Annotated in this window: 110 protein-coding genes, 4 pseudogenes and 1 riboswitch (2 of these 115 running past the window's edge); of the genes and pseudogenes, 96 read left to right on the forward strand and 18 right to left on the reverse strand. The window is 73.1% G+C overall.

The annotated features are described in order from the left end of the window. Together BUS84_RS34510 and BUS84_RS34515 are read left to right on the forward strand one after the other, a co-directional pair. Positions 1-182, forward strand: partial view of an aldehyde dehydrogenase family protein gene (locus BUS84_RS34510; RefSeq protein ID WP_074318521.1) — the final stretch only. 1276 nt of this gene lie to the left of the window's left edge; only the last 182 of its 1458 coding nucleotides appear in the window; the start codon falls outside the window, past its left edge; its stop codon occupies positions 180-182. Then, positions 179-1294, forward strand: a complete 1116-nt coding sequence (locus tag BUS84_RS34515) for an alcohol dehydrogenase catalytic domain-containing protein (protein ID WP_074318522.1) — start codon at positions 179-181, stop codon at positions 1292-1294. The genes BUS84_RS34510 and BUS84_RS34515 overlap by 4 nt, the downstream gene beginning before the upstream one ends. Here BUS84_RS34515 and BUS84_RS34520 read toward each other — a convergent pair. After that, positions 1278-2234: a TetR/AcrR family transcriptional regulator C-terminal domain-containing protein gene (locus BUS84_RS34520; protein WP_074318523.1), complete on the reverse strand. Its 957-nt coding sequence runs from the start codon at positions 2232-2234 to the stop codon at positions 1278-1280. The genes BUS84_RS34515 and BUS84_RS34520 overlap by 17 nt on opposite strands. 186 nt (positions 2235-2420) lie before the next feature. On the opposite strand from BUS84_RS34520, the gene BUS84_RS34525 reads away from it, so the two are divergent. Beyond that, the gene (locus BUS84_RS34525) at positions 2421-3620 is read left to right on the forward strand and encodes an FAD-dependent monooxygenase (protein ID WP_074318524.1); all 1200 of its coding nucleotides are present in this window, start codon (positions 2421-2423) and stop codon (positions 3618-3620) included. Between the two features lie 50 nt (positions 3621-3670). Here the strand turns inward: BUS84_RS34525 and BUS84_RS34530 are convergent, their stop codons facing one another. Then, a complete protein-coding gene (locus BUS84_RS34530) occupies positions 3671-4528 on the reverse strand; it encodes an SPFH domain-containing protein (RefSeq protein ID WP_074318525.1) in 858 nt (285 codons plus the stop codon). A gap of 223 nt (positions 4529-4751) precedes the next feature. Here BUS84_RS34530 and BUS84_RS34535 point away from each other — a divergent pair, with 223 nt between their 5' ends. From BUS84_RS34535 to BUS84_RS34570, 8 genes are all read left to right on the forward strand, one after another. After that, positions 4752-5513, forward strand: coding sequence for an ABC transporter ATP-binding protein (locus tag BUS84_RS34535; RefSeq protein WP_074318526.1), 762 nt, complete (start codon positions 4752-4754; stop codon positions 5511-5513). Further along, on the forward strand, positions 5500-6192 hold the full coding sequence (locus tag BUS84_RS34540; protein WP_074318527.1) for an ABC transporter ATP-binding protein: 693 nt from the start codon (positions 5500-5502) through the stop codon (positions 6190-6192). The genes BUS84_RS34535 and BUS84_RS34540 overlap by 14 nt, the downstream gene beginning before the upstream one ends. Positions 6193-6241: 49 nt before the next feature. Continuing rightward, entirely contained in the window at positions 6242-7492 is a 1251-nt protein-coding gene (locus tag BUS84_RS34545; protein ID WP_208869797.1) for an ABC transporter substrate-binding protein, read from the forward strand. 12 nt (positions 7493-7504) lie between these two features. Next, a complete protein-coding gene (locus tag BUS84_RS34550; protein ID WP_074318529.1) occupies positions 7505-8386 on the forward strand; it encodes a branched-chain amino acid ABC transporter permease in 882 nt (293 codons plus the stop codon). After that, complete coding sequence (locus BUS84_RS34555) at positions 8383-9396, forward strand: branched-chain amino acid ABC transporter permease (protein WP_074318530.1); 1014 nt, start codon at positions 8383-8385, stop codon at positions 9394-9396. The genes BUS84_RS34550 and BUS84_RS34555 overlap by 4 nt, the downstream gene beginning before the upstream one ends. 76 nt (positions 9397-9472) lie before the next feature. Continuing rightward, positions 9473-10105 (forward strand): transcriptional regulator, encoded by a 633-nt coding sequence (locus BUS84_RS34560; RefSeq protein WP_244298821.1) that lies wholly within the window; start codon positions 9473-9475, stop codon positions 10103-10105. Between the two features lie 426 nt (positions 10106-10531). Beyond that, the gene (locus tag BUS84_RS34565; protein WP_074318531.1) at positions 10532-12100 is read left to right on the forward strand and encodes an MFS transporter; all 1569 of its coding nucleotides are present in this window, start codon (positions 10532-10534) and stop codon (positions 12098-12100) included. Between the two features lie 11 nt (positions 12101-12111). Then, positions 12112-12720 (forward strand): TetR/AcrR family transcriptional regulator, encoded by a 609-nt coding sequence (locus tag BUS84_RS34570; RefSeq protein WP_074318532.1) that lies wholly within the window; start codon positions 12112-12114, stop codon positions 12718-12720. A gap of 19 nt (positions 12721-12739) precedes the next feature. Here the strand turns inward: BUS84_RS34570 and BUS84_RS34575 are convergent, their stop codons facing one another. After that, positions 12740-14659: a helix-turn-helix domain-containing protein gene (locus tag BUS84_RS34575; protein ID WP_074319339.1), complete on the reverse strand. Its 1920-nt coding sequence runs from the start codon at positions 14657-14659 to the stop codon at positions 12740-12742. A gap of 14 nt (positions 14660-14673) precedes the next feature. Continuing rightward, entirely contained in the window at positions 14674-15456 is a 783-nt protein-coding gene (locus BUS84_RS34580; protein ID WP_074318533.1) for a 3-hydroxybutyrate dehydrogenase, read from the reverse strand. Between the two features lie 283 nt (positions 15457-15739). Here BUS84_RS34580 and ruvC point away from each other — a divergent pair, with 283 nt between their 5' ends. The 8 genes from ruvC (at position 15740) to BUS84_RS34620 (ending at position 25221) form a co-directional block, all read left to right on the forward strand. After that, positions 15740-16267, forward strand: a complete 528-nt coding sequence (gene ruvC, locus BUS84_RS34585; RefSeq protein ID WP_074318534.1) for a crossover junction endodeoxyribonuclease RuvC — start codon at positions 15740-15742, stop codon at positions 16265-16267. Further along, positions 16264-16866, forward strand: a complete 603-nt coding sequence (gene ruvA / locus BUS84_RS34590; protein ID WP_074318535.1) for a Holliday junction branch migration protein RuvA — start codon at positions 16264-16266, stop codon at positions 16864-16866. Before ruvC ends, ruvA begins: the two co-directional genes overlap by 4 nt. 55 nt (positions 16867-16921) lie before the next feature. Beyond that, positions 16922-17989 (forward strand): Holliday junction branch migration DNA helicase RuvB, encoded by a 1068-nt coding sequence (gene ruvB / locus BUS84_RS34595; protein WP_074318536.1) that lies wholly within the window; start codon positions 16922-16924, stop codon positions 17987-17989. A gap of 122 nt (positions 17990-18111) precedes the next feature. After that, on the forward strand, positions 18112-18468 hold the full coding sequence (gene yajC, locus BUS84_RS34600; RefSeq protein WP_074318537.1) for a preprotein translocase subunit YajC: 357 nt from the start codon (positions 18112-18114) through the stop codon (positions 18466-18468). 274 nt (positions 18469-18742) lie between these two features. Continuing rightward, complete coding sequence (gene secD / locus BUS84_RS34605) at positions 18743-20662, forward strand: protein translocase subunit SecD (protein ID WP_208869798.1); 1920 nt, start codon at positions 18743-18745, stop codon at positions 20660-20662. 1 nt (position 20663) lies between these two features. Beyond that, the gene (gene secF / locus BUS84_RS34610; protein ID WP_074318539.1) at positions 20664-21857 is read left to right on the forward strand and encodes a protein translocase subunit SecF; all 1194 of its coding nucleotides are present in this window, start codon (positions 20664-20666) and stop codon (positions 21855-21857) included. A 101-nt stretch (positions 21858-21958) separates the two neighbouring features. Further along, complete coding sequence (locus BUS84_RS34615; RefSeq protein ID WP_074318540.1) at positions 21959-22525, forward strand: adenine phosphoribosyltransferase; 567 nt, start codon at positions 21959-21961, stop codon at positions 22523-22525. Positions 22526-22698: 173 nt separating this feature from the next. Further along, complete coding sequence (locus tag BUS84_RS34620) at positions 22699-25221, forward strand: RelA/SpoT family protein (protein WP_074318541.1); 2523 nt, start codon at positions 22699-22701, stop codon at positions 25219-25221. Positions 25222-25312: 91 nt separating this feature from the next. Here BUS84_RS34620 and BUS84_RS34625 read toward each other — a convergent pair whose 3' ends face one another. Beyond that, positions 25313-26152: a peptidylprolyl isomerase gene (locus BUS84_RS34625; protein ID WP_074318542.1), complete on the reverse strand. Its 840-nt coding sequence runs from the start codon at positions 26150-26152 to the stop codon at positions 25313-25315. Between the two features lie 59 nt (positions 26153-26211). Continuing rightward, entirely contained in the window at positions 26212-27096 is an 885-nt protein-coding gene (locus BUS84_RS34630) for a peptidylprolyl isomerase (RefSeq protein WP_074318543.1), read from the reverse strand. A 266-nt stretch (positions 27097-27362) separates the two neighbouring features. Here BUS84_RS34630 and BUS84_RS34635 point away from each other — a divergent pair, with 266 nt between their 5' ends. From BUS84_RS34635 to BUS84_RS34645, 3 genes are all read left to right on the forward strand, one after another. After that, positions 27363-28082 carry an MBL fold metallo-hydrolase gene (locus BUS84_RS34635; RefSeq protein ID WP_074318544.1) on the forward strand — a complete coding sequence of 240 codons (720 nt, stop codon included), beginning with the start codon at positions 27363-27365 and terminating at the stop codon, positions 28080-28082. A 69-nt stretch (positions 28083-28151) separates the two neighbouring features. Continuing rightward, a complete protein-coding gene (hisS, locus tag BUS84_RS34640) occupies positions 28152-29480 on the forward strand; it encodes a histidine--tRNA ligase (protein WP_074318545.1) in 1329 nt (442 codons plus the stop codon). Between the two features lie 70 nt (positions 29481-29550). Then, positions 29551-30492: an acyl-ACP desaturase gene (locus BUS84_RS34645; RefSeq protein ID WP_208869800.1), complete on the forward strand. Its 942-nt coding sequence runs from the start codon at positions 29551-29553 to the stop codon at positions 30490-30492. A gap of 133 nt (positions 30493-30625) precedes the next feature. Here the strand turns inward: BUS84_RS34645 and BUS84_RS34650 are convergent, their stop codons facing one another. Further along, positions 30626-31147 (reverse strand): PaaI family thioesterase, encoded by a 522-nt coding sequence (locus BUS84_RS34650; protein WP_074318546.1) that lies wholly within the window; start codon positions 31145-31147, stop codon positions 30626-30628. Positions 31148-31202: 55 nt separating this feature from the next. Here BUS84_RS34650 and BUS84_RS34655 point away from each other — a divergent pair, with 55 nt between their 5' ends. Next, entirely contained in the window at positions 31203-31679 is a 477-nt protein-coding gene (locus tag BUS84_RS34655) for a winged helix-turn-helix transcriptional regulator (RefSeq protein WP_074318547.1), read from the forward strand. A 285-nt stretch (positions 31680-31964) separates the two neighbouring features. Next, entirely contained in the window at positions 31965-33011 is a 1047-nt protein-coding gene (locus BUS84_RS34660) for a S1 family peptidase (RefSeq protein WP_074318548.1), read from the forward strand. A 63-nt stretch (positions 33012-33074) separates the two neighbouring features. Here BUS84_RS34660 and BUS84_RS34665 read toward each other — a convergent pair whose 3' ends face one another. Then, complete coding sequence (locus BUS84_RS34665; protein ID WP_074318549.1) at positions 33075-33794, reverse strand: DUF998 domain-containing protein; 720 nt, start codon at positions 33792-33794, stop codon at positions 33075-33077. 154 nt (positions 33795-33948) lie between these two features. On the opposite strand from BUS84_RS34665, the gene aspS reads away from it, so the two are divergent. The 4 genes from aspS to BUS84_RS34685 all read left to right on the forward strand — a co-directional run bounded on the left by aspS (position 33949) and on the right by BUS84_RS34685 (position 38657). Then, entirely contained in the window at positions 33949-35754 is a 1806-nt protein-coding gene (gene aspS, locus BUS84_RS34670) for an aspartate--tRNA ligase (protein WP_074318550.1), read from the forward strand. A gap of 83 nt (positions 35755-35837) precedes the next feature. Further along, complete coding sequence (locus tag BUS84_RS34675; RefSeq protein WP_244298822.1) at positions 35838-36686, forward strand: sugar nucleotide-binding protein; 849 nt, start codon at positions 35838-35840, stop codon at positions 36684-36686. Positions 36687-36750: 64 nt separating this feature from the next. After that, positions 36751-37359: an ArsR/SmtB family transcription factor gene (locus BUS84_RS34680; protein ID WP_074318551.1), complete on the forward strand. Its 609-nt coding sequence runs from the start codon at positions 36751-36753 to the stop codon at positions 37357-37359. Further along, positions 37356-38657, forward strand: a complete 1302-nt coding sequence (locus tag BUS84_RS34685; protein ID WP_074318552.1) for an MFS transporter — start codon at positions 37356-37358, stop codon at positions 38655-38657. Before BUS84_RS34680 ends, BUS84_RS34685 begins: the two co-directional genes overlap by 4 nt. A gap of 52 nt (positions 38658-38709) precedes the next feature. On the opposite strand, the gene BUS84_RS34690 is transcribed toward BUS84_RS34685, so the two are convergent. Beyond that, on the reverse strand, positions 38710-39450 hold the full coding sequence (locus BUS84_RS34690; RefSeq protein ID WP_074318553.1) for a GNAT family N-acetyltransferase: 741 nt from the start codon (positions 39448-39450) through the stop codon (positions 38710-38712). A gap of 140 nt (positions 39451-39590) precedes the next feature. Here BUS84_RS34690 and BUS84_RS34695 point away from each other — a divergent pair, with 140 nt between their 5' ends. The 14 genes and pseudogenes from BUS84_RS34695 to BUS84_RS34750 all read left to right on the forward strand — a co-directional run bounded on the left by BUS84_RS34695 (position 39591) and on the right by BUS84_RS34750 (position 53289). After that, a complete protein-coding gene (locus BUS84_RS34695; RefSeq protein WP_074318554.1) occupies positions 39591-39803 on the forward strand; it encodes a hypothetical protein in 213 nt (70 codons plus the stop codon). 75 nt (positions 39804-39878) lie between these two features. Continuing rightward, entirely contained in the window at positions 39879-41414 is a 1536-nt protein-coding gene (locus BUS84_RS34700; RefSeq protein WP_074318555.1) for a replication-associated recombination protein A, read from the forward strand. Between the two features lie 2321 nt (positions 41415-43735). Beyond that, complete coding sequence (locus BUS84_RS34705) at positions 43736-44413, forward strand: hypothetical protein (RefSeq protein ID WP_074319342.1); 678 nt, start codon at positions 43736-43738, stop codon at positions 44411-44413. A gap of 152 nt (positions 44414-44565) precedes the next feature. After that, on the forward strand, positions 44566-45030 hold the full coding sequence (locus BUS84_RS34710) for a DUF948 domain-containing protein (RefSeq protein ID WP_074318556.1): 465 nt from the start codon (positions 44566-44568) through the stop codon (positions 45028-45030). A 29-nt stretch (positions 45031-45059) separates the two neighbouring features. Further along, positions 45060-45365 carry a hypothetical protein gene (locus BUS84_RS34715; RefSeq protein ID WP_074318557.1) on the forward strand — a complete coding sequence of 102 codons (306 nt, stop codon included), beginning with the start codon at positions 45060-45062 and terminating at the stop codon, positions 45363-45365. Then, on the forward strand, positions 45362-48040 hold the full coding sequence (gene alaS, locus BUS84_RS34720) for an alanine--tRNA ligase (protein ID WP_074318558.1): 2679 nt from the start codon (positions 45362-45364) through the stop codon (positions 48038-48040). Before BUS84_RS34715 ends, alaS begins: the two co-directional genes overlap by 4 nt. Before the next feature lie 72 nt (positions 48041-48112). Further along, positions 48113-48571 carry a Holliday junction resolvase RuvX gene (ruvX, locus tag BUS84_RS34725; protein ID WP_074318559.1) on the forward strand — a complete coding sequence of 153 codons (459 nt, stop codon included), beginning with the start codon at positions 48113-48115 and terminating at the stop codon, positions 48569-48571. Next, a complete protein-coding gene (gene mltG / locus BUS84_RS34730) occupies positions 48571-49767 on the forward strand; it encodes an endolytic transglycosylase MltG (RefSeq protein WP_074318560.1) in 1197 nt (398 codons plus the stop codon). Before ruvX ends, mltG begins: the two co-directional genes overlap by 1 nt. Next, the gene (locus BUS84_RS34735; RefSeq protein ID WP_074318561.1) at positions 49767-50591 is read left to right on the forward strand and encodes a shikimate dehydrogenase; all 825 of its coding nucleotides are present in this window, start codon (positions 49767-49769) and stop codon (positions 50589-50591) included. The genes mltG and BUS84_RS34735 overlap by 1 nt, the downstream gene beginning before the upstream one ends. Positions 50592-50611: 20 nt before the next feature. Further along, positions 50612-50929, forward strand: a pseudogene (locus tag BUS84_RS40380) (hypothetical protein); the annotation flags it as partial. Positions 50930-50935: 6 nt separating this feature from the next. Next, positions 50936-51037: pseudogene (locus BUS84_RS36885) on the forward strand (UDP-N-acetylglucosamine--LPS N-acetylglucosamine transferase); the annotation flags it as partial. Between the two features lie 4 nt (positions 51038-51041). Continuing rightward, positions 51042-51491, forward strand: a pseudogene (locus BUS84_RS41385) (hypothetical protein); the annotation flags it as partial. Positions 51492-51607: 116 nt separating this feature from the next. Continuing rightward, on the forward strand, positions 51608-52786 hold the full coding sequence (gene aroC, locus BUS84_RS34745) for a chorismate synthase (RefSeq protein WP_074319343.1): 1179 nt from the start codon (positions 51608-51610) through the stop codon (positions 52784-52786). After that, positions 52786-53289 (forward strand): shikimate kinase, encoded by a 504-nt coding sequence (locus BUS84_RS34750; protein WP_074318562.1) that lies wholly within the window; start codon positions 52786-52788, stop codon positions 53287-53289. The genes aroC and BUS84_RS34750 overlap by 1 nt, the downstream gene beginning before the upstream one ends. A 91-nt stretch (positions 53290-53380) precedes the next feature. Here the strand turns inward: BUS84_RS34750 and BUS84_RS34755 are convergent, their stop codons facing one another. Further along, positions 53381-54109: an alpha/beta fold hydrolase gene (locus BUS84_RS34755; RefSeq protein WP_074318563.1), complete on the reverse strand. Its 729-nt coding sequence runs from the start codon at positions 54107-54109 to the stop codon at positions 53381-53383. Between the two features lie 79 nt (positions 54110-54188). Between BUS84_RS34755 and BUS84_RS34760 the strand changes: the two genes are divergently transcribed. From BUS84_RS34760 to nusB, 5 genes are all read left to right on the forward strand, one after another. Further along, positions 54189-55187 carry a helix-turn-helix transcriptional regulator gene (locus BUS84_RS34760; protein ID WP_074318564.1) on the forward strand — a complete coding sequence of 333 codons (999 nt, stop codon included), beginning with the start codon at positions 54189-54191 and terminating at the stop codon, positions 55185-55187. A gap of 10 nt (positions 55188-55197) precedes the next feature. Further along, complete coding sequence (aroB, locus tag BUS84_RS34765; protein WP_074318565.1) at positions 55198-56277, forward strand: 3-dehydroquinate synthase; 1080 nt, start codon at positions 55198-55200, stop codon at positions 56275-56277. Beyond that, on the forward strand, positions 56274-56699 hold the full coding sequence (gene aroQ / locus BUS84_RS34770) for a type II 3-dehydroquinate dehydratase (RefSeq protein WP_074318566.1): 426 nt from the start codon (positions 56274-56276) through the stop codon (positions 56697-56699). Before aroB ends, aroQ begins: the two co-directional genes overlap by 4 nt. Before the next feature lie 86 nt (positions 56700-56785). Next, a complete protein-coding gene (efp, locus tag BUS84_RS34775) occupies positions 56786-57343 on the forward strand; it encodes an elongation factor P (RefSeq protein WP_074318567.1) in 558 nt (185 codons plus the stop codon). Between the two features lie 23 nt (positions 57344-57366). Beyond that, on the forward strand, positions 57367-57777 hold the full coding sequence (gene nusB, locus BUS84_RS34780; protein WP_172899150.1) for a transcription antitermination factor NusB: 411 nt from the start codon (positions 57367-57369) through the stop codon (positions 57775-57777). A gap of 75 nt (positions 57778-57852) precedes the next feature. On the opposite strand, the gene bldD is transcribed toward nusB, so the two are convergent. Beyond that, entirely contained in the window at positions 57853-58341 is a 489-nt protein-coding gene (gene bldD / locus BUS84_RS34785; protein WP_007458348.1) for a transcriptional regulator BldD, read from the reverse strand. Between the two features lie 288 nt (positions 58342-58629). On the opposite strand from bldD, the gene pyrR reads away from it, so the two are divergent. The 19 genes from pyrR to BUS84_RS34880 all read left to right on the forward strand — a co-directional run bounded on the left by pyrR (position 58630) and on the right by BUS84_RS34880 (position 80926). Beyond that, on the forward strand, positions 58630-59214 hold the full coding sequence (gene pyrR, locus BUS84_RS34790) for a bifunctional pyr operon transcriptional regulator/uracil phosphoribosyltransferase PyrR (RefSeq protein ID WP_074318569.1): 585 nt from the start codon (positions 58630-58632) through the stop codon (positions 59212-59214). Beyond that, positions 59211-60137, forward strand: coding sequence for an aspartate carbamoyltransferase catalytic subunit (locus BUS84_RS34795; RefSeq protein ID WP_074318570.1), 927 nt, complete (start codon positions 59211-59213; stop codon positions 60135-60137). Before pyrR ends, BUS84_RS34795 begins: the two co-directional genes overlap by 4 nt. Continuing rightward, positions 60134-61411 carry a dihydroorotase gene (locus BUS84_RS34800; RefSeq protein ID WP_074318571.1) on the forward strand — a complete coding sequence of 426 codons (1278 nt, stop codon included), beginning with the start codon at positions 60134-60136 and terminating at the stop codon, positions 61409-61411. Before BUS84_RS34795 ends, BUS84_RS34800 begins: the two co-directional genes overlap by 4 nt. Continuing rightward, on the forward strand, positions 61411-62574 hold the full coding sequence (carA, locus tag BUS84_RS34805; protein ID WP_074318572.1) for a glutamine-hydrolyzing carbamoyl-phosphate synthase small subunit: 1164 nt from the start codon (positions 61411-61413) through the stop codon (positions 62572-62574). Before BUS84_RS34800 ends, carA begins: the two co-directional genes overlap by 1 nt. Further along, the gene (gene carB, locus BUS84_RS34810) at positions 62567-65959 is read left to right on the forward strand and encodes a carbamoyl-phosphate synthase large subunit (RefSeq protein WP_074318573.1); all 3393 of its coding nucleotides are present in this window, start codon (positions 62567-62569) and stop codon (positions 65957-65959) included. The genes carA and carB overlap by 8 nt, the downstream gene beginning before the upstream one ends. Continuing rightward, on the forward strand, positions 65956-67032 hold the full coding sequence (locus BUS84_RS34815) for a quinone-dependent dihydroorotate dehydrogenase (RefSeq protein ID WP_244298823.1): 1077 nt from the start codon (positions 65956-65958) through the stop codon (positions 67030-67032). The genes carB and BUS84_RS34815 overlap by 4 nt, the downstream gene beginning before the upstream one ends. 118 nt (positions 67033-67150) lie before the next feature. After that, positions 67151-68425, forward strand: a complete 1275-nt coding sequence (locus BUS84_RS34820; protein ID WP_074318574.1) for an adenosylmethionine--8-amino-7-oxononanoate transaminase — start codon at positions 67151-67153, stop codon at positions 68423-68425. A 71-nt stretch (positions 68426-68496) separates the two neighbouring features. Next, the gene (gene pyrF / locus BUS84_RS34825) at positions 68497-69333 is read left to right on the forward strand and encodes an orotidine-5'-phosphate decarboxylase (RefSeq protein ID WP_074318575.1); all 837 of its coding nucleotides are present in this window, start codon (positions 68497-68499) and stop codon (positions 69331-69333) included. Between the two features lie 178 nt (positions 69334-69511). Further along, positions 69512-69829, forward strand: a complete 318-nt coding sequence (gene mihF, locus BUS84_RS34830; RefSeq protein ID WP_007458370.1) for an integration host factor, actinobacterial type — start codon at positions 69512-69514, stop codon at positions 69827-69829. Between the two features lie 25 nt (positions 69830-69854). Further along, on the forward strand, positions 69855-70388 hold the full coding sequence (locus tag BUS84_RS34835) for a nucleoside/nucleotide kinase family protein (protein ID WP_074318576.1): 534 nt from the start codon (positions 69855-69857) through the stop codon (positions 70386-70388). Between the two features lie 64 nt (positions 70389-70452). Then, the gene (rpoZ, locus tag BUS84_RS34840; RefSeq protein WP_074318577.1) at positions 70453-70716 is read left to right on the forward strand and encodes a DNA-directed RNA polymerase subunit omega; all 264 of its coding nucleotides are present in this window, start codon (positions 70453-70455) and stop codon (positions 70714-70716) included. 13 nt (positions 70717-70729) lie between these two features. Then, complete coding sequence (gene coaBC, locus BUS84_RS34845; RefSeq protein WP_074318578.1) at positions 70730-71938, forward strand: bifunctional phosphopantothenoylcysteine decarboxylase/phosphopantothenate--cysteine ligase CoaBC; 1209 nt, start codon at positions 70730-70732, stop codon at positions 71936-71938. Positions 71939-72025: 87 nt separating this feature from the next. Then, positions 72026-73219 carry a methionine adenosyltransferase gene (gene metK, locus BUS84_RS34850; protein WP_074318579.1) on the forward strand — a complete coding sequence of 398 codons (1194 nt, stop codon included), beginning with the start codon at positions 72026-72028 and terminating at the stop codon, positions 73217-73219. A 59-nt stretch (positions 73220-73278) separates the two neighbouring features. After that, positions 73279-75366, forward strand: a complete 2088-nt coding sequence (locus BUS84_RS34855) for a primosomal protein N' (protein WP_143728608.1) — start codon at positions 73279-73281, stop codon at positions 75364-75366. 253 nt (positions 75367-75619) lie between these two features. Beyond that, on the forward strand, positions 75620-76603 hold the full coding sequence (locus BUS84_RS34860; RefSeq protein ID WP_074318580.1) for an AAA family ATPase: 984 nt from the start codon (positions 75620-75622) through the stop codon (positions 76601-76603). A gap of 83 nt (positions 76604-76686) precedes the next feature. After that, positions 76687-77955, forward strand: a complete 1269-nt coding sequence (locus BUS84_RS34865) for a cytochrome P450 (RefSeq protein ID WP_074318581.1) — start codon at positions 76687-76689, stop codon at positions 77953-77955. 45 nt (positions 77956-78000) lie between these two features. Beyond that, positions 78001-78561, forward strand: coding sequence for a peptide deformylase (def, locus tag BUS84_RS34870; protein WP_074319345.1), 561 nt, complete (start codon positions 78001-78003; stop codon positions 78559-78561). Positions 78562-78566: 5 nt separating this feature from the next. After that, positions 78567-79493: a methionyl-tRNA formyltransferase gene (gene fmt, locus BUS84_RS34875; protein WP_074319346.1), complete on the forward strand. Its 927-nt coding sequence runs from the start codon at positions 78567-78569 to the stop codon at positions 79491-79493. Beyond that, positions 79448-80926 carry an RsmB/NOP family class I SAM-dependent RNA methyltransferase gene (locus BUS84_RS34880; protein ID WP_244298929.1) on the forward strand — a complete coding sequence of 493 codons (1479 nt, stop codon included), beginning with the start codon at positions 79448-79450 and terminating at the stop codon, positions 80924-80926. The genes fmt and BUS84_RS34880 overlap by 46 nt, the downstream gene beginning before the upstream one ends. An 84-nt stretch (positions 80927-81010) precedes the next feature. Here BUS84_RS34880 and BUS84_RS34885 read toward each other — a convergent pair whose 3' ends face one another. Then, the gene (locus BUS84_RS34885) at positions 81011-81901 is read right to left on the reverse strand and encodes a septum formation family protein (RefSeq protein ID WP_074318583.1); all 891 of its coding nucleotides are present in this window, start codon (positions 81899-81901) and stop codon (positions 81011-81013) included. An 85-nt stretch (positions 81902-81986) separates the two neighbouring features. After that, the gene (locus BUS84_RS34890; RefSeq protein ID WP_074318584.1) at positions 81987-82877 is read right to left on the reverse strand and encodes a septum formation family protein; all 891 of its coding nucleotides are present in this window, start codon (positions 82875-82877) and stop codon (positions 81987-81989) included. 254 nt (positions 82878-83131) lie between these two features. Between BUS84_RS34890 and rpe the strand changes: the two genes are divergently transcribed. The 25 genes from rpe to argH all read left to right on the forward strand — a co-directional run bounded on the left by rpe (position 83132) and on the right by argH (position 106847). Continuing rightward, positions 83132-83812, forward strand: coding sequence for a ribulose-phosphate 3-epimerase (gene rpe / locus BUS84_RS34895; protein ID WP_074318585.1), 681 nt, complete (start codon positions 83132-83134; stop codon positions 83810-83812). Then, the gene (locus BUS84_RS34900; protein ID WP_208869802.1) at positions 83742-84770 is read left to right on the forward strand and encodes a response regulator; all 1029 of its coding nucleotides are present in this window, start codon (positions 83742-83744) and stop codon (positions 84768-84770) included. The genes rpe and BUS84_RS34900 overlap by 71 nt, the downstream gene beginning before the upstream one ends. A gap of 78 nt (positions 84771-84848) precedes the next feature. Beyond that, positions 84849-85019: riboswitch (FMN riboswitch) on the forward strand. 161 nt (positions 85020-85180) lie between these two features. Further along, positions 85181-86242 (forward strand): bifunctional diaminohydroxyphosphoribosylaminopyrimidine deaminase/5-amino-6-(5-phosphoribosylamino)uracil reductase RibD, encoded by a 1062-nt coding sequence (ribD, locus tag BUS84_RS34905; RefSeq protein WP_074318586.1) that lies wholly within the window; start codon positions 85181-85183, stop codon positions 86240-86242. 1 nt (position 86243) lies between these two features. After that, positions 86244-86882 (forward strand): riboflavin synthase, encoded by a 639-nt coding sequence (locus BUS84_RS34910; RefSeq protein WP_074318587.1) that lies wholly within the window; start codon positions 86244-86246, stop codon positions 86880-86882. Next, a complete protein-coding gene (gene pnuC / locus BUS84_RS34915) occupies positions 86882-87571 on the forward strand; it encodes a nicotinamide riboside transporter PnuC (RefSeq protein ID WP_074318588.1) in 690 nt (229 codons plus the stop codon). The genes BUS84_RS34910 and pnuC overlap by 1 nt, the downstream gene beginning before the upstream one ends. Then, positions 87568-88833 carry a bifunctional 3,4-dihydroxy-2-butanone-4-phosphate synthase/GTP cyclohydrolase II gene (locus BUS84_RS34920; RefSeq protein ID WP_074318589.1) on the forward strand — a complete coding sequence of 422 codons (1266 nt, stop codon included), beginning with the start codon at positions 87568-87570 and terminating at the stop codon, positions 88831-88833. The genes pnuC and BUS84_RS34920 overlap by 4 nt, the downstream gene beginning before the upstream one ends. Before the next feature lie 2 nt (positions 88834-88835). After that, positions 88836-89333, forward strand: coding sequence for a 6,7-dimethyl-8-ribityllumazine synthase (gene ribH, locus BUS84_RS34925; RefSeq protein ID WP_074318590.1), 498 nt, complete (start codon positions 88836-88838; stop codon positions 89331-89333). 26 nt (positions 89334-89359) lie between these two features. Beyond that, positions 89360-89623, forward strand: a complete 264-nt coding sequence (locus BUS84_RS34930; RefSeq protein ID WP_030335709.1) for a phosphoribosyl-ATP diphosphatase — start codon at positions 89360-89362, stop codon at positions 89621-89623. A 46-nt stretch (positions 89624-89669) separates the two neighbouring features. Next, entirely contained in the window at positions 89670-90515 is an 846-nt protein-coding gene (gene hisG / locus BUS84_RS34935) for an ATP phosphoribosyltransferase (RefSeq protein ID WP_074318591.1), read from the forward strand. Between the two features lie 480 nt (positions 90516-90995). After that, positions 90996-91469 (forward strand): PH domain-containing protein, encoded by a 474-nt coding sequence (locus BUS84_RS34940; protein WP_074318592.1) that lies wholly within the window; start codon positions 90996-90998, stop codon positions 91467-91469. Positions 91470-91974: 505 nt separating this feature from the next. Next, entirely contained in the window at positions 91975-92625 is a 651-nt protein-coding gene (gene infC / locus BUS84_RS34945; protein WP_074318593.1) for a translation initiation factor IF-3, read from the forward strand. A gap of 20 nt (positions 92626-92645) precedes the next feature. Continuing rightward, positions 92646-92840 (forward strand): 50S ribosomal protein L35, encoded by a 195-nt coding sequence (gene rpmI, locus BUS84_RS34950; protein WP_074318594.1) that lies wholly within the window; start codon positions 92646-92648, stop codon positions 92838-92840. A 32-nt stretch (positions 92841-92872) separates the two neighbouring features. Then, positions 92873-93265, forward strand: coding sequence for a 50S ribosomal protein L20 (gene rplT / locus BUS84_RS34955; protein ID WP_030335718.1), 393 nt, complete (start codon positions 92873-92875; stop codon positions 93263-93265). An 83-nt stretch (positions 93266-93348) separates the two neighbouring features. Continuing rightward, on the forward strand, positions 93349-94146 hold the full coding sequence (locus BUS84_RS34960; protein WP_084757730.1) for a TrmH family RNA methyltransferase: 798 nt from the start codon (positions 93349-93351) through the stop codon (positions 94144-94146). Positions 94147-94361: 215 nt separating this feature from the next. Next, positions 94362-95429, forward strand: coding sequence for a phenylalanine--tRNA ligase subunit alpha (gene pheS, locus BUS84_RS34965; RefSeq protein WP_074318596.1), 1068 nt, complete (start codon positions 94362-94364; stop codon positions 95427-95429). A gap of 40 nt (positions 95430-95469) precedes the next feature. Continuing rightward, complete coding sequence (pheT, locus tag BUS84_RS34970) at positions 95470-98016, forward strand: phenylalanine--tRNA ligase subunit beta (protein ID WP_074318597.1); 2547 nt, start codon at positions 95470-95472, stop codon at positions 98014-98016. Between the two features lie 9 nt (positions 98017-98025). After that, positions 98026-98169, forward strand: a complete 144-nt coding sequence (locus BUS84_RS38465) for a hypothetical protein (protein WP_159451103.1) — start codon at positions 98026-98028, stop codon at positions 98167-98169. 168 nt (positions 98170-98337) lie between these two features. Further along, complete coding sequence (gene argC, locus BUS84_RS34975; protein ID WP_074318598.1) at positions 98338-99339, forward strand: N-acetyl-gamma-glutamyl-phosphate reductase; 1002 nt, start codon at positions 98338-98340, stop codon at positions 99337-99339. Beyond that, the gene (gene argJ, locus BUS84_RS34980; protein WP_074318599.1) at positions 99336-100508 is read left to right on the forward strand and encodes a bifunctional glutamate N-acetyltransferase/amino-acid acetyltransferase ArgJ; all 1173 of its coding nucleotides are present in this window, start codon (positions 99336-99338) and stop codon (positions 100506-100508) included. Before argC ends, argJ begins: the two co-directional genes overlap by 4 nt. After that, the gene (gene argB / locus BUS84_RS34985) at positions 100505-101446 is read left to right on the forward strand and encodes an acetylglutamate kinase (RefSeq protein ID WP_074318600.1); all 942 of its coding nucleotides are present in this window, start codon (positions 100505-100507) and stop codon (positions 101444-101446) included. Before argJ ends, argB begins: the two co-directional genes overlap by 4 nt. Beyond that, a complete protein-coding gene (locus BUS84_RS34990; RefSeq protein WP_074318601.1) occupies positions 101443-102714 on the forward strand; it encodes an acetylornithine transaminase in 1272 nt (423 codons plus the stop codon). Before argB ends, BUS84_RS34990 begins: the two co-directional genes overlap by 4 nt. Continuing rightward, positions 102711-103655, forward strand: coding sequence for an ornithine carbamoyltransferase (gene argF, locus BUS84_RS34995; RefSeq protein WP_074318602.1), 945 nt, complete (start codon positions 102711-102713; stop codon positions 103653-103655). Before BUS84_RS34990 ends, argF begins: the two co-directional genes overlap by 4 nt. After that, positions 103652-104167, forward strand: a complete 516-nt coding sequence (locus tag BUS84_RS35000) for an arginine repressor (protein WP_074318603.1) — start codon at positions 103652-103654, stop codon at positions 104165-104167. The genes argF and BUS84_RS35000 overlap by 4 nt, the downstream gene beginning before the upstream one ends. Beyond that, positions 104164-105375 (forward strand): argininosuccinate synthase, encoded by a 1212-nt coding sequence (locus BUS84_RS35005; protein ID WP_074318604.1) that lies wholly within the window; start codon positions 104164-104166, stop codon positions 105373-105375. Before BUS84_RS35000 ends, BUS84_RS35005 begins: the two co-directional genes overlap by 4 nt. A gap of 8 nt (positions 105376-105383) precedes the next feature. Then, entirely contained in the window at positions 105384-106847 is a 1464-nt protein-coding gene (argH, locus tag BUS84_RS35010; protein ID WP_074319348.1) for an argininosuccinate lyase, read from the forward strand. 46 nt (positions 106848-106893) lie between these two features. Here the strand turns inward: argH and BUS84_RS35015 are convergent, their stop codons facing one another. Together BUS84_RS35015 and BUS84_RS35020 are read right to left on the reverse strand one after the other, a co-directional pair. After that, positions 106894-107247: an MmcQ/YjbR family DNA-binding protein gene (locus BUS84_RS35015; RefSeq protein ID WP_074318605.1), complete on the reverse strand. Its 354-nt coding sequence runs from the start codon at positions 107245-107247 to the stop codon at positions 106894-106896. Between the two features lie 99 nt (positions 107248-107346). Next, the gene (locus BUS84_RS35020) at positions 107347-107772 is read right to left on the reverse strand and encodes a DNA-binding protein (protein WP_074318606.1); all 426 of its coding nucleotides are present in this window, start codon (positions 107770-107772) and stop codon (positions 107347-107349) included. A 104-nt stretch (positions 107773-107876) separates the two neighbouring features. Here BUS84_RS35020 and BUS84_RS35025 point away from each other — a divergent pair, with 104 nt between their 5' ends. The 3 genes from BUS84_RS35025 (at position 107877) to BUS84_RS35035 (ending at position 109969) form a co-directional block, all read left to right on the forward strand. Beyond that, a complete protein-coding gene (locus BUS84_RS35025; RefSeq protein WP_074318607.1) occupies positions 107877-108518 on the forward strand; it encodes a DNA-3-methyladenine glycosylase in 642 nt (213 codons plus the stop codon). An 88-nt stretch (positions 108519-108606) separates the two neighbouring features. Continuing rightward, the gene (locus BUS84_RS35030; protein ID WP_074318608.1) at positions 108607-109692 is read left to right on the forward strand and encodes a WD40/YVTN/BNR-like repeat-containing protein; all 1086 of its coding nucleotides are present in this window, start codon (positions 108607-108609) and stop codon (positions 109690-109692) included. 1 nt (position 109693) lies between these two features. After that, positions 109694-109969, forward strand: coding sequence for a ubiquitin-like small modifier protein 1 (locus tag BUS84_RS35035; RefSeq protein ID WP_074318609.1), 276 nt, complete (start codon positions 109694-109696; stop codon positions 109967-109969). Positions 109970-109985: 16 nt separating this feature from the next. Here the strand turns inward: BUS84_RS35035 and BUS84_RS35040 are convergent, their stop codons facing one another. Then, positions 109986-110384, reverse strand: coding sequence for a DUF3224 domain-containing protein (locus BUS84_RS35040; protein WP_074318610.1), 399 nt, complete (start codon positions 110382-110384; stop codon positions 109986-109988). Between the two features lie 180 nt (positions 110385-110564). Between BUS84_RS35040 and BUS84_RS35045 the strand changes: the two genes are divergently transcribed. Both BUS84_RS35045 and BUS84_RS35050 read left to right on the forward strand, forming a co-directional pair. Beyond that, positions 110565-111704, forward strand: coding sequence for an LLM class flavin-dependent oxidoreductase (locus BUS84_RS35045; RefSeq protein ID WP_074319349.1), 1140 nt, complete (start codon positions 110565-110567; stop codon positions 111702-111704). After that, the gene (locus tag BUS84_RS35050) at positions 111701-112402 is read left to right on the forward strand and encodes an FMN reductase (protein ID WP_074318611.1); all 702 of its coding nucleotides are present in this window, start codon (positions 111701-111703) and stop codon (positions 112400-112402) included. Before BUS84_RS35045 ends, BUS84_RS35050 begins: the two co-directional genes overlap by 4 nt. On the opposite strand, the gene BUS84_RS35055 is transcribed toward BUS84_RS35050, so the two are convergent. Both BUS84_RS35055 and BUS84_RS36890 read right to left on the reverse strand, forming a co-directional pair. Further along, positions 112332-113219: a universal stress protein gene (locus BUS84_RS35055; RefSeq protein ID WP_074319350.1), complete on the reverse strand. Its 888-nt coding sequence runs from the start codon at positions 113217-113219 to the stop codon at positions 112332-112334. The two genes, BUS84_RS35050 and BUS84_RS35055, sit on opposite strands and share 71 nt — an antisense overlap. 112 nt (positions 113220-113331) lie before the next feature. Continuing rightward, positions 113332-113398 (reverse strand): annotated as a pseudogene (locus BUS84_RS36890) (universal stress protein); its annotated part runs 427 nt beyond the window's last position; the annotation flags it as partial.

The raw sequence follows: 113398 nt of genomic DNA on the forward strand, positions 1-113398 counted from the left end.
CCGCCGACACCGACGCGGCGCTCGCGGTGGCCCGGCGGCTGCGTACCGGCGCCGTCGACATCAACGGCGCCCCGTTCAACCCACTCGCCCCGTTCGGCGGCTACAAGCAGTCCGGCCTCGGCCGGGAGCTGGGCGTGCACGGGCTGGCCGAGTTCTGCGAGCTGAAGGCGATCCAGCGATGAGCGGCCCCGATCCGGCCGTGGCCGCGCCGGTCACCGTCCGCGCGCTGGTCGCGCGCGGGGTCGGCGCCGACCTGCGGGTGGAACAGGTACGCCTGCCCGCGCCCGGCCCCGGCGATCTGCGGGTGACGATCCGGGCCGCCGGCATCTGCCACTCCGACCTGTCCATGGTGAACGGCACCCTCGCCGCGAGGTTCCCGCTGGTGCTCGGGCACGAGGCGACCGGCGTGGTGGCCGAGGCGGGGGTCGGCTGCCGGCTGACAGTAGGCACCCCGGTGGTGCTCAACTGGGCGCCGGCCTGCCGGACCTGCTGGTGGTGCCAGCACGACGAGCCCTGGCTCTGCGCCGCCAACACCGCACCGACCGTCGCACGCGGCGAGACCGACGACGGCACCTCGCTGCACCTCACCCTCGGCCTCGGCGCGCTCGCCGAGGCGGTGGTGGTGCCCGAGAGCGCCGTCATCCCGATCCCCGCCGGGCTGCCCCCCGAGCGGGCCGCCCTGCTCGGCTGCGCGGTGCTCACCGGCGCCGGCGCGGTCCGCAACACCGCCCGGGTGGCCGCCGGCGAGTCCGTGGCGGTGATCGGGCTCGGCGGGGTCGGGCTCGCCGTGCTCACCGCGGCCCGCCGGGCCGGCGCCACGCCGATCCTCGCCGTCGACGTCGCCGAGGCGAAGCGGGATCTGGCGCTCGCCGCCGGCGCCACCGAATTCCTGCTCTCCGACGACCGGCTCTCCAAGGAGGTACGGGCGCGCACCGAGGGCCGGGGCGTCGACAACGCCTTCGAGTGCGTCGGTCGCGCCACCACCATCCGGGCAGCCTGGCGGCTCACCCGGCGCGGGGGAGCGGTGACCGTGGTCGGCATGGGCAGCAGGGACGACATGGTCAGCCTCGCCGCGCTGGACATCTTCCACTCCGCCCGTACGCTGCGCTCCTCGGTGTACGGCTCGTCCGACCCGGACCGCGAGGTGCCCGAGCTGGCCCGGGCCGCGCTCGACGGCACGCTCGACCTGTCACCGCTGGTCAGCGGGGTGGTCACCCTCGACGAGGCGCCGGCCGCGTTCGACCGGCTGGCCCGAGGCGAGGGCGCCCGCTGGGTGGTCAGCTTCCCGGACTGAGTTGAGGGTCGGCCGGCGGCCGCTGCTCGATCAGCGCGGCGTAGCCGTCGAGGAGCCGCCGCAGGCCGAACTCGAAGACGCTCTCCAGGTCGAGGTCCAGGTCACCCTCGTCGGTGAGCGCGGCCATGGTGGAGTAGCCGCCGCTCGCGATCACGTGCTGGAACGTGGTCACCTGCCGGTCCACCCACTCGTCGTCGGTGAGGCCGGTGTCCTGCTCCGACTGCGCCCGCATCTCCAGGTTCGTCGCGATGCCACGCACGTACGCCATCAGAGCGATGGCGACGTGCCAGCGCACGTGCCGGTCGAGGCCCACGCCGGCGGTGGCCCGCAGGCCCCACTCGGTGTGCGCCATGGCATGGGGCAGCACCTGCGGACGGGCGATCGAGATGACATGCGGCAGCCAGCGGTGCCGCCGGTAGGTTGCCCACTGCGCTCGGGCGAGCAGCTCCAGCCGGGCCCGCCAACCGGCCGGTGGAACGGCCGGCAGTGGCGCGTTGGCCAGGACCGTGTCCGCCATGGCCAGGATCAGCTCGTCCCGGCCGCGCACGTGCCGGTAGAGCGACATCGTGGACACTCCCAGCTCGGCGGCGATCTGCCGCATCGACACGGCTGCCAGGCCGCCCTCGTCGGCCCGGGCGATCGCCGTCCGGAGCAGCCGCTCCCGGGTCAGCTCCGGCTCCGCGCCGTCGGCGCTTCGGGGCGCCTGCGGCACCGCCGCGCGGGCCGGGGCCACCACGGTGCCCGCCCCGGGTCGGGTCAGCACCAACCCCTCGTCGCGCAGCAGCGCGAGGACCTTGGTGGCGGTGGCGATGGCCACCCCGTGCTCGCGGGTGAGCTGCCGGGCCGACGGCACCGCATCACCGGGACGCAGCTCCCCGAGGTCGACCCGGCGGCGGATCTCCGCGGCGATCCGCCGGTACGGCGGTTCGGAACCGGTCATGACGCACCTCCGGTGCAGCGTACTAGTACGGGACGCCCCCGGTGGCCCTCCCGGGCGCAGCGTACTAGGTCGGGCCGAGCGCGTGGATCCCTGTGTAACTACCGTTCAGCGCGCGGGACGACCTCCCGCCCGGACCCCGGTGACGGCCGGGTTGACGGTGTAAAGCCTGATCTCAGGAGCGGTGCGATGGACAACAGGACCGTACTCATCTCCGGCGCCGGTGTGGCCGGCCCCGCGCTGGCCTTCTGGCTGCGCCGGCACGGCTTCGCCGTCACCGTCGTGGAGCGGGCGACCGGGCTCCGCCCCGGCGGGCAGGCGGTGGACGTGCGGGGGACCGCCCGGGCGATCGTCGACCGGATGGGGCTCACCGCCCGGATCCGGGCCGAGTGCGTCCGGGAGCAGGGCATGGCGTACGTCGATGCCCGGGGTCGGACGCGCTGCCGGATGCCGGTGCACGCCTTCGACGGCGAGGGCATCGTCGCCGACATCGAGATCGAGCGCGGCGACCTGGCCCGCCTGCTGTACGAGGAGACCCGCGCCGACGTGGAGTACGTCTTCGACGACTCGATCGAGACGCTCACCCAGACCGGGGACGGGGTGCGGGTCACCTTCGCGCGGTCCGCCCCGCGCACGGTGGATCTGGTGGTGGGGGCCGACGGCTCGCACTCGCGGACCCGGGCGCTGGCCTTCGGCCCCGAGTCGGCGTACGTCCGGCCGCTCGGGGCGTACCTGGCCTACTTCACGACCCCGTACCGGAACGAGACCGGCTGGTTCGAGCTGCACAACGCCCCGGGTGGTCGGGTGGTGGGCACCCGCCCGACCCGGCACGGCGCAACCAGCGCCCTGTTCAGCTTCGTCTCCCCGCCGCTCGACCTGGACCGCCGGGACCGGGACGCCCAGCAGCGGCTCCTCGCCGAGCGTTTCGCCGACGTCGGCTGGCGGGCCGGGGAGCTGCTGGCCGCGATGCCCGACGCCCCGGACTTCTACTTCGACCGGTACGGGCAGGTGAAGATGGACGCCTGGAGCGCCGGGCGGGTGGCGCTGCTCGGCGACGCCGCCTGGTGCCCGTCCCCCCTGACCGGGCAGGGAACCAGCCTGTCCCTGGTCGGGGCGTACGTGCTCGCCGGTGAGCTGGCGGCGGCCCCGGGTGACCACGTCGTCGCGTACCGGCGCTACGAGGAGACGCTGCGGGCGCACGTGGAGCGCGGCCAGGAGATACCGGGCGGAGGCATCTCCGGCTTCCTGCCGGCGACCCGGACCGCGATCCGCCTGCGCGACGCGGCCATGCGCGCGATGACCTCCCGCCCGTTGCGGGGGCTCACCGCAAAGCTCGTCTTCAGCCAGGCCGACGGGTTGACCCTGCCGGAGTACGCCGTCGCCGCGTGACGGTCGTCGGGTGACCCGGCCCCACCCGGAGCGGGTGGGGCCGGTGACGGTCACTTGCCGGTGACGATGCCCGGGTTGATGCACAACCCCGGGTTGGCGCCGTTCTTCTCGGCGATCTCCAGGCAGCGGGTCACCTTGTCGACCTTCGCGTTGGTCTCGGTGATCTGCTTGGAGATCTCGGCGTTCTTTCGGTCCTGCTCCAGGTTGCGGGTCTGGGCGAGCTTGTCCTGGAAGGCCCGGATGTTGCCCTCAGTCTTCTCGTCGTGGTTCACCCGGGTGATGGTCACCGAGAGGATGTCGACGTCGGCGCCGAGCCGGCTGTCCGCGCTGGTCTTGATGTTCGTTGCGAACGGCTTCAAATCGACGTTGAGGTCGCCGGTCTGGGCGTCGATCTTCTCCAGCGGGTTGTACGCGGCGAACGCGTCGTTGACCGCGCTGTCGAGCTGCACGCCCACCCGCTGGCCCCGGAAGCTGGTGAAGTCTCCCTTGTAGTCCATGAACTGCTTCGGCGCGTTCTCCGGTTTAACCTGCCACTCGATGAGCACCTCGACGCAGGCGTCGGCGAGTGTGCCGGTGCGGACCCGCACGCAGTTGTTGCCGCCGATGTGGTCGTACTTCTGCCGGCCCGCGTCCCACTCGCCGACCTTCTGCCAGGGCGCCACCCACTTCAGGCCCGAGCCGGTCACCTCACCGGTGGGCTTGCCGAAGCTGGTGACGATGCCGACCGAGCGGATCGGCACGGAGTGGGCGCTGGAGGCGACGCCGATCAGCAGCGTGACGGCGAGGCAGCCGAGCGCCGCGAGGGCGGCCGTCCGCTTCACCGCGCTTCTCGGGGCGACGAGCGCCAGGACGGCGCAGACCGCCAGGGCGACGGCGAAGACGATCGCCATGGTGAAGCCGACAGGCATGGGGTGGGGGCCTTTCGATGGGCTGTGTGGATCATCAAACTAGGGGGCTCGGTCAAGTCGGCGACGGCGGGGAGTGGGGTCCGCGCACGTCTCCTGCCGGCTGAATATGGATGCCATCGACATGGCTCGACTCGCAGCACCGGCCGTAGGTTTCCTCCACGCGACGGCCCTGTGACCACGGTCACCGATCGGACGTCGCCGCGACCCTGCGGAGGATGAGGCGATGACCGGGCAAGCGCTCCTGTCGGCCCGTGGGCTGACCCGAGACTTCCGGGGCTTCCGGGCGGTCGACGACGTCGACCTCGACGTCGCGCCGGAGAGTGTGCACGCGCTGGTCGGCCCCAACGGCGCCGGCAAGACCACCCTGTTCAACCTGCTCACCGGCTTTCTGCGGCCCAGCGGCGGGCGGATCGAGCTGGCCGGGCGGGACGTCACCGGACTGCCACCGGAGCAGGTCGCCCGGCTCGGCGTGGCCCGCTCGTTCCAGATCACCAGCCTCTTCCCGCAGCTGTCCGCCCGTGAGCACGTCGCGCTGGCCCTGCAGTCGTCCAGCGGGCTGGGCTGGCGGTTCTGGCGCTCAGCGAAGCTGATGGGCCGTTACACCGAGCGGGCCGACGAGCTGCTGGCCATGGTGGGGCTGTCCGAGCTGGCCGACGCCCCCTCCGAGGCGCTGGCGTACGGCCGCAAGCGTGCCCTGGAGCTGGCCATCGCCCTGGCGTTGGACCCGAAGGTGCTGCTGCTCGACGAGCCGACCGCCGGAATGGGGCTGGAGGACGTCGACCGCACCGTCGAGCTGATCAGCCGGGTCCGCCAGGGCCGGACCGTGGTGATGGTCGAGCACAACATGAGCGTTGTCGGCCGGCTCGCCGACACCGTCACCGTGCTCCAGGCCGGCAAGGTCCTCGTCGAGGGCCCGTACGAGCAGGTCCGCGCGGACGAGCGTGTGATCACCGCCTACCTGGGAGCCGCTGATGCTGCGCATTGAGAACCTGTCCGCCTGGTACGGCGAGGCGCAGGTGCTGCGGGACGTCAGCCTGGAGGTCGCCGCCGGTGAGGTGGTGACCCTGGTGGGGCGCAACGGCGCCGGCAAGTCCACCCTGCTGCGCTGCGTGATGGGGCTGCACTCTGGCCAGCGCGGCACGGTCGAGCTGGACGGGCGGGACGTCGGGAAGCTGCCGGCGCACCGGCGGGCCCGGCTCGGGCTGGGCTGGGTGCCCGACGACCGGGGCAGCTACGCCACGCTGACCGTGACCGAGAACCTCACCCTGCCGCCACGGGTCGGCCCCGACCCGTGGTCGCTGGAGCGGGTGTACGAGGCGTTCCCCGCCCTCTACAGCCGGCGCGACTCCGCGGCCACCATGCTCTCCGGCGGTGAGCAGCAGATGCTCGCGCTGGCCCGGGTGCTCCGGATGGGCGCCCGGCTGCTGCTCTGCGACGAGCCCACCGAGGGGCTCTCTCCACTGTTGGTGCAGCAGGTCGGTGACCTGCTGCGGGAAGCCAAGCGGCACGGGGTGACCGTGCTGCTGGTCGAACAGAACCTGCACTTCGCCACCGGCGTCGCCGACCGGCACTACCTGCTGGCCGAAGGACGCGTCGCCGAGGCGATGGACAACTCCGAGGTGCGCTCGCGGGAACGCGAGCTGCTGGCGTACCTCGGAATCTGATTTCTCAACGACGACCCGTGCGATGAGGCGCGGAATGGATGGAGTGGGCATGCGGAGGACGGTGGGTGTGGCTGCGGCGTCGGCCGCGGTGGTGCTGGTCGCCGGTTGCGGCGGCGGTGGACCCCAGTCGGGCGGCGACCAGAAGCTGACCGGCGACAAGATCGTGCTGGGCGTGCTCAACGACCAGTCCGGGGCGTACTCGGAGTTGTCCGGAAAGAACTCGGTCACGGCGGTGGAGATGGCCATCGCCGACTTCACCGCCAAGTACGGCGACAAGGCGGTGACCAAGGACATCACCGTGGAGACCGCCGACCACCAGAACAAGCCGGACGTGGCCAACTCCAAGGCCCAGGAGATGTACGACCGCAAGGGCGTCGACCTGATCCTGGACGTGCCCACCTCGTCGGCGGCGTTGAAGGTCGCCGACGTGGCGAAGGAGAAGAAGAAGCTCTACTTCAACATCGGGGCGGCGACCACCGACCTGACCGGCAAGAGCTGCAACAAGTACACCTTCCACTACGCCTACGACACGTACATGCTGGCCAACGGCACCGGGAAGACCACGACCGAGCAGGTCGGCAAGAACTGGTACATCCTGTACCCGAACTACGCCTTCGGTCAGGACATGGAGAAGAGCTTCTCCACCGCGATCACCGCGGCCGGCGGGAAGGTCGTCGGCAAGGACGGCGCGCCGTTCCCGAACACCAGCGGCGACTTCTCCACCTTCCTGCTCAAGGCGCCGACGCTGAACCCGAAGCCGGACGTGCTCGGCACGATGCAGGCCGGCGCAGAGCTGGTCAACGTGGTGAAGCAGTACAACGAGTTCAAGCTGCGCGACAAGGGCGTCGGCCTGGCGGTGGGGCTGATGTTCCTCACCGACATCCACTCGCTCACCCCGGCCGCGCTGGCCGGCACCACGTACACCGACGCCTGGTACTGGAACTTCGACGCGAAGAACCGGGAGTTCGCAGACCGGTTCCAGCAGAAGGCCGGCACCCGGCCGACCTTCGCGCACGCGGCCAACTACTCCGCCGCGCTGCAGTACCTGGAGGCGGTGCAGGCGGCCGGCACCGACGACGCGGACGCCGTCGTCAAGGGGCTGGAGGGCAAGACGGTCGAGGACGTCTTCCTGCGCAACGGCAAGATCCGCGCCGAGGACCACCGGGTGGTGCACGACGCGTACCTGGCCCAGGTGAAGCCGCAGTCCGAGGTGACCGAGCCGTGGGACTACGTCAAGGTGCTCAAGACAATCCCCGCCGCGGAGGCGTTCCGCGCGCCGTCGGCGGACTGCAAGCTGTGAGCGTGTGACGCTGTGAGCGGATTCGCACAGAACACGTTCAACGGGTTGGTGAGCGGGGCGTTCTACGCCCTGCTCGCCCTCGGGCTCGCGGTCATCTTCGGCATGCTGCGGGTGGTCAACTTCGCCCACGGCGCGTTCTACATGCTCGGCGCGTTCGGCGCGTACGTGCTGCTCACCGAGGCGGGCGTGCCGTTCTGGGCGGCCCTGGTGATCATGCCGGTGGGGCTGGCTCTGCTGGGCATGGCGCTGGAGCGGGCGGTGATCCACCGGTTGACCCGGCTCGACCCGCTCTACAACTTCCTGCTCACCTTCGGCCTGACGCTGATCCTGCAGGACCTGGTGAAGCTGCGGTACGGCGTGCAGTCCAGCCCGTACGCCACCCCGTCGCTGTTGAGCGGGACGGTGAACTTCGGGCTCTTCGACTTCCCGACCTACCGGGTGTTCATCCTCGGCTTCGCGGTGCTGCTCTGCGTCGCGGTGTGGTGGGTGCTCACCCGGACCCGGATCGGCATGGTGGTCCGCGCCTCGACCGAGCGGCCGGACCTGACCCGGGCGTTCGGTATCGACGTCGGACGCTGGGTGACCCCGGTCTTCGGCTTCGGCATCGGGCTGGCCGGGCTGGCCGGCGTGCTGGCCGCGCCGATGCGCGCGGTCAACCCGCTGATGGGCGCCGACCTGATCATCGTGGTCTTCGCGGTGGTGGTGATCGGTGGGCTGGGCTCGATCTTCGGCTCGGTCGCCGCCGGCTTCGGCATCGGCCTGGTCCAGGCGTGGGGCGAGGCGTATCTGTCCAACTTCCCGATCGTGTCGCAGACGATCGTCTTCATCGTGATGGCCGTCGTGCTGCTCTGGCGCCCGGCCGGCCTGTTCGGCCGTGAGGAGGCGCCGGCATGACCAGCACCGTGGACACCCCGGCCGACGCGCCCCGAGCGGCGCCGCCGTCCGGGCTGGTCGCCGTGGCCCGTGCCCCCGGCTGGGTGCGGTACGCGCTGCTCGCCGTCGGGCTGGCCGCCGCGGCCTGGCTGCCCAACGGCCTCTATCCGGCGGTTGCGGTGGACATCCTCTGCTGGGCGTTGTTCGCCGTCGCGGTGGACCTGCTGCTGGGCTTCACCGGGCTGATGTCGTTCGGGCACGCCGCGTTCTGGGGCACCTCGGCGTACGTCACCGGGTTGGTGGCGATCCACGCCGGCCTGCCGTTCCCGCTCGCGGTGCTGGCCGGGGCGCTGGCCGCGGCCGTGCTGGCGGTGCCGATCGGCTATCTGGCGGTCAAGCGGACCGGCATCTACTTCGCCATGGTGACGCTGGCCTTCGCGCAGATGGTCTACTACGTCGCCAACGAGTGGCGCTCGGTGACGCAGGGCGAGAACGGCCTGCAGGGGGTGCCCCGCGCGCTGTTCGGCTGGGACCTCACCGACGACTACTACTTCTACTACGCGATCCTGCCGATCGTGCTGCTCGGGCTGGCCGCCGCCTGGCGGATCGTGCACTCGCCGTTCGGTCGGGTGCTGGTCGGCATCCGGGACAACCCGGCCCGGGCCCGGGCGCTGGGCTACCCGGTGCACCGCTACAAGCTCACCGCGTTCGTGCTCTCCGGGTTCATCGCCGGCCTCGGCGGCGGGCTGTTCGCGGTCGGCCACCGGTTCGTCTCGCTGGACGTGCTGCACTGGACCACCTCCGGCAAGGCGGTCATCGTGGTGGTGCTCGGCGGGATCGGCACGCTCTGGGGCGGGGTGCTCGGCGCCGGGATCGTGGTCCGGCTGGAGGACTGGCTGTCGTTCTCCGGGTTCGAGGCGATCGGCCTGGTCACCGGCGGCATCTTCGTCCTCGTCGTGGTGTTGTTCCGGCGCGGCATCTGGGGCAGCGCCGCCGCGCTGGCCCGCCGGCTGGTGGCGCGCCGCCGGTAAATCTCCGCGCCGGCGCATCCGCCGCGCGCTCTCGCGGCGTACCCCCGGGTAGGGAAACTACCCGGGGGTACGTCTGGTGCTGAGCGATCCGATGCCGGCGGAGGCCGTGGAGACCGTGCACAAGCGGGTCTCGCTGGCGGCCGAGGACCTGGACGGCAACCGTGTCGCCACGATGATGCTGGAGCTGGCCGGAGAGTGGGGCGTGCCGGCGCTCTGGGAGCAGGTCTGCCAGCCGCTGCTGGCCCGGCTGCCGGGGCGCACCGCCAGCGAGATCGCCGTCGAGCACGCCCTCTGTGCGGGCGTGCGGGTCGGGCTGGACGTGTACCGGCGGGAGCCGGGGCGGTCGCTGCCCACCGGCGGGGTGCTACTGGCCGGCGCCGAGCGAGAAGCGCACTGCCTCGGCCTGCACGCGCTCGCCGCCGCGCTGCGCGAGCAGGGCCGTGGCTGCCTGCATCTCGGCCCCGCGCTGCCCTGGGCCGCACTGACCAGCGCGGTGCACCGGGCCCGCCCGGGCGCCGTCGTGCTCTGGTCGCAGACGCCGGTCACCGGCCGCGCGTACCGCCTGGTGCGCTTCGCCCGGGACTTCCCGCTGCTGCGGGTGTACGGCGCCGGGCCCGGCTGGATCGAGCCGCTCACCGCGCCGGCGGCCCACCTGCGGACGCTGCCGGGCGCCGTGGCCGCCTGCCTGGCCGCCCCGCGACCAGGCTGATCTCGGCGGCTCGCCGCCCGCGCAACAGCGGTTGGCCCGCGAACTTCTCCCGGGGCTCGCTGTGCGGGCCGAGCTGGCTCGCGGGCAGGGCGGGGACGGTGCGCTCGCCGCGGGGCACGGAGACGTTCACGCTCGCCAGTCAAGAGCCGATGGTCAGCCCCCACCCTTTGCTCTGCTTCAACCGACGCAACACTCACGGCCCACAACCGTTGCTCGGGTTGAAGCAGAGCAAAGGCGGCGGAGGGTGCCCCCGGCCGGTTCGGATGCCGACGGGACTGGGGGATTGGGCGCCCGAACGGGCGTGACGCCGGCCACATACGATACGGATCGGTTCCGTATCGTTAATGCCGGTCGTAGTCTGTCCGCAGTTACGAGTCTGGCCCGTATCGTATTGCGCTGCGGGTGAAACCGGGGGGAGAACCGGGCATGGAGCTGCACGACAACACCGGACATCCGAGGAGGTGGCCGATCCTGGGGGTGCTGGTGATCAGCCTCCTCGTCGTCGTCCTCGACAACACGATCCTCAACGTCGCCCTGCGTACCCTGGCCGACCCGGTGCACGGCCTGGGCGCCAGCCAGGGCCAGCTGGAGTGGGCCATCAACTCCTACACGCTGGTCTTCGCCGGGCTGCTGTTCACCTTCGGGGTGCTCGGTGACCGCGCCGGCCGCAAGCGCTTCCTCATAATCGGGCTGGCGCTGTTCGGCCTGGCGTCGCTGCTCTCCGCGTACGCCCAGAGCCCCGCCCAGCTGATCGCGGCCCGCGCACTGATGGGGGTCGGCGGCGCGGCCATCATGCCGGTGACGCTGTCGATCATCTCCAACGTCTTCGACCCGCGCGAGCGTGGCCGCGCCATCGGCGTCTGGGCCGGGGCGGTCGGGCTCGCGGTGGCAATCGGCCCGATCCTCGGCGGCGCGCTGCTGGAGCACTTCTGGTGGGGCTCGGTCTTCCTGATCAACGTGCCGGTGGTCGTCGCCGGCGTGCTCCTGGTCGCCCTGCTGGTCCCCGAGTCGCGCGACCCGCGCCCCGGCCGGGTCGACGTGCTCGGCGTCCTGCTCTCCGTGATCGGCCTGGTCGCCCTCTCCTACGGCATCATCGACGGCGGCGAGCACGGCTTCGGCCGCCCGGTGGCCTGGGGCTCGATCCTGGTCGGCCTGGCGGTGCTGGCCTGGTTCGTGCAGCACGAGCGGCGCAGCGACCACCCGTCGCTGGACGTCCGGCTGTTCCGCCTGCCCCGGTTCGCCGCGCCGGTGGCCATCGTCGGCCTGGTGTTCTTCGCCGCGATGGGCGTGATGTTCTTCAGCTCGTTCTACCTGCAACTGGTACGCGACTACAGCCCGCTGCAGACCGGCCTGCTCTTCCTGCCCTTCGCCGGCGCCCAGCTGATCTTCGCGCCGCGCAGCGCTGCCATGGTCCGCCGCTACGGCGGCCGGGCGGTCGCGACCGTCGGGCTGGCGCTGACCACGGCGGCACTGGCCGCGTTCGCCTTCGTTGACGCGTCCACCCCGATCTGGGTCGTGCTGGTCGTCTTCTTCTTCCAGGGCGTCGGAATGGCCAACATCATGCCGCCGGCAACCGAGTCGATCATGTCGGCGCTGCCCCGGGAGAAGGCCGGCGTGGGCTCCGCGGTGAGCAACACCGTCCGCCAGGTGGCCGGTGCGCTCGGCGTGGCGGTCCTCGGCTCGGTGCTCTCCGCGGTCTACCGGGCCGACGTGGACGGCGCGCTGACCGGCCTGCCCGCGCAGGCCCGCGACGCGGCCAACGAGTCGATCTCCGGGGCGTACGCGGCGGCCGGGCAGCTCGGCCCCGCGGGGCCGGCGCTGATCTCGGCGGCCAACGACGCCTTCGTCACCGCCATGCACTGGGCGGCGGCGCTCTCCGCGGTGGTCGCCGCGCTCGGGATCCTGGTGGTGCTGCGCTGGATGCCCGGCCGGGAGGCCGTGGCGGATGCGCCAGCGGCACCGGTCGCCGAGCCCGAGTTGGCCGGGACGGCCTAGGTTCGGGGACAATGTCCGACATGACCTCCACTGCCGATGCTCCGCGGTCGCCCGGGCGACCGCGGAGCCTCCGCGCCGATGAGGCGATCATCGAGGCCACCCTCGACCTGCTCGCCGAGGGCAGCACGATCGAGGCGCTCTCGATCGAGGCGATCGCCGCCCGCGCCGGGGTCGGCAAGGCCACCATCTACCGCCGCTGGGCCGGCAAGGACGCGCTGCTGCTGGACGCGCTGCGCCGGCTCAAGGGCATCCTGCCGCAGCCCGAGGGGCACTCCGTGCGGGATGACCTGGTGCTGCTCGTCGGCGCGATCGGCAAGAACGTCGACCCGCGAGCGGCGAAGATCATGCCCTGCCTGGTGCCCGCGGTGAACCGCAGCCCCGACCAGTTCCAGCTCTACCAGAACATCATCGCCCCGCGCCGGCAGCTGATGCGCGAGGTGTTGCGGCGCGGCATCAGCGAGGGCCTGCTCCGGCCGGACATCGACCTGGAGGTGACCATGGCGCTCCTCACCGGGCCGATGCTGATCCAGCGGGTGCTGCAATGGAACCCGGAGCTGGACGAGCGGACCCTGCCAGGGCAGGTCGTCGACACCGTGCTGGAGGGCATCCGCACCCGCTGACCCGCACCCCGGCCGGTGGTCAGCCGGCCGGCGCGCGCAGCCGGTGCAGGCGCAGCGCCAGCTGCACCTCCAGCGCCCGCTCGGGCTTCTGCCAGTCGGCGCCGAGCAGCTGCCCGACCCGCTCCAACCGCTGGGTCACCGTGTTGACGTGCACGTGCAGCTGCTCGGCCGCCCGGGCCAGGCTGCCGCCCACCCCGAAGTACGCCTCCAGCGTCTTCACCAGCGCCGTTCCCCGCCGAGCGTCGTAGTCGAGCACCGGCCCGACGGTGGCGGTGAGGAACTGGGCCACGTCCTTCTCGCCCCGGTCACTGACCGTGCCCAGCAGCAACCCGACGAAGCCCAGCTCCGCCGTGCTCGAACCCTGGCCGGAGCGGCCCAGCGCGCCCAACGCGGTGAGGCAGCGGTCCGCCTCGTGGAACGCGCCGGCCAGCGTCGCCGGCCCGGCCGACGGGCCGCTCGCCCCGGCGGTCACCGGTCGGCCCGTCACCCGGGACAGGTCCCGGGCCACCGAGCGGGCGCTGCCACCGGCGTCGCGCCCGGGCAGCATCAGCACCACCCGACCGTCGCGCGCCGCCGCCAGCCCACCGCGCGCCGAGGCGTACGTGGTGGCCCAGGAGAGCACCCGCTGCCGGGCCGACCCGGTGGCCGCGATCGCGTCGTCGCCCACCGCCACCAGCACGTGCGGAGCGTCCAGATCCACCCCGAGGCGCCGGGCCCGGCTGCGCAGCGCGTCGGTGTCCCGCAGCGGCCGGGCGATCAGGTCGTCCAGCAGCTCGCCGCGGACCCGACCCTCCGCCTCCGCCACCGTGCGCCGGAACAGCAGCAGCAGAGCGGTCACCAGCGCGGCCCGCTCCAGGATCCGCTGGTCGGCGTCGACCAGCTCGTCGTCCGGGCGCAGCACCAGGGCGCCCAGGTTCTCCGCGCCCGCCACCACCGCCGCGTACCAGAGCGGGCCCCGGCGCACGCTGCGCCCCTCAGTCCGGGACGCGGCCACCGCCTCGACGATGTCCGTCCGGTCCGGCTCCTCGATCTCACCGACGCGGGCCAGCAGCCGCCCCTCGGCGTCCAGCGCCAGCAGCGCGCCGTCCAGCACCTCGGTCACCGCGGCCGCCACGTCCTCCACCCCGCCGCCGCGCAGCACCAGCGCGGTCATCCGGTCGTGCGCGGCCGCCGCCCGCTCCACCGAGCTGCTGTGCGCCCGGATGGTGGTGTTCGCCGCCGACAGCTCGGCCAGCGCCGAGCGGGTCTCGGCCAGCAGCCGGGCGGTGTCGATCGCCACGGCGGCGTGCGCGGCGAGGGAGACCAGCAGCGCCACCTCCTCCCGGGCGAACGGCCGGGCCGAGCGGTTGGCCGAGTAGAGCACCCCGATCGAGGTGGAGCCGAGCCGCAGCGGCACCCCGAGGATCGCCACCAGGCCCTCCTCGCCGACCCCGGCGTCGATCTCCCCGGTGTGGTGGAAGCGCTCGTCCTCGCCGTAGTTCGCGGTGACGTACGGCGCGCCGGACTGGGCCACCAGGCCGCCGAGGCCGGCGCCCATCGGCAACCGCAGCCGCTGGAAGCGGGCCGAGACCGACCCGTCGGTCACCCGCATGTAGGTGTCGCCGCGCTCGTCGTCGTTGAGCGTCATGTAGGCCACGTCGGCGCCGAGCAGGTTGCGGGCGCGGTGCACGATCGCCCGCAGCACGTCGTCCAGGTCGCGCAGCCCGGCCAGGTCGCTGACCGTGTCGTACAGGCCGGACAGCTCGGTCTCCCGGCGGCGCCGGCGCTCCAGCAGCGCGCGGACCCGCAGCGCCACCGTCTTCGCCTGCTCCAGCTCGGCCAGGCGGTCGGCGGGCAGCCCGGCGGCCCGCGCGGCCACCAGCGGTCCCTCGAACTCGACCGCCGCGGCCTCGCGGGCGAGCAGTTCCAGGAACTCCACCGGCGACGACATGGTCGACATTGTGCTCAGCCCCACTAGTTGGCCGTCCAGCCCCCGTCGAGCGCGATCGACGCGCCGGTGATGAACGCCGCCGGCGGCGAACAGAGGTACGCCAGCAGCTCCGCCACCTCCTCCGGTTCGATCAGCCGCTTGATCGCGGCCCGGGCCAGCATGATCTTCTCGATCACCTCGGCCTCGCCGATGCCGTGGCTGGCCGCCTGGTCGGCGATCTGGCTCTCCACCAGCGCGGTGCGCACGTACGCCGGGTTGATGCAGTTGGCGGTCACGCCGTGCGCGGCGCCCTCCAGCGCCACCACCTTCGACAGCCCCTCCAGCGCGTGCTTCGCCGAGACGTAGGCCGCCTTGTACGGCGACGCCCGCAGCCCGTGTACCGAGGAGATGTTGACGATCCGGCCCCAGCCGCGCGTGTACATGTGCGGCAGCGCGCGACGGATGATCAGGAACGGTGCCTCGACCATCACCCGCTGGATGTACTCGAAGCGCTCGACGGGGAAGTCCTGCACCGGCGCCACGTGCTGGAGCCCCGCGTTGTTGACCACGATGTCCACGTCCACGTCGAGGCGGTCCACCGCGGCGGCGTCGGCCAGGTCCACGCCCTCGGCCCGGCCGCCGGCCTCGGCGGCCACCGCCTTGGCCGCCTCCAGGTTGCGGTCCAGCACGAGCACCTTGGCGCCGGCCGCGCCCAGCCGCAGGGCGCACGCCCGCCCGATGCCGCTGCCGCCCCCGGTGACCAGGGCGGTCCGACCGGCGAGGTCGACCTGTACGACGTGGGGGACCGCCACGGGTTCTGCCGTCATGGCGCAAGAAGTTACGAGCTGTGTGGCCCCGGGCACATGGGCCGACGACACATACTCGCCACCCAAGCTGTGTGGCCCCGCCGCAGCCGCCCCGCCCGCCGGGCCTCGCGCCCGACTCCCGTCGATCAGGGAGGCGTGGTCCCCGATCGGGGCGGCTTGGTGGCCGTTGTGACCCACCACAACTCCATGATCGACCGGGGCGGGCGTGTCTCGTGGGGCCGGTGGGAGCGGGGGCAGTAGGGTGTCGAACACACGTACTGCTGACGGTCGGGGAGGGGGCGACGTGCGGGTTCTCGGTGTCGACCCGGGGCTGACCCGGTGCGGGGTGGGCGTGGTCGAGGGCGTGCCCGGCCGGCCCTGCACCCTGATCGCCTACTACGTGGTCTACACCGACCCGGCCGACGACCTGTCGCTCCGGCTGCTGCACCTGGACCGGTCGCTGACCGACCTGGTCGCCGAGCACCAACCGGAGAGCGTCGCCGTCGAGCGGGTGTTCAGCCAACACAACGTCCGCACGGTGATGGGCACCGCGCAGGCCAGCGGCATCGCCGTTCTGGCCGGAGCGCGCGCCGGGCTGCCGGTGCAGACGTACACCCCGAGCGAGGTCAAGGCGGCGGTGACCGGCTCCGGTCAGGCCGACAAGGCGCAGATGACCGCCATGGTGACCCGGCTGCTGCGGCTGGCCGAGCCGCCGAAGCCAGCCGACGCCGCCGACGCGCTCGCCCTGGCCATCTGCCACGTGTGGCGCGGCGGGACCCGCTCCAAGCTGGCCGCGGCGGCCGACCGGGCACGACGAGGAGGAGCACGATGATCGCCAGCGTGCGCGGCACGGTGACCGCGACCGGTCCGGACCAGGCCGTGATCGAGGTCGGCGGGGTCGGCCTGGCCGTGCACTGCGCGCCCGGGACGCTCGCCGAGCTGCGGGTCGGCCAGATCGCCCGGCTCGCCACCAGCCTGGTCGTCCGGGAGGATTCGCTGACCCTCTACGGCTTCGCCGACGACGACGCCAAGGCGCTGTTCGAGCTGCTCCAGACCGCCAGCGGCGTCGGCCCGAGGCTGGCCCAGGCGGTGCTGGCCGTGCACACCCCGGACGCGGTCCGCAAGGCGATCGCCAACGCCGACACCGCCGCGCTGACCCGGGTGCCCGGGATCGGCAAGAAGGGCGCCGAGCGACTGGTGCTGGAGCTGCGCGACCGGATCGGCCCGGTGCCGATCGGCGCCGACGGGGTGACCGGGGTGACCGGCGGCAGCTGGCCCGAGCAGGTCCGCCAGGCGCTGGTCGGGCTGGGCTGGACCGCGGGGCAGGCCGACCAGGCGGTGGCCGCGGTGGCGGAGACCGTCGACGGCGAGACCCCGCCCGTGCCGGTCCTGCTCAGGCAGGCCATCCGCCTGCTGGGTCGTACCCGATGAGCGCGAGGAGTGAGCCGGGTTTGCGAGCCCCGCAGTCGCGAATGAAGAGGGCGCTGTGAGTGAGACCGAAGGGCTCGTCTCGGCGTATGTCAGTGACGCCGACCGGGACGCGGAGGCCACCGTACGGCCCAAGCGGCTGGCCGAGTTCATCGCCCAGGACCGGGTCCGCGATCAGCTCGACCTGTTGTTGCAGGGCGCCATGCGGCGGGGCTCCCCGCCGGACCACATCCTGCTCTCCGGCCCGCCCGGGCTGGGCAAGACCAGCCTGGCCAACATCGTCGCCGCCGAGCTGGGCGCGGGCATCCGGGTGACCAGCGGCCCGGCGATCGAGCGTTCCGGTGACCTGGCGGCCATCCTGACCAGCCTCGCCGAGGGCGACGTGCTGTTCATCGACGAGATCCACCGGATCGCGCGGCCAGCGGAGGAGCTGCTCTACAGCGCGATGGAGGACTTCCGGGTCGACGTGGTGGTCGGCAAGGGGCCGGGCGCCACCGCCATCCCGCTGGACGTCGAGCCGTTCACGCTGGTCGGGGCGACCACGCGGTCGGGCCTGCTGACCGGGCCGATGCGGGACCGGTTCGGCTTCGTCGCGCACCTGGATTTCTACGCCCCGGCGGATCTGGAGACGCTGCTGCACCGCTCGGCGCGGATTCTGGGCGTGCCGATCACCGCCGAGGGCGCGGCCGAGATCGCCGGCCGGTCCCGGGGCACCCCGCGGATCGCCAACCGGCTGCTGCGCCGGGTCCGTGACTACGCGGAGGTGCGGGCCGAGGGTGTGGTCAATCTGGGTACGGCCCGCGCCGCGCTGACCGTGTACGACGTGGACGCGCTCGGCCTGGACCGGCTGGACCGGGCGGTGCTGACCGCGCTGGTCGACTCGTTCCGGGGTGGTCCGGTGGGGTTGTCCACCCTCGCCGTGGCGGTGGGGGAGCAGCCGGACACGGTCGAGGAGGTCTGCGAGCCGTTCCTGGTCCGCGCCGGCCTGCTGGCCCGTACCCCGCGCGGCCGGGTGGCCACCGAGGCCGCCTGGCGGCATCTGGGCAGAACGCCGCCGAATGGTACATTTGGTGTGGATGTCCCACCGGCGCCCGATCTGTTCTCGTTGGACGCCGAACAGCCGTGATGTGAACGTGATCTGCACCGCATTCGGTGTTCTCAGGTGCAGGGATTAGACTTCGCCGCGGTCTGTACAGGACGTGAGAATCCGCCTCCGCTCCGGCACCCCATGTGCCGGGCAGGTGGCCAATGGGAAGGTCAGTAACCGTGCATTACGCAGCAGCGGGTGGCGGGGCCGGCAGCTTCACGCCGATCCTGATGATCGCCCTGCTCTTCGGTGTCATGTACTTCATGATGATCCGCCCCCAGCAGAAGCGCCGCCGCGAGGCGGAGTCGATGCAGTCCAACCTCGGCCCCGGCGACGAGGTCGTGACCATCGGCGGGCTCTACGGCACGGTCACCGGCATCGAGGACGACACCGTCCTGATCGAGGTCGCCCCGGGCGTGCAGACCCGGTACGCCCGGCCGGCCATCGCCCGGGTGGTCACCCGCGCGGAGCTGCCGAGCGAGCCGGTCACCGAGGACGCGGACACCGTCAAGGAGTGACCCTCCCTCCCGGGGATGGTCGGGTTCGGCGTACGGCCGGCCCACGCCCCGGGGCCGCCGCGCCCGACGGGGCAGCGGACGTGACGTGAAAACTGGATAGTTGGGTCGACGCCGGGCGTCGGCACGTTCCCGTGACCGTCGGCGTCCCGCGCCGGCGCGTCCGGCCATCGTGTCGGCCCCTCGCCGACCCAGGTCAGACCCGTCGGCCGGGACCCCCGGTCCGACACCCGCCGCCGCCGCGCGCGGCGCGACCGTACAGGGAGACAGGACAACCGTGGCACCACCTCAGGGACAGATGCGCCCCGGGCGGCAGCTCGCCGTGCTCGGGTTCATCTTCGTCGTCCTCTATCTTTTGGTGTTCTTCTCCGGCGCCAGCGGCAGCTTGAAGGACCGGCTCGAGCCCCGGCTCGGCCTGGACCTCATCGGCGGCACCCGGGTGACGCTGGAGGCGACCAACAGCCTCGACGGCAAGCCCCCGACGGCGGAGAACCTCGAGGAGGCCCGCCAGATCATCGAGAGCCGGGTCAACGCGTTCGGCGTTGCCGAGGCCGAGGTGGTCACCGAGGGCAACCGGAACATCGTCATCTCCCTGCCCGGTGAAAACCGGGATCTCACCGACGTGGGCAGCGCGGCCGAGCTGCGCTTCCGCAAGGTGCTCAAGGCCGCCGACGGCAGCGGAACGGCTGCGGTGCCGCCGCCGGCCGCCACGCCGGCTCCCTCGGGCAGTGCCAGCCCGGTCCCGTCCGGCAGCGCGTTGCCGACCCCGTCGGGCAGCGCTGCTCCGAAGGTGACCACGTCGCCCAGCGGCGGGCAGGGCGGGATGGCCCCGGCGCCCAGCGCCAGCGCCACGCCGACCCCCTCGGCCTCGGCCTCGGCCTCGCCGAGTGCCGCCGCGCCGTCGCCGAGCGGCAGCGCCGAGCCGGTGCCGGCCAGCATCGAGGAGCAGCGAAAGGCCGTCGAGCAGAAAGTCGGCGCCCCCGCCTGGCAGGCCGCCAGCGGGCTGCAGGCCCCGGCGGACCTGGCCGCCGACCCGTCGCTGGCCGACAAGCTCAAGCCGTTCGGCACGCTGTCGCCGCAGGAGGTGGCGGTGCTGCCGGCGCAGATGCAGTTCAACGTGCCGACGATCGGCTGCGCGCAGCTCGACAAGCGCCCGCCGGCGTCGATCTCCGACCCGAAGCAGCAGGTCGTCTCCTGCGAGGACGGCGCTTCCAAGTACCTGCTCGATCAGGCCAAGGTGCTCGGCACCGACGTGTCCGACGCCGACGCGGTGCTGGACCAGACCAACGCCTGGGTGGTCAGCCTGGACTTCACCGGCGACGGCCAGGGCAAGTGGACCAGCCTCACCCGTGAGGCGTTCAACAACGAGGGCCAGGCCTGCGACGCGACCGCGCTGGGTCAGGACGGCAAGTGCCGGGTGGCCGTCGTGCTGGACAACGAGATCGTCTCCTCCCCGGAGATCCAGGGCGTGCTGACCGGCAACTCCCAGATCACCGGTAACTTCACCCAGAAGGACGCCAGCGCGCTCGCCAGCCAGCTGCGCTACGGCGCGCTGCCGGTGACCTTCGAGCAGCAGGAGCAGCAGAACGTCACCGCCACGCTGGGTGCCAGCCACCTGCGCGCCGGTCTGCTGGCGGCCGGCATCGGCATGCTGCTGGTCATCATCTACGCGTTCTTCTACTACCGGCTGCTCGGCTCGGTGATCTTCCTGAGCCTCATCCTCTCCGCGCTGCTGGTCTTCGGCGCGCTGGTGGTGCTCGGCCGGCAGATCGGCTTCACGCTCACCCTCGCCGGCATCGCCGGCATGATCGTCTCGCTCGGTGTGGCGGCGGACTCGTTCGTCATCTACTTCGAACGGTTGAAGGACGAGATCCGGGAGGGGCGCAGCCCGCGCAGCGCCGTGCCCCGTGCCTGGATCCGGGCTCGCCGGACGATCATCTCGGCCAACGCGATCACCCTGCTCTCCGCGGTGGTGCTCTACGTGGTCTCGGTCGGCACGGTCAAGGGCTTCGCGTTCGCGCTCGGCCTGGCCACCGTGCTGGACCTGGTCGTGGTCTTCCTCTTCCGGCACCCGATCATGACGATGTTCGCCCGGACCCGGGCGTTCCTGTCCCCGCGGGTCAGCGGTCTGGGCCGGGCGCTTCCGGCCCGCACCCAGCAGACTCAGCCCCGCAACCCGCGCGCCAAGGAGGCCTGAGATGGCTCAAAACGGTCTGGCGAGCCGCCTCTACAACGGCGAGGCCGGTCTCAACGTCGTCGGCCGGCGCAAGCTCTGGTTCGGTGTCGCCGGAGTCCTGGTCCTGATCGCCATCCTCAGCTTCTCGATTCGTGGGTTCAGCCTCGGCATCGAGTTCGCCGGCGGCAACTCGTTCCAGGTGCCGGCCAGCGTCGGCACCCTGGAGCAGGCCGAGGAGGAGGTCAACTCGGCGCTCGCCGCCGAGAACACCGGCATCGAAGTGGCCACCGCACAGAAGGTCGGCGGCCCCGGTGGCGACTCCTACGAGCTGCGCACCGGGCAGCTGAGCGCTGACCAGGCCAACGCGGTCAAGGCCCAGATCGCCGAGGACCTCGGCATCGACGCCAACCAGATCAGCGGCAACCAGGTCAGCGAGGCGTGGGGCAGCCAGGTGACCGAGCGGGCCATCCTCGGCCTGGTCATCTTTATCGCGCTGGTGATGGTCTACCTGATCCTGCGCTTCGAGTGGCGGATGGCCGTCGCCGCGGTCTCCTCGCTGTTCATGAACCTGATCCTCACCGCCGGCATCTACTCGCTGGTCGGCTTCGAGGTCACCCCGTCGACGATCATCGGTTTCCTCACGATCCTGGGCTTCGCGCTCTACGACGTGGTGGTGGTCTTCGACAAGGTTCAGGAGAACACCCGGGGCATCACCGCCAACAACAACCAGACGTACAGCGAGGCGGCCAACCTGGCCGTCAACCAGAGCCTGATGCGGTCGCTGAACACCTCGGTGGTGGCCCTGCTGCCCGTCGGTGGTCTGCTCTTCATCGGCGCCGGCCTTCTTGGCGCCGGCACGCTGAAGGACCTCGGCCTGGTGCTGTTCGTCGGTATGGCGGTGGCGTTCCTGACCTCCATCCTGGTGGCCACGCCGCTGCTGGCGCTGCTGAAGAACTACGACCCGCGGATCCAGGCCCACAACAAGCGGGTGCTGGCCCGCCGGGGTGCGCTGTCCCGTGGCGAGGTCACGCCGAAGGGCGCCCCGAGCCCGGCCCAGGCCGACGGTGCGAACACCCCGGTCGACGCGGACTCCGCCGCGCTGGCCGGCGCCGCCCCCAAGGTGGGCGCCCGTCCGGCGGGTAAGCGGCCGACCGGCGCCCGGGGCGGTCGCCCCGGTGGCGGCGGCAACCGGCCGGGCGGCGCCAAGCGGCGCTGAGCGACCCCCGGGGCGGACCCGGGAGGAAACACCCGAACGGCGTCCGGCATGCTGTGCGAGCATGCCGGACGCCGTCGTCGTTGGAAGGAAGCGGAACAGCCGTGACGGAGACCCACAGCACCGCGGCGCGCGGAGACAGCGGCCCGGAGGTCGCCCGGCTGGTGGCCAGTCGGGTGCTGGACGTGCCCGACTTCCCCCAGCCCGGTGTCGTGTTCAAGGACCTGATGCCGCTGTTCGCCGACGGTAAGGCGTTCCGCGAGGTGACCGACGGGATCGTCGCGTACCACGGGCGGGAGAGCTTCGACGTCGTGGTCGGCATCGAGGCGCGCGGGTTCGTCGTCGCGGCGGCCGTCGCGTACGCGGCCGGGGTGGGCGTGGTGCCGGTGCGCAAGGCCGGCAAGCTGCCCCGTCCGGCCCACTCGGTCTCCTACGCCCTGGAGTACGGCGAAGCCACGCTGGAAGTGCACGAGGACGCCTTCACCGCCGGGCACCGGGTGCTCGTGGTCGACGACGTGCTGGCCACCGGCGGCACCGCCGAGGCGACGCTGGACCTGGTCGAGCGGGCCGGGGGGACCGTCACCGGGTTCACCGTGCTGCTGGAGCTCGCCTTCCTGGGGGCCCGGAAGCGGCTGGCCCCGCGTCCCGTCCATGCCCTGCTGACCGTTTGAGCCTGCCCGGACCCGTCGGGCGGACCGGGCGCCGACCGTCCGGCGGAGCGGCAGGGGACCGTCCGTGCGGGTAGCATTGCCCTTTGCTGACGCCGGCGGTACGCCGTCCGTCGGCGCGAGACCAGGCCGGCCGACGTACGGCCGGTGTGTTCCGGCGAGCGGTGAGGAGGCCGGTGTCCCACGATGTCGTCCCTCCGGTGGAGGGCACGGTGCACCCGACAGGCGACGCTGACGGCTCGGTGACGGAGCGGAACGGTGACGCGCCGACCAGGGTGACGGGCGCCGGCAACGGCTCCGCGAAGGTTCCGGCCGAGGGCGCGGTGCGTCCGACCGTTGCGGCGTCGGGCGCTGAGGCGTCCCCCGGTGCCGATGGGGTCGTGGTCCCGTTCCGGACCGACGCCGGCCTCGACCCGCTGCCGAGCGGTGGCTTCGGGCTGTCCAACGCGCCCACCGGCCGGCGGGTCCGGGCCCGGCTCGCGCGGTTCAACGCACCGTGGCAGACCTCGCAGGTCAGCGAGGTGCTGGAGCCGCTCATTGCGAGCCACCGTGACAACCACCCCAAGGCTGACGTCCGGCTGCTCCAGCGCGCCTTCGACACGGCCGCGCGGTGGCACTCCGGGCAGTACCGCAAGTCCGGGGACCCGTACATCACCCACCCGCTCGCGGTGGCCACCATCCTGGGCAACCTGGGGATGGATACCACCACGCTGGTCGCCGCGCTGCTGCACGACACCATCGAGGACACCGAGTACACCCTCGACCAGATGCGCGCCGACTTCGGCGGCGAGGTCGCCCTGCTGGTCGACGGCGTCACCAAGCTGGACAAGGTCAAGCTGGGCGACGCGGCCAAGGCCGAGACGATCCGCAAGATGGTCGTGGCCATGGCCAAGGATCCGCGGGTGCTGGTGATCAAGCTGGCCGACCGGCTGCACAACATGCGCACCCTGACCTTCCTGCCCCGCCCCAAGCAGGAGCAGAAGGCCAAGGAGACGCTGGAGATCCTGGCCCCGCTGGCCCACCGGCTGGGTATGAACACGATCAAGTGGGAGCTGGAGGATCTTTCCTTCGGCACGCTGTTCCCGAAGCGCTACGAGGAGATCAACCGGCTGATCGGGGAGCACCAGCCGCAGCGCGAGGCGCTGCTGCGGCAGGTGACGCAGAAGGTGCAGACCGACCTCAAGGCCGCCAAGATCAAGGCGGAGACCACCGGCCGGCCGAAGCACCTCTACTCGATCTACCAGAAGATGATCGTGCGGGGTCGCGACTTCAACGACATCTACGACCTGGTCGGTGTGCGGATCCTGGTCGACACGGTGCGGGACTGCTACGCCGCGCTGGGCGTGATCCACGCCAACTGGCAGCCGGTGCCGGGCCGGTTCAAGGACTACATCGCGATGCCCAAGTTCAACATGTACCAGTCGTTGCACACGACGGTCATCGGGCCCACCGGCAAGCCGGTGGAGATGCAGATCCGCACCTACGCGATGCACCGCACCGCGGAGTTCGGCATCGCCGCGCACTGGAAGTACAAGGAGCACAAGGGCACCCAGATCGTCGGCCCGCCGGCGCACATCGACGAGATGACCTGGTTGCGGCAACTGCTGGACTGGCAGCGCGAGGCGGCCGACCCGAGCGAGTTCCTGGACGCGCTGCGCTTCGACCTGTCCAGCCAGGAGGTGTACGTCTTCACCCCGAAGGGTGACGTCATCCCGCTGCCGACCGGGTCGACGCCGGTGGACTTCGCGTACGCGGTGCACACCGAGGTCGGGCACAAGTGCATCGGCGCGCGGGTCAACGGCAAGCTGGTGCCGCTGGAGTCGACGCTCTCCAACGGCGACGTGATCGAGATCTTCACCTCGAAGTCCGAGACCGCCGGCCCGACACAGGACTGGCTGGGCTTCGTCAAGAGCCCACGCGCGCGCACGAAGATCCGCCAGTACTTCAACAAGGAGCGGCGCGAGGAGGCGATCGAGGCCGGCAAGGACGCGATCGTCAAGGCGATGCGCAAGCAGGGCATGCCGTTGCAGCGGATGCTCACCTCGGACGCGCTGATGTCGATCGCCCGGGACCTGCACCTGGCCGACGTGGCCTCGCTCTACGCGGCGGTCGGCGACAGCCAGGTCTCCGCGCAGTCGGTGGTGCAGAAGCTGATGGCCGCGTACGGCGGCGAGGAGGGCGCGGCGGAGGACATCGCCGAGACCGCCGTCGCCACCCGGCCGCCGCGCAGCCGGCAGAGCAGCAGCGATCCCGGCGTGGTGGTCCGGGGCGTCAGCGACGTCTGGATCAAGCTGGCCCGCTGCTGCACCCCGGTGCCGCCGGATTCGGTGTTCGGCTTCGTCACCCGCTCCGGCGGGGTGAGCGTGCACCGCGATGACTGCGCCAACGCCGAGGACCTGCGGGCGCAGAGCGAGCGGGTGGTCGAGGTGAGCTGGAAGCTGACCTCCGCGTCGACGTTCCTGGTGGCCATCCAGGTGGAGGCTCTGGACCGGCACAAGCTGCTGGCCGACGTCACCCGGGTGCTCTCGGACGAGCGGGTCAACATCCTGTCCGCCACCGTCACCACCACCCGTGACCGGGTGGCGGTGAGCCGGTTCAGCTTCGAGATGGCCGACCCGAAGCACCTGGGCCACCTGCTGGCCACGGTCCGCAAGGTCGACGGCGTCTTCGACGCCTACCGGGTCACCTCCGGCGCCTGACCGCCCGCGCCGCGTACCCCGCGGCAACGGTCCCCGGACACACGAAAAGCGCCCGCCGGCTCAGCCGGCGGGCGCTTCGTCGTCTCGGGTGTCAGCCCTGCGGCGCGCTCATCGTGAGGTCGTTGATGACGACCTCCTTCTTCGGGTGGCCACCGCCGGCCTGCTGGGCGAACGCCCCGTCGTCGCCGGTCTTGGCCACGTCCTTGACGATGTCCATGCCACCAGTCACGGTGCCCAGCACGGTGTACGCCGGGTCCAGCGGCGAGTCGCCGTAGACGATGAAGAACTGGCTGCCGGTGCTGCCCGGCTGGCCCGAGTTGGCCATCGCGATGACGCCCTCCGGGTACGGCGGGCGCTTGTCGGTGGGCAGGTTCTCCTCGGGCAGCTTGTAGGTCGGGCCGCCCGTGCCGTCGCTGTCCCGCCAGCCCTTGCCGGTGGCGCTCGGGTCACCGCACTGCAGCACCTTGATGCCCTCGGTCACCAGGCGGTGGCACTTGGTGTTGTCGAAGAAGTTCTTCTCCGCGAGGTGGGTGAAGCTGCCCGCCGTGCACGGCACCAGCGACCGGTCGACCTTGGCCGTGATCGGGCCGAGGTTGGTGGTGATCGTCATGGTCTGCACGCCGGTGCCGGACTGCTGGTTGCTCGGCAGCCCGACGTCCTTGATCTGCGGGCTCCGCTGGTCGGCGGGCAGCTCGTTGTAGACGCACTCGGTCGCGCCGGGCGCCTGGGCGGCGGTGTCGGTCTTGTCGTCGTCGCCGCCGAGGCTCATCGCCAGCCAGACGGTGCCGGCGACCACGAGCACCAGCGCGGCGGCCGCGCCGATGATCGCCTGGGTCTGCCGGCGCTTGCGGGCCTTGGCCGCGCGCTCGGCCATCTCCTTCTCGAGCCGGGCGCGTGCCGCCGCGCGCTGCCGCTCTCTGGTGGACGTCACGCCTGGATCCTCCTGGCTGTCTGCTTCTGGGTGCCGCTCGGGCGGGGTCGGGCCATCGGTCAGCCGGCGCTCGGGCTGCTGGCCGGGGTGCCGGAGGCCGACGGCGACGGTGCCGCGGCGGTGACCGGCTCACCAACGGTGAGGCTCTGGATCACCACGTCGGTCTTGGGCTTGACCTTGGCCCCCGTCCCATTGTCCACGGTCGGCAGGGCACCGATCTTTTCCACCACGTCCAGCCCGCCGGTCACCCGGCCGATCACCGGGTACTTCGGGTCGGTGGTGGTGAAGTCCTTGAAGAAGATCAGGAACTGGCTGCCGTTGCTGCCCGGCGGGTTGGAGATCATCGCCACGGTCCCCTTCGGGTACGTGGGCGGCTGGCCGGGCGCCGGGCTGGCCGACGGCGACGCCGACGGCACCGTCGGCACGTCCTCGTCGTAGAACGAGTAGGTCGGCCCGCCGAGGCCGGTGCCGCTGGGGTCGCCGCAGCGCAGCGCGCCGTCGGCGGTGATCTCGTGGCACTTGGTGTTGTCGTAGAACGACCGGCTCGCGAGGTGGGCGATGCTCGCCGCGGCACACGGGGAGTTGGTCAGGTTCAGCTCGGCGGTGATCGGCGCACCCTGGTTGGTGGTCACGGTCATCGCCCGGGTGCCGTCGGTGGGCAGGCCCTTGGTCTCCGGCCTGCCGACGTCCTTGAGGTTGGTGTTGGCCGTCGCGTCCTGCGGCGTCCAGAGGCAGGTGTCCTCCGCGGCCGTGTTCTGCTTCGGGTCGGAGTCGAACGCGCCCAGTGCCCACGCCGAGCCGGCCACGATCACCGCGAGGACCAAAACGGCGCCGACGCCGGCCTGGATCTGCCGACGGCGCCGCACGGTGGCGGCCCGGCGGGCCAACTGCCGGTCTAGCTTGGCCCGCGCCAGTTTGCGCTGCCGGTCCCTGCTGGAAGCCACCCGTGCTCCCCTTTCCTCTACCTGGTCGTCGCCGGCGGCCGGGCGTCCCGGCCCGTCCGGGCGTCACGTGTGCCGCGCCACACGCCCGCCAGAGTGTACGGCTAGCGACTGGGAATGTGGTGTACGAGGTCCACCCCGCTGCCAGCAGCCCTTATCGGGCGATGTCACTGTGCTCTGCGGGGCGGGTGGGGCGGACGCGGCAAACCCGCTCGCCCCGCCGGTTAGGCTGCTGGGCAGGACGACAGCTCGACGGAAGGACAGCGCGCGTGCTCGTGGCCGGCTTTCCCGCGGACGCCTTCGGCACCAACTGCTACGTGGTGGCCACGGCGCCGGGGGAGCAGTGCGTGGTGGTCGACCCCGGCATCGGGGTGCTCGACCAGCTCGACGCCCTGCTCGCCGAGCACCGCCTGCACCCGGCCGCTGTGCTGCTCACCCACGGTCACCTTGACCACACCTTCTCGGTCGCGCCGGTCTGCGGTGCCCGCGGCATCACCGCGTACGTCCATCCCGGCGACCGGGAGATGCTGGCCGACCCGGCCAAGGGGCTCTCGACCGACCTGACCTCGCTCTTCGGCGGCCGGTTGAGCTACACCGAGCCGGAGGACGTGGCGGAGCTGACGGACGGCGCCACCCTCGCGCTGGCCGGTCTGGAGATCGCGGTCGACCATGCCCCGGGCCATACCGGCGGGTCGGTGCTGTTCCGGCTGCCCGGCGCCGGGTCGGGCTGGGAGGCCGACGAGCTGTGCCTCTCCGGCGACGTGCTCTTCGCCGGCTCGATCGGCCGCACCGACCTGCCCGGCGGCAGCATGCCGGCGATGCTCACCAGCCTGCGCGACAAGATCCTCCCGCTGGCCGACGACACCGTCGTGCTGCCCGGCCACGGCCCCAGCACCACCATCGGCCGTGAGCGTGCCAGCAACCCGTACCTCATCGAGGTGGCGCAGGTCGGCGGCGGCCGGCCGGCGACGCCCACCCGGGGCCTCTAGATCTGTCCGCGCCGCGCGCGGACCCACGACAGCACCGCGCCGTGACGCGGGACCGCAAGGAGTACTCCGATGAGCAAGCCCACGCCCATCTCCGGCTTCCCGGAGTGGACCCCCGGCCAGCGGATGGTCGAGCAGTTCGTGCTCGACCGGATCCGGGCCACCTTCGAGCTGTACGGTTTCGCCCCGCTGGAGACGCGCGCGGTGGAGCCGCTGGACCAGCTGCTGCGCAAGGGCGAGACCTCGAAGGAGGTCTACGTGATCCGGCGGCTGCACGCCGACGCCGAGGGCGCGAGCGGCGACGACCAGCTCGGCCTGCACTTCGACCTCACCGTGCCGTTCGCCCGGTACGTGCTGGAGAACGCCGGCAAACTGGCTTTCCCGTTCCGGCGCTACCAGATCCAGAAGGTGTGGCGGGGTGAGCGGCCGCAGGAGGGGCGCTACCGGGAGTTCGTCCAGGCCGACATCGACATCGTCGACCGGGACACTCTGGCCCCGCACCACGAGGCGGAGATGCCGCTGGTGATCGGGGACGCGCTGCGCGCGCTGCCGATCCCGCCGGTGACGATCCAGGTCAACAACCGCAAGATCTGTGAGGGCTTCTACCGGGGCATCGGGCTGACCGACCCGGAGGCGGTGCTGCGCGCGGTGGACAAGCTCGACAAGATCGGTCCGGCGAAGGTGGCCGACCTGCTGGCGCAGACCGCGGGGGCGAGCGAGGCGCAGGCCAAGGCGTGCCTGGCGCTGGCCGAGATCTCCGCTCCGGACGCCTCGTTCGCCGACGCGGTCCGCGCGCTCGGGGTCGACGACCCGCTGCTGACCGAGGGGATCGAGGAGCTGGTCCGGGTGGTGGAGACCGCCGCCGAGCACTCGCCCGGGCTCTGCGTGGCGGACCTGCGCATCGCCCGCGGCCTGGACTACTACACCGGCACGGTCTACGAGACCCAGCTGCGCGGCTACGAGCGGTTCGGCTCGATCTGCTCCGGCGGCCGGTACGACAACCTGGCAAGTGCCGGCGCCACCTCGTACCCCGGGGTGGGGATCTCGATCGGCGTGACCCGGCTGCTCGGCCTGCTCCTCGGCGCGGGCGAGCTGTCGATCTCCCGTGAGGTGCCGACCGCCGTGCTGGTCGCGGTGACCAGCGAGGAGCGGCGCGGCGCCAGCAACCGGGTGGCCGAGGCGCTGCGGGGGCGCGGGGTGCCGACCGAGGTGTCGCCGAGCGCGGCGAAGTTCGGCAAGCAGATCCGCTACGCCGAGCGGCGCGGCATTCCGTACGTCTGGTTCCCGGGTGCGGACGAGGCACCGGACGAGGTGAAGGACATCCGCTCCGGCGAGCAGGTCACGGCCAGTGCGGGGGAGTGGATGCCGCCCCGCGAGGACCTGAAACCGGCGGTTGGCTGAGCGCTCTACTGGCGCGTACGGCCACGGGGACCTACGGTAGCGTAAGTTACGCCACCGTAGGGAGTTTCTCGTGACCGTGAGCACCACGCTGAGTCAGACCGCACTGCTCGTCGAGTTGGAGCCGGTTGTCGCGCGCAACCTGGATCGCCATCTCTCGCTGGCGAAGGAGTGGTTCCCGCACGAGTACGTGCCGTGGAGCGAAGGGCGCACCTTCGACGGGCCGCTCGGCGGCGAGGCGTGGTCGCCGACCGACTCCACCATCCCCGACGTGGCCCGCACGGCGCTGATCGTCAACCTGCTGACCGAGGACAACCTGCCCTCCTACCACCACGAGATCGCCACCCTGTTCGGCCGGGATGGCGCGTGGGGCACCTGGGTGCACCGGTGGACCGCGGAGGAGGGCCGGCACGGCACGGCGATCCGCGACTACCTGACGGTCACCCGGGCGGTCGACCCGGTGGCGCTGGAGCGGGCCCGGATGACGCACATGTCCGAGGGTTACGAGAACGCGCACGGGGACGAGGTGCTGCATTCGCTGGCGTACGTCTCGTTCCAGGAGCTGGCCACCCGGATCTCGCACCGCAACACCGGCAAGGCCACCGGCGACCCCGCCTGCGAGGCGCTGCTGGCCCGGGTGGCCGCCGACGAGAACCTGCACATGGTCTTCTACCGCAACCTGCTCGCCGCCTCGTTCGAGCTGGCCCCGAGTCAGGCCATGCGGGCGGTCGCCGACGTGGTGGCCGACTTCCAGATGCCGGGCAACGGCATCGAGGGCTTCGCTCGCAAGTCGGTGGCGATCGCCCTGGCCGGCATCTACGACCTGCGCCAGCACCGCGACGAGGTGCTGCTGCCGGTGCTGCGCCAGTGGGACGTGTTCAACGTGACCGGCCTGAACGCCGACGGCGAGGCCGCCCGTGAGCAACTGGCCGCTCAGCTCGACACCCTGGAGCGTGCCGCCGCCCGCTTCGAGGAGAAGCGCGACGCCCGCGCCGCCCGCCTCGCCCTGCGCTGAACCCACCCCACCCCACCGGCCCCGGCCGTCCCACCCCACGCCCACCTCTCGTTGATCATGAAGTTGGCGGGTTGTTCGATCTTCAAATCACCCGTCAACCTCATGATCAATCTGTGCGGGGGTGGGGGTCAGGTCAGGCTGGGGGGTCGAGGGGGAGGGGGAAGAGGAGGCAGCTGCTGGTGGCGTGGGCGATGAGACGGGCGTCGGCGTCGGTGAGCCGGGCCTCGGCCAGGGCGGTGCGACGGCCACGCTGCAGCACGGTGCCCTCGCAGCGCAGGATTCCGCTCGCGACGGTGACCGGACGGAGGAACTTCACGCTCAGGTCCAGCGAGGTGTAGCCGACGCCGGCGGGCAACGTGGTGTGCACGGCGCAGGCGGCGGCGGTGTCCAGCAGGGTGGAGATGACACCACCGTGGACGGTGCCCAGCGGGTTGTAGTGGAACTCCTGCGGGACCAGATCGACCGTGACCCGCCCCTCGTCGGCCTCCATCCGGGACATGTCGATCAGGTGCATCACCGGTGGCGCGGCCAACTCCCCGGCGATCATCGCCCGGAGCAGGTCGAGGCCGCTGCGCCGACCGACCTGCGCGGCGTTGGCCGCCGGATCCGACCAGGTGAAGGTACGGCTGCGGGCCGGCTCCTGAGTCTGCGTCATGGACGCAGCCTGGCAGCCCGTTGCTGAGTCTGTCAATAAGACCTAGCCTGGGCGGATGAGGCCCGCGGCGTTGGACTGGTCGGTCGAGAACTGCACCATCTCCCGAGCCATGGAGATCCTCGGTGAGCGGTGGACCCTGGTGGTGCTGCGCGAGGTGTTCAGCGGCGTACGCCGGTTCGACGACATGCGGGTGCGCACCGGCGTTCCGCGTCAGGTGCTGACCAACCGGCTGGCCACCCTGGTGGAGCAGGGCGTTCTGCGCCGCGAGCCGTACCGGGAGCCGGGCAGCCGGTTGCGCCACGAGTACCGGCTGACGGAGAAGGGCCTGGACCTGTGGCCCGTGCTGGTCGCCGTGCTCGGGTGGGGCGACCGCTACCTCGCCGACCCCGAGGGCTCGGCGCTGAGCGTGGGCCACCGCGACTGCGGTGCTCAGGTGCGCGTCGAGCTGCGTTGCGCGGACGGGCACGAGGTGGGCCAGCACCGCGACGTCGTGCCCCGCCCGGGTCCCGGCGCCCGCCGCCGTACCCCCTGACGCCGACCGCCGCCCTTTCCGCGCCGCGGGCGCCCGGCGGCGGGTGGTGTCCGGAAGGGATCTGCGGTGATGCGGTGTGACGGTGTGCGTTCGCCAGCGTGTCTGGGGTGTTGCGGCCATGTGCCGGTGAAGATCGGCGAATCCGGGCGAAACCAAAGCTTGCGAATGATCTTATGTATGTGAATACTTCAGTTCACTTGGCCGGTTTCCCCAGATCGGCTGGGTTGCCCTTTCGGGTTCGCCACCCCCGGCGAGACCCGATCCCCCGCCCAGGAGGTTTGTTACATGCGACCCACGAGGTCCTCACTCCGTGTTGCGGCCACCGTCGCCGTGGCCGGAACCCTGGTTGTCGGCTCGCTCACCGGCGCGCCCGCGCAGGCCGCCCCCGCCGCCTCGCCCGACGCCGCCGCCGCCCTCTCCGCTCAGCTCGGCGACCGCTCCGCCGGCTCGTACATCGACGCCAGCGGCAAGTCCGTCGTCACCGTGACCGACGAGGCCGCCGCCCGCAAGGCGAGCAACGCCGGCGCCACCGTCCGGTACGTCACCCGTGGCGCCGCCGAACTCAACCGGGCCACCGCGGACCTGGAGCGCTCCGCCAAGATCCCGGGCACCGCGTGGTGGAGCGACCCGGTCACCAACCAGGTCGTCGTCTCCGTGGACAGCACCGTCACCGGGGCCAAGCTGGAGCGGGTCAAGGCCGCCGCCGCGCGAGCCAACGGCGCGGTCCGGATTGAGGTCGAGGCCGGCGTGCTGAGCACCCGCATCTCCGGTGGCCAGGCCATCTACGCCGGCGGCGGCGGGCGCTGCTCGCTCGGCTTCAACGTGCGCAGCGGCAGCACCTACTACTTCCTGACCGCCGGGCACTGCACCAACATCTCGTCGAGTTGGTACTCGAACTCCGCCCAGACCTCGCTGATCGGCACCCGTACCGGCACCAGCTTCCCGGGCAACGACTACGGCATCGTGCGGCACAGCAACTCGGCCAACGCCGCCGGCAACGTCTACCTCTACAACGGCAGCTACCGGGACATCACCGGCGCCGGCAACGCCTCCGTCGGCCAGTCGGTGCAGCGCTCCGGCAGCACCACCGGCCTGCGTTCCGGCTCGGTGAACGCGACCAACGCCACGGTGAACTACGCCGAGGGCTCGGTCTCCGGCCTGATCCGCACCAACGTCTGCGCCGAGCCGGGCGACAGCGGTGGCTCGCTGTTCAGCGGCGGCACCGCCCTGGGCCTGACCTCCGGTGGTAGCGGCAACTGCCGCACCGGCGGCACCACCTACTTCCAGCCGGTCACCGAGGCACTGAGCCGCTACGGCGTCAGCGTCTTCTGATCGATCCACCGCCCGCGGGTCGCCGGAGTCCTCCGGCGACCCGCGTCGCGCGTGGGGCCTGCCTCATGCGAGCCGATCGGGCCCGTCCGCTGGTCGCAAGGGATCCGGGGGTACGACATCAACCGCCGGCAGGACCGGACCGACGGATGTGGCACCACCGGTGGCCCACGCCAGGTGCGCCTGCCGGGCCGAGAGGACCGCCAGCAACGGCCAGAGCGACACGGCCACCGCCGTCACCCGCTCGGCCAACCCGGTCCGGGATCCGCTGGTCACCTCGAACGCGCACCAGCCGAAGAGGGCGAGCAGCGCGAGCGTGGCGCTCAACCCCACGGTTCGGCGGAACGCCCACGGAGGCTGCGGAGCCCCCGGGTGCGCGGCGTCCGGGCCGCGCGGCAGCCGCAGCGCCGAGCCGGCCGGCCACAGCACCAGGGCGAGGACGGCCACCGTCGCCGCGATGCCGTGGCTGAGCGAACCGCCCACCGGCGGCCGGGGAAAGGCGACCAGCGCGATGGTGGCCACACCACCGATCGCGAGCAGAAACCGGCTGGGCAGCCCGGCCGCGTGCAACACGGCGGCCACCGACAGGTAGCAGCAGCCGAGCAGCACCAGGCACGCGATCATGATCCAGGCGTCGGTGGCGTCGTGACCGGCCAACTGGCTGATGGTGTCCCGGATCGGGTCGTACCCGGCGGGCTGCCGGGTCTCCGCCACCGTCCAACCGGTCACCAGCAGCACGGGTGCGGCCGCCGCCGTGGCGACGGCCCAGTTCGGTACGGCGCGCATTCGGCCACGTTAACCGGACCGGCGGCCCGCGAACCGGCGTTCGCCGCGCTGCCCACCGACGGATCACCCCGGCCTGCCGGGTGCCCCGGAACAACGACTGCCGCCCCTGACAGAATGCCGGTGAGGACTGTTCCACGATGAGGAGTTGCCAGCCGTGATCCGTACCCACAATGCCGGAAGCCTGCGCGCGGCGGACGCCGGCTCGACGGTGACGCTCGCCGGGTGGGTGGCCCGCCGGCGCGACCACGGCGGCGTCATCTTCGTCGACCTGCGCGATGGCTCCGGCGTGGTCCAGGTGGTGTTCCGCGAGGAGGACGCGCACGCGCTGCGCAACGAGTTCTGCGTGAAGGTCACCGGCGAGGTGACCCGCCGGCCGGCCGGCAACGAGAACCCGGAGCTGCCCACCGGCGAGGTCGAGGTGACCGCCGCCGAGCTGGAGGTGCTCTCCGAGGCGGCGCCGCTGCCGCTGCCGGTGGACGACCAGATCGAGGCCGGTGACGACATCCGGCTCAAGTACCGCTACCTGGACCTGCGCCGCAGCGGCCCGGCGAACGCGCTGCGGCTGCGCTCGCGCGCCAGCCAGCTCGCCCGGGGCGTGCTGCACGAGCGGGACTTCCTGGAGATCGAGACGCCGACGCTGACCCGCTCGACGCCCGAGGGCGCCCGCGACTTCCTGGTGCCGGTCCGGCTCCAGCCCGGCAGCTGGTACGCGCTGCCGCAGTCGCCGCAGCTGTTCAAGCAGCTGCTGATGGTCGGCGGCATGGAGCGGTACTACCAGATCGCCCGCTGCTACCGGGACGAGGACTTCCGCGCCGACCGGCAGCCGGAGTTCACCCAGCTCGACATCGAGATGTCCTTCGTGACCGAGGACGACGTGATCGACCTCGGCGAGGCGATCGTCTCGACGCTCTGGAAGGACCTGGCGGGGCACGAGATCAGCCAGCCGATCCCGCGGATCACCTGGCACGACGCGATGGCGCGCTACGGCTCCGACAAGCCGGACCTGCGCTACGGCGTCGAGCTGACCGAGCTGACCGACTACCTGCGCGGCACCGAGTTCCGGGTCTTCGCCGGGGCGATCGACGCGGGCGGCTACGTCGGCGCGGTGGTGATGCCCGGCGGCGCGGCGCAGAGCCGCAAGGAGCTGGACGGCTGGCAGGACTGGGCCAAGGCGCGTGGCGCGCGTGGCCTGGCGTACGTGGTGCTGGACGCCGAGACCGGCGAGGCACGGGGCCCGGTGGCCAAGAACCTCTCCGCCGAGCACCTGGGCGGGCTCGCCGACGCGGTCGGCGCCAAGCCGGGCGACGCGGTCTTCTTCGCCGCCAGCGCCACCACCCGTGAGGCGCAGGAGCTGCTCGGCGCCGCCCGGGTCGAGATCGCCAAGCGGGCCGGGCTGATCGACGAGAGCGCGTGGGCGTTCTGCTGGGTGGTCGACGCGCCGATGTTCGAGCGCACCGACGAGGGCGGCTGGACGGCGGTGCACCACCCGTTCACCTCGCCCAACGCCGAGTGGGTGGACCGGTTCGAGGAGGCACCGGACCGGGCGCTGGCGTACGCGTACGACATCGTCTGCAACGGCAACGAGATCGGCGGCGGGTCGATCCGTATCCACCGGGGCGACGTGCAGAAGCGGGTCTTCGACCTGCTCGGCATCACCCCCGAGGAGGCGCAGGACAAGTTCGGCTTCCTGCTGGAGGCGTTCAAGTACGGCGCTCCGCCGCACGGCGGCATCGCCTTCGGCTGGGACCGGGTCTGCATGCTGCTCGCCGGCGCGGACTCGATCCGCGAGGTGATCGCGTTCCCGAAGACCCGCGGTGGCTTCGACCCGCTGACCGGCGCGCCGACGCCGATCACCGGTCAGCAGCGCACCGAGGCCGGCATCGACGCCAAGCCGAAGCCTCCGGCCACCGCGCACACCGGCACCGCCGGCCCGGCCGCCCCGGTGGCCGACCCGGTCTGACCACCTCGCCGCTCTCCCCGCCCCCGCCTCGTTGATCATGAGGTTGGCGGGGCCGCGCTCTGGCGCGTCGCCCCGCTAACCTCATGATCAACCATGGTGAGGTGAAGGGGGTCGGGATGCGGGAGCGGGTGCTGGTCGTCGGGGCCAGTGGTTTTCTCGGGCGCGAGGTGTGTCGGCGGGCGGCGCCCGGGAGGCGGGTGTTCGGGACGTATCACTCCGGCGCGATCACCGCGCCGGGTGTCGAGGCGCGGCGGCTGGACGTGACCGACCGGGCCGCCGTGCGCGCGCTGGTCGCGCAGGTGCGGCCGGACGCCGTGGTCTCCACCCCCTACCGGTACGACGACTGGACGGTCACCGCCGACGGGGCCGCGCACGTGGCGGTCGCCGCCGCCGAGGTGGGCGCCCGGCTGGTGCACGTGTCCAGCGACGCCCTGCACGCCGGTCGCCCGTCGCCCTACGCCGACGACGAGCCACCCACCCCGGTGAACGCGTACGGGGCCGCGAAGGCCGCGGCCGAGACGGCGGTGCGGGCGGTCGACCCGGGCGCGGCGCTGGTGCGTACCTCGCTGATCCTGGGGGAGGGCAGCAAGCAGATCCAGCTCTGCCGGCAGGCGATCGCCGGGCGGGGTGCCCTGTTCACCGACATGATCCGCTGCCCGGTCGACGTGACCGACCTGGCCGACGCCGTCCTGGAACTGGTCGACAGCACGTACGCCGGCCCGCTCAACGTGGCCGGCGTGGACGCGGTCAGCCGCGCCGAACTGGGCCTGCTCGTCGCGGAGCGGTTCGGCCTGGACGCGGCCGGGCTGAAGACCACCACCAGCGCCGCCGCGGGGCTGCCCGGTCCCGGCGACGTACGCCTGGACTCCACCCGTGCCGCCGGCCTGCTGCGGACCCGGCTGCGCGGGGTGCGCGAACTCCTGGCTCGCTGAGCGCACGCACACTTCCTGTGCATAACTCTTGTGCACAGGAAGTGTGCAGAGATAGTGTGCAGCTATGGCAGTTGACGGAGAGGCGCCGCGGCCGGCGCCGCGCGAGGTACGGATCGACAAACGGCAGGTCCGGGTGCTGGCGCACCCGCTCCGGATGCGACTGGTCGGGGCCCTGCGGGTGAACGGGCCGGCCACCGCCACCACCCTGGCGGAGTTGCTCGGCACCAATACCGGCGCGACCAGCTACCACCTGCGCCAGCTCGCCGAGGTGGGGCTGGTCGTCGAGGATCCCGAGCGGGGCAGCGGACGCCAGCGCTGGTGGCAGGCGGCGCACGACGTCACCAGCTGGGAACCGACCGACTTCGACGACGACCCCGACGCCCGGGCCGCGATCGAGTGGATCCAGGGCGACCAGGTGCGCCTCCTCGTCGAGCACGCTGAGCGGTGGTTCGCCACCCAGCACGAGTGGTCGCCCGCCTGGCGGGACGCTCTCGGGATGGGAGACATCTTCATGACCATCCCGCCGGCCCGGCTGGAGGAGCTCAAGGCGGAGGTGTGGCAGGTGCTGGAGCGGTACCACCGCGAGGCCGACGCCGCCGACGCCGCCGATCCGCAGGCCCGCCCGGTGCAGGTCTTCCTGGCCGCCTACCCGTTGCGGGAGGGGCCCCGATGAGCGCGCTGACCGTACGCCAGGTCCGGGGTCGCTACCTCACGCTGTACGGCCTGCGCTGGCTGCCCACCGGCCTGATGATCCCGGTGATGATCCTGCTGATGCAGGAGCGCGGCCTGTCGCTGCCGCAGATCGGCCTGGTCAGCACCGCGCAGGGGCTGCTGGTGCTGGCGCTGGAGTTGCCCACCGGCGGGCTCGCCGACGCCCTCGGCCGCCGACCGGTGCTGCTCGCCGCCGGCGCGCTCAACCTCATCTCGCTGTCGCTGTTCGCGGTGGCCAACTCGTTCGTGCTCTTCTTCGCGGTCTGGGCGTTGCAGGGGATCTACCGGGCGCTGGACAGCGGCCCACTGGAGTCCTGGTACGTCGACGCCACCATGGCCGCCGACCCCGAGGCGGAGTACGAGCGCGGGCTCGGCCACGCCGGCACCGTCGCCGGGTTGGCCATCGGCGCCGGCGCGTTGCTCGGCGGCGGCCTGGTCGCACTGGGCCCGATCGGTCCGGTCAGCGCCCTCACGGTGCCCGTGCTGGCCGCCATCGTGGCCCAGGCGGCGGCGTTGGTCGCGCTGTTCGTCCTGCTGGTGGAGCAGCGGCCGGCCACCGGAGCGGCGGCGCTGCGCGCGTCGGTGATCCAGGCGCCCCGGATGATCGGCCAGGCGTTCGGGCTGCTGCGCCGCTCCCGGGTGCTGCTCGCCCTGGTGGCCGTGGAGCTGTTCTGGGGCTTCGGCATGGTCACCTTCGAGTCGCTGCTGCCGGTCCGGCTCGCCGAGGTGATCGGCAACCCGGAGCGCGCCGCCGCGCTGCTCGGGCCGGCCAACTCGGCCGCCTGGCTCGCCTCGGCGGCCGGCGCGGCGCTGACCCCGCTGCTGCTGCGCTGGCCCGGCGCCGCGCCGGGCGCCGCCCTGCTGCGCATCCTGCAGGGTGTCACGGTGGTCGGGATGGGGCTGTTTGCCGGACCCGTCGGGGTGCTCGTGGCGTATCTGGCCTGCTACACCGTGCACGGCGCGTCCAACCCGCTGCACAGCGGGCTGCTGCACCGGCAGGTCGACGGCCCGTACCGGACCAGCGTGCTCTCGCTCAACTCGATGATGTCGCAGCCGGCCGGCGCGCTCGGCGGGGTGGCGCTGACCGCGCTCGCCGCCGCCACCAGCGTCGGCACCGCCATGGTGGTCGGCGCGGTGGTGCTGGCCGTCGCCGCCCCGCTCTACCTGCCCGCCTGGTTCGCCGGTCGCCGGCCCGTCGACCTGCCCACCGACCCGGCCGCGGTCCCCGCACCCGTGGAGCCACATGCCGCCGGGCGTTAGGAGGGGCCCCTTCCTCTAGACGAGGCGAAACCAAGGGGCCCCTCCTTACACCTCAGGCGAGGCGTAGCGAGCTGAGCTGGAGAGTGTTGGTGAAGCCGAGTCGGCGGTAGAGCCGTACCGCCCCGAGGTTGTCCGGGTAGACGCCCAACCCGACGGTGTCGTAGCGGGTCAGCAGCGCCCGCGTCATCCCGGCGGTCAGCGCCGCGCCCAGCCCCCGACCCCGCTGATCGGGGGCGACGGTCAGGCCGGCGAGGAAGCCGATGTCGCCCCGGCTGCGGTCCGCGCCGCACGCCACCAGCCGGCCGCCGGCCCGGATGCCGTACCAGTCCACCACCCGCGGGTCGCCGGGGCGGGAGGTGGTGCTCGGGAACGCCTCGTCGATCAGCGCCTCCAGCGCCGGGTGGTCGGCCTCGGCGAGGCGTACCACCCGCTGCTCGTCGGGCTGGGCCGGCGGCGGCGCGTCGGTCCAGTGGAAGTCCCAGTCGTCGTGCCGGCTCACCGCCAGCCGGCCCGCCAGCAGCGCCGGGTCATGCCGGGGCAGGTGCAGCCACTGCTCGGGGCGCAGCGCCCCGTCGGCGGCCAGCGCGGCACAGACTTCCAGCGCCGGTCCGGCCGGGCCGATCGCGCCGCCAGCGGGTCCCTGCCCGGGCGGCAACAACCACAGCACCGCGCCGTCGCGCCGGTAGCCGCGTGCCGGCGCCCCACGCCAGAGCGCGTGCCGGGCGTACGGGTGATGACCGGCGGCGGCGAGGATGGCGGCCCGGTCCTGGAGCACCTGGTCGTCGGTGATCATGGCTTCCAGCCTAGGAGCCGGGGGACGGGTGACCGCGTCGGGTCAGGCTGGCGTGCTCCGATCCACGGTGGAGATTGGCGATCCGACCGATTGGGTACATCTCGCGCCGACCTACTGGGAACCCCCACCGGAGGACCGTCATGCTCGCCATTCTCGCGGCCATCGTCTTTGGCTTCGCCCTGCTGATCGATCTGCTCAACACGAACTTTGGGGCGCCGGACCTGTTCAACTGGAACACCCTCGTGCTCATCGGGTTGCTGCTGCTCTCGCTCTACCTGGCCGGCGTGGGCAGCGGCCCGCGCGGCGGTGGCGGCGGTCGCTGGTACCGGGGCCGGCGCCCTGGTCGTGGCTGACCGGAACCGATCATCGGCTGCCCGGCTCGCGGCGCGATTCCGGCGTCGCGGGCCCGGCCCGGTACTGTCTTCGTGATGGAGTCCGACGCCCTCTTCTCCCTCGGTGCACCCGCCGGGCCGCGCAGCGCGCCCGCCGGTCCCGCCGGTGTCGACGGCTTCACTCCGGTAGCGGACGATTCGCCCCTGCCCGTCCGGATGCGCCCGGCGAACCTCGACGAGCTGGTCGGGCAGGACCACCTGCTCGCCCCCGGCGCGCCGCTGCGGCAGCTGGTCTCCGGTGGCGCACCGATGTCGGTGATCCTCTGGGGACCGCCGGGCAGCGGCAAGACGACCATCGCGCACCTGGTGGCCGGGGCCACCGACCGCCGGTTCGTCGCCATGTCGGCGCTCTCCGCCGGGGTCAAGGACGTCCGGGCGGTGATCGAGACCGCCCGCCGCCAGCGCCGCTCGGGCGGCCCACAGACCGTGCTCTTCATCGACGAGGTGCACCGGTTCAGCAAGACCCAGCAGGATTCGCTGCTCGCCGCCGTCGAGGACCGTACGGTCACGCTGCTGGCCGCGACCACCGAGAACCCGTACTTCTCGGTCATCTCCCCTCTGCTGTCGCGGTGCGTGCTGCTCACCCTGCAACCGCTGGACGACGACGCGGTGCGCGGGCTGCTGCGTCGCGCCGTCGCCGACGAGCGCGGCCTGGGCGGCGCGCTCACCCTCGCCACCGAGGCCGAGGACCACCTGGTCCGGCTCGCCGCCGGTGACGTCCGCAAGGCGCTGACCGCGCTGGAGGCGGCGGCTGCCTCCGCCACGGCGCTCGGCGCCGGGCGCATCGACCTCGCCACCGCCGAGCAGGCGGTCGACGTGGCGGCGGTGCGCTACGACCGCGACGGCGACGCCCACTACGACGTGGTCAGCGCGTTCATCAAGAGCATGCGCGGCTCGGACGTCGATGCCGCGGTGCACTGGCTGGCCCGGATGCTGGTCGCCGGGGAGGACGCCCGGTTCATCGCCCGCCGGCTGGTCATCTTCGCCAGCGAGGACGTGGGCATGGCCGATCCGGCCGCGTTGAGCGTGGCCACGGCCGCCGCGCACGCCGTCGAGTACGTCGGGCTGCCCGAGGCGCAGCTCAACCTGGCCCAGGCGGTGATCCACCTGGCCACCGCACCCAAGTCGAACTCGGCGACCACCGCGATCGGTGCCGCCATCGCCGACGTGCGCGCCGGCCGGGGCGGCCCGGTACCGCGCGGGCTGCGCGACGCGCACTACGCCGGCGCCCGGGGGCTGGGCCACGGGACCGGCTACCGCTACCCGCACGACGACCAGCGCGGCGTGGTCACCCAGCAGTACGTCCCGGACGACCTGGTGGGCACCGACTACTACCGGCCCAGCCCGCACGGGGCGGAGCGGTCGGTGGCGACCCGGCTGCCGTTGCTGCGCCGGATCGTGCGTGGGCTGCCGGCTCCGCCCGCCCGCCCGGAGGACCCGTCGGCCGGGTCGCCCGTAACGGCGCAGACCGCGTCGGCGCTTGCCGACGGGAATGGTCGCCCGACGGGCACGCGCGGTACCGGCACGATGCAGGACAGCGGCACGAACGCCGCAGGAGAGGGTCAACAGTGAAGTCGCGTGGTGCGGACCGTCCGGACGAGGGCCCGGACGAGCGGCGCGAATCCCGCGCCAAGGGGCGCCGCTGGGGCCGAGGCCGGGCCGAGGCCGAGCCGGAGGCGCCGGTACCCGGCGAGGAGTTCGGCTGGATCGACGACCTGCGCTCGGCCAAGCAGCAGCGCGGCGAGCTGGGCCCCGACGGCGCCCCGGCCGAGCCCGCCGGGCCGCGCGGGCCCGCTCCGGTGTCGCCGGACGTCCCGGCGCCGCCCGCACGCCGTGGCGACACGGACGGCGCGGCCGGGCGCCGACCGGTGGACGGACCGTGGCCGGGCGAGTCGCCGCCGCAGCCGGGCCGCCGATCGGACGAGCGGCCGGCCACCGACCGACCCCGGCCCGCTGCCGGTGCCGCCGTCCCCGGCCAGCCGCCGCGCCGCGGTACGGTGCCGGTGCCCGGCACCGGCCCCCGCGCCGCCGGTCCGCCGCCCGCGCCCGGCACGGGCGCCGCCCGACCGGTCGGCGGTGACCCGGCGGGCCCACCCGGGCCCCGCCCGACGTCCGGCGCGCCAGCCGGCCCGACCCGGTCCCGCCCGGCGGCGGTCCCCCCCGGCGCACCCGCCGGCCCACCGACCTCGGGCACCCCGACCGGCCGCCGGCCGGCCGCCGCGCCAGCCGGCCGCGCGGACGCGATGCCGCCACTGCGCCGCCCGGACGCCGCGCCGCCGGGCCGTCGACCGGGCCCGGAGCCGACCGAGCCCGGCCGTCCGCTGCCCGCCGACGGCAGGCCCGCCGGCCGGCGGGCGACCGGCCCGGCGCCCGATCCGGCCCGGATGGCCGCCGCCTCCGGCCCTGCCCGGTTCGACGCCCCGCCGGCCGGCGCCACACCGCCGGTCCCCGATGGCCTGCGACCCGACCCTGCCGTCGACCGTGACCCGCGCACCGCCCGGCGTCGCCCGGGCCCGGTCGACCCTGGTGCACCGGAGCCGTCCGGGCGCGGGCCCACGGCGCCTGCCCGCCCGGCCGTCGGCGGTCGCCGCCGCGCCGCCGAGCCCGCCGCGCCGGTGGTGCCCCGTTCGGGCAACGAGCCACAACTGCCCGACGCGTCCACCGGTCACACCGGCGGCACGCCCACCGTCGGCCCCGCCGACGGCACCGGGCGCCGCCGGGCCGTCCCCGACGAGCAGGGCCGACGCGCGCCGGCCGGCGGCGAGCCCCGGGCGGACCGCCCGGAACGGCCAGCCGACTGGCTGCGCCAGGCCGGCCGCCTGCCGCACACCGATCCCGCCCTGCCGGTGGTCAACCGGCGCGGCAGCACCCCACCCGCCGCGGAACGTCGTTCGGCGCCGCCCGCGGGTGCGGATCTCACCGGCGGCTCGCCCGGCCCGCTCGCCGTGCCGGACCCGGCCGCGGAGCGCGCCGCCGGCCGCCGGTCCGCCGGTCCGCCACCTGACCCGGGGGTGGACGCCTCCACCGGTCGCCGGGCAGCCCTGCCCGGCACGCCGGAGTCCACCGGGGAGCAGCCGAGCGGTGGCCTGACCTACCCGCCAGCGGTCGGCGAGCGGCCCACCGGCCGCCGGGGCGCTCCGGGGAACACTTCGGACCCCAGTGGTCGACGGCGCCGCCCCGCGGCGGAGCCCGGCAACGACGGGCCTGCCGGCCCGGGCCGACCCGGCGCGGCGGGCAACCGCGGCGACGACCCGTACGCCGATCCGGCCGGCGGTGGGCGGCCCGCCGCCGGTGGCGGTCCCGCCGGTCCGGGCGCACCGGCCCGCGGCGCCGCCCGCACCACCCCGCCCGGCCGGGCCCGACCCGCCCCCGGCGACGCGCCCGTCTCGGGCGCCGGCCGGCGTGGCCCCGACGGGCCGCCCCGGCCTGGCCCCGGTGCCGAGGCTGCCGCCCGGGGTGCCGCCCGCCCGGACGGCGCGGCCCGTGCCGCCGTCGCACCGGGCGCCGGCCCGGACGGGTCGCCCCGGCCGCGTCCCGACGGCCCAGCTCGTGCCGCTGTCCGCCCGCCCGGCGTCGCACAGCCGCCCGTTGGCGATGAGCGGGCCGGTGGAGAGGCCGGCAGCGGTCCCGCGGCGCCCGCGGTGGCCCGCGCCGGTGCGCCGGCCGTTCGGCCCACGCCAGCGGACCGCGCCGCCGGCCGTGCCCTGCCGCCGCACCGGGAGCCCGGCCGCCCCGAACCGACCGGCGTCGCACCGGTGCCGCCGCCCGCCCGCGCGGGCGAGCCCGTCGCCGTGGCGCGGGCCGCCGCCGCGGTGCCCCCGCCGGCTGGAGCGATGGACCGGCCGACGCCCGAGCCGGCCGCCGGGCCCGCGCTGCGCGCGCCCGGCCAGGACGTGTCCGACGACGACGCCGCCGCCCCGGGCGCCCGGTCCGAGCTACGCCGGCAGTCGCGAGAGCGTCGCCGCCTGCGGGCCGCGGTGCTGGCGCTGGTCAGCGTCGTGCTGCTCGGCGCGGTGCCGCTCTTCTTCGGCGTCCGTACGTTGAGCCGGGACCCGGTCTTCGACAACCTGGACCAGCTGAACGTGCCGGGCTGGGCTGCCGCGAAGACGGTCGACGACGTCAGTGGCAGCCGCTGGTGCCTGCTCGACTGTCGGCTGCGCGAGCGCACCGTCACCTCGGAGAAGTCGCCGGAGGAGACGGCGCAGGTCTATGAGAGCGCGCTGCGCCAGGACGGCTGGCAACCCTGGAAGGTGGCCCGCTGCCCGGAGCAGGAGACGAAGGGCAGCTACACCTGCTGGCGCCGTGACGAGCTGACCCTCGACCTGTGGGTACGCGAGCCGACCTGCGTGCCGCCGCCGGTCGACGGCGAGCCGGCGATCGTGCCGTCTCCCGAGCCGTCGGCCGCTGCGGCGGAGTGCGCCGGCTCGTTGGTGTCGGTGAAGGTACGCAACGCGATCGACGACGAGCGGACCAGGCCACAGCCGAGCACCGATCCGTCACTGACCGGAGAGGATCCGTTCCCGACGGTCAGCGCGGACCCGCTGGGTGAGTTGACGCCCTCACCGTCGTGAGCGGGGCTCCATCACGGACGGTAGGGTCTGGGGCTGGCGGGCCCGAGCCCCGCCGCCGCTGACCGGTGACGATCGGCGGGCCCGGTACGGGTACCACGGTTGTGTGTTCCGGGGACGTCGGGTCCCCGGAACTCTGCTTGAGGAGGACAGGCGTGGGCGACATTGGAGAGGTTGCGGCGCTGGTCGCGGCGTGCGCGTTCGCGGTGCTGGTGCTGATCCTGACGCTGCCCATCCTGCGGCTGCGGCACACGGTGGACGCCACCACCCGGATGATCAACGACCTCAACGATCGGACCGCGCCGCTGATCGGTGACGTGAACACCACGGTGAAGAACGTCAACACCGCCCTGGAGCAGGTGCAGACCTCGCTCGATGGCGTGAACCTCCAGCTGGCGAAGGTCGACACGATGACCAGCCACGCGCAGAACGTCACCGCCAACGTCGCCAACCTGGCCACCGTGGTCTCCGCCGCGGCCGCTAACCCGCTGGTCAAGGTGGCCGCGTTCGGCTACGGCGTGCGCCGGGCCGCCGCCAGCCGCCGGCACGCCGAGACCGAGCGCGAGGTGCGCGACATCATCAAGCAGCAGCGGCGGGCCGCCCGGCGCGGCAACCGCTGACCGGCCGGCCCACCAGGAGGTAGCGAGACATGAGGCGCTTGTTCTGGCTCGGCATCGGTCTGGCCGTCGGCGTGGTGGTGGTCCGCAAGGCGACCCGGACCGCGCAGGCGTACACCCCGGCTGGCATCGCCAGCACGTTGTCGGAATCCGCTGGCGGGCTGGTCGAATCGCTGCGTAGCTTCGTGGAGGACGTCCGGATCGGGATGGCCGAGCGCGAGCAGGAGATCCACCAGGCGTTCGCCCAGGGCGAGGCGTTCGACGACCAGTTCGCCGAGTTGCGGGAGGACCCGCGCATCGGCGATCGAGAAATCTTTCCGGAGGAACACCAGCGATGAAGACGGCGGAGATCAAGCGGCGGTACCTCGCGCACTTCGAGGCGAAAGGCCACGCCGTGGTGCCGTCCGCTCCGCTGCCCGCCATCAGCGACCCGAACCTGTTGTTCGTCAACGCCGGTATGGTGCAGTTCGTCCCCTACTTCCTGGGCCAGCAGGCCGCGCCGTACCGGCGGGCGGTCAGCGTGCAGAAGTGCATCCGCACCCCGGACATCGACGAGGTCGGCAAGACCAGCCGGCACGGCACGTTCTTCCAGATGAACGGCAACTTCTCCTTCGGTGACTACTTCAAGGAGGGGGCGATCCCGCTCGCCTGGGAGCTGATCACCAAGCCGCAGGACCAGGGCGGGTACGGCCTCGACCCGGAGCGGATCTGGCCGAGCATCTATCTCGACGACGACGAGGCGTTCGAGATCTGGCGTTCGATCGGCGTGCCGGCCGAGCGGATCGTGCGCCGGGGCAAGGCGGACAACTTCTGGTCGATGGGCATTCCCGGGCCGTGCGGCCCGTCCTCCGAGCTGTTCTACGACCGGGGCCCGGAGTACGGCCGGGAGGGCGGCCCGGCGGTGGACGAGGACCGCTACATGGAGTTCTGGAACCTCGTCTTCATGCAGTTCGAGCGGGGTCCGGGCACCACCAAGGACGACTACCCGATCCTGGGTGACCTGCCGGCGAAGAACATCGACACCGGCATGGGCCTGGAGCGGATGGCCTCGATCCTGCAGGGCGTCGACAACCTCTACGAGATCGACGAGGTCCGGCCGATCCTGGACCGGGCGGCCGAGCTCACGGGCAAGCGCTACGGCGCGCACTCCGGCCACGTGGCCAGCGAGTCGCACCCGGACGACGTCCGGCTGCGGGTGATCGCCGACCACGTGCGGACCGCGCTGATGCTGATCGGCGACGGCGTGACCCCGAGCAACGAGGGGCGCGGCTACGTGCTGCGCCGGATCATGCGCCGGGCGATCCGGTCGATCCGGCTGCTCGGCTGGCAGGACCGGGCGCTGCCCGAGCTGCTGCCGGTGGCGCGGGACTGCATGTCGCCGTCGTACCCGGAGCTGGCGACCGACTTCGACCGCATCGCGCAGTACGCGTACGCCGAGGAGGAAGCCTTCCTGTCCACGCTGCGCGCCGGCACCACGATCCTGGACACGGCGATCGCCGAGACCCGCACCGCGGGCGGCACGGCGCTGTCCGGGGCGAAGGCGTTCCAGCTGCACGACACGTACGGCTTCCCGATCGACCTGACCCTGGAAATCGCCGCGGAGCAGGGCCTTCGCGTCGACGACGAGGGCTTCCGCCGGCTGATGGCCGACCAGCGGACCCGGGCGAAGGCGGACGCGCAGGCCCGTAAGACCGGGCACACCGACGTGTCGGCGTACCGGTCGGTGCTCGACTCGGACGGCCCGGTGACGTTCACCGGCTACAGCGAGGTGGCTCGCGAGTCGCGGGTGCGGGCGCTGCTCGGCGCGGACGGCCCGCGCCAGGCGGCGACCGAGGGCGACACCATCGAGCTGGTGCTCGACACGACCCCGTTCTACGCCGAGGGCGGTGGCCAGCAACCCGACCAGGGCATGATCACCGTGGGTGGTGGTCAGGTCGAGGTGTTCGATGTGCAGCAGCCGGTGCCCGGCCTGATCGTGCACCGGGCCCGGGTTGTCCGGGGTGAGGTGCGGGCCGGCGAGACCGGCTTCGCGGAGATCGACACCACCCGGCGACGGGCGATCTCCCGGTCGCACACGGCAACCCACCTGGTGCACCAGACCATGCGCAACTTCCTCGGCGACTCGGCCACCCAGGCTGGTTCGCTGAACGCGCCTGGCCGCCTGCGGTTCGACTTCAACACCCCGACCGGAGTGTCGCCGAGCGTGCTGCACGACGTGGAGCAGCAGGTCAACGAGGTGCTCCTGGCCGACCTGGAGGTGCACGCCTTCATCACCTCGCTGGACGAGGCGCGTCGGATCGGGGCGATGGCGCTCTTCGGCGAGAAGTACGGCGAGGAGGTGCGGGTCGTCGAGGTGGGCGACTACGCCCGGGAGCTGTGCGGCGGCACGCACGTGGCCCGCTCGGCCCAGCTCGGCCTGGTGAAGATCCTTTCCGAGTCGTCGATCGGCTCCGGCGTCCGTCGGGTCGAGGCGCTGGTCGGCATGGACGCCTTCGGCTTCCTGGCCCGCGAGCACCTGCTGGTCTCCCGGCTGGCCGAGCTGTACCGGGTGCCGAACGACCAGGTCGCCGACCGGGTGGAGCAGACCGTCACCCAGCTCCGGGACGCGGAGAAGGAGCTGGAGAAGCTGCGCGCCCAGCTGGTACTGGGTGGGGCGGCTGCGCTCGCTGCTCAGGCCAAGGACGTGCGCGGGGTCGCGTACGTGGGCACCGAGGCGCCGGAGGGCGCGGCCGGCAACGATGTGCGGACGCTGGCTCAGGAGATCCGCGGCAAGATCGACCCGGCGCGGCCGGCGGTGGTCGCGGTGGCGGCTCGCGCGAACGGCAAGGCGTCTCTGGTGGTGGCGGTCAACCAGGCCGCCCGCGCTCGGGGCCTGGCCGCGTCGGATCTGGTGAAGGCGGCGTTCTCCGGGCGCGGCGGGGGCAGCCCCGATCTGGCCCAGGGTGGCGGCCTGCCGGCGGCTGAGGCACCGAACCTGTTGCTGACCGTCGAGAAGGCGGTCACCGAGGCGTGATGGACCACCATCTTCGACCAGGGCGGGCCGATTGGTCCGCCCTGGTTCGTCCATTCCCAGGGGTGACGGTCGGTGACTGAGCTGACGCGCGGGGTGCGGATCGGAGTGGATGTCGGGCAGGTCCGGGTGGGGGTGTCCCGCTCGGATCCGGACGGGGTGCTGGCAGTCCCGCTGGTGACCCTGGCCCGCGACCTCACCGCGGCGCCGGACGCGGTGCCGAGCGACATCGCCGAGCTGGCAGCGCTGGTGGTGGAGCACGAGGCCGTCCAGGTTGTCGTCGGTCTTCCGGTCAATCTCGCCGGGAAGCATGGACCCGCGGCTGTCCATGTGAAGGCGTACGCTGACCGACTGGTCGATGTGATAGCGCCCGTCCCGGTAGCGCTCACTGACGAGAGGATGTCGACCGTGGTCGCTTCTCGTAGGCTTGCCGAGCGTGGCGTTCGGGGCAAGCGTCAACGTGCGGTTGTCGACCAGGCGGCCGCGGTGGAGATCCTGCAGAGCTGGCTGGACGCGCAGCGGAGGCGGACGTAATGATCGACGATCTGGATCTTGGGTTCGACGAGGCGGAGCGGGGGGAGAAGGGCCGGCACCGGCGTGGCTTCGTCCGCAAGCGCAAGGGCGGCGGGTCCGGGGGCCGGGGCAAGACGTTCCTGGCCCTGCTGCTGGCCCTGTTCCTGCTGGGCGGCATCGGTGGTGGCGCCTTCTACGGCTTCGACCGGATCCAGAACTACTTCGTCACCCCGGACTACGACGGCGCCGGTACCGGTGAGATCACCGTCGAGATCAAGCAGGGCGCGCTGCTCGCCGACATGGCCGACGCGCTGGTCGCCGCCGACGTGGTCAAGAGCCACAAGGCGTTCATCGAGGCCGCCGAGGCGAACTCGCGCAGCAAGAACATCCAGCCGGGCACGTACAAGCTGCGCAAGCAGATGAGCGGCGCGAGCGCCGTCACCGCGATGCTCGACCTGAAGAACAAGATCGTCAACGGGCTGACCATCCCCGAGGGTCGCACCAGCTTCAACATCTACAAGCTGCTCTCCGAGAAGACCAAGATCCCGGTCAAGGACTTCCAGGCCGCGGCGAAGGACCCGGAGGCACTCGGCGTCCCGGAGTGGTGGTTCAAGCGCGACGACGGCAAGAAGGTCGTCAAGTCCGTCGAGGGCTTCCTCTTCCCGGACACGTACGAGATCCCACCCAAGGCCACCGCGGAGAGCATCCTCAAGCTGATGGTGGACAACTTCCTCTCCGTGACCGGGGAGATGAAGTTCGCCGACCGGGTGCAGAAGGAACGCAAGGTCAGCCCGTACGAGGCGCTGATCGTGTCCTCGCTGGCCCAGGCCGAGGCAGGCAACAAGGACGACCTGGGCAAGGTCGCCCGGGTGGCCTACAACCGGGTGTACGGCGAGTTCAACTGCAACTGCCTGGAGATGGACGTCACGGTTAACTACTACCTTGAGTCGATCGGCAAACCGACCAAGACCTCCGCGCAGATGACGGCGGCCGAGCTGGACGACCCGAAGAACCCGTACAACCGTAAGCTGCCGGGCCTGATCCCCACACCGATCAACAACCCGGGGAAGCAGGCGCTGGAGGGGGCGATGGCCCCGCCGCCGGGCAAGTGGCTCTACTTCGTGGCGATCGACAAGGAGGGCCACTCGGCCTTCGCCGAGACGTACGAGGGCCACCAGCGCAACGAGGCCAAGGCCAGGGAGGCCGGCATCATCTGATGGCGCTCCGACGACGGGCCGCGGTGCTGGGCAAGCCGATCGCGCACTCCCTCTCCCCGGTGATCCACACCGCCGGGTACGAGGCGGCCGGGCTGGCCGGGTGGTCGTACACCCGCATCGAGTGCGCGGCGGCGGAGCTGCCGGACCTGGTCGCCGGCCTCGGCCCGGAATGGGCCGGGCTGTCGGTGACCATGCCAGGCAAGGAGGCGGCGCTCGCGGTCGCCGCGGAGGCCTCGCCGGTCGCCCTCGCCGTCGGCGCGGCCAACACGCTGGTACGCCGCCCCGACGGCTCCTGGTACGCGGACAACACCGACGTCGCCGGCATGGTCGAGGTGCTGACCGGCGCCGGGGTACGCCCCGGGGCGACATTGACCGTGCTCGGCGCGGGCGCGACCGCGCGGGCGGCGCTGGCCGCCGCGGCCCGGCTGGCGGCCGGCCGGGTGATCGTGGTGGCCCGCCGCGCCGACGCGGTCGACGACCTGCGGCCGGTGGCCGACGCCCTCGACCTGGCGCTGTCCGGCGCCGACTGGTCCGACGCCGCCCGGTACGCCGGCGCCGACGTGGTGGTCTCCACCGTGCCGAAGGGGGTCGCCGATCCGCTCGCCGGCGCGGTGGCGTGGCGACCGGGCACCGTCCTCTTCGACGCGCTCTACGACCCGTGGCCCACCCCGCTGGCGGCGGCCGCCGACGCGGCCGGCTGCCGCATCGTCTCCGGGCTGGATCTGCTGCTGGCCCAAGCGGTCGGGCAGTTCGAGCAGTTCACCGGCGTGGCCGCGCCGAGAGCGGCGATGGCCGCCGCGCTGGCAGCGGCGCGCACCGACTGACCCGAGGCGTCTCTTAGTCCTGGGCCGACCAGGTGGTCGCGGTGATCGAGCCGCTGCCACCGGCGGTACGCGGGGTGCTGTCCGACGATCCGCCCCGGATCGCGGCGCTGCTCGCCGTGGCCCGGCGCGGTGGCCCGGCCACGCCGCTCCGACCGCTGGCCGGGTCGACCTTCCTGGCCCGGTTGGCCGCACGGGCCGCGCGGGCCGCCGCCACCGGGCCGGCCGGTGCCCGGCTGGTCGCCGCGTTGGCCCGCTGGCACGGCGTCACCGTAGTGGAGTTTGGGCACTGGCACGGCGACTGGGTGCCGTGGAACCTCGGCCAGCACGCCGGCCGGCTGGGCACCGCGGTGGTCACCACCGGCGCCGGGGTGGCCGTGCCGTTCGTGGTGCTGGCCCGACTGCGGCGCATACCGACCGTCTACATCGAGGTCTACGACCGGATCGACGCTTGACGATTCGCTGGCCGAGTCGGCCGGCCCGGACCGCACGGTCCGGGTGATCGGCAACGGGCGCGCGCCGGGCTGGCCGGGGCCCGCAACAGCGGCACCCTAGCCGCCGGCGGCGAGCTGATCGTCTTCTGCGACGACGAGTGGCTGCCCGGCCAGCGGTGGTCCTACTTCGCGCGGCGCTGGGACACCATCTCCGAGGCGTTGCAGTGGCTGCTGCAGCGCTACCCGGAGTTCGACACCCAGCCGGCCGGCGAGGCCCGGGTCACCGGGCAGATCGCCTTCGCCCGGGCCCCCTCCGGCGACCGGCGGGGCGCGCTGCGCCGGGCCCGGCGGGCACTGCGTCGCAACCCCCGGGAGCCGCGCGCCTACCTGGCGCTGGCGGTCGCAGGGCGGTTGGTCCGGGTCGACGCGGGTGCTGCGCACCCTGCACAAACGCGGCCGAGGGATCTGAGCCGAGGCGCCGACGTCCGGGTGACCGGGCGTCGGCGTGCCGGCGGCGGCGTCCGTAGGACGGGACGCGGCGGGCACCGCACCGGGGCAATGACCCGGCGTGACACACTGACCGCTGTGTTGCGCTGGTTGACTGCAGGTGAATCGCACGGTCCCGCCCTTGTCGCGCTGCTGGAGGGGGTGCCGGCCGGCATCGAGGTGAGCACCACCGAGATCGCCGACGAGCTGGCCCGCCGGCGTCTGGGCTATGGCCGTGGCGCCCGGATGTCGTTCGAGCGGGACGAGGTCGAGGTGCTCGGCGGCCTGCGGCACGGCGTCACCCTCGGCAGCCCGGTGGCGATCCGGGTGGGCAACTCCGAGTGGCCGAAGTGGCGCACGGTGATGGCCGCCGACCCGGTGGACCCCGACGAGCTCGCCCGGCAGGCCCGCAACGCACCGCTGACCCGCCCCCGGCCGGGCCACGCCGACCTGGCCGGAATGCAGAAGTACGGTCACACCGACGCCCGGCCGATCCTGGAGCGGGCCAGCGCCCGGGAGACCGCCGCCCGGGTGGCCGTCGGCACGGTAGCCAAGGCGCTGATCCGGCAGGCGCTCGGCATCGAGATCGTCTCGCACGTCGTCGAGCTGGGTCCGGTCGCCGCGAAGTCCGGTCTGCGCCCGAGCCCGCGGGACGCCGCCCGGATCGACGCCGACCCGCTGCGCTGCCTCGACCCGGAGGCCAGCGCCCTGATGGTCGCCGAGGTCGACGCCGCGAAGAAGGCGGCGGACACCCTCGGCGGCGTGGTCGAGGTGCTGGCGTACGGGGTGCCGCCGGGGCTGGGCAGCCACGTGCAGTGGGACCGCAAACTCGACGCGCGGCTGGCCACCGCGCTGATGTCGATCCAGGCGATCAAGGGCGTGGAGATCGGTGACGGCTGGCAGCAGGCGCGGTCCCGTGGCTCCGAGGCGCACGACGAGATCATCCCGTCGGCGACCGGCGTCCGCCGGGTCACCGACCGGGCCGGCGGGCTCGAGGGTGGCATCACCACCGGTGAGCCGCTGCGGGTCCGTGCCGCGATGAAGCCGATCTCGTCGCTGAACCGTGCCCTGGCCACTGTGGACGTCACGACCGGCGAGCCAGCCACGGCGATCAACCAGCGTTCGGACGTCTGCGCGGTGCCCGCCGCCGCGGTGGTCGCCGAGGCGATGGTCGCGCTGGTGCTGGCCGAGGCGGCCACCGAGAAGTTCGGCGGGGACTCGGTCGCCGAGATCCGCCGCAACGTGGCCGGCTACCTCGACGCCCTGGTCATCCGCTGATGGCGCCGGTCGTCGTCCTGGTCGGGGCGCCCGGCTGTGGCAAGAGCACCGTGGGGGAGGCGCTCGCCACGGCACTCGGGGTAGAGTTCCGCGACACGGACACCGACATCGAGCGGATGGCCGGCAAGCCCATCCCGGAGATCTTCATCGACGAGGGTGAGGCGCACTTCCGTACCCTCGAACGGGCCGCGGTGGCCGCGGCGCTGGCTGCCAGCCCGGGGGTGCTCGCCCTCGGCGGCGGCGCGGTGCTGGCCGAGGAGACCCGGGCCGCCCTGGTCGGGCACCGGGTGGTGCACCTCTCGGTCGAGCTGCCCGACGCGGTGAAGCGGGTCGGGCTGGGCGCCGGCCGCCCGCTGCTGGCGATCAACCCGCGGGCCACCCTCAAGCACCTGATGGACCAGCGCCGGCCGCTCTACGCCGAGGTGGCCACCGCGACGGTGGCCACCGACGGTCGGGCCCCGGAGGAGATCGTCGCCGAGATCGTCGCGCTGCTGCCCCGCTGACGCCGGCCCGGCCGGTGAGATACCGGCCGGGCGGCGGGCGGGGCGGTCGTCGACGACGTTGTGGACGGCCGCCGAAGCCGGTGGGCCTTTCTCAGCCTCGGGCGGCGGCGTCGAGCACGTCGGCCAGTGCCTTCGGCTCGCTGAGCATCGGCCAGTGCCCGGTCGGCAGCTCGAACAGCTGGCCACCGGCCAACCCGGTGAAGAACGGGTGCCCCTCGTCGATCATCTGCCGCACCATCGCTAGCGGGAAGGTGCTGGCGACCAGCGCGGTCGGGACCGGGCGACCGCCGGTGCGTCGCACCGGGTCGGTGGCGGCCCGCAGCGGCTGCGGGGTGGCCCGGGCGCGCAGCAGGGCGAGCGTCTGTTCGTCCAGCCCGGCCAGGTTGGTCGGGTCGGCAGCCTGGTCGAAGGCCGGTGGTGGCAGCAGGTGGCCGGTGCCGATCGCGGCCCGAAGGTGCTCCTGCTCCTCCGGCGGCACGGTGTCGAACTGCGCGACGCCGTCCGGCAGCGGCCCGCTCTCCACGTAGACCACCCGGGCGATCCGGTCCGGGATGCGGTCCGCCGCCTGGGCGACCGGCATTCCGCCGCCGGAGTGCCCGACCAGCAGCACCTCGCGCAGGTCCTCGACCTCGATCAGCCGGACGATGTCGGCGGTGTGCGTCTCCAGGCCGACCTCCGGCCCGGCCAGGTGGTCCCGCTCGGCCAGCCCGGTCAGCGTCATCGGGTACACCTCGTGCCCCTGCGCTCGCAGCGTCGAGGTCACCTCCCGCCACGCCCAGGCACCCAACCAGAACCCCGGAACCAGCACGAACGTCGCCATCTGTAGCTCCTTCTCTCGGTTACCGGATGACCGTACGATCGAAACCGGACAGAAACCGCCCGGTTTTGAGGAGTGGTCCGTGTCACATTCCGCCGGCCGCGTGCTGGCCCTGCTCGAACTACTGCAGACCCGGCACCGGTCGACGGCCGTCGAGCTCGCGGGCCGGCTCGGCGTCGACGAGCGGACCGTGCGCCGGTACGCGGCCACCCTCGTCGAGCTGGGCATCCCCGTCATCGCCGACCGGGGCCGATACGGCGGCTACCGGCTGCACCCCGGGTACAAGCTGCCGCCGCTGATGCTCACCGACGACGAGGCGGTGGCCGTGCTGCTCGGCCTGGTCGTCGCCGAACGGGTCGGGCTGGCCACCGAGCTGCCGGCCACCGCCACCGCGCTGGCGAAGATCCGCCGGGTGCTGCCGGCGGCGCTCGCCGACCGGCTGACCGCCGTGCAGGAACACCTCGGCTTCACCCTGCGGCGCACGGAGCCGGAGCGCGGCCCGGCGTCCGGCACCCTGCTCACCCTGGCCGCGGCAGCCCGGCACCGGCAGCGGGTGGCGCTGGACTACCGCTCCTGGCGGGGTGAGCAGTCGCACCGTGAGCTCGACCCGTACGGGCTGGTCTTCCACGCCGGCCGCTGGTACGTCACCGGCCACGACCACCGGCGCGGGGAGGTCCGCACCTTCCGGCTGGACCGGATCGACGCCGTGACGCCCGGCGTGGCGACGTTCACCGTGCCGGACGGCTTCGACCCGGTGGCCCGGGTGACCCGGTCGCTGGCCGGCGTGCCCTACACGCACGAGGTCGAGGTGCTGCTGGAGATCGACCTGGTCGCCGCCCGACGTCGCGTCCCGCCCAGCGTGGCCGAGCTGACCGACACCACCGACGGGGTGCTGCTGCGGGCCCGGGTGGAGAGCCTGCCCGGTATGGCCGCGCTGCTCGCCGGGCTGGGCTGCGCGTTCACCGTGCGGCACCCGGACGCTTTGCGCACCGCGGTGGCCGAGCACGCGCGCCTGCTGGCGGACTGGGCCGCCCGGCCAGCAGGTGGGCAGACACTGTCACCGCGCCGCCCGCTGGACTAGGCTGCCGGCGATGGACGAGGTGACCCGGATCCCGGTCGGCGGCGAACGGCCGTACGACGTGCTGGTCGGACGCGACCTGTTGGACACGCTGCCCGGGCTGCTGCCCGGCGCGACCCGGGCGGCGGTGCTGCACGCGCCTCCGCTCAAGGGGCTCGCCGACGCGCTCGGCGAGCGGCTGCGCGCGGCCGGCGTCGAGCCGCTGCCGATCGAGGTGCCCGACGCCGAGGCGGGCAAGCAGATCGACGTGGCCGCCGCCTGCTGGGACCGGCTCGGCGCGGCCGGCTTCACCCGTACCGATGCGGTGGTCGGTGTCGGCGGCGGCGCGGTGACCGACCTGGCCGGGTTCGTGGCGGCCTGCTGGCTGCGCGGGGTGCGCTGGGTGCCGGTGGCCACCTCACTGCTGGGCATGGTGGACGCCGCGGTCGGCGGCAAGACCGGCATCAACACCGCCGCCGGCAAGAACCTGGTGGGCTCGTTCCACCCGCCGGTCGGCATGCTGGCCGACCTGGCCACCCTGGACAGCCTGCCCGCGGTCGACCTGGCGGCCGGGCTGGCCGAGGTGGTCAAGTGCGGATTCATCGCCGATCCGGCGATCCTGGATCTGGTCGAGCGTGAGCCGGCGGCTGCCACCGACCCGCGCGGTGCGGTCACCCGGGAGCTGATCGAGCGGGCGATCCGGGTCAAGGCCGACGTGGTCTCCGGTGACCTGCGGGAGTCGGGCCTGCGGGAGGTGCTCAACTACGGCCACACGCTGGCGCACGCGATCGAGCAGGTCGAGGGCTACCGCTGGCGGCACGGCCATGCCGTCGCCGTCGGCCTGGTGTACGCCGCCGCGCTGGCCCGGCTCGCCGGCCGGCTGGACGGGCCGACCGCCGACCGGCACCGGGTCGTCCTGGCCGCGCTCGGCCTGCCGGTGAGCTACCCGGCCGACGCCTGGTCGCAGTTGCTGGCCGTGATGCGGGTGGACAAGAAGGCCCGGGGCAGCCGGCTGCGGTTCGTGGTGCTGGACGGGCTGGCCCGCCCGGCGATGCTCGAGGGCCCGGACGACGCGCTGCTCGAAGCCGCCTACCGGGAGGTGGCCACCGGGTGAAGGTGTACGTGTTGAACGGGCCGAACCTGGGCCGGCTGGGCACCCGCGAGCCCGCGGTGTACGGCGCGACCAGCTACGCCGACCTGGTGGCGCTCTGCGAGCGGACCGGCCGGGAGCTGGGGCTCGACGTGACGGTCCGGCAGACCGACGCCGAGCACGAGCTGCTCGGCTGGCTGCACGCCGCCGCCGACGAGGGCGCCGCGGTGGTGCTCAACCCGGCCGCCTGGTCGCACTACTCGTACGCCGTGCGGGACGCCTGCGCCATGCTGCGCGGGCCGTTGGTCGAGGTGCACATCTCCAACATCCACGCCCGCGAGGAGTTCCGGCACCACTCGGTGATCTCCGCGGTGGCGACCGGGGTGATCTGCGGGCTCGGCATCGACGGTTACCGACTCGCCCTGCACCACCTGGCCGCCCGCTGAGGCAGCGTCCCGAGCGGGGGCCGGACGATTCGACGCAGCTAGTAGACTCTGAGGGTCTGTCCGCCAATTGATGATCAAGGCAGGAAATGGCCTCCACCAACGACCTCAAAAACGGCCTGGTACTCAACCTCGACGGCGAGCTCTGGGCTGTCGTCGAGTTCCAGCACGTCAAGCCCGGTAAGGGTGGTGCGTTCGTGCGCACCACGCTGAAGAACGTGCTGTCCGGGAAGGTGGTCGACAAGACCTTCAACGCGGGCACCAAGGTCGAGACCGCGACCGTGGACAAGCGCACGATGCAGTACCTGTACGCCGACGGCGAGGACTACGTCTTCATGGATCTGGAGACTTTCGACCAGATCACCGTCCCCGGCGGCACGGTCGGCGAGGCGGCCAACTACCTCCTCCCCGAGGCCGAGGCGACCGTCGCCACGCACGAGGGCGTCCCGCTCTACATCGAGCTGCCCACCAGCGTGGTGCTGGAGGTCACCTACACCGAGCCGGGTCTGCAGGGCGACCGGTCGACCGGCGGCAACAAGCCGGCCACCGTCGAGACCGGCGCGACCGTGCAGGTGCCGCTGTTCATCACCACCGGCGAGAAGATCAAGGTCGACACGCGCGACGGCCGTTACCTCGGCCGCTCCTGATGGCGGAGGGTCCCAAGCAGCAGATGCCGGCGCGCCGCAAGGCGCGCAAGCGGGCGCTGGACGTCCTCTACGAGGCCGACCTTCGGGACCGGCCCCCGGTCGAGGTGCTCGCCGGCTACGTGCAGCGGATCGAGCAGCCCCGACCGGAGCACCTGGGCTACGCGGTGGGCCTGGTCGAGGGGGTCGCCGAGCACCTCAACCGGATCGACGAGCTGATCGCCAGCTACGCCGAGGGCTGGACGCTGGAGCGGATGCCGGTGGTGGACCGCAACCTGGCCCGGATCGCGGTCTACGAGTTGCTCTACGTCGACGAGATCGACGACGCGGTGGCGATCAGCGAGGCTGTGGAGCTGGCCCGTCAGATGTCCACCGACGACTCGCCGCGCTTCCTCAACGGCATCCTCGGCCGGATCGCCGAGTACGCCACCCGCTGAGCGCATCCGCTCAGCGCCCGTACCACGAAAAGGGCCCGTGCCGGATGGCACGGGCCCTTTCGGTGGTTCGGTGGTTCAGGAGGCGAAGAACGCCCGGGGGTCGGCGACCAGCACACCGTGCTCGGTGAGCCGCTCGATCAGACCCGACGGCGAGGCGTCGTAGACGATCGCGAGCGCCCGCAGGTCGTCGGCGCGGATGGAGAGCACCCGACCGTTGTAGTCGCCGCGCTGCTGCTGGATGGCGCGGGCGTAGCGGGCGACGTAGGCCAGGTCCTCGGAGGCCTCGTCGTAGAGCCGCTCCAGGTCCAGGACAATCTTGCTGGTGGGCTCGTGACGGACCCCGCTGCCGTCGGGCAGCAGCTCCGAGACGGGGACACGGTAGAACTCGGCAAGCTCGGCCAGGCGGGACACCGTCACGGCACGGTCGCCGCGCTCGTACGACCCGACCACCACGGCCTTCCACCGCCCGTTCGACTTCTCCTCCACGCCCTGCAGGGAGAGACCCTGCTGTTGGCGGATGGAGCGCAGGCGGGCGCCCAGAGACTTGGCGTATTCAGAGGGCATTCGGACACTCCCAGTGCTGCTCGGGGTTCTCCCGTCGATCGCTACGGAGCGTGACGGTACGGGGAATGCGACACCTGGTCAAGTGGTCGTGACCCTACCGTTGGGGAGCACCGGGGGAGTTATCCCCATTTCGTCGGGCTGATCCGCTGGTCAGCGGCCGCCGTCCATCGGCCCGGTGACCACTGGTAACGTGGCGTGAAGCCCCGGCCCAGGTCCGCCCGCGGATCGGCCGGAGGTGCCCGACATCCTTTAACGACCCGTCCCGTGAGGCGGGGAAGGAGGTCCGCCGTGGCATACCCACCGGCTGCCCGCTCGTCACCACCGCGACAACCCTCGGTGAAGGTGATCCTCGCCAGCGCCGACGTGCAACGCGTGGTCGACCGCATCGCCCACCAGATCCTGGAGAAGACCCAGGGCGCCGCCGAGACGGTGCTGCTGGGGATTCCCACCCGGGGCGCCCCCCTCGCCCGGCGGCTCGCCGCCCGGATCAGCACCTTCGAGGACGTCGCCGTCCCGGTCGGTGTGCTCGACATCACCCTGTACCGCGACGACCTGCGCCGGCACGCCACCCGCGCGGTCGGCCCGACCGAGCTGCCGCCCGGCGGCATCGACGGCAAGCGGGTCATCCTCGTCGACGACGTGCTCTTCTCCGGCCGCACCGTCCGGGCCGCGCTCGACGCGCTCAACGACCTGGGCCGTCCGGCGTCCGTGCAGCTCGCCGTCCTGGTCGACCGCGGCCACCGGGAGCTGCCGATCCGCGCCGACTACGTCGGCAAGAACATCCCGACCTCGCTCGCCGAGAGCGTCAAGGTGACGCTCGCCGAGACCGACGGGACGGACGAGGTCAAGTTGTACGGGGGGACCACCTCATGATCAAGCACCTGCTCTCCGGCGCGGACCTGGACGCCGACACCGCCACCGAGATCCTGGACACCGCCGCCGAGATGGCCACGGTCGCCGGCCGCGAGATCAAGAAGCTGCCCGCGCTGCGCGGCCGGACGGTGGTGAACCTCTTCTACGAGGACTCGACCCGCACCCGGATCTCCTTCGAGGCGGCCGCGAAGCGGCTCAGCGCCGACGTGATCAACTTTTCCGCGAAGGGTTCCAGCGTCACCAAGGGCGAGAGCCTGAAGGACACCGCGCTGACCCTGCAGGCCATGGGTGCCGACGCGGTGGTCGTCCGGCACCCCGCCTCCGGCGCGCCGCACCGGCTGGCGAACTGGGTGGACGGGTCGGTGGTCAACGCCGGTGACGGCACCCACGAGCACCCCACCCAGGCGTTGCTGGACGCGTACACCATGCGGTCCCGGCTGGGCCGGCTGGCCGGCCTGTCGGTCGCGGTGGTCGGGGACGTGCTGCACTCCCGGGTGGCCCGCTCCAACGTGCTACTGCTTTCCACCCTCGGCGCCAAGGTCACCCTGGTCGGCCCGCCCACCCTCATCCCGGTGGACATCGCCGCGGCGCTCGCCCCCGGCACCGACGTCTCCTACGACCTCGACTCCGTGCTGCCCAACGTGGACGTGGTGATGATGCTGCGGGTGCAGCGGGAGCGGATGAACGACTCCTACTTCCCTTCGGCCCGCGAGTACGCCCGCCGCTACGGCCTGGACGGGCCGCGGATGCGCCGGCTGCCCGAGCACGCGATCGTCATGCACCCCGGTCCCATGAACCGGGGGATGGAGATCACCCCCGAGGTGGCCGACTCGCCCCGCTCCACCATCGTCGAACAGGTCACCAACGGGGTCTCCGTGCGGATGGCTGTTCTTTACCTGCTGCTCGGAGGGAACAACCGGTGACCGCGTACCTGATCACCAGCGTGAGCGTCGTCGGCGCCGCACCGACCGACCTGCTGATCCGCGACGGTGTGGTCGCCGAGGTCGGCCCGGGACTGTCCGCGCCGGACGCCACCGTCGTCGACGGCACCGGGCTGGTCGCCCTGCCCGGCCTTGTCGACCTGCACACCCACCTGCGCGAGCCCGGCCGGGAGGACGCCGAGACCGTCGAGTCCGGTTCCCGGGCGGCGGCGCTGGGCGGCTACACCGCGGTCTGCGCGATGGCCAACACCTCCCCGGTCGCGGACACCGCCGGCGTGGTCGAGCAGGTCTGGCGGCTCGGCCGAGAGGCCGGGCTGGTCGACGTGCAGCCGATCGGCGCCGTCACCGTCGGGCTGGCCGGCGAGCGCCTCGCCGAACTCGGCGCGATGGCCGACTCCGCGGCCCGGGTGCGGATCTTCTCCGACGACGGGCACTGCGTCGCCGACCCGAAGCTGATGCGCCGGGCCCTGGAGTACGTCAAGGCGTTCGACGGGATTATCGCCCAGCACGCCGAGGAGCCCCGGCTCACCGAGGGCGCCCAGATGCACGAGGGTGAGGTCTCCACCCGGCTCGGGCTGATCGGGTGGCCGGCCGTCGCCGAGGAGGCGATCATCGCCCGGGACGTGCTGCTCGCCGAGCACGTGGGCAGCCGGCTGCACGTCTGCCACGTCTCCACGGCCGGCAGCGTCGAGGTGCTGCGCCACGCCAAGGCGCGCGGGGTGCGGGTCACCGCCGAGGTCACCCCGCACCACCTGCTGCTCACCGACGAGCGGGCGGAGACCTACGACCCGGTCTTCAAGGTCAACCCGCCGCTGCGCACCGCCGCGGACGTCGCCGCCCTGCGTGCCGCGCTCGCCGACGGGGTGCTCGACGTGATCGCCACCGACCACGCCCCGCACGCCGTGGAGGACAAGGAGTGCGAGTGGGCGTACGCCCGGCCGGGGATGCTCGGCCTGGAGACGGCGCTCTCCATCGCGCTGGACGTGCTCGGCCCGCAGTGGGATCTGATCGCCGAGCGGATGTCCCGCGTCCCGGCCCGGATCGCCGGGCTGGCCGGGCATGGCGTCGACCCGGCGCCCGGTGTGCCGGCCAACCTGACCCTGATCGACCCGGCCGCCCGCCGCACCATCGAGCCGGCGGAGCTGGCCAGTCGCAGTCGCAACACCCCGTACGCCCGCATGACGCTGCCGGGTCGCATCGTGGCGACCTTCCTGCGTGGCGAGCCGACGGTCCTGGACGGAAAGGCAGTCAAGTAATGGCCAAGCGCAGGCCCGCGATCCTCGTGCTCGAGGACGGGCGCACGTTCCCCGGCGAGGCGTACGGCAGCGTCGGGGAGACGTTCGGCGAGGCGGTCTTCACCACCGGCATGACCGGCTACCAGGAGACCCTCACCGACCCGTCCTACCACCGGCAGGTGGTGGTGCAGACCGCGCCGCACATCGGCAACACGGGCGTCAACGGCGAGGACGACGAGTCCGGTCGCATCTGGGTGGCCGGGTACGTGGTGCGCGACCCGGCCCGCATCGGCTCGAACTGGCGGGCCACCGGCAGCCTCGAGGACCGGCTCGCCACCGAGGGCGTGGTCGGCATCAGCGGGGTGGACACCCGCGCGCTGACCCGGCACCTGCGCGAGCGGGGCGCCATGCGGGTGGGCATCTCCAGCGTGGACAACGACCCGCAGAGCCTGCTGGCCCGGGTCCGGCAGGCCCCGCAGATGGTCGGCGCGGACCTCTCCACCGAGGTGACCACCCCCGAGCCGTACGTCGTCGAGGCGGTCGGCGAGCACCGGTTCACCGTGGCCGCGCTGGATCTCGGTATCAAGCGCAACGTCCCGCGCCGGCTCGCCGCCCGCGGGGTGACCACCCACGTGCTGCCGGCGGGGTCGAACATCGACGACCTGCTCGCCACCGGCGCCGACGCGATCTTCCTGTCGCCCGGCCCCGGCGACCCGGCCACCGCCGACGGGCCGGTGGCGCTGGCCCGGGAGGCGCTGCAGCGGCGGGTGCCGCTGTTCGGCATCTGCTTCGGCAGCCAGATCCTCGGCCGGGCGCTCGGCTTCGGCACCTACAAGCTCGGCTACGGCCACCGGGGAATCAACCAGCCGGTGCTCGACCGGGTCACCGGCAAGGTCGAGGTGACCAGCCACAACCACGGCTTCGCGGTCGAGGTGCCCGGCGCGGGGCACGGCGCGGTGGTCCCCGATCAGGTGATCGACACCGACTTCGGTGGTGTCCGGGTGTCACACGTCTGCCTCAATGACAACGTCGTCGAGGGGCTGCGGGCCGTGGACGTGCCCGCCTTCACCGTTCAGTACCACCCGGAGGCGGCGGCCGGCCCGCACGACGCGGACTACCTCTTCGACCGCTTCGCCGAGCTCATCGAGGGCCGGACCCACAGCGAGGGGCGCACGAATGCCTAAGCGGACCGATCTCAAGCACATCCTGGTGATCGGCTCCGGTCCGATCGTCATCGGGCAGGCCTGCGAGTTCGACTACTCCGGCACCCAGGCCTGCCGGGTGCTGCGCAGCGAGGGGATCCGGGTCAGCCTGGTCAACTCCAACCCGGCGACCATCATGACCGACCCGGAGTTCGCCGACGCCACGTACGTCGAGCCGATCACCCCGGAATTCGTGGAGCTGGTCATCGCCAAGGAGCGCCCGGACGCCATCCTGGCCACCCTCGGCGGGCAGACCGCGCTGAACACCGCGGTCGCCCTGCACGAGGCCGGCGTGCTGGACAAGTACGGCGTGGAGCTGATCGGCGCGAACATCGACGCGATCAACCGGGGCGAGGACCGCCAACTGTTCAAGGAGATCGTGGCCAAGGCCGGCGTCCGCCTCGGCGTCGACGACCCGGCCGCGCTGGTGCCCCGCTCCCGGGTCTGCCACTCGATGGACGAGGTCGAGGCGACCGTCGCCGAGCTGGGCCTGCCGGTGGTGATCCGGCCGTCGTTCACGATGGGCGGCCTGGGCTCCGGTATGGCGCACACCCCGGAGGACCTGGCCCGCATCGCCGGCGACGGCCTGTCCGCCAGCCCGGTGCACGAGGTGCTCATCGAGGAGAGCGTGCTCGGCTGGAAGGAGTACGAGCTCGAGCTGATGCGCGACCGGCACGACAACGTGGTGGTGGTCTGCTCGATCGAGAACGTCGACCCGATGGGCGTGCACACCGGCGACAGCGTCACCGTGGCCCCAGCCATGACGCTCACCGACCGGGAGTACCAGCGCCTGCGTGACCTGGGCATCGCGGTGCTGCGCGAGGTCGGGGTCGACACCGGCGGCTGCAACATCCAGTTCGCGGTCAACCCGGCCGACGGCCGGATCGTCGTGATCGAGATGAACCCCCGGGTGTCGCGGTCCTCGGCACTGGCGTCCAAGGCGACCGGCTTCCCGATCGCCAAAATCGCGGCCAAGCTGGCGATCGGCTACACCCTCGACGAGATTCCCAACGACATCACGTTGAAGACCCCGGCGGCGTTCGAGCCGACCCTGGACTACGTGGTGGTGAAGATCCCCCGGTTCGCGTTCGAGAAGTTCCCCGGCGCGGACCCGGAGCTGACCACCACGATGAAGTCGGTCGGCGAGGCGATGAGCCTCGGGCGCAACTTCAGCGAGGCGCTGAACAAGGCGATGCGCTCGATGGAGACCAAGGAAGCCGGCTTCTGGACGGTGCCGGACCCAGCCGGCGCCACCAGGGAGAACACCCTCGCCGCGCTGCGGATCCCGCACGACGGCCGGCTGTACACCGTCGAGCGGGCGCTGCGCCTCGGCGCGTCGATCGCCGAGGTCACCGCGGCCTCGGGTGGGATCGACCCGTGGTTCCTGGACCAGATCGCCGCGCTGGTCGAGTTGCGCGCGGAGATCGTGGACGCACCGGTGCTCGACGCCGAACTGCTGCGCCGGGCCAAGCGGGCCGGCCTGTCCGACCGGCAGCTCGCCGCCCTGCGGCCGGAGCTGGCCGCCGAGGACGGCGTGCGAACGCTGCGGCACCGCCTCGACGTGCGCCCGGTCTACAAGACCGTGGACACCTGCGCGGCCGAGTTCGAGGCGACCACCCCGTACCACTACTCGACGTACGACTCCGAGACCGAGGTCGTGCCGTCGGATCGGCCGAAGGTGCTGATCCTGGGCTCCGGGCCGAACCGAATCGGGCAGGGCATCGAGTTCGACTACTCGTGCGTGCACGCGGTCCAGGCGCTGCGGAGCGCGCCGATCGGCGGAGCCGCCGCGTCCGGTCCCGGTGCCGCGGGCACCGGCTACGAGACGGTCATGGTCAACTGCAACCCGGAGACGGTCTCCACCGACTACGACACCGCCGACCGGCTCTACTTCGAGCCGCTGACCTTCGAGGACGTGCTGGAGGTCTGGCACGCCGAGGACTCCTCCGGCCGGGCGGCCGGCGGGCCGGGCGTGGTCGGTGTGATCGTGCAGCTGGGCGGGCAGACCCCGCTGGGGCTGGCGCAGCGGCTCAAGAACGCCGGGGTGCCGGTGGTCGGCACCTCCCCGGAGTCGATCCACCTGGCCGAGGAGCGGGGCGCGTTCGGCGCGGTGCTGGCCCGGGCCGGGCTGCGCGCGCCGGCGCACGGCATGGCCACCTCCTACGACGAGGCCAAGACGATCGCCGACGAGATCGGCTACCCGGTGCTGGTCCGGCCGTCGTACGTGCTGGGCGGGCGGGGCATGGAGATCGTCTACGACGACCCGACGCTGCGCGACTACATCGGACGGGCCACCGACATCTCCCCGGACCACCCGGTGCTGGTGGACCGCTTCCTCGACGACGCCATCGAGATCGACGTGGACGCGCTGTGCGACGCCGACGGCGAGGTCTACATCGGCGGGGTGATGGAGCACATCGAGGAGGCCGGTATCCACTCCGGCGACTCGTCCTGCGCGCTGCCGCCGATCACGCTGGCCGGTTCGCACCTGGCCGAGGTCCGCCGTTACACCGAGGCGATCGCCCGCGGTGTCGGCGTCCGCGGCCTGCTCAACGTGCAGTACGCGCTCAAGGACGACGTGCTCTACGTGCTGGAGGCCAACCCGCGGGCGTCGCGGACGGTCCCGTTCGTCTCCAAGGCGACCGCGGTGCCGCTGGCCAAGGCGGCGGCCCGGATCGCGCTCGGGGCGAGCATCGCCGAGCTGCGCGCCGAGGGTCTGCTCCCGGCCAACGGGGACGGCGGCACGATGCCCGCCGACGCGCCGATCGCGGTGAAGGAGGCGGTGCTGCCGTTCAAGCGCTTCCGCACCCGATCGGGCAAGGGGATCGACTCGCTGCTCGGGCCGGAGATGAAGTCGACCGGCGAGGTGATGGGCATCGACACCAACTTCGGGCACGCCTTCGCCAAGAGCCAGTCGGCCGCGTACGGCTCGCTGCCGACCGCCGGGAAGATCTTCGTCTCGGTGGCCAACCGGGACAAGCGCGGCATGATCTTCCCGATCAAGCGCCTGGCTGATCTCGGCTTCGAGATCGTCGCGACCACCGGCACGGCCGAGGTGCTGCGCCGGCACGGCATCGCCTGCGAGCAGATCCGCAAGCACTACCAGGCTGGCGAGGGGGACGACGCGGTGTCCCTGATCCTGGGCGGCGCCGTGGCGCTGGTGATCAACACGCCGCAGGGTTCGGGTGCCAGCGCCCGCTCGGACGGCTACGAGATCCGCAGCGCCGCGGTCACCGCGGACATCCCCTGCATCACCACGGTCCCCGGTGCCGCCGCCGCGGTGATGGGCATCGAGGCCAGGATCCGCGGCGACATGCAGGTCCGTCCCCTCCAGGATCTGCACGCCACCCTCCGGGCCGCCCAGTGACCCTGTTCGAGCGGGCGGTGCGGCCCTGGCTGTTCCGGATCGGGAACGGGGACGCGGAGGCGGCGCACGAGTGGACGTTGCGGCGGTTGACCGCGCTGTCCCGGCGGCCGGCCGCACTGGCGGCGCTGCGTGCCCGGTACGCGGCCCGGGCGCCGCGCACGGTGTTCGGTGTCGAGTTCCCCAACCCGGTCGGTTTGGCCGCCGGGATGGACAAGGACGGGGCGGCGTTGCCGGCCTGGCCGGCGCTCGGCTTCGGTTTCGTCGAGGTCGGCACGGTCACCGCGCACGCCCAGCCGGGCAACCCCCGGCCGCGGCTGTTCCGGCTGCCGGCCAGCGAGGCGGTGGTCAACCGGATGGGCTTCAACAACGCCGGCGCCGCCGCGCTGGCCGCCCGGCTGGCCGCGCTGCCGCGCCCGATCGGCGTACCGCTGGGCATCTCGCTGGGCAAGTCCAAGGTGACCCCGCTCGACGAGGCGGTCGAGGACTACCTCGCCTCGTACCGGGCGCTGCGCGGGCACGGCGACTACTTCGCGGTGAACGTCTCCTCACCGAACACCCCGGGGCTGCGCTCGTTGCAGGACCGCGCGCACCTGGACGCGCTGCTCGCCGCGCTGGTCGGGGAGAAGCCGGTACTGGTCAAGATCGCCCCTGATCTGACCGAGGCGGCGATCGCCGAGCTGCTGGAGGTCTGCCTGGCCCGGGGTGCGGCCGGGGTGATCGCCACCAACACCACCCTGGCCCGGGACGGTCTCGCCCCGGTGGACGCCGAGCGCGGCGCTCAGGCCGGCGGCCTCTCCGGCCGGCCGCTCACCGGCCGGGCGAGAGAGGTGGTCGCCTTCGTGCACCGGGAGACCGGCGGCCGACTACCGATCATCGGGGTCGGCGGTGTGCTGGACCCGGACGACGCGGCACGGATGTTCGACGCCGGCGCCGCCCTGGTGCAGCTCTACACCGGCTTCATCTACCGAGGCCCATCCCTGGTCCGCGCCATAACCCGCACCACCCCCACCCCCACCGTTCCCCCCGCCCCCGCCCCCGCCCCCGCCACCGACCCCCGCCCCGCGTCGATCTAGGGCAGATCGTCGTGATCGGAGGTCCAGTAGCGACAAGCTGCCCTAGATCGGCGCGGGGCGGGCGACGGGGAGAGGGCGGGAGCGGGCGGGCGAGGGACGGGGAGAGGGGAGCGGGCGCGTGACGCCTGAGGAGATTCTGAGCGTTGACCGGGCGCACGTCTGGCATCCGTACGCCGCGCTGCCGCCCGCGAACCCGCCGTACGTGGTGCAGAGCGCCGAGGGGGTACGGCTGCGGCTGGCCGACGGCCGGGCGCTGGTGGACGGGATGTCGTCCTGGTGGGCGGCGATCCACGGGTACCGGCACCCGACGTTGGACGCGGCGGTGACCGACCAGCTCGGCCGGATGAGTCACGTGATGTTCGGCGGGCTCACCCACGAACCCGCGGTCCAGCTCGCCCGGACCCTGGTCGAGCTGACCCCGGACGGCCTGGAGCACGTCTTCCTGGCCGACTCCGGCTCGGTCAGCGTCGAGGTGGCGGTAAAGATGTGCCTGCAGTACCAGCGGGCCGTCGGCCGGCCGCAGCGGCGCCGGCTGGCCACCTGGCGGGGCGGCTACCACGGCGACACGTTCCACCCGATGAGCGTCTGCGACCCGGAGGGCGGAATGCACCACCTCTGGGGCGACGTGCTGCCCCGGCAGGTCTTCGCCCCGGTCCCGCCGGGCGGTTTCACCGATCCGCCCGACGAGGCGTACGTGGCGGCGCTGGTGGACGCGGTCGAGCGGCACGCCCACGAACTGGCCGCGGTGATCGTCGAGCCGGTGGTGCAGGGCGCCGGCGGGATGCGCTTTCACCATCCGGGGTACCTGCGGGTGCTGCGCGAGGTGACCCGCGCGCACGGGATCCTGCTGATCTTCGACGAGATCGCCACCGGCTTCGGCCGTACCGGCACGATGTTCGCCGCCGAGCACGCCGGGGTGTCCCCGGACGTGATGTGCCTGGGCAAGGCGCTCACCGGCGGTTACCTGACCCTGGCGGCGACGCTCTGCACCCCGCAGGTCGCCCAGGCGATCTCCGCCACCGGCGTGCTGGCGCACGGGCCCACCTTCATGGGCAACCCGTTGGCCTGCGCGGTGGCCAACGCCTCCATCGGGCTGCTGCGAGCCGAAGACTGGGCGGCGCAGGTGGCCAGGATCGGCGCCGGCCTGCGCGCCGGGCTGGAGCCCCTGCGTGGCGCGCCGGGCGTGGCCGACGTGCGGGTCCTCGGCGCGATCGGGGTGGTCCAACTCGATCACGAGGTCGACCTCGGCGCGGCCACCACCGCGGCGGTCGACCGGGGGGTGTGGCTGCGGCCGTTCCGCGACCTGATCTACACGATGCCGCCGTACGTCACCGGCGACGCCGACCTGGCCCGGATCGCCTCCGGGGTGGCGGCGGCGGTGGCGGCCGGCTGAGCCGGCCCCAGCACCGGTCCAGAGCTATCCGTGGCGGGCTGCCGCCCGGGCGAGGAGAGGGGAAGTACCGGATGGACAGCTTCGGCACCCGACTGCACCGGTCCGTGAGCGAGCGGGGACCGCTCTGCGTGGGCATCGACCCGCATCCCGGTCTGCTGGCCCGCTGGGGCCTCACCGACGACGTTCAGGGGCTCGACCGGTTCACCCGGACCGTGGTGGACGCCCTCGGTGACCGGGTTGCGGTGGTCAAGCCTCAGTCGGCCTTTTTCGAGCGTTTCGGGTCCCGCGGTGTGGCGATTCTTGAGTCAACTATCCGACAGTTACGCGATGCCGGTTCGCTCGTTCTGCTGGACGTCAAGCGCGGCGACATCGGCTCGACGGTCAGCGCGTACGCCTCCGCGTATCTTGATCCATCCAGTCCGCTGTATGTCGACGCGGTCACCGCGAGTCCCTACCTGGGGGTCGGTTCCCTGGCGCCGATGTTCGAGCTGGCCGCCGAGCACGGCGGCGGGGTGTTCGTGCTGGCCCTCACCTCGAACCCGGAGGGAGCCGCCGTGCAGCGGGCCTGCACGGCCGACGGCCGCACCGTGGCGCAGACCGTGATCGACGAGATTTCCCAGCTCAACAGGGGTGCGACCCCTCTCGGCAGCTTCGGGCTGGTGGTCGGCGCGACCATCGGCGACACCGGACACGACCTCTCCGGGGTGGGTGGTCCGCTGCTCGCGCCGGGGCTCGGCGCGCAGGGTGCCGGGGCCGACGATCTGCGAACCGTCTTCGGTTCGAACCTCGCCGCGGTGCTCCCGTCGTACTCCCGGGAGGTGCTCTCCGCGGGCCCCGACGTCGCCGCCCTGCGGGCTGCCGCGGACCGGGTGCTGGCCGAGTGCCGGGGCGTTCTGGCAGCCCGGTGACTGACTGACGGCTCGGTCACTTTGCGATGATCATCGCGCGTCCACGTTGCCGAAAGCTCCGTTGACCGCTAGTTTTCCCCGCGCTGGGAACCACGGACCCCTTGGTTCACAGCGACACCACGTTTCACAGATGCGGCGGTGCGCCCCGCCCGCCGCGATAGGGACCTGAGGAGAACTGGTGCCGCTCCCGTCACTGACCCCCGAACAGCGCGCTGCCGCGCTCGAGAAGGCCGCGGAGATCCGCAAGGCCCGTGCCGAGCTGAAGGAGCAGCTCAAGCAGGGCAAGACCACCCTTGGTGCCGTCCTTGAGCGGGCCGAGAGCGACGACGTCGTGGGTAAGCTCAAGGTTTCGGCCGTCCTGCAGGCGATGCCGGGCATCGGCAAGATCCGGGCTACCCAGATCATGGAAAAGCTCAAGATCGCCGACAGCCGTCGCCTGCGCGGCCTTGGTGAGCAGCAGCGCAAGGCACTGCTTGGAGAGTTCGCCGCCAACTGAACCTGGCAGCGTGTAGAAACAAGCAGTGAGCACGGATGACGAGGCGCGCCCGGCGGCTCGGCTCACTGTCCTGGCTGGACCTTCGGGTTCCGGCAGGGAGAGTGTCGTCGAGCTCGTCCGGGCGCGTTCTCCGTCCGTGTGGATCCCGGTGCCGGCGACCACCCGGCCGCGCCGGGAGCGGGAGATCGACGGGGAGGACCGGGTCTTCCTCGCTCCCGCGGAGTTCGACCGCCGGGTGGCCGCCGGCGAGCTGCTGGAGTGGTCCCGGATCGGCCCGCACCGCCGGGGCACCCCGTACCCGCCGCTGCGCGCCCGGCTCGACGCGGGGCAGCCGGTGCTGCTCCCGCTCGACGTGACCGGCGCCCAGCTGGTCCGGGCGCGATTACCCGACGCCCGGCTGGTGCTGCTGAGCCCGCCCGGTCACCGACCCGACGCCGCCGTGGCGGCGACCTTCGAGCACGCCCTGACCCACGACCTCACCGATCGCGTGGTTGCCGAGCTGGTAGGCTTACTCGGTTCTTCTTATCCGGATCCGGCCTGGTCGCGCGTGCGCGGCTGACAGCCGGCTGCCGTTGAGACTCAGCACCGCGTCCGCGCGGCTCGAAAGACGCAGAGGTTAATTCGTGGGATCCATCGCCAACCCCGAAGGCATCACCAACCCGCCGATCGACGAGCTCCTCGAGAAGACGACGTCGAAGTACGCGCTGGTCATCTTCGCCGCCAAGCGCGCGCGCCAGGTCAACGCCTACTACAGCCAGCTCGGCGAGGGCCTGCTGGAGTACGTCGGCCCGCTCGTCGAGACCACCCCCCAGGAGAAGCCCCTCTCCATCGCCATGCGCGAGATCAACGGGGGCCTGCTCACCGCTGAGCCGACCGACCAGCCGTAAGCCCCCGGCGTCGATGTCCGCCGGGATCGTCCTCGGGGTCGGCGGCGGCATCGCCGCCTACAAGGCCTGCGAGCTGCTGCGGCTCTTCACCGAATCGGGTCACCGGGTTCGCGTGGTGCCGACCGCGTCGGCGCTCCGCTTCGTCGGAGCGCCGACCTGGGCAGCGCTCTCCGGCCAGCCGATCGCCGACGACGTCTGGTCCGACGTGCACGAGGTGCCGCACGTGCGGCTCGGCCAGCAGGCCGACCTGGTGGTGGTCGCGCCGACCACCGCCGACCTGCTCGCCAAGGCCGCCCACGGGCTCGCCGACGACCTGCTGACCAACACGCTGCTGACCGCGCGCTGCCCGGTGGTGCTGGCTCCGGCCATGCACACCGAGATGTGGGAGCACCCGGCCACCGTGGCCAACGTCGCCACGCTGCGCGCCCGTGGTGTCCGGGTCATCGAGCCGGCCGTCGGCCGGCTCACCGGCGTCGACACCGGCAAGGGCCGGCTGCCCGACCCGGCGGAGATCTTCGCGGTCGCCCGTCGGGTCCTGGCCCGGGGCGGGCCCGCACCCACCGACCTGGCCGGCCGCCGGGTGGTGGTCACCGCGGGTGGCACCCGCGAGCCGCTGGACCCGGTCCGTTTCCTCGGTAACCGCTCCTCCGGCAAGCAGGGCTACGCGTTCGCCCGGGCGGCCGTCGCCCGGGGTGCCCGGGTCACCCTGATCGCGGCCAACGTCTCCCTCGCCGACCCGGCCGGGGTCGACCTGGTCCGGGTGGGCACCACCGGCGAGCTGCGGGAGGCGACGCTGAAGGCCGCCGTCGAGGCCGATGCGGTGGTGATGGCGGCGGCTCCGGCTGATTTCCGGCCGGCGACGTACGCGCCTGGCAAAATCAAGAAGTCGGACGACGGTGACGCGCCCACCATCGAGCTCGTCACGAACCCGGACATCGCGGCAGAGCTCGGCCAGCGCAAACGACCGGAGCAGGTGCTGGTGGTGTTCGCCGCCGAGACCGGCGATGCGGAGGCCAACGGCCGGGCGAAACTCACCCGGAAACGGGCCGACCTGATCGTGGTCAACGAGGTCGGCGTGGACAAGGTCTTCGGCGCCGACACCAACACGGTGACGGTCATCGGCGCGGATGGCTCGGTCAGCCGGCTGCCGGAGCAGGCCAAGGAGGATGTGGCCGACTCCGTCTGGGATCTCGTCGTGGCGCGGTTGCCCGGCCGCTCCTGACGGGTGGAACAGGGCGCGACCGATCCCGACACCCGCCGCAGCGGTGACTAGACTGCCGCGGAACGACTTCACACGCTTAGGAGTGCCGTGACACGCCGCCTCTTCACGTCCGAATCGGTCACGGAAGGCCACCCGGACAAGATCGCCGACCAGATCAGCGATGGCATCCTCGACGCCCTGCTCGCCGAGGATCCGCACAGCCGGGTGGCGGTGGAAACCATGATCACCACCGGGCAGGTGCACATCGCTGGTGAGGTCACCACCAAGGCGTACGCCGACATCCCGACGATCGTCCGCCGGACCATCCTCGACATCGGCTACGACTCTTCGAAGAAGGGCTTCGACGGCGCCTCCTGCGGGGTCAGCGTCTCCATCGGCGCGCAGTCCGAGGACATCGCGCAGGGCGTGGACAATGCCTTCGAGCTGCGCACCGGGGCCTCGGAGAGCGCGCTGGACGCACAGGGCGCCGGGGACCAGGGCATGATGTTCGGCTTCGCCTGCTCGGAGACGCCCGAGCTGATGCCGCTGCCGATCGCGCTGGCACACCGGCTGGCCCGCCGGCTCGCCGCGGTGCGCAAGGACGGCACCATCCCGTACCTGCGCCCGGACGGCAAGACCCAGGTGACCATCGAGTACGAGGGGCTGCGCCCGGTCCGGCTCAACACCGTGGTCGTGTCCAGCCAGCACGCCGCGGACATCTCGCTGGAGTCGCTGCTCACCCCGGACGTGCGCGACCACGTCATCGCTCCGGAGCTGGAGAGCCTCGGTCTGGACACCGACGGCTACCGGCTGCTGGTCAACCCGACCGGCCGGTTCGAGATCGGTGGCCCGATGGGCGACGCCGGGCTGACCGGTCGCAAGATCATCGTCGACACCTACGGCGGGTACGCCCGGCACGGCGGCGGCGCGTTCTCCGGCAAGGACCCGTCCAAGGTGGACCGCTCGGCCGCGTACGCGATGCGCTGGGTGGCCAAGAACGTGGTCGCCGCCGGCCTGGCCGAGCGGTGCGAGGCCCAGGTCGCGTACGCCATCGGCAAGGCGCACCCGGTGAGCCTGTTCATCGAGACGTTCGGCACCGAGACCGTGCCGGTCTCCTCGATCGAGAAGGCCGTCACCGAGGTGTTCGACCTGCGCCCGGCCGCGATCATCCGGGACCTCAACCTGCTCCGCCCGATCTACCAGCAGACCGCCGCGTACGGCCACTTCGGCCGCGAGCTGCCGGACCTGACCTGGGAGAGCACCGACCGGGCCGCCGACCTCAAGTCGGCCGCGGGAGCCTGACCGCCACCAGGCGCAGCGACCGGCGACCCGCGGAAGGGTCGCCGGTCGCGCGCGTCTGCGTGGATGTCCCGCTGGCGCACCTGGACCGGCCGTTCGACTACCTGGTGCCGGCCGAGCTGGACGCCGTCGCGGTGCCCGGCACCCGGGTGAAGGTGCGCTTCGCGGGGCAGCTCGTCGACGGCTGGCTGCTGGCCCGCGCCGACGACTCCGGGCACACCGGCCGGCTCGCCTACCTGGAGAAGGTGGTCTCGCCGGAGCCGGTGCTGGCGCCCGAGATCGCCCGGTTGGCCCGCGCGGTCGCCGACCGGTACGCGGGCAGCCTCGCCGACGTGCTGCGGCTCGCCGTGCCACCCCGGCACGCCCGGGTCGAGAAGGAGCCCCGCGGCGGCTCGCCCGCACCTGCGGCCGCCGCCGACGGTGCCGCTGACCCGGCCGCGAGCGCCCCCTGCGACCCCGCCAGCGCCGAGCCGACGGCGACGATGAAGCCCCGGACCGACGATTCCGGGTCCTCCAGCTCGGCGCCCGCCGAACCCGGGTCCGTGACGACAACGACCGTCGAGCACGGGGCGGGACCGCCCGGCGGACCGGGGTTGGTGATCGACCCGCGCGGGTGGGAGGACTACCCGACCGGTCCGGCGCTCCTGCGCGCGCTCACCGACGGCCGGGCGCCCCGGGCCGTTTGGTCGGCGCTGCCCGGCGAGGACTGGGCCGCCCGCTACGCCGACGCGGTCGCCGCCACCGTCGCCGGAGGCCGCGGCGCCGTCGTCGTGGTGGCCGACGCCCGCGACCTCCTTCGGCTGGACGCCGCGCTCACCGGCGTGCTCGGCCCGGGACGGCACGTCACCCTCTCCGCCGCGCTCGGTCCGGCCCGGCGCTACCGCGCGTTCCTCGCCGCCCGGCGCGGGGAGGTGCCGGTGGTGATCGGCACCCGGGCGGCGATGTTCGCCCCGGTGGACCGGCTCGGCCTGGTCGCCGTCTGGGACGACGGCGACGACCTGCACGCCGAGCCCCGGGCCCCCTATCCGCACGCCCGGGACGTGCTGCTCACCCGCGCCCAGCTCGCCGAGGCCGGCGCGCTGGTCGGCGGATACGCCCGCACCGCCGAGGCGCAGCTGCTGGTGGAGACCGGCTGGGCGCGGGAGGTGGTCGCCGACCGGGCGACCGTGCGGGCCCGTATCCCGGCCATCGCGCCGACCGGCGATGACCCGCAACTGGCCCGCGACCCCGGGGCGGCCACCGCCCGGCTGCCCAGCCTGGCCTGGACGGCCGCCCGCGACGCCCTCCGGGCGGACCTGCCGGTGCTGGTGCAGGTGCCCCGGCGCGGCTACCTGCCCTCGATCGCCTGCGCGGACTGCCGCACCCCGGCCCGCTGCGCGCACTGCGCCGGCCCGCTCGCGCTGCCCTCGGCCGGCGGCACCCCGGCCTGCCGCTGGTGCGCCCGGGTGGCCGCCGCGTACGCCTGCCCCGAGTGCGGTGGCCGGCGGCTGCGGGCCGCGGTGACCGGCGCCCGGCGTACCGCCGAGGAGCTGGGCCGGGCGTTCCCCGGCGTGCCGGTGCGCACCTCGGGCCGCGAGGAGGTGCTGAGCGACGTGCCCGGCGGCGCGGCCCTGGTGGTCGCCACGCCCGGCGCCGAGCCGGTCGCCGAGGGCGGCTACGGCGCGGTGCTGCTGCTCGACTCGTGGGCCCTGCTGACCCGGGCCGACCTGCGCGCCGGCGAGGAGGCGCTGCGCCGCTGGCTGGCCGCCGCGGCGCTGGCCCGCCCGGCCCCGGCCGGCCGGGTGGTGGTGGTCGCCGACGGCGCGCTCGCCCCGGTGCAGGCGTTGCTGCGCTGGGACGCCGGCTGGTTCGCCGGCCGGGAACTGGCCGAGCGCCGCGAGCTGGGCTTCCCGCCGGCGGTACGGATGGCCAGCGTCACCGGCGCGGCCGAGGCGGTGGCCGACCTGCTCGACGCGGCCCGGCTGCCCGACGACGCCGAGGTGCTCGGGCCGGTGCCGGCCGAGGAGGGCCGCGAGCGGATGCTGGTGCGGGTGCCCCGGGCCCGGGCCGCCGCGCTGGCCGAGGCGCTGCACTCGGCCGCGGGGGCGCGCGCGGCCCGAAAGGCCGCCGACCCGGTCCGCCTCCAGGTCGATCCGCTGAGCCTGTTCTGAGCCGGCCGGCGGGCGCCGGCGGGCCGCCGACCTGCGCCGGAGCCCAGGCCCTCGCACACCGCGTCCGGCAAAGCGCTGGCGCCGGGGTGGTAGCATCGCCCGTCATGCCCGGGCGCACGACGGATCTTCGCGGCGCGGCGTCAGAAGCGCCGAGCTGGAGCCGTCGCAGGATGGCAGCGACGATGGCGGGAACGCGTCGGTCGGACGCGATGTCGATGATGTCAAAGAGCCGGTGATCAGGGGTGGACCAGTCGTGACCGTTCGACAATCGATCGTCTTCAACGGCGACCTCGGCAGCGGCAAGAGCACCGTGTCGGTGGAGATCGCCAAGCGGCTCGGCATGCGCAGGGTCAGCGTGGGTGACCTCTACCGGGAGATGGCGCAGCAGCGACAGATGACCGCGCTGCAACTCAACCTGCACGCCGAGCTCGACCAGGCCGTCGACGGCTACGTCGACCAGCTCCAACGGGACATCGCCGCCTCCGGCGAGCACCTCGTCATGGACTCCCGGCTGGCGTGGCACTTCTTCACCGACGCGCTCAAGGTGCACATGATCACCGAGCCGGGTGAGGCGGCCCGCCGCGTGCTGGCCCGGCCCTCTGGGCCGGCGGAGAGCTACGCCACGCTGGAGGAGGCCAAGGCCAAGCTGCGCGAGCGCAGCGAGAGCGAGCGCAACCGGTTCATCATCCGGTACGGGGTGGACAAGGCCCGACTGCGCAACTATGACCTGATCTGCGACACCACCCGCGCCTCGGCCCCTGAGGTGGTCGAGCACATCATCGGCGCGTACGAGGGGACGCTCGGCGGCGAGGTGCTGCGCGACGGCCCGCCGCTGCTGCTGCTGGACCCGGCCCGGATCTACCCGACCGAGGACATCGCCACCCTGCGCGGGCTGTGGGACTCCGAGTTCGTCGGCGACGTTGCCGAGGCCGGCGACGCGGCGCTGGAGCCGCTGAAGATCGGGTTCACCGGTGAGTACTTCTTCGTCGTCGACGGTCACCGCCGGCTCAGCGCCGCCCTGCAGAACGGCTTCTCCCTGGTCCCCGCCCAGCTCGTGGCGGAGGTCGACGAGCCGGTGGTGGGCGGAATGAGCGCGATCGACTACTTCGTCGCGCAGGTGCGCCCCGGCCTGGTCTACGACTGGGAGGCCGCCCACAAGATCCAGCTGCCGCTGCCGGAGCCCGCGCTGCTCGGCGGCGACGCGGTCCTCGCGGGAGACCCGGGCGCCAGCGCCTGACCCCGCTCCCCGCTCCGGAGGATGCCAGGCGTCGCCGACGTGGGCATGATGGAGCCTCCGACGCATCGACGGGGAGGCCGGCCATGGAGGCTGCCGAGGCGCTCACACTGCTCATGTCGCCGCAGGGGCGGGTCGACCCGTACCCGACGTACGAGCGGCTGCGGGCGCACGGACCGGTGGTGCAGGCCCTGCCCGGCCTGTACGTGGTGACCGGCTACCCGGAGGCCGACGAGCTGCTGCGCGACCCCCGGCTCGGCGTGCTGGACGACGCGCTGCGGGACCAGGTGTGGCCCAACTGGCGCGAGAGCCCGGCGATCTCGTCGATCGCCCGGTCCATGCTGCGGACCAACCCGCCCGACCACAGCCGGATGCGCCGGCTCGCCGCTGGCGCGTTCAGCCCGCGCCGGATCGCCGGGATGCGCCAGGTGGTGCGTGCCCAGGCGGAGGCCCTGCTCGACGACATGCTGGAGCGTGCCGCGGACGGCGCTCCCGTCGACGTGCTGGCCGACTTCGCGTACCCGCTGCCGGTGGGGGTGATCTGCGCGCTGCTCGGCGTGCCGGCCACCGACCGGCCGCTGTTCCGCCGCTGGGCCGGCGACCTGACCGGGGTGCTGGAGCCGGAGATCACCGCCGAGGAGCTGGCCGTCGCCGACGCCGGCGCCGCCGAGCTGCGCGCGTACTTCACCGAGCTGGTCGCCGCCCGCCGCCGGACGCCGGCCGACGACCTGACCACGGCGCTGGTCCAGTTGCACGACACCGACGGCGACCGGCTCACCGGCGACGAGCTGCTGGCCAACCTGGTGGTGCTGCTGGTCGCCGGCTTCGAGACCACCACCAACCTGCTCGGCAACGGCCTGGTGGTGCTGCTGCGGCACCCCGGGGCCGCCGCCGCGCTGCGCGCCGACCCCGGGCTCGCCCCGGCATACGTCGAGGAGCTGCTGCGCTACGACTCGCCGGTGCAGCTGACCACCCGGACCAGCACCGCGCCGGTGCGCTGCGGCGGGCTCGACCTGCCGGCCGGCAGCACGGCGCTGCTGCTGCTCGGTGCGGCCAACCGGGACCCCCGCCGGTTCCCCGACCCGCAGCGCTTCGACCCGACCCGCGACCAGGCGCACCCGCTCTCCTTCGGCGCCGGCCCGCACTACTGTCTCGGCGCCGGGCTGGCCCGGCTGGAGGCACAGCTGGCCTTCCCGATGCTGCTGCGCCGGCTGCCCGAGCTGGCCCTGGCCGGGACGCCCCGGCACCGGACCCGGCTGACCCTGCGCGGATACCAGAGCCTGCCGGTGACGCTGGGCACACCCGCGGTGGCCGATCGAGGTACGCCGGCCGGCGCCCACCCAGGCACTCCGTAGACTGGTACGCACCGCTCGTCCCACCCCATGAAGGAGCCGTCCCGCGTGACCGTCCAGCCCATCCGTCTGTTTGGGGATCCGGTGCTGCGCACGCCGGCCGATCCGGTGGTCGACTTCGACGTCGAGCTGCGTAGGCTCATCACCGATCTGACCGACACGATGCGTGAGCAGAACGGCGCCGGCCTGGCCGCGCCGCAGCTCGGTGTGGGCCTGCGGGTGTTCGCCTTCGACGTCGACGACGTGCTGGGGCACCTGGTCAACCCGGTGCTCGAATTCCCCGACGAGGAGGAGCAGGACGGCCCGGAGGGCTGCCTGTCCATCCCCGGGCTCTACTTCGACACCAAGCGCCGGCAGAACGTGATCGCCAAGGGCTTCAACGGCTACGGCGACCCGCTCCAGATCGTCGGCACCGGGCTGATGGCCCGCTGCGTGCAGCACGAGACCGACCACCTCGACGGCGTGCTCTTCCTGGACCGGCTCGACGCCGCCGGTCGCAAGGAGGCGATGAAGGCGATCCGCCAGGCCGAGTGGTACGACCCGTCCGCCCCGCCGGTGGTCAAGGTCAACCCGCACGCCGCGGGCAGCCCCTTCGGCCTGGGTCGGTGACCCGGATGCGTGTGATCTTCGCCGGTACGCCGGCCGTCGCCGTCCCCGCCCTGGCCGCCGTCGCCGCCTCCGGGCACGAGCTGGTCGCGGTGGTCACCCGGCCGGACGCGCCCGCCGGGCGCGGGCGCGGCCTGTCCCGTTCCCCGGTCGGCGAGTGGGCCGACGAGCACGGCATCGAGGTGCTCACCCCGGCCCGCCCCCGTGACCCGGAGTTCCTCGACCGGCTGCGCGAGCTGGCACCGGACTGCGTGCCGGTGGTCGCCTACGGCGCGCTGGTGCCGCCGGCCGCGCTGGAGATCCCCCGGTACGGCTGGATCAACCTGCACTTCTCGCTGCTGCCCGCCTGGCGCGGCGCCGCGCCCGTGCAGCACGCGGTGCTGCACGGTGACGAGCTGACCGGAGCCAGCGTCTTCCAGCTGGAGCAGGGCCTGGACACCGGGCCGGTCTTCGGCACCCTGACCGACGAGATCCACCCCGGCGACACCTCCGGTGACCTGCTGGGGCGTCTCGCCGAGTCCGGCGCCGGGCTGCTGGTGGCGGTGCTCGACGCGATCGCCGACGGCACCGCCCGGGCCGAGCCGCAGCCGGCCGACGGGGTGTCGCTGGCACCGAAACTGACCGTGGAGGATGCTCGCGTGCGCTGGACCGACCCGGCCTTCGCGGTGGACCGGCGGATCCGGGCCTGTACCCCGGCCCCGGGCGCCTGGACGACCTTCCGGGGCGAGCGGGTGAAGCTCGGCCCGGTGGTGGCGGCAGCCGACGGTCCCGACCTGAAGCCGGGGGAGTTGCTGGTGGAGAAGGCCCGGGTGCTGGCCGGCACGGCCACCGTGCCGGTGCGACTGGGCGAGGTCCGGGCCGCCGGCAAGCGGGCCATGGCGGCGACCGACTGGGCGCGCGGCGTCCGGGTCAGCACCGGCGAGGAGTTCGCGTGACGGCCCCGGAGGGGACGCGCCCGACGCGTGGTGGCCCGTCGGCCGGTCGCGGCGGGGACCGCCGGCCGGTCCGGCCGCCGCTGGACCGCCCGCGGCGTGCGGCGTACGAGGCGGTCGCCGCGGTGCACCGCGACGACGCGTTCGCCAACCTGGTGCTGCCCACCATCCTGCGCGAGGAGGGGCTGTACGGCCGGGACGCGGCCTTCGCCACCGAGCTGACCTACGGCACCCTGCGCCACCTGGGCACCCTGGACGCGATCCTGACCGACGCGGCCGGCCGGGACGTGGCCCGGATCGACCCGCCGGTGCGCGACGCGCTGCGGCTCGGGGCGTACCAGCTGCTGCACACCCGGGTGCCCCCGCACGCCGCGGTCTCATCGACCGTGGACCTGGTCCGCGCGGTCGCGCCGGGCGCCACCGGGTTCGCCAACGCGGTGCTGCGCGAGGTGTCCACCCTTGACGTGGACGGCTGGGTGGCGAAGCTCGCCCCGCCGATGGAGACCGACCCGATCGGGCACCTGGCGCTGGCGTACAGCCATCCGCAGTGGATCGTGCGGGCCTTCTCCGAGGCGCTCGACGGCGATCTGGGCGAGACGGCCCGGCTGCTGATCGAGGACAATGAGCGTCCGCCGGTGCACCTGTGTGCCCGGCCCGGCCTGATCGACCCGATGGAGCTGGCCGACCAGGTGGGCGGGGCGCCCGGGGCATTCTCGCCGTACGCCGTCTATCTGCCCGGCGGCGCGCCCGGCGACGTGCCGGCGGTGGTCGACGGCCGGGCCCACGTCCAGGACGAGGGCTCCCAGCTGGTGGCCAGCGCGCTCGCCGACGCGCCGCTGGACGGCCCGGACGGGCACTGGCTGGACCTGTGCGCCGGTCCGGGCGGCAAGGCCGGGCTCCTCGGCGCGCTGGCCGCGCAGCGCGGCGCCCGGGTGACCGCGGTGGAGGTGGCCGAGCACCGGGCCCGGCTGGTCTCCCAGGCGACCAGGGGTCTGCCGGTGACCGTGCTGGCCATGGACGGTCGTGAGGTCGGGGCCGACCCGCAGCTGCCGGAGGGGCACTTCGACCGGGTGCTGGTGGACGCCCCGTGCACCGGGCTGGGGTCGCTGCGCCGCCGGCCGGAGTCGCGCTGGCGTCGCCAGCCCTCCGACCTGCCGCCGCTGACCCGGCTGCAACGGGAGTTGCTCGGTGCGGCGCTGCGTGCGGTCCGTCCCGGCGGGCTGGTCGCCTACGTCACCTGCTCGCCGCACACAGTGGAGACCCACGTGACGGTGACCGAGGCGGCCCGCCGCAGCGGGATGCCGGTGGACTTCGTGGACGCCCGGCCGCTGCTGCCGGCCGGTATGCCGGGCCTGGGCGACGGTCCCACCGTGCAGCTCTGGCCGCACCGGCACGGCACCGACGCGATGTTCCTCGCCGTCCTGCGCCGAGGCTGAGGCGTCCCCGGTTCTGAAAGGAAGGGCCCCTCGTCAACGCCAGGTGTTGACGAGGGGCCCTTCCTATCAGAACCGCGCGGTTGGTCAGGTGACCGGGAGGCCCTTGGTGCCGGCGCCCTTCATCGAGCGGGTCAGGTTCCGGTCGCTGATCCACAGGAAGCACTGCACCCCACGGTTGCCGTTCTTCCACTCCTGCTCGTACGGCTGGTAGTAGATCGTCCCGGTGCGGAAGTCGAGCTGGGAGTTGTCCGGCACCTTGGCATACCTGGCGGTCACCGTCTGGCAGGCCCGGTGGGTCCGCTTGGTGGTGCGGTTGAACTCGGCGTAGCTGATGTCCGGGGCCTGCCAGATCCCGACGAACTCGGCGTGGTGCCGGCTGGTGCAGGAGACCGGCACCATCTCGTCGATGTCGTCCTTGACCAGCTTGGGGTTGAAGCAGCGGTACGCCAGCGGCGCCGCGCCGGTCAGCGCCCCCCGCAGGCTGCCGGTGCGCAGGCCGACGGAGGTGTCGTCGATGCTAGCGATCTCGGTGACGTCACAGCGGTACCAGCGGGCCCCACCGGCCCAGGCCGGCGCGGAGGGCAGCACGACGGTCAGGCCGAGGCGCCCGGAGCGCCAGTCGGCGCCCACCGCCTTGCTGACCTCCTTGTCGCAGCCGGCCTGCGCGGTCCGCATGCCGACCGAGCCGGGCGGTGGGGGAGTCCCGCGGTCCGTGCCCGGACCACTGAGGGTGCCGACGTGCATGGTCTCCACCCGGTGCGACTCGGTGCACGCCACCGGGTTGTAGCCGGTCAGGTAGCCGACCTGCTGGGCGTCGTGGTGGCAGACCTCGGCGGCGGGAACGAACTGCTGCGCCGCGACGGGTGCCGGCCAGTCGTCGATGAGGTCCCGGTCGACTCCGGCGGGTGCGCCACACCCGGCCAGCGCCAGGGCCACCGCCGCGCCCGCGGCGACCGCCGCCAACCACCGTCGCATCCCCCGACCTCCCGCCGCTGGTGGTCTCCGGCCGGCCACCAGCCGGTCGGTAACGCCACGGCGCAGCAGCATACGGCACCGGTGCTCAGATGGCGGGCAGTCCCTGTGGGCCCGCATTGCGCATCGAGCGGGTGAGTTTGCGGTCATCGCTCCACAGAAAACAGCGCACCCCACGGTCACCCTCCTCCCACTCCCGCTGCGACGGTGGGTAATAGATGGACCCGGCCCGGTACGGCAGGTCGCTGTTGTTCGGCACCGCGGCGTACGCGGCGATCAACGCCATGCAGCGCCGGTGCACCTGCTCGGCGGAGCGGCTGAAGTCCGCCCAGCTCATGTCCCGTTCCAGGTAGACGCCGACGAACTCGGCGCGGTGCGGCTCGGTGCAGAGCACCGGCGCCATGTAGTTGAGGTTGTCGCCGATCAACTTGGGGTCGAAGCAGCGGTGGGTCAGCGGCGTGTCACCGATCAACGCGCCGCGCAGGCTACCGGTGCGGTTCACCGGCCGGGTGTTGTCGATGCTGTTGGTCTCGCTGAGGTCGCAGCGGAACCAGCGCGCGCCACCGGCCCAGGCCGGTGCCGAGGGCAGCGACAGGGACAGGGTGAGCCGCGCCGTGTGCCAGTCGCCGCCGAGCACCTCCCGGGCCCGCTGGTCACACTCGCCGCGGGCGGTTCGCAGTGCCGGCGACCCCGGCTGCGGCCGGGCGTCGGCGAGTGCGGCGGGACCGGTGAAGGTGCCGACGTGGATCGCCTCGGCCAGGTGGCTGCGAGCGCAGTCCACCGTCTCGTACGTGCTGGCCTGCACGATCGAGGTGATCCGGGGCAGGCAGGTGTCGGTGGCGGGTGTGAACGGTTTCGGGGTCCGCAGCGCCGGCCAGTCGTCGGTGAGGTCACCGTCCGCGCCCCGCGCCGGCCCGCAGCCGGCCAGCAGCATCGTCGTGGCGCCGGCCAGCGCCAGCGCTCCGAGCCACCGTCGCATCGTCCGCCCTCCCGGGAGCTGGCGGCCGGTCACCGCGCCCCGCGGCGAGACCCCGGCGGGCGTGCAGCCTACGGCACCGTCCCCGTTGGAGTGTCGTCGCGTTTCCGTCGATCGGCCAACCGCTGATCTCTGTTCGTCCGGATCCGGCGGTCCGGACCGGCCAATCCTGCACCACTGGTCACCGCTGGATCACAGCGCGTCCCCGATGGTGCCGCGATGCGGGCGGCGTGTCGCCGCGTTCGTACACTGGCCCCGTGACCGTACCGCCGCCAATCGTCGCGCCGAGCATCCTGGCCGCCGATTTCGCCCGCCTCGCCGAAGAGGTCCGTGCCGTCGAGGACGCCGCGGACTGGTTGCACGTGGACGTGATGGACAACCACTTCGTGCCGAACCTGACCATCGGACTGCCCGTGGTGCAGAGCCTGCGCGCCGTCACCGCGCTGCCGTTCGACGTGCACCTGATGATCGAGGACCCGCGCCGGTGGGCCCCCGGCTACGCCGACGCCGGGGCGTACAACGTGACCTTCCACGCCGAGGCGTGCGACGACCCCGTGGCGCTCGCCAAGGACCTGCGCTCCGCCGGCGCGAAGGCCGGCCTGGCCATCGACCGGGACACCCCGATCGAGCCGTACCTGGACCTGCTGCCCAGCTTCGACACCCTGCTGATCATGACGATCAAGGCCGGTTTCGGCGGGCAGCGGTTTCTCCCGCAGCTGCTGGACAAGGTCCGCGCCGCCCGCCGGCACGTCGACGCCGGGCACCTGGAGCTGCGCATCGAGGTGGATGGCGGGATCGCCGCCGACACCATCGAGCAGGCGGCCGCCGCGGGCGCCGACGCGTTCGTGGCCGGCACCGCCGTCTACGGTGCCGCCGACCCGGCCGAGGCGGTACGCCACCTGCGGGCGCTGGCGGAACGCGCGGCTCCCGGGGCCTGAGGTGGACCCCGAGGGCGACCGCAAGGACATCATCCTCGTCGTGGACGACGACGCGGACATCGCCCGCTTCGTCGAGTTCAACCTGCGGCTGCACGGCTTCGAGGTGATCCACGCCAGCGACGGCCAGGAGGCCCTCGAGGTCATCGAGCGGCAGCGGCCCGACCTGGCCGTGGTCGACCTGATGATGCCCCGGATCGACGGGCTGGAGCTGACCCGGCGGCTGCGCGCCAACCCGATGACCTCCGCCCTGCCGGTGATCATGCTGACGGCCAAGGGGATGACCGTCGACAAGGTGCACGGGCTCAGCGCCGGCGCCGACGACTACCTGGTCAAGCCGTTCGACACCGCCGAGCTGGTGGCCCGGGTCTCCTCGACCCTGCGCCGCAACAAGGAGTTCCGGGAGGTCTCCCCGCTGACCGGGCTGCCCGGCAACAGCCGGATCCGCCGGGAGATCAGCGACCGGGTCCGGCACGGTGTCGACTACGCGGTCGGCTACATCGACATCGACCGGTTCAAGAGCGTCAACGACCGGTACGGCTTCGTCCGCGGCGACGACTTCATCTCCGCGCTGGCCCGCAGCCTGCACCGGGCGGTGGTGGCGGTGGGTCTGCCACCGGCGTTCCTCGGCCACGTCGGCGGCGACGACTTCGTCATCGTCTGCGCCCCGGACCAGGTCCGCTCGCTCACCTCCCGGGCGGTGGTCGACTTCGAGAAGGCGGCCGACACGCTCTACGACCCGACCGACCGGGAGCGCGGCTTCGTCGAGCTGAAGGACCGGCGCGGCACCATCCGCCGGGCCGCCCTGGTCACCCTCTCCATCGGCGTCTCCCTCTCCGACGCCGGCAAACGGTTCACCGACCCGCTCGAGGCCATCGCGGTGGCCTCCGAGATGAAGACGGTCGCCAAGAGCCAGCCCGGGTCGTACGTGGCGGTGGACCGGCGGCGCGGCGTCACGTGAGCGTGATCCGGCTGTGAAGTAGCTCGCCTCGGTGGCGGCACACCCCCGTTTGCGTGTAAGACTGCCCAAGTACCCACCACGCGCTGGCGGGACTCGGTGAAATTCCGAACCGGCGGTGATCCACGGTCCGACCGTGGTCAGCCCGCGACCCGGACGGCTCTGCCGTCCGGTGGACCTGGTGAAAATCCGGGGCCGACGGTTGGGGGCGGTTCGTCCGCGCCCAGACAGTCCGGATGGGAGACAGCGCGCGGGACGGACGGGTCCGAGCCGGCCGCTGGCTTCAGCGTGCCGTGCCGACCCCCCGGGGCGGCTGCGCCGTACCCGGACTCCGCCGCCGCATGCCCTGCGGCCCCATGCCGCCTCCCTGACCGCCCGCGCGGACCGGCGAGTGAGAGGGCAGGGACAGGGCGATGGCCAGCGTCTCCGTCGATGAGGCGATGCGACGCGCGATCGAGCTGGCGGCGCGCGGGCTGGGAACCACCAGCCCCAACCCAGTGGTCGGCTGCGTGCTGCTCGACGCGGACGGCACGGTCGTCGGCGAGGGCTTCCACGCCTACGCCGGGGGGCCGCACGCCGAGATCGTCGCGCTGGCCCAGGCCGGGGAGCGCGCCCGCGGCGGCACCGCCGTGGTCACCCTGGAACCCTGTGACCACACCGGCCGCACCGGTCCCTGCAGTACCGCGCTGGTCCAGGCCGGCGTGGGCCGGGTGGTCATCGCCGTACCCGACCCGAACCCGGTGGCCACCGGCGGCGCCGCCACGCTGCGCTCCGCCGGGGTCCGGGTGGACCTGGGAATACGCGGCGACGAGGCCGAGGCCGGCAACGTCGCCTGGTTGACCTCGATGCGCCGGGGCTGGCCGTACGTGATCTGGAAGTACGCCGCCACGGTGGATGGCCGGTCCGCGGCGGCGGACGGAACCAGCATGTGGATCACCTCGGAGGCGGCCCGGATCGACGTGCACGCGCTGCGCGGCACGGTCGACGCGGTCATCGTCGGGGTCGGCACCGTGCTCGCCGACGATCCCCGACTGACCGCCCGCAACCTGCGCGACGGCAGCCTGGCCATCCGGCAGCCGCTGCGGGTGGTGGTGGACAGCTCGGGGCGTACCCCGGCCGACGCCCGGGTCCGCGACGGCGCCGCGCGCACGTGGATCGCGACCGCAGCCGAGGTGGGCGCGGGCCCGGACGGCCGGGTCGACCTGCCGGCGCTGCTCGCGGCGCTGCACCAGCGCGGGGTCCGCGCGGTGCTGCTGGAGGGCGGCCCCCGGCTGGCCGGAGCGTTCCTCGCCGCAGGCCTGGTCGACAAGATCGTCGGGTACGTCGCGCCCCGGCTGCTCGGCGCCGGCCCGACCGCCCTGGTCGACGCGGGCGTGAGCACCATCGCCGAGGCCATCGATTTGGAGTTCGTCGACGTTACGCAGATCGGTCCGGATCTCCGGATCACCGCGTTGCCCCGGAAGAGAGAGGGCTGACATGTTCACCGGCATTGTCGAGGAGTTGGGCGAGGTCGTCCGGGTGTCGTCGACGGCGGGCGATTCGGCGCTGGTCGCCGTACGCGGCCCGCTGGTCACCTCCGACGCCCGCCATGGCGACTCCATCGCGGTCAACGGCGTCTGCCTGACCGTGGTGGAGGCGGCGGACGGTGTCTTCACCGCGGACGTGATGGGGGAGACGCTGCGCCGCTCCGCGCTGGGCGCGCTGCGCCCCGGCGATCCGGTCAACCTGGAGCGGGCCGCCGCGCTGGGTAGCCGGCTCGGCGGGCACCTGGTGCAGGGCCACGTGGACGGGGTCGGTGAGGTGATCTCCCGCGAGCCGGCCGAGCAGTGGGAGACGGTCCGGTTCCGGCTGCCCGCCGCCCTGGCCCGGTACGTGGTGGAGAAGGGCTCGATCACCATCGACGGCGTCTCGCTGACCGTCGCCGAGGTGGGTGCCGACGAGTTCTCCGTCGGTCTGATCCCGACCACGCTCAAGCTGACCACGCTCGGCGCGAAGGGCGTCGGCGACCCGGTCAACCTGGAGGTGGACGTGCTGGCCAAGTACGTCGAGCGGCTGCTCGGCGCCCGGCTGGCCGACGACGCCGCCACGGCCGCCGGCACAGGCGGGGCCGTCTGATGGGCCCGCTCGGCTGGCTCCTGGACGCCCAGGTGCAGGTGGCCGGCTCGCCGGTGCTGGTCCGGGAGATCGTCGGCAACGTGTTCGGGCTGGTCTCCGCGCTCCTCGGCCTGCGTCGGGTGGTCTGGGCCTGGCCGGTCGGCATGATCGGTAACGCGCTGCTGTTCACCGTCTTCCTCGGCGGGGTGTTCGCCACCCCGCAGGACCATGACCTCTACGGGCAGGCCGGCCGGCAGGTGTTCTTCTTCGCGGTCAGCGTCTACGGCTGGTGGCGCTGGCAACGCAACCGGCGCAGCGACGCCGGACACGCCGCGGTGCTGCCGCGCTGGGCCACCGGGCGGGAACGGCTGGCGATGCTGCTGGCCGCCGCCGTCGGCACCGCCGTGGCGTACCCGGTGCTCGCCGCACTGGGCTCCTGGGGCCCGCTGCCGGACGCCTGGATCCTCACCGGCAGCCTGCTGGCCACCTACGGCATGGCGCGCGGCTGGGTGGAGTTCTGGCTGGTCTGGATCGCGGTGGACGCCGTCGGCGTGCCACTGCTGCTGCGCGGCGGGTTCTACCCGTCGGCGGCCATGTACCTGGTCTACGGCGCATTCTGCGCCTGGGGCTTCGCCGCCTGGTGGCGCACCTCGCGTGCCACCCGGCCGGCTGCCGCACTCCCGCCCACCTACACGGAGGCCGTCGCATGAGTACGTTCGCCAGCATCGAGCAGGCGGTCGCCGAGATCGCGGCCGGTCGGCCGGTCGTCGTGGTCGACGACGCCGACCGGGAGAACGAGGGCGACCTGATCTTCGCGGCAGAGCTGGCCACGCCGGAGCTGCTCGCGTTCATGGTCCGCTACACGTCCGGCTACATCTGCGTGCCGCTCACCGAGAGCGAGGCCGACCGGCTCGACCTGCCGCCGATGCACCACACCAACCAGGACCGGCGCGGCACCGCGTACACGGTGACCGTGGACGCCCGGGAGGGGATCAGCACCGGCATCTCGGCCGCTGACCGCGCGCACACCATCCGGCTGCTCGCCGACGCGGGCACCGACCCGACGGACCTGGCCCGGCCCGGGCACGTGGTGCCGCTGCGGGCCCGCGAGGGCGGCGTGCTGCGCCGGCCCGGGCACACCGAGGCGGCGGTGGACCTGACCCGGCTCGCCGGGCTGCGCCCCGCGGGCGTGCTCTGCGAACTGGTCAACGACGACGGCACCATGATGCGGTTGCCGGACCTGGAGAAGTTCTGCGCCGAGCACGGCCTCACGCTGATCACCATCGCTGACCTGATCGCGTATCGGCGGCGAAACGAGAAGCAGGTCGAGATGGTCGCCGAAGCTCGGATGCCGACCCGCCACGGGGTGTTCCGGGCGCTCGGCTACCGCGCCGAGCACGACCCGGCCGAGCACGTCGCGATGGTGCTGGGTGACCTCGGTGACGGCCAGGACGTGCTGGTCCGGGTGCACTCCGAGTGCCTCACCGGGGACGTGTTCGGCTCGCTGCGCTGCGACTGCGGGCCGCAGCTGGACGCCGCGCTGGCCCGCGTCGCACGCGAGGGCCGGGGCGTGGTGCTCTACGTGCGCGGGCACGAGGGACGCGGCATCGGGCTGCTGCACAAGCTCCAGGCGTACCAGTTGCAGGACCTGGGCCGGGACACCGTGGACGCCAACCTCGACCTGGGTCTGCCGGCCGACGCCCGGGACTACGGCACCGGCGCGCAGATCCTCTACGACCTGGGCGTGCGCTCGATGCGGCTGCTGACCAACAACCCGGCCAAGCGGGCCGGGCTGGAGGGCTACGGGTTGACGATCACCGGCCGGGAGGGGCTGCCGGCCGGCGCGCACCCGGAGAACCTGCGCTACCTGCGCACCAAGCGGGACCGGATGGGTCACCTGCTGGACGAGTTGGACGAGGTGAGCGAGGCGCCGCTGGGGCGTCCGGTCGCCAACGATGAGATCGGAGCATGACGATGGCGGGTTTCGGTGAGCCGGGGGTCGACGCGGTGGACGCCGCGGGGCTGACCGTCGGGGTGGTGGCGGCCCGGTGGCACGGCGAGCTGACCGACCACATGCTGGAGCGGGCGGTGGCCGCCGCCGAGGCGTGCGGCGCCCGCTCCGTGGTGGCCCGGGTCGCCGGCTCGGTCGAGCTGCCGGTGGTCGCCCAGGCCCTCGCGCGCCGCTGCGACGTGGTGGTCGCACTCGGCGTGGTGGTCCGCGGCGCCACCGCGCACTTCGACTACGTCTGCCGTTCGGTCACCGACGGGCTGACCCGGGTGGCGCTGGACGAGGGCAAGCCGGTGGCGCACGGGGTGCTCACCGTGGAGACCATCGAGCAGGCCCGGGACCGGGCCGGGCTGCCCGGGTCGGCGGAGGACAAGGGTTGGTCGGCCACCGTCGCCGCGCTCGACGCCGCGCTGGCTGTCCGCACTCTTGCCCGAAACGGCCAGCGGGTCGGCTTCAGCGGCTGACCGTCCGGCTGGAAGAATCGCGTTCCGTGAAGACGTTCGAGGAGTTGTTCGCCGAGCTGCAGGCCAAGGCCGCCGCCGGCACCCCGGGCTCGGGCACCGTCGCCGCCCTGGACAAGGGGGTGCACTTCATCGGCAAGAAGGTCGTCGAGGAGGCGGCCGAGTCGTGGATGGCCGCCGAGCATGAGGGGCCGGAGCGCACCGCCGAGGAGATCTCCCAACTGCTCTACCAGGTGCAGGTGCTGATGCTGGCCAGCGGTCTCGAACTCAAGGACGTCTACCGACATCTGTGAGTGCCCCACTCGTTGATCGCCATCCGGATCGAAGGAGCACTCCGTCATGCTGCGTGTCGCCATTCCCAACAAGGGCACCCTGGCCGAACCGGCCGCCCAGATGCTGCGCGAGGCGGGCTACCGCCAGCGCACCGAGCCCAAGGACCTCGTCTGCCGGGACGAGTCCAACGACGTCGAATTCTTCTACCTGCGTCCCAAGGACATCGCCACCTACGTCGGGTCCGGTGACCTCGACCTCGGGATCACCGGCCGGGACCTGCTGATCGACTCGGCCGCGCCGGCCGAGGAGGTCGTCGACCTCGTCTTCGGCCAGGCCACCTTCCGCTTCGCCGCCCGCCCCGACGACATCGCCTCGATACGCGACCTGGGCGGGCACCGCATCGCCACCGCGTACCCGGGGCTGGTCGAGCGGCACCTCGGCGAGCTGGGCGTCAAGGCCGACGTGATCCGCCTGGACGGCGCGGTGGAGAACGCCGTCCGGCTCGGCGTCGCCGACGTGGTGGCCGACGTGGTGGAGACCGGCGCCACCCTGCGCCAGGCGGGCCTCGTGGTCTTCGGCGAGCCGCTGCTGCGCTCCTCGGCGGTGCTGGTCCGCCGGGCCGGCGCGTCGGGGCACGCGCAGGCCGAGCAGTTGCTGCGCCGCCTGCACGGCGTGCTGGTGGCCCGCCGGTACGTGATGCTCGCCTACGACGTGCCGGCCGGCCTGCTGGACCGGGCCAGCGGGCTGACCCCCGGCATCGAGTCGCCCACGGTGTCGCCGCTGCACCGGGAGGGCTGGGTGGCCGTGCAGGCGATGGTGCTCCGCGACGACGTGCACCGGATCATGGACGAGCTGTACGAGCTGGGCGCCCGGGCCATCCTGGTCACCAATATCCACGCCTGCCGGCTCTGACCCTGCCGGGCGCTGCACGTGCTTGTGGCTGGGGTGGTCGCCCGGGCTGGTCGGCCCGCTCGACCCGCGTCGGGAGCGCCGGGTTGGTGGGCCTGAGGCCTGCTTGATCGATTCGGGATCGCCGATATGGGGGTGTCCGCCCGTGCGGGACACCCCCGTATCGCTGATCTCGAGTGGATCTACCGCCCGTGGCGCCTGTGACACCCAGGTGACCCGGTGACGATCACGCCGGACCGTGGGAGATCACGCTCGAACATGGAAGTAGTGGCTTCCACCAGCACCCGAGGCCACTGGATCCCTGATCGAGCGCGATCTTGGGGGGAGCGGTGCGGCGGGGAGCGGCGCGGCGGGGGAGCGGCGCAGTCGGCGTAGGCGGCGCAGGCGGCGCGGTGCGGTGGCTCGCCGGGTGAGTCTGCCGCGCTGGCGGGTGCTCGGCGGGTGGTGCGGTCGCCGGGCGGGGGTGGATGGCAGACTGGTGGGGTGAGTGAAACCGAGCTGATCCGCCTGAAGCCCCGCCGCATCCGGGTGGTCTGCTGGTCCTCGGCGGTCGCGCTGGTGGTGGTGTTCGGTCTGGTTGCCACCTCGTTGAGTGGGCCGACCGGCGACGGCTACGGCAGCTTCCAGCGCGGTGACCAGATCGCCATGGTCGGTCTGGGCATCTTCGGCGCTCTGGGCTTTCTGCTGTTCACCCGCCCTCGGGTGGAGGCTGACGCCCGTGGTGTCCGGGTGCGCAACGTCATCAGCTCGTACGAGCTGCCCTGGGAGGTCGTCCGGGGCGTCCGCTTCGACCGGGGCGCGCCCTGGGCCAGCCTGGAGCTGCACGACGACGACCTGCTGCCGATGATCGCCCTGCAGGCAGCCGACAAGGAGTCGGCCGTCGAAGGGGTCCGTGCGCTGCGGCGACTGCACCAGGCGCACCTGGCCCGCCTCACCGAGCGCGCCACCGGCCGCTGACGGGCCTCCACGCTGCGCCCACCCGCTCTGCGGTGCTCGTGGGCCGTGCCACTCAAGATCCGCGCAACTTCCCCGAAAGTGCTGACTCAGCGCGCTGGGAGACAGCAGTTTCGGGAAACTGTGCGGATCTTGAGTGGCACGGGGCGGACGCGGCCGAAACCCAGCCGGGACCGGGCGCGGTCGTGGGGTGTCCGGTTTGGGAGCGGCCGGGACGTCGGTGTAGTGTTATCGAGTCGACCAGGCTGTCTCCGCGTGCGAGCAGACAGCCACGAAAGCGGAGCGCCTGCTCCCACCCGAGTCGCCGCTACGGTGGCCGGGTCCGGTCCCCGGTTCCGGGCACGTTCCGGTTCCGGATGCGCGATCCTGTGATCGTGCCGACCGGTCGAGCGGGCCCTGGCATACGCCGGGGCCTTCTGCTTTCCGGGTCGGTTCCCACCCGGGAGCCGCGGGGGTCGGTGAAAGAGCAGAAACGACTCGAGGAGGCCCCATCAGCGTCGAACCACGCGTGAACGAGCAGATCCGGGCACGTGAGGTCCGACTGGTCGGCCCCGAGGGTGAGCAGGTGGGCATCGTCCCACTGGAGCGCGCCCTTCAGCTGGCCGCGGACGTCGATCTGGACCTGGTCGAGGTTGCGCCGATGGCGCGCCCGCCGGTGTGCAAGCTCATGGACTTCGGCAAGTTCAAGTACGAGAGCGCACTCAAGGCGCGCGAAGCGCGGCGTAACCAGCAGCAGACCGTCATCAAGGAAATGAAGCTCCGACCGAAGATCGACCCGCACGACTACGAGACCAAGAAGGGTCACGTGGTGCGGTTCCTCAAGGCGGGCGACAAGGTCAAGGTGACGATCATGTTCCGCGGTCGCGAGCAGAGCCGCCCGGAGCTGGGCTACCGGCTCCTGCGCCGGCTCGAATCCGAGATCACGGAACTGGGATACGTCGAGGCCGCTCCGAAGCAGGACGGTCGAAACATGATCATGGTTCTCGCTCCGCATCGGGCCGTCAAGGCCTCCGCGGTCGCCGCTACGGCGTCCCGCGGTGCACCTCGGGAGCGGGGCGCGGACGAGTCCGCTGCCCCGGAAGCCGATGAGACCGCGGCGGCCGGCGAGACCGCAGCAGCCGGTGACACCGGCACCGCCGCCGACACCAGCGGCGAGTAACAGGGGAGAAGACGTTCCACATGCCGAAGATGAAGAGCCACACGGGTATGGGTAAGCGGGTCAAGGTCACCGGCAGGGGCAAGATCGTTGCCCAGCAGGCCGGCCTCCGCCACAACCTGGAGAAGAAGCCCTCCACCCAGACCCGCCGGCTGACCGGCACGGTCGTGCTGGCCAAGGCCGACGTCAAGCGCATCAAGAAGCTGCTCGGCCGCTGACGCGCGCCACCTTTACGTAAGAAGGAGTTGAGATGGCACGCGTCAAGCGGGCTGTAAACGCCCAGAAGAAGCGTCGTACCCTGCTGGAGACCGCGAGCGGTTACCGCGGTCAGCGCTCCCGGCTGTACCGCAAGGCCAAGGAGCAGGTGCTGCACTCGATGCAGTACGCCTACCGGGACCGTCGTGACCGCAAGGGCGACTTCCGGCAGCTGTGGATCCAGCGGATCAACGCGGGCGCCCGGGCCAACGGGATGACCTACAACCGCCTGATCCAGGGCCTGCGTCTGGCCGGCATCGAGGTCGACCGCAAGATCCTGGCCGACCTGGCCGTCAACGACGCCGCCGCCTTCGCGGCGATCGTCGAGCTGGCCCGGGCCGCGGTCGCGGCCGAGGGCACCGGCGGCGCGGCGGCCCAGGCCGCCTGATCCCCGCGCACAAGAGCGAGGCGTCTCCCGTGTCGGCACCGCCGACCGGGGGGCGCCTCGATCGTGCCGGACGACCGCACACCATGGCCTTCACTCCGCGTACACCCAGGGTGGTCGCCGCCCGCCGGTTGCAGCGCCGTCGGGACCGCGACGCCACCGGCCGGTTCCTGGCCGAGGGACCGCAGGCGGTCCGCGAGGCCCTCGCGCGGCCCGAGGTGGTCACCGAGCTGTTCGGTACGCCCACCGCCCTGGACCGGTACGCGGAACTGGCCGCCGCCGCGGCCCGCGCCGACGTGCCGGTCTCCGAGGTGACCGACGAGGGGCTCGCCGCGCTCGCCGAGACCGTCGCCCCGCAGGGGCTGGTCGCCGTCTGCCGGCACCTGGACGTGCCGCTGGAGCAGGCCCTCGCCGGCGCGCCCCGCCTGGTGGCGGTGCTCGCCGAGATCCGCGACCCGGGTAACGCCGGCACCGTGCTGCGCACCGCCGACGCCGCCGGGGCGGGCGCGGTGGTCTTCGCCGGCGAGGCCGTCGACCCGTACAACGGCAAGTGCGTCCGGGCCTCCGCCGGCAGCCTCTTCCACGTCGACGTGGTCCGCGCCGCCGACCCGCTCGAGACGGTCGAAGCGCTCCGTACCGCCGGGCTGACCGTGCTGGCCACCACCGGCTACGGCGACAGCGACCTGGACGACCTGGCCGACTCCGGTCGGCTCGCCGAGCCCACCGCCTGGCTGTTCGGCTCCGAGGCGCACGGGCTGCCGCAGGAGCTGGCCGCCGCGGCCGACGCCCGGGTCCGGGTGCCGCTGCATGGGCGCGCGGAGAGCCTGAACCTGGCTGCGGCCGCGGCGGTCTGCCTGTACGCTTCAGCGAGAGCACAGCGCTGAGGTGTCCACCCGGCGCGCATACCGCAGGGGAGAGCTTCCGTCGATGAACGCGCCACGGCGTTCGTTTAGCCAGCCCGCCGGTGTCGGCGGGCGGCGGGTCTGACCTGCTCCCTGCACGACTCCTACCGGCGGGCTGCGGCGCAGCCGCGCGTCCGTAGACTCGCTTAGCCGCCCCGGTGAGGGCTGGCGCCGCCGTGAGGGAGTGCCCGTACGCCATGAGCTACCGCAACGATCCGTACGACCCGAAGCAGGTCGCCCTGCTCGACCCGGCCGCCCTGGCCGCGGCCGTCGCCGACGCCACGAAGGCGTTCACGGCGGCTGCCGACCCGGACGCGCTGACCGCGCTGCGCCCCGCGCACCTCGGTGACCGGTCTCCGGTCTCGCTGGCCCGCCGGGAGATCGGCGCGCTGCCGCCAGCCGCGAAGTCCGATGCCGGCAAGCGGGTCAACGAGGCCCGCCGGGCGATCGAGACCGCATACGCCGACCGCGCCGCAGTGGTGGAGCGCGAGCAGGCCGAGCGGGTGCTGGTCGAGGAGCGGGTGGACGTCACCCTGCCCTACGACCGGCGTCCGCGTGGCGCCCGGCACCCGCTGAGCACCCTGATGGAGTCGATCAGTGATCTCTTCGTCGGGATGGGCTACGAGGTGGCCGAGGGCCCCGAGGTCGACCTGGAGTGGGTCAACTTCGACGCGTTGAACATCCCCCCGGACCACCCGGCGCGCGGGCTGATGGACACCTTCCACATCGCACCGGAGGGCTCCGGCCTGGTGCTGCGGACGCACACCTCGAACGTGCAGACCCGCACGATGCTCAGCCGCACCCCGCCGATCTACGTGATCTGCCCGGGCCGGGTCTACCGCACCGACGAGGTGGACGCCACCCACAGCCCGGTCTTCCACCAGGCCGAGGGGCTGGTTGTCGACAAGGGCATCACGATGGCGCACCTGCGCGGCACCCTCGACCACTTCGCCCGGGCGATCTTCGGTCCGGAGGCGAAGACCCGGTGGCGGCCGCACTACTTCCCGTTCACCGAGCCGTCGGCGGAGTTCGACGTCTGGTTCCCGGAGCACCGCGACGGCCCGCAGTGGGTCGAGTGGGGCGGCTGCGGGATGGTCAACCCGCGGGTGCTGCGCGCCTGCGGCGTGGACCCGGAGGTCTACTCCGGATTCGCCTTCGGGATGGGCATCGACCGGACCCTGATGGTCCGGCACGGGGTCAGCGACATCCGCCATCTCTTCGAGGGCGACGTGCGGTTCAGCCGCGCGCTGGGGACCGGGGCGTAGGCGATGCGGGTACGAGACACGGGAACGGTGGTCTGAAGTCATGCGAGTTTCTGTCAGTTGGCTGCGGGAGTACGTCGATCTCCCCGCCTACCTGCCCACCGGTGACCTGGAGCAGGCCCTGATCGACCTCGGCATCGAGGTCGAGTCCGTGGTGGACCTGCGGGCGACCGTCACCGGCCAGCTGGTCGTCGGCGAGGTGCGGGAGATCGAGGAGCTCACCGGCTTCAAGAAGCCGATCCGGTTCTGTCGGGTCGACGTGGGTGACGCCAACGGCACCGGCGAGCCGCAGGAGATCGTCTGTGGGGCGCGCAACTTCGCCCCCGGCGACCGGGTGGTGGTGATCCTGCCCGGCGGCGTACTGCCCGGCGGCTTCGCCATCGGCGCCCGCAAGACCTACGGGCACAACTCCAACGGCATGATCTGCTCGGCGAAGGAGCTGGGCCTGGGCGACGACCACTCCGGCATCATCGTGCTGCCGCCGGACGTGGCGGCCAAGCCGGGCGACGACGCGCGCCCGGTGGTCGGCCTCGACGACGTGGTGTTCGAGCTGGAGATCACCCCCGACCGGGGGTACGCGCTGAGCCTGCGCGGCCTGGCCCGGGAGCTGTCGCACGCCTTCGACGTGCCGCTGCACGACCCGGCCATGGTGCCCGCGCCGGCCGGCACGCAGGCGGCGGCGTACCCGGTGGAGGTGCGCGACCCGGTCGGCTGCGACCGTTTCGCCGCCCGCCTGGTCCGCGGCGTCGACCCGACCGCGGTGACGCCGTCGTGGATGCAGCGGCGGCTCGTCACCGCGGGCATCCGCAGCATCTCGCTGCCGGTCGACATCACGAACTACGTGATGTTGGAGCTGGGCCAGCCGATGCACGCCTTCGACGCCGACCGGATCGCCGGGCCGCTGGTGGTCCGGCGCGCCGAGCCGGGGGAGAAGCTGACCACCCTGGACGGGGTGCAGCGGGTGCTCGCCGGCGACGACATGGTGATCTGCGACGACACCGGCCCGATCTCGCTCGCCGCGGTGATGGGCGGCGAGACCAGCGAGGTCGTCGCCGGCACCACCAACGTGCTCTTCGAGGCGGCGCACTGGGACCCGGCGATGGTCGGGCGCACCGCGCGTCGGCACAAGCTGTTCAGCGAGGCCGCGAAGCGCTGGGAGCGGGGCGTCGACCCGGCCCTGCCGCTGGTCGCGCTGGAGCGGGCCGTCCGGCTGCTCGCCGAGCACGGTGGCGGCACGCCGGGCGCGGAGATCCTGGACATCGACCACGTCCGTCCGCGTACCCCGATCAGCCTGCCGGCGGACCTGCCCACCCGGCGGGTCGGGGTCGAGTACCCGCCGCCGCGGGTGGTCGCCCTGCTGGAGCGGGTCGGCTGCACGGTCGCGCAGGGCGCGGACCGGTTGGCCGAGGACCCGGGCGCGGTGGGCGTCGCCAGCGGCGCCGGGGTCGCGCTCAGCGTCACCCCGCCGAGCTGGCGGCCCGACCTGACCGACCCGGCGGACCTGGTCGAGGAGGTCGTCCGCCTCGACGGGTACGACCGGGTGCCCTCGGTGCTGCCGGCCGCGCCGCCCGGTCGCGGGTTGACCCCGCGGCAGCGCCGGCGCCGGGCGGTCGCCGGGTCGCTGGCCGAGCGCGGGTACGTGGAGGTGCTCGCGCACCCGTTCGTGTCTCCGGAGCTGGCCGACCAGCTCGGCCTGCCGGCCGACGACCCGCGCCGGCCCGCGGTCCGGCTGGCCAACCCGCTGTCCGAGGAGGAGCCGCTGCTGCGCACCACGCTGCTCGGCCCGCTGCTCGGGATCCTCAAGCGCAACCTCGGCCGGGGTCACCGTGACCTCGCGCTCTACGAGATCGGGGCGGTGTTCCACCCGCGCGTCGGCGCCGGCAGTCCGCCGGCGATGGGGGTGGACCGGCGCCCCACCGACGAGGAGTTCGCGGCCGCCGACGCGGTGGTGCCGGCGCAGCCCGTGCACGTCGCGGCGGTGCTGACCGGCGACCTCGACCCGGCCGGCTGGTGGGGTCCGGGGCGGTCGGCCGGCTGGGCGGACGCCATCGAGGCGGCCCGGGACGTGCTGGCCGCCGCCGGCATCCCCGACGAGCGGGTCGAGGTGCGTGCCGCCGAGTACGCGCCCTGGCACCCCGGTCGCTGCGCCGAGCTGCTGGTCGGCGGCGCGGTCGTCGGGCACGCCGGCGAGCTGCACCCGGCGGTGGTGGCGGCGTTGGAGCTTCCCCGCCGGACCTGCGCGATGGAGCTGTCCCTGGACGCGCTGCCGTCCGCGCCGGTGACGCCCGCCCCGGCGGTGTCCGGCTTCCCGCCGGCGCTGATCGACGTGGCGCTGGTGGTGGACGAGTCGGTGCCGGCGGAGCAGGTGCGCCGGGCGCTGGAGGCGGGCGCCGGCGAGTTGCTGGAGGACGTGCGGCTGTTCGACGTGTACTCCGGTGAGCAGCTCGGTGCGGGTCGCCGGTCGCTGGCGTACAAGCTGACCTTCCGGGCGCCGGACCGGACGCTCACCGTCGAGGAGGCGGTGGCCGCCCGGGACGCGGCGGTGGCCGTGGCCGCCGAGCGCCTGGGCGCCACGCTGCGCGGCGCCTGAGGGGTGCCGGTGCCGGGATGGCTCGCGGTGGCCGCCGTTCGCGGTGGCCACCGCCGGCCTGCTCTGGGGTTCGCCTCGACGACGTCGCTGGACGTGGCGCTCGACGAGGTCGTTCCCCGGGTGACCCGGTCCGTCGCGGAGGGCAGCCTCTGACCGTCGCGTCCTGTTTCGTTCTCGCCGTTCCGGCCCGTGTCGCCCCGCGACCCGGGCCGGACGTGTGTCCGGCGCCACCCGCATCATTCCCATGCAATGGGCTGCATGAACTTGCAGGACGTCGATCATGGCTGCTAGCCTTCGTTGCATAGTCATGCGGAGGTGGGTATGGGAATCCGAGTCGCGGTCGCCGGGGCGAGCGGCTACGCCGGGGGCGAGCTGCTGCGCCTGGTCGCCGGACACCCGGAGTTCGACCTGGTCGCCGCCACCGCGCACCGTCAGGCCGGGCACCGCGTCGACGTGGTGCATCCGCAGCTCACCGGGCTCGACCTGGTGCTGGGCGGGACCGACCCGGCGACGCTCACCGACGCCGACCTGGTCTTCCTGGCCCTGCCGCACGGCGAGTCGGCGGTGCTGGCCGCCCAGATCCCGCCGCACGTGCGGGTCGTCGACCTGGGGGCGGACCACCGGCTCGCCGACCCGTACGACTGGGCCCAGTACTATGGCGGCCCGTACGCCGGCCAGTGGACCTACGGCCTGCCCGAGCTGCCCGGCCAGCGCGAGCTGATCGCCGGCTCCACCCGCGTGGCGAACACCGGCTGCTATGCCGCCGCCATCACCCTGGCGCTCGCGCCGCTGATCGCGGCCGGCGCGGCCAACCCCGCCGACGTGGTGGTGGTCGCCGCCTCGGGCACCTCGGGCGCCGGACGGGCGGCCAAGGCGCACCTGCTGGCCAGCGAGGTGATGGGGGACCTGTCGCCGTACCGGGTCGGCACCCACCAGCACGTGCCGGAGATCAAGCAGGCGTCCGGGGCGACCGGCCTGTCGTTCACCCCGGTCCTGGCGCCGATGCCACGCGGCATCCTGGCCACGGTCACCGCGGTGCCGACGCACGGCGTCGACCCGCAGCACGTGCTGGCGCAGGCGTACGCTGACGCGCCGTTCGTGCACGTGCTGCCCGAGGGCAGGTGGCCGCACACCGCAGCCACACTGGGCTCGAACTCCTGCCACCTGCAGGCCACCGTCGACGTGGACTCCGGCCGCCTGATCGTGCTCAGCGCGCTGGACAACCTGGGCAAGGGCGCCGCCGGCCAGGCCGTCCAGAACGCCAACCTGATGTTCGGCCTGCCGGAGACCACCGGCCTGTCGGTCTGGGGGGTCGCACCATGAGTGTCACCACCCCACGGGGGTTCCGGGCGGCCGGGGTAGCCGCCGGTCTGAAGGCCAGCGGCGGCGCCGACGTCGCGCTGGTGGTCAACGACGGCCCCGACGCCGGTGTCGCTGGCGTCTTCACCAGCAACCGGATCAAGGCCGCGCCGGTGCTCTGGACCCAGCAGGTCGTCAACGGTGGCGTGGTCCGGGCGGTGGTGCTCAACTCCGGTGGCGCCAACGCCTGCACCGGCCCCGCCGGCTTCCAGGACACCCACGCCACCGCCGAGCACACCGCCGCCGCGCTGACCTCGGTCAGCCCGCGGCTGATACTCGGCGCGGGGGAGGTGGCGGTCTGCTCGACGGGGCTGATCGGTGAGCGGCTGCCGATGCCGAAGCTGCTGCCCGGCGTCCGCTCGGCGATCCGGGGGCTGTCACGCGACGGCGGCCCGGCCGCAGCCGAGGCCATCATGACCACGGACACCCGACCGAAGACCACGGTGGCCCGGGGCAGCGGCTGGACGGTCGGCGGGATGGCCAAGGGCGCCGGGATGCTCGCGCCGGGGATGGCCACCATGCTCTGCGTCCTGACCACCGACGCGGTCGCCGGGCCGGCGATGCTGGACGACGTGCTGCGCGCGGCCACCCGGGTCAGCTTCGACCGGGTCGACTCCGACGGCTGCATGTCGACCAATGACACGGTTCTCCTGCTGGCCAGCGGCGCGAGCGGCATCGAGCCCACGCCGGCCGAGCTGGCCGCCGCGGTCACCGCGGCCTGCCACGACCTGGCCCAGCAGTTGGTCGCCGACGCCGAGGGCGCCACCAAGCAGATCGCCATCGACGTGGTCGGCGCCGCCGACGAGGACGACGCGGTCGAGGTGGGCCGCACGGTGGCCCGCAACAACCTGGTCAAGACCGCGCTGTTCGGCAACGACCCGAACTGGGGCCGGATCCTCGCCGCGGTCGGCACCACCGCCGCCGCGTTCGAGCCGGACGGGGTGGACGTGGCCGTCAACGGGGTGTGGGTGTGCCGGGGCGGCGGCGCCGCCGAGGACCGCTCGAAGGTCGACCTGACCGGTCGGGACGTGACCATCCGCATCGATCTGCACGCCGGCACGTCGGCCGCGACGATCTGGACCAACGACCTGTCCCACGCGTACGTGCACGAGAACTCGGCGTACTCCACATGAGCCTCAGCACCGACCTCACCCGCGCCCAGGTCAAGGCAGAGACGCTGATCGAGGCGCTGCCCTGGCTGGCGCGCTTCTCCGGCTCCACGGTGGTCGTCAAGTACGGCGGCAACGCCATGACCGACCCCGAGTTGCAGCGGGCGTTCGCCGCCGACATGGTCTTCCTGCGGTACGCCGGGCTCAAGCCGGTGGTGGTGCACGGCGGCGGCCCGCAGATCTCCGCCATGCTGGGCCGGCTCGGCATCACCAGTGAGTTCCGTGGCGGCCTGCGGGTGACCACCGCCGAGGCGATGGACGTGGTCCGGATGGTGCTGGTCGGTCAGGTCGGCCGGGAACTGGTCGGGCTGATCAACTCGCACGGACCGTTCGCCGTCGGCCTCTCCGGCGAGGACGCCCGGCTGTTCACCGCGGTGCGCCGCCCAGCGTTCGTGGACGGGCTGCCGGTCGACGTCGGCCAGGTCGGCGACGTCGAGTCGGTGGACGTCTCGGCGGTGACCGACCTGATCACGGCCGGCCGGATCCCGGTGATCTCCACGGTCGCGCCGGACGCCGACGGGGTGCTGCACAACCTCAACGCGGACACCGCCGCCGCCGCGCTGGCCGTCGCGTTGCACGCCCGCAAGCTGGTCGTGCTCACCGACGTGGCCGGCCTGTACGCCGACTGGCCCGACACCACCAGCCTGGTCTCCGAGATCGCCGCGGACGACCTCGCCACGCTGCTGCCCAGCCTGGAGTCGGGGATGGTGCCGAAGATGGAGGCCTGCCTGCGGGCGGTGCGCGGGGGAGTCCCCGCCGCGCACGTCGTCGACGGTCGGGTGGCGCACTCCACGCTGCTCGAGGTGTTCACCTCGGAAGGGTTCGGAACGATGGTCGTGAGCGCGAGGAGTGCGTCCGCGAGCCCCGCGGTCGCGAACGAGGAAGGCGCGGTTGCGTCATGAGCACCCTGGTGCAGCGCTGGAGCCAGTCCATGATGGACAACTACGGCACGCCGCCGATGGCGCTGGTCTCCGGCGCCGGCGCTGTCGTGGTCGACGACGCCGGCCGCGAATACCTGGACCTGGTGGGCGGGATCGCGGTGAACGCCCTCGGGCACGCCCACCCGGCCGTGGTGGCCGCCGTCTCGAAGCAGGTCGCCACCCTCGGGCACGTCTCCAACCTCTACGTGGCCGAGCCGCCGGTCGCGCTGGCCGAGCTGCTGCTGGCGCTCGCCGGCCGGCCCGGCCGGGTCTTCTTCGCCAACTCCGGCGCGGAGGCGAACGAGGCGGCGTTCAAGCTCTCCCGGCGGACCGGCCGCAGCCACGTGGTGGCCACCCGGGGCGGGTTCCACGGCCGCACCATGGGGGCTCTCGCGCTGACCGGCCAGCCGGCCAAGGCCGACCCGTTCCGCCCGCTGCCCGGCGAGGTGACCCACGTCGAATACGGCGACGTCGCCGCCCTGGAGGCCGCGGTCACCGACGCCACCGCCATGGTGATCCTGGAGCCGATCCAGGGCGAGAACGGCGTGGTCGTACCGCCGGCCGGCTACCTCGCCGCCGCCCGGCGGATCACCGCCGGGCACGGGGCGCTGCTGGTGCTCGACGAGGTGCAGACCGGTATCGGCCGTACCGGGCACTGGTTCGCCCACCAGGCCGAGGGCGTCGAGCCGGACGTGGTCACCCTGGCCAAGGGGTTGGGCGGTGGGCTGCCGCTCGGCGCCACGCTGGCCTTCGGCCGGGCCGCCGACCTGCTCACCCCCGGCTCGCACGGCACCACCTTCGGCGGCAACCCGGTCAGTTGCGCCGCCGCGCTCGCCGTGGTGGCGACCATCGCCAACGAGGGGCTGCTCGATCACGTGAAGCGGGTCGGCGAGCGGCTGCGCCGCGGGATCGAGGCCCTGGATCACCCGCTGGTCGCCGGGGTTCGCGGCGCCGGTCTGCTGCTCGGCGTGGCGCTCACCGCGCCGGTGGCGTCGGTGCTCACCGAGGCGCTGCGCGAGGCCGGTTTCCTGGTCAACCCGGTGCAGCCGGGCGTGGTCCGGCTGGCCCCGCCACTGATCCTCACCGCCGCCCAGGCGGACGCCTTCCTCGCCGCGCTACCCGCCGCCCTGGCCGCCGCGGCGCCCGCAGCTGCCGGCAGCGCAAGTCCTGCAGGGAAAGCGCCCCTCCAGGGGTCGGAATCCTCGAAGATCTCGACGCCGATCACGACCACGACGGGGACGACCGCATGAGCCGGCACTTTCTGCGCGACGACGATCTCTCACCCACCGAGCAGGCCGCGGTGCTCGACCTGGCGGCGCGGATGAAGGCGGACCGCTTCGGCCATCGGCCACTGTCCGGGCCGCGCTCGGTGGCGGTGCTCTTCGACAAGCAGAGCCTGCGCACCCGGATCTCGTTCGACGCCGGGATCGCCGAGCTGGGCGGGCACCCCCTCGTCGTGGACACCCAGGTCACCCACTTCGGCCGGGGCGAGTCGCTGGCCGACGCCGGGCGGGTGCTGTCCCGCTACGTCGCGGCCATCGTGCTGCGCACCCACGGCGACAACCGGATCGCCGAGGTGGCGGCGGGCGCGAGCGTGCCGGTGATCAACGCGCTCACCGACGGCTTCCACCCCTGCCAACTGCTGGCCGACCTGCTCACCGTCCGCGAGCGGTGCGGCGGCACGGCCGGCCGCACCCTGACCTACGTGGGGGACGGCGCGAACAACATGGCCCAGTCGTACCTGCTGGCCGGGGCGACGGCCGGGATGCACGTGCGGATCGCCGGTCCGGCCGGCTTCGCACCGGATCCGAGCGTGGTGAGCCGGGCGGCGCAGATCGCCGCCGGCACCGGCGGGTCGGTGCGGGTCCTGACCGATCCGGCCCAGGCGGTACGCGACGCCGACGTGGTGGCCACCGACGCCTGGACCTCGATGGGGCAGGAGGACGACGGGCTGGACCGGATCACCCCGTTCCTGCCGTACCAGGTCAACAAGGAGTTGCTCGGCCAGGCCGCGCCGGACGCGATCGTGCTGCACTGCCTGCCCGCGCACCGCGGCGAGGAGATCACCGACGAGGTGCTCGACGGGCCGCAGAGCGCGGTCTTCGACCAGGCGGAGAACCGGCTGCACGCCCAGAAGGCGCTGCTGACGTTCCTGGTGGACGCCGCGGCCACGATCGGGGAGCCCCGATGACCGCCCCACTGACCCGCGCCGCCCGGCACGCCCGGATCGTGGAGCTGATCCGTGACAAGGCCGTGCGCTCGCAGACCGAACTGGCCGACCTGCTCGCCGCCGACGGCGTCGGAGTCACCCAGGCCACCCTCTCCCGGGACCTGGAGGAGCTCGGCGCGGTCAAGGTTCGCGGCGGCGACGGGCCGGCGGTCTACCTGATCCCCGAGGACGGCCACCGGCCGCTGCGCGACGCCGAGGCGGCCCCTGCCCGGCTGGTGCGGCTGCTGCGCGAGCTGCTCAACGGGGTCGACTCCAGCGGCAACATCGCCGTGCTGCGTACCCCGCCGGGCGCAGCCCAATACCTGGCCAGCGCGTTGGACCGAGCGGGCCTGCCCGAGATCGTCGGCACCATCGCCGGCGACGACACCATCCTCGTCGTGGCCCGCGAGGCCGTCGGTGGGGCCGCGCTCGGCGAGAAGCTCGCCGGCTGGGCCCGCCGGGAAGACAACGTTGAAGGGAGCACCACACCATGACCGAGCGGGTCGTCCTGGCGTACTCCGGAGGGCTGGACACCTCCGTCGCCATTCCTTACCTGGCCGAGCAGACCGGCGCCGAGGTGATCGCGGTGGCGGTCGACGTCGGGCAGGGCGGCGAGGATCTCGACGCCATCCGGCAGCGCGCGCTGGACTGCGGCGCCGCCGAGTCCGAGCTGGTCGACGCGCGCGACGAGTTCGCCGCCGACTACTGCCTGCCGGCCATCCGGGCGAACGCCCTCTACATGGACCGCTACCCGCTGGTGTCGGCGCTGTCCCGGCCGCTGATCGTCAAGCACCTGGTGGCCGCGGCGCGCAAGCACGGCGGGACGATCGTCTCGCACGGCTGCACCGGCAAGGGCAACGACCAGGTCCGGTTCGAGGTCGGCCTGAACGCCCTCGCCCCCGACTTGAAGATCATCGCGCCGGCCCGGGACTTCGCCTGGACGCGGGACAAGGCGATCGCGTTCGCCGAGGAGAAGGGGCTGCCGATCGACGTCTCGGCGAAGTCGCCCTACTCCATCGACCAGAACCTGTGGGGTCGCGCGGTGGAGACCGGGTTCCTGGAGGACATCTGGAACGCCCCGATCGAGGGCCTCTACTCGTACACCGCCGACCCGGCGCAGGACCGCGACGCCGACGAGGTCGTGATCACCTTCGACGCCGGCGTACCGGTGGCCATCGACGGTGAGACGGTCACCCCGTACCAGGCGATCCTGGAGCTGAACCGGCGCGCCGGCGCGCAGGGCGTGGGCCGACTCGACATGGTCGAGGACCGCCTCGTGGGCATCAAGAGCCGCGAGGTGTACGAGGCTCCCGGCGCGATCGCGCTGATCACCGCCCACCAGGAGCTGGAGGCGGTCACCGTGGAGCGGGACCTTGCCCGGTTCAAGCGGGGCGTCGACCAGCGCTGGGGTGAGCTGGTCTACGACGGCCTGTGGTTCTCGCCGCTGAAGGACTCGCTGGACGCCTTCATCGACGACGCGCAGCAGCACGTGAGCGGCGAGGTGCGGATGACCCTGCACGGCGGCCGGGCCACCGTCACCGGTCGGCGCTCCGAGGCGAGCCTCTACGACTTCGGGATGGCCACCTACGACACCGGCGACACCTTCGACCAGTCCCTGGCGAAGGGTTTCGTGCAGCTGTGGGGCCTGCCGAGCCGGATGGCCGCGGCGCGGAACGCCCGGCTGGGCGGCTCCGGCCAGTGACCCCCACAATGGGCGGCGTGGACGACAAGAGCCTGACCGAGAACAGCGCCGCCACCAACCGGACGAGCCTGTGGGGTGGCCGGTTCGCCGGCGGTCCCGCCGAGGCGCTCGCCCGGCTGTCGGTGAGCGTGCAGTTCGACTGGCGCCTGGCCCCGTACGACATCGCCGGTTCCCGGGCGCACGCCCGGGTCCTGGCGGGCGCCGGCCTGCTCGACCCCGAGGAACTGGGCCGGATCCTGGCGGCCCTGGACGACCTGGAGGCGGCCTGCGCCTCCGGGTCGTTCCGTCCCACCGTGGACGACGAGGACGTGCACACCGCGCTGGAACGCGGGCTGCTGGAGCGGCTGGGCAGCCTCGGCGGCAAGCTGCGCGCCGGCCGGTCCCGCAACGACCAGGTCGCCACGGACCTGCGGCTCTACCTGCGCGACCACGCCCGGGGTGTGGCCAGCCGGCTGGTGGAGCTGGCCGAGGCGCTGGTCGAGCAGGCCGAGCGGCACGTCGACACCGCCGCGCCCGGCATGACCCATCTCCAGCACGCCCAGCCGGTCACCTTCGGGCACTGGCTGCTCGCGCACGTGCAGCCGCTGCTGCGCGACCTGGAGCGGCTGCGCGACTGGGACCACCGCGCGGCGATCAGCCCGCTCGGTGCGGGCGCGCTGGCCGGCTCGGGGCTGCCGCTGGACCCGCTGGCGGTGGCGAAGGAGCTGGGCTTCCGCACGTCGTTCGCCAACTCGATGGACGCCGTCGCCGACCGGGACTTCGTCGCCGAGTTCCTCTTCACCACCGCGATGATCGGGGTGCACCTGTCCCGGCTCGGCGAGGAGGTGGTGCTCTGGACCTCGCACGAGTTCGGCTGGGTGGAGCTGGACGACGCGTTCGCGACCGGTTCGTCGATCATGCCGCAGAAGAAGAACGCGGACATCGCCGAGCTGGCCCGGGGCAAGTCCGGTCGGCTGGTCGGCGGGCTGATGACCGTGCTGACCATGCTCAAGGGTCTGCCGATGACCTACGACCGGGACATGCAGGAGGACAAGGAGCCGGCCTTCGACGCGGTCGACACGCTGGAGCTGCTGCTGCCCGCCCTGGCGGGGATGATCTCCACGATGACGGTCCGGGTGGACCGTCTGGTGGCCGCCGCCCCGGTCGGCTTCTCGCTGGCCACCGAGGTGGCCGACTGGCTGGTCCGCAAGGGCGTGCCGTTCCGTGACGCGCACGAGATCACCGGCCGGCTGGTGGCGCTCTGCGCGGCCCGGGACTGCGAGCTGGAAGAGGTCTCCGACGCTGACCTGGCCGCGGTCAGCGAGCACCTCGACCCGTCGGTGCGCGACGTGCTCTCGGTGCGTTCGGCGCTCGCGGCCCGGACCACCCCCGGCTCGACCGGCCCCGGGCCGGTCGCCGACCAGCTCGCCGCCGCCGCGGACCACCTGGTCGGCTGGCGGGAGTGGGCCACCGAGCGGGTCGTCCCGCGCTGATTTCGCCGTGGCGCCGGAGCTGCTCGCTTCCGGCGCCGCGGTCGGTTCAGGCCGTCGGGCGCTCCCGCTTCGGGAGCTTGGCCACCACCATGTCGTACGACGCGTCGACGGCCTCGGAGAGTTCCTCGTCGTCGATCCCGCCGTCCAGGCGCAGCGTGTTCCACCCGGACCGGCCGATGTAGGCCATCACCCGGGCGTCGTCGGGGTGTCGGTGCAGCCATTCGTCGGCCGCCTCGCGGGTCGGGCCGCACTTCACGCCGATCGTCGGGTTTCCGTCGCCGTTGCCGAGGAAGGCGAAGATCCGGCTGCCGACCTTCACCACCTCGTCGCCCTCCCACGGCCGGTCCAGCCACGCCCCCGGCTTGGCCAGGCAGTACGCCAGCATCTCCGCGCGCTCCATGGGTGCCTCCCGGAATCGTCGTGCGCACAGTCTGCCCGCCCGGCCGCTGGTCGGCGCGCGCCGTGCCGGTCGGGTCGCCACCTCTGATCAGGTGGCGGGTCAGCCGGTCTGCTCGGCGGAGCGGGCGGCGACCCGCTCGTAGCGCTGCCGGGCGGCCTGCGCGCTGCCCAGGCCCAGCCCGTACGCGATGGCCTGCCAGGTCAGCCCCCGGTCGCGGGCCAGCGTCAACAGCCCCGCCTCCAGGGCGTCCAGCTCCGCGCGGACGTGCGGCAGCAGGGTCAGCGCTGCGGTGAGGTCCGCGCCGTCAACCGGCTCCTCCGTGGGCTCCCGCTCGGCCCCGCCCGCGGCCAGCGCGGTGACCAGGGCCACCGCCTCCCACGGGTCCAGTACGTACGGATGCGCCCAGCGCCCTCGCCGGGCTTCGGTGCCGGCGTGCCGCTCGCTGATCCGCTGCAGCGCGTCGTGCGTGCGGTGGGCGCGCGCCCGGGCCGCGTTCGGCGCGGTGAACTGGTCCTCGGTCGTCATGCTCCGATCACAACCCATCAACGTTGCATTGTCAACAGGATGTTGAAAACGGATGAGCGGGCGGCCGCGCGACGGTCGGGCGGACGGGTGGGTACCGTCGGGTCATGGATCTGCTGCCGGGCGACCGCCACGCCGACGCCGACCTGGCGGTGCTGGCGGACCTGCTCGCCGGCCCGCTGCTGCCGGCCGCGCGCGGGCTGCTCGGCTGCCTGCTGCATGCCGGCGGGGTCACCGTCCGGATCACCGAGGTCGAGGCGTACGCCGGCACGGCCGGGGACCCGGCCTCGCACGCGTACCGGGGGCGAACCCCACGCAACGCGGTGATGTTCGGGCCGGCCGGGCACACCTACGTCTACTTCACCTACGGCATGCACTGGTGCATGAACGTGGTCACCGGGGTCGAGGGGGAGGCCTCAGCGGTGCTGCTGCGCGCCGGCGCGGTGGTCGACGGGCTGGCCACGGCACGGGCCCGCCGGCCGGCCGTGCGTCGGGACGTGGATCTGGCCCGGGGGCCGGCTCGGCTCTGCTCCACGCTCGGCATCGACCGCGCCGCGTACGGCGGGTACCTGCTCGGCGACGGGCCGGTCCGGTTGCGCCCTCCGGTGTTGCCGGTGCCGGCGGAGGCGGTGGTTGCCGGCCCACGGGTCGGCGTGACCGGAGCGCACGACCTGCCGTGGCGGTTCTGGCTCGACGGCGATCCGACGGTCAGCGCGTACCGCCGGCACGTGCCCCGCACCCGACGCTGAGCGCCGGCGCGGCGTGTGCCCTGGCGAATCTGTCGGGGGGTGTGGCCATAATCACCGCACCTGCCCGCCGACGGTTCCGGAGGACGTCATGGCAACGCTGCTCGCGATCGGCACGGCCAAGGGATTGTTTCTCGCCACCAGCGCCGACGACCGGCGCAGCTGGGAGATCACCGGCCCGCACTTCCCGATGACCGGCGTCTACGCGGTCGCGGTCGACACCCGCCGCCCCACCCCCCGGCTGCTCGCCGGGGTGACCAGCTCACACTTCGGGCCCAGCGTCGCCACCAGCGACGATCTCGGCGCCTCCTGGGACGAGCCCGACGCGGCCCCGGTCGCCTTCCCGGCCGACACCGGCGCGACCCTCGGGCGGGTCTGGCAGCTGATGCCGGCCGGCCCCGACGAGCCGGACGTGGTCTGGGCCGGCACCGAGCCCTCGGCGCTGTTCCGGTCCACCGACGGCGGCCGCAGCTTCGAGCTGGTCCGTTCGCTCTGGGACCACCCGCACCGCCCGGAATGGGGGGCCGGGTTCGGCGGCCAGGCCGTGCACACCGTGCTGCCGCACCCGCGCGACCCGGCTCGGCTGCTGGTCGCCATGTCGACCGGCGGGGTCTACCGCTCCGAGGACGCCGGGGCGAGCTGGGCGCCGGGCAACACCGGCATCCGCGCCTACTTCATGCCCGACGAGTGGCCGGAGTTCGGCCAGTGCGTCCACAAGGTCGCCCGGGACGCCGGCAACCCCGAGCGGCTGTACGCGCAGAACCACCACGGCGTCTACCGCTCCGACGACGACGGCCGCACCTGGTCCTCGATCGCCGACGGGCTGCCCAGCGACTTCGGCTTCGCGATGGTGTCCCACCCCGGGCGTGCCGGGACGGTGTGGACGTTCCCGCTGGTGGCCGACAGCGAGCGGTTCCCCACCGACCACCGCTGCCGGGTGTTCCGCTCCGCGGACGCCGGCGGCAAGTGGGAGCCGCTGTCGGTGGGGCTGCCCGAGGGCCCGTTCTACCCGGCGGTGCTGCGCGACGCGATGTGCGCCGACGACGCCTCCCCGGGCGGGGTCTACTTCGGCACCCGCTCTGGTGAGGTCTACGCCAGCCGCGACGAGGGCGACTCCTGGTCGTTGGTGGCGGCGCACCTGCCCGACGTGCTCTGCGTCCGGGCCGCGGCGGTGTGACGTGGTCACCGTGCTGCTGCCCGGCCCGCTGCGCGGCGAGGCCGGCGGTGCCAGCCGGCTGAACGTCACCGCCGCCGGGACGCTGCGGGCCGTCCTCGACGAGGTGGCCGCCGAGCATCCGCGGCTGGCCCGGCGGATTCGCGACGAGCGTGGCGAGCTGCGGCGCTACGTCAACGTCTACGTCGACGGGGAGGATTGCCGGCACTCCGGCGGGCTGGCCACCCCGGTCGGCGACGACGCCGAGGTGCAGGTGCTGCCCTCGGTGGCGGGCGGCTGAGCTGGCCGGGCGGCGGTCAGGGCAGGTGGTAGTCGAGCAGGTAGGCGTGGCCACCGTCCGGGCCACCGATGATCTGCCCGCTGCCGCGCAGGCCGCGCAGCTCGCCGGTGCCCGAGTCCGGCACCACCGTCCACGACAGGGCCGAGCCGTCGCCGTCGCTGCCCGCAGTGTGGTGCAGCACGAAACCGCCGACCCGGCCGGCGAGCGAGCCGGTGAACCGCTCGAACCCCACGTACGCCGCCGACGTCTCCACGAGGGTGCGGCACATCAGGATCCGGGTGAGGCTGGTGCCGGTCAGGCCACCGGAGAACGTCTTGCTGATCCGGGCCTCGGCCAGGGTGGTGCCCTCGGCCTGGTCGTACGGTTCCTGGTCCCAGGTGTCCAGCGTGAAGGTGCCCTCGGCGCGCTCGGTCATGCCGTCATCCTGTCCCAGGGCGACTGGCATCCACTGTCAGTTTCCGGCGGCGTGTCCGGCTCCGGAACGAGTGACCGGTGCCACCGGGGGACCGTCCGCCAGCGGAATAGTTGCGCCGTCAAATAAGTTGTGCGCAACGTCCGGGTGCACGGCCCGGTCGGACACGGCGAGGAGCTAGTCATGCAGTTCGGAGTCTTCACCGTCGGCGACGTCACGGTCGACCCGACCACCGGTCGGGAGCCGACCGAGCATGAGCGGATCAAGGCGATGGTGGCCATCGCGTTGAAGGCCGAAGAGGTCGGTCTGGACGTCTTCGCCACGGGCGAGCACCACAACCCGCCATTCGTTCCCTCGTCGCCGACCACCATGCTCGGCCACATCGCGGCGCGCACCGAGCGGCTGCTGCTGTCCACCGCGACCACGCTGATCACCACGAACGACCCGGTGAAGATCGCCGAGGACTTCGCGATGCTCCAGCACCTCGCCGACGGCCGGGTGGACCTGATGATGGGCCGCGGCAACACCGGCCCGGTGTACCCGTGGTTCGGCAAGGACATCCGCGCCGGCATTCCGCTGGCCATCGAGAACTACGACCTGCTGCGCCGGCTGTGGCGCGAGGACGTCGTCGACTGGAAGGGCCGCTACCGCACGCCCCTGCAGTCGTTCACCTCGACGCCGCGCCCGCTCGACGGAGTTCCCCCGTTCGTCTGGCACGGCTCGATCCGCAGCCCGGAGATCGCCGAGCAGGCCGCGTACTACGGTGACGGCTTCTTCGCCAACCACATCTTCTGGCCCAAGGAGCACACCCAGCGGATGATCGAGCTCTACCGGGAGCGGTACGCGCACTACGGCCACGGCTCCGCCGACCAGGCCATCGTCGGCCTCGGCGGGCAGGTGTTCATGCGGCGCAACTCGCAGGACGCGGTCCGGGAGTTCCGACCGTACTTCGACAACGCCCCGGTCTACGGGCACGGGCCGTCGCTGGAGGAGTTCAGCCGGGAGACCCCGCTGACCGTGGGCAGCCCGCAGCAGGTCATCGACCGCACCCTGAGCTTCCGTGACTACGTCGGCGACTACCAGCGGCAGCTGTTCCTGATGGACCACGCGGGGCTGCCGCTGAAGACGGTGCTGGAGCAGCTCGACCTGCTCGGCGAGGAGGTCGTGCCGGTACTGCGCAAGGAGTTCGCCGCGCTGCGCCCGGCGCACGTGCCGGAGGCGCCGACCCACGCCTCGCTGCTCGCCGCGGCGGGCGGCGCCAAGGACAGCACCGTGCACGCCGTCGACGACGTGACGGGCAAGGCGCCGGAGGTGGCCCGATGACCCGCCGCACCCTCGCCGTGATCTCGGCCGGCCTCAGCCAGCCGTCGTCGACCCGGCTACTCGCCGACCAGCTCGCCGCGGCGACCCGCGACGAGCTGGTCCGGCGCGGCGCCGAGGTGGAGCTGCGCGTCATCGACCTGCGGGAGTACGCCCACGACGTGGTGAACAACCTGCTCACCGGGTTTCCGCCGGCCGCGCTGCGCGAGGCCATCGACGCGGTGACCGGGGCGGACGGGATCATCGCCGTCACCCCGATCTTCAGCGCCTCGTACAACGGGCTGTTCAAGTCTTTCTTCGACGTGCTGGACGCCGAGTCGCTGGTCGACCGGCCGGTGTTGATCGGGGCCACCGGCGGCACCGCCCGGCACTCGCTGGCCTTGGAGCACGCCGTCCGCCCGATGTTCAGCTACCTGCGCGCGGTGGTGGTCCCCACCGCGGTCTTCGCCGCCCCGGAGGACTGGTCCGGTGGCACCGTCGACGGCGCGCTGCGGGGCCGGATCAGGCGTGCGGCCGTGGAGTTGGCCGACCAGGTCGAACGTCGGCTGCCGGCCACCGGCCCGGCTGACCCGTTCGCTCTGACCACCGACTTCCTGCAGATGCTCGGTCGGGGCGACGACGACGCCCCGGTCACCCCGCCCGGTCGTACGGGTGCGCCACCAGCACCGGACAGTGCGCGTGCTGGATCGCAGCCTGGCTGACCGAGCCGAGCAGCAGTCCGGTGAATCCGTGCCGGCCCCGGGTGCCCACGACCAGCAGCGACGCGGTGCCGCTCGCCTCGATGAGCCCCCGGGCCGGCCCGGCCGCCCGGACCGGATGTTCCCGCACCACCAGGCCGGGATGCTCCGCCCGTACGGCGGTGGAAGCATCGGCCAGCAGCCGCACCGCCTCGGCCTGGTACGCGGCCTGCGACTCCTCGACTTCCTCGGGTACCGACCGGTCGCCGTCCGACGGGCCGACATGCACCAGCACCAGCGGGACCTTTCGGCGTGCCGCCTCGTCGGCGCCGTACCTCACGGCGAGCCGGGAGGATTCGGACCCGTCCACGCCGACCAGCACCGGCGCGTCCACCGGGATCGGCTGCTCATCCGGGCGCACCACCAGCACCGGGCAGTGCGCGTGCGCGGCCACCTGCGCGCCGACCGAGCCCAGCAGCAGGCCGGCGAATCCGCCCAGCCCTCGACTGCCCACCACGACGAGTTCGGCCCGGCGGGACTCCTCGACCATCGTCGCGCCGGGGCCGCCCGCGATCTGCCGCACCTCGACGCTGAGGCCGGGCCAGCGGTCGGTCAGGTCGGCCGCCGTCCGCTCCAACATCTTCTGCGCCTCCTCGGAGGGCGCTGGCACCCCGAGGTCGTACGGGTTGAGCGGCACGCCGTAGCCGAGCGGATGCAGGTAGCCGTGCACCAGTAGCAGCGTCCGGGACCGCGCGACGGCGGCCCGGGCGGCGTGTTCGGCGGCGGTGAGGCTGGTCGACGATCCGTCGACGCCCACCACGACGGGTCGGTACATCGGCATCCTTCCGTTCGGCTCCGCCCATTGTCGACGAGCTGCCCGGCCCGCGGTGCCCGAACTCCGACGGCGTCCGCGCCGGCCGAGGGGGGGAAGGGGCCGGCCCGGACGGTGGGGGTCAGCCCGCGGAGTGGCCCCGGCGGTGCCGGACGATGGCCAGCGGGCTGCGTGCGTGGTGCAGCACC

This window comes from Micromonospora cremea (assembly GCF_900143515.1).
Lineage (GTDB): Bacteria > Actinomycetota > Actinomycetes > Mycobacteriales > Micromonosporaceae > Micromonospora > Micromonospora cremea.

Excerpts from the sequence above, each read along its gene's own strand:
- yajC (WP_074318537.1), top strand. The coding sequence starts at position 18,112 with ATGGGAAGGTCAGTAACCGTGCATTACGCAGCAGCGGGTGGCGGGGCC.
- BUS84_RS34990 (WP_074318601.1), top strand. The coding sequence starts at position 101,443 with ATGAGCACCCTGGTGCAGCGCTGGAGCCAGTCCATGATGGACAACTAC.
- BUS84_RS34515 (WP_074318522.1), top strand. The coding sequence starts at position 179 with ATGAGCGGCCCCGATCCGGCCGTGGCCGCGCCGGTCACCGTCCGCGCG.
- argJ (WP_074318599.1), top strand. The coding sequence starts at position 99,336 with ATGAGTGTCACCACCCCACGGGGGTTCCGGGCGGCCGGGGTAGCCGCC.
- BUS84_RS35050 (WP_074318611.1), top strand. The coding sequence starts at position 111,701 with ATGACCCGCCGCACCCTCGCCGTGATCTCGGCCGGCCTCAGCCAGCCG.
- ribH (WP_074318590.1), top strand. The coding sequence starts at position 88,836 with ATGGCGGGTTTCGGTGAGCCGGGGGTCGACGCGGTGGACGCCGCGGGG.
- BUS84_RS34530 (WP_074318525.1), bottom strand. The coding sequence starts at position 4,528 with ATGCCTGTCGGCTTCACCATGGCGATCGTCTTCGCCGTCGCCCTGGCG.
- BUS84_RS35025 (WP_074318607.1), top strand. The coding sequence starts at position 107,877 with ATGGATCTGCTGCCGGGCGACCGCCACGCCGACGCCGACCTGGCGGTG.
- rplT (WP_030335718.1), top strand. The coding sequence starts at position 92,873 with ATGGCACGCGTCAAGCGGGCTGTAAACGCCCAGAAGAAGCGTCGTACC.
- secF (WP_074318539.1), top strand. The coding sequence starts at position 20,664 with ATGGCTCAAAACGGTCTGGCGAGCCGCCTCTACAACGGCGAGGCCGGT.
- rpmI (WP_074318594.1), top strand. The coding sequence starts at position 92,646 with ATGCCGAAGATGAAGAGCCACACGGGTATGGGTAAGCGGGTCAAGGTC.
- BUS84_RS34735 (WP_074318561.1), top strand. The coding sequence starts at position 49,767 with ATGGCGCTCCGACGACGGGCCGCGGTGCTGGGCAAGCCGATCGCGCAC.
- BUS84_RS34525 (WP_074318524.1), top strand. The coding sequence starts at position 2,421 with ATGGACAACAGGACCGTACTCATCTCCGGCGCCGGTGTGGCCGGCCCC.
- carA (WP_074318572.1), top strand. The coding sequence starts at position 61,411 with ATGGCCAAGCGCAGGCCCGCGATCCTCGTGCTCGAGGACGGGCGCACG.
- BUS84_RS34575 (WP_074319339.1), bottom strand. The coding sequence starts at position 14,659 with ATGTCGACCATGTCGTCGCCGGTGGAGTTCCTGGAACTGCTCGCCCGC.
- pnuC (WP_074318588.1), top strand. The coding sequence starts at position 86,882 with ATGGGCCCGCTCGGCTGGCTCCTGGACGCCCAGGTGCAGGTGGCCGGC.
- BUS84_RS34545 (WP_208869797.1), top strand. The coding sequence starts at position 6,242 with ATGCGGAGGACGGTGGGTGTGGCTGCGGCGTCGGCCGCGGTGGTGCTG.
- BUS84_RS34660 (WP_074318548.1), top strand. The coding sequence starts at position 31,965 with ATGCGACCCACGAGGTCCTCACTCCGTGTTGCGGCCACCGTCGCCGTG.
- BUS84_RS34580 (WP_074318533.1), bottom strand. The coding sequence starts at position 15,456 with ATGACGGCAGAACCCGTGGCGGTCCCCCACGTCGTACAGGTCGACCTC.
- BUS84_RS34695 (WP_074318554.1), top strand. The coding sequence starts at position 39,591 with ATGCTCGCCATTCTCGCGGCCATCGTCTTTGGCTTCGCCCTGCTGATC.
- BUS84_RS34555 (WP_074318530.1), top strand. The coding sequence starts at position 8,383 with ATGACCAGCACCGTGGACACCCCGGCCGACGCGCCCCGAGCGGCGCCG.
- BUS84_RS35020 (WP_074318606.1), bottom strand. The coding sequence starts at position 107,772 with ATGACGACCGAGGACCAGTTCACCGCGCCGAACGCGGCCCGGGCGCGC.
- BUS84_RS34690 (WP_074318553.1), bottom strand. The coding sequence starts at position 39,450 with ATGATCACCGACGACCAGGTGCTCCAGGACCGGGCCGCCATCCTCGCC.
- BUS84_RS35040 (WP_074318610.1), bottom strand. The coding sequence starts at position 110,384 with ATGACCGAGCGCGCCGAGGGCACCTTCACGCTGGACACCTGGGACCAG.
- BUS84_RS34960 (WP_084757730.1), top strand. The coding sequence starts at position 93,349 with ATGGCCTTCACTCCGCGTACACCCAGGGTGGTCGCCGCCCGCCGGTTG.
- BUS84_RS34700 (WP_074318555.1), top strand. The coding sequence starts at position 39,879 with ATGGAGTCCGACGCCCTCTTCTCCCTCGGTGCACCCGCCGGGCCGCGC.
- BUS84_RS34680 (WP_074318551.1), top strand. The coding sequence starts at position 36,751 with ATGGCAGTTGACGGAGAGGCGCCGCGGCCGGCGCCGCGCGAGGTACGG.
- BUS84_RS34885 (WP_074318583.1), bottom strand. The coding sequence starts at position 81,901 with ATGCGACGGTGGTTGGCGGCGGTCGCCGCGGGCGCGGCGGTGGCCCTG.
- BUS84_RS34865 (WP_074318581.1), top strand. The coding sequence starts at position 76,687 with ATGGAGGCTGCCGAGGCGCTCACACTGCTCATGTCGCCGCAGGGGCGG.
- BUS84_RS35045 (WP_074319349.1), top strand. The coding sequence starts at position 110,565 with ATGCAGTTCGGAGTCTTCACCGTCGGCGACGTCACGGTCGACCCGACC.
- BUS84_RS34910 (WP_074318587.1), top strand. The coding sequence starts at position 86,244 with ATGTTCACCGGCATTGTCGAGGAGTTGGGCGAGGTCGTCCGGGTGTCG.
- BUS84_RS34755 (WP_074318563.1), bottom strand. The coding sequence starts at position 54,109 with ATGGCGACGTTCGTGCTGGTTCCGGGGTTCTGGTTGGGTGCCTGGGCG.
- pheS (WP_074318596.1), top strand. The coding sequence starts at position 94,362 with ATGAGCTACCGCAACGATCCGTACGACCCGAAGCAGGTCGCCCTGCTC.
- nusB (WP_172899150.1), top strand. The coding sequence starts at position 57,367 with ATGCCGGCGCGCCGCAAGGCGCGCAAGCGGGCGCTGGACGTCCTCTAC.
- pheT (WP_074318597.1), top strand. The coding sequence starts at position 95,470 with ATGCGAGTTTCTGTCAGTTGGCTGCGGGAGTACGTCGATCTCCCCGCC.
- BUS84_RS34715 (WP_074318557.1), top strand. The coding sequence starts at position 45,060 with ATGAGGCGCTTGTTCTGGCTCGGCATCGGTCTGGCCGTCGGCGTGGTG.
- mltG (WP_074318560.1), top strand. The coding sequence starts at position 48,571 with ATGATCGACGATCTGGATCTTGGGTTCGACGAGGCGGAGCGGGGGGAG.
- coaBC (WP_074318578.1), top strand. The coding sequence starts at position 70,730 with ATGTCCGCCGGGATCGTCCTCGGGGTCGGCGGCGGCATCGCCGCCTAC.
- hisG (WP_074318591.1), top strand. The coding sequence starts at position 89,670 with ATGCTGCGTGTCGCCATTCCCAACAAGGGCACCCTGGCCGAACCGGCC.
- hisS (WP_074318545.1), top strand. The coding sequence starts at position 28,152 with ATGAGCAAGCCCACGCCCATCTCCGGCTTCCCGGAGTGGACCCCCGGC.
- BUS84_RS35005 (WP_074318604.1), top strand. The coding sequence starts at position 104,164 with ATGACCGAGCGGGTCGTCCTGGCGTACTCCGGAGGGCTGGACACCTCC.
- BUS84_RS34540 (WP_074318527.1), top strand. The coding sequence starts at position 5,500 with ATGCTGCGCATTGAGAACCTGTCCGCCTGGTACGGCGAGGCGCAGGTG.
- BUS84_RS34655 (WP_074318547.1), top strand. The coding sequence starts at position 31,203 with ATGAGGCCCGCGGCGTTGGACTGGTCGGTCGAGAACTGCACCATCTCC.
- ribD (WP_074318586.1), top strand. The coding sequence starts at position 85,181 with ATGGCCAGCGTCTCCGTCGATGAGGCGATGCGACGCGCGATCGAGCTG.
- BUS84_RS35055 (WP_074319350.1), bottom strand. The coding sequence starts at position 113,219 with ATGCCGATGTACCGACCCGTCGTGGTGGGCGTCGACGGATCGTCGACC.
- BUS84_RS34535 (WP_074318526.1), top strand. The coding sequence starts at position 4,752 with ATGACCGGGCAAGCGCTCCTGTCGGCCCGTGGGCTGACCCGAGACTTC.
- BUS84_RS34750 (WP_074318562.1), top strand. The coding sequence starts at position 52,786 with ATGGCGCCGGTCGTCGTCCTGGTCGGGGCGCCCGGCTGTGGCAAGAGC.
- ruvA (WP_074318535.1), top strand. The coding sequence starts at position 16,264 with ATGATCGCCAGCGTGCGCGGCACGGTGACCGCGACCGGTCCGGACCAG.
- BUS84_RS34685 (WP_074318552.1), top strand. The coding sequence starts at position 37,356 with ATGAGCGCGCTGACCGTACGCCAGGTCCGGGGTCGCTACCTCACGCTG.
- pyrF (WP_074318575.1), top strand. The coding sequence starts at position 68,497 with ATGGACAGCTTCGGCACCCGACTGCACCGGTCCGTGAGCGAGCGGGGA.
- argF (WP_074318602.1), top strand. The coding sequence starts at position 102,711 with ATGAGCCGGCACTTTCTGCGCGACGACGATCTCTCACCCACCGAGCAG.
- efp (WP_074318567.1), top strand. The coding sequence starts at position 56,786 with ATGGCCTCCACCAACGACCTCAAAAACGGCCTGGTACTCAACCTCGAC.
- BUS84_RS34650 (WP_074318546.1), bottom strand. The coding sequence starts at position 31,147 with ATGACGCAGACTCAGGAGCCGGCCCGCAGCCGTACCTTCACCTGGTCG.
- argH (WP_074319348.1), top strand. The coding sequence starts at position 105,384 with ATGGGCGGCGTGGACGACAAGAGCCTGACCGAGAACAGCGCCGCCACC.
- BUS84_RS34920 (WP_074318589.1), top strand. The coding sequence starts at position 87,568 with ATGAGTACGTTCGCCAGCATCGAGCAGGCGGTCGCCGAGATCGCGGCC.
- bldD (WP_007458348.1), bottom strand. The coding sequence starts at position 58,341 with ATGCCCTCTGAATACGCCAAGTCTCTGGGCGCCCGCCTGCGCTCCATC.
- BUS84_RS34520 (WP_074318523.1), bottom strand. The coding sequence starts at position 2,234 with ATGACCGGTTCCGAACCGCCGTACCGGCGGATCGCCGCGGAGATCCGC.
- BUS84_RS34665 (WP_074318549.1), bottom strand. The coding sequence starts at position 33,794 with ATGCGCGCCGTACCGAACTGGGCCGTCGCCACGGCGGCGGCCGCACCC.
- BUS84_RS34570 (WP_074318532.1), top strand. The coding sequence starts at position 12,112 with ATGTCCGACATGACCTCCACTGCCGATGCTCCGCGGTCGCCCGGGCGA.
- BUS84_RS35000 (WP_074318603.1), top strand. The coding sequence starts at position 103,652 with ATGACCGCCCCACTGACCCGCGCCGCCCGGCACGCCCGGATCGTGGAG.
- BUS84_RS34890 (WP_074318584.1), bottom strand. The coding sequence starts at position 82,877 with ATGCGACGGTGGCTCGGAGCGCTGGCGCTGGCCGGCGCCACGACGATG.
- BUS84_RS35015 (WP_074318605.1), bottom strand. The coding sequence starts at position 107,247 with ATGGAGCGCGCGGAGATGCTGGCGTACTGCCTGGCCAAGCCGGGGGCG.
- carB (WP_074318573.1), top strand. The coding sequence starts at position 62,567 with ATGCCTAAGCGGACCGATCTCAAGCACATCCTGGTGATCGGCTCCGGT.
- argC (WP_074318598.1), top strand. The coding sequence starts at position 98,338 with ATGGGAATCCGAGTCGCGGTCGCCGGGGCGAGCGGCTACGCCGGGGGC.
- BUS84_RS34675 (WP_244298822.1), top strand. The coding sequence starts at position 35,838 with ATGATCAACCATGGTGAGGTGAAGGGGGTCGGGATGCGGGAGCGGGTG.
- alaS (WP_074318558.1), top strand. The coding sequence starts at position 45,362 with ATGAAGACGGCGGAGATCAAGCGGCGGTACCTCGCGCACTTCGAGGCG.
- BUS84_RS35030 (WP_074318608.1), top strand. The coding sequence starts at position 108,607 with ATGGCAACGCTGCTCGCGATCGGCACGGCCAAGGGATTGTTTCTCGCC.
- BUS84_RS34565 (WP_074318531.1), top strand. The coding sequence starts at position 10,532 with ATGGAGCTGCACGACAACACCGGACATCCGAGGAGGTGGCCGATCCTG.
- fmt (WP_074319346.1), top strand. The coding sequence starts at position 78,567 with ATGCGTGTGATCTTCGCCGGTACGCCGGCCGTCGCCGTCCCCGCCCTG.
- BUS84_RS34795 (WP_074318570.1), top strand. The coding sequence starts at position 59,211 with ATGATCAAGCACCTGCTCTCCGGCGCGGACCTGGACGCCGACACCGCC.
- argB (WP_074318600.1), top strand. The coding sequence starts at position 100,505 with ATGAGCCTCAGCACCGACCTCACCCGCGCCCAGGTCAAGGCAGAGACG.
- aroB (WP_074318565.1), top strand. The coding sequence starts at position 55,198 with ATGGACGAGGTGACCCGGATCCCGGTCGGCGGCGAACGGCCGTACGAC.